Below are 114,571 nucleotides of genomic sequence, written 5' to 3' on the forward strand. Positions count from 1 at the left end.
GATCCTTCTTACCTCCGGCTCCACGTCGCTGCCCAAGGGCGTACCGACCACCAACCGGATGATGACCACCAACCAGGTGCAGATCGCGCAGGTGCTGCCGTTCCTTAAGGAATACCCGCCGGTACTGGTCGACTGGCTGCCGTGGAACCACGTTTTCGGCGGGTCGCACAACTTCAACATGATGCTGGCCAACGGCGGCACGCTCTACATCGACGACGGCAAGCCGACGCCGGCGCTGATCGGGCGCACGGTCGAGAACTACAAGCTCGCCCCTTCCACGATCAGCTTCAACGTACCGGTGGGCTTCGCCGGGCTCGTGAAGGCGATGCAGACGGACGAGGAGTTCAAGCAGAAGTATTTCGAAGACCTCGACATGATCTTCTACGCCGGCGCCTCGCTCCCGCAGGAGACCTGGAAGGGGATCGAGGACGCCGCCCACGAGGTGCTGGGCGAGCTGCCCCTCATGAACTCTTCCTGGGGCCTGACCGAAACCGCCCCGGCCGCGCTGCTGCAGTACGAGCCGACGGACCGCTCCGGCATCGTCGGCGTGCCGCTCCCCGGCGTCGAGGTGAAGCTCATCCCGGACGAGGACATGCGCTGCGAAGTCCGGGTGAAGGGCCCGTCGATCTTCGACGGCTACTTCGACAACACGGAAAAGACCGCCGAGGCGTTCGACGAGGAAGGCTTCTTCCTGACCGGCGACGCGATGAAGTTCGTGGACCCGGACAATTACGACAAGGGGCTGAAGTTCGACGGCCGCATTTCCGAGGATTTCAAGCTGCTCACCGGCACCTGGGTGCGCGCGGCGCAGCTGCGGCTCGACATGCTCGGCTGCATCGGTGCGCTGGCGCAAGACATCGTCGTTACCGGGGCCGACAAGAACGAGATCGGGATCATGATCTTCCCGAACGTCGCCGAGCTCGAGAAGGAAGGTTACTCGATGGACTCGGACGGCGGCGCGCTGATCAACGCGAGCCTGCAGTCGGACATCCGCCGCCGCCTGGCCACCCGCGCCGGAGAAGTGTCGGGGTCGTCCTCGCGCATCGGCCGGGCCATCGTGCTGGAAGAGCCGCCCAACATGGGCGAGGGCGAAATGACCGCCAAGGGCAACCTGAACTACCGCAAGGTGCTCGACCGCCGCAAAGCGCTGCTGGAGCGGCTCTACGACGACAACGATCCTGCGACCATCACCATCTGAGGACACGCGCATGAAGCCTTTCGCCGCCCCGATCGAGGACATCTTCTTCATCCTGAACCACGTGGTCGATGCAGGCCGCGTGGAGGATTACGACCCCGAGATGTCGCGCGAGATCGCCCAGCATTTCGCCTCGTTCGCCGAAGACGTCATCGCGCCGACGGACGAGATCGGGGACAGGGTGGGTGCGAAGCTCGTGGACGGCCGGGTGGTCCTGCCGCCCGAGTTCCACGACATGTTCGCGCAATACGTCGAGGGCGGCTGGCCCGGCCTCATGCTGCCCGAGGAGTTCGGCGGCATGGGCGTGGACGGCGTGACCGGCGGCGTGGTGCACGAGATCCTGATGGGCGCGAACCACGCTTTCCAGATGCTCGTCTCCCTGGCAGTGGGCCACAACCGGGTGTTCCAGCATTTCGGGACCGAAGAGCAGAAGGCGAAGTACCTGCCGCGGCTCGCCTCGGGCGACTACCTCGCCACGATGGCGCTGACCGAGCCGGGGGCGGGCTCCGACCTCGGCCGCATACGCACCCGCGCGGTGCAGGACGGCGACACCTGGCGGATCACCGGTGAGAAGATCTTCATTTCCGGCGGGGACCAGGACCTGTCGAAAGGCGTGCTTCACATGGTGCTCGCGCGTACCGGCGACATGGACAGCGGCGTGAAGGGCCTGTCGCTGTTCGCCTGCACCTCGGACCGTGACGACGGCAGCCGCAACGCGGTCAAGGTCACGCGGATCGAGGAGAAAATGGGACTGCATGCCCAGCCCACCTGCCAGCTCGCCTTCGACGGAGCCGAGGCGGAGCTGATCGGGACCGAAGGGCAGGGGCTGCGCGCCATGTTCGAGGTCATGAACCATGCCCGTGTCGACGTGGCGCTGCAGGGCGTCGCGCATTCCGCCCGCGCCTACGACATCGCGTCGAGCTATGCCGCCGAGCGCGTGCAGGGCAAGGGGCCCGACGGCCCCGTGACGATCGACCAGCACGGCGACGTGCGCCGGATGCTCGACGAGATCGACGCCATCGCGATGGGCGCGCGCGCCATGACGCATCTCGCGCTCGTCACGCTGGAAAGCGGCGACAACCCGTGGCTGCTCGAGCTGCTGACCCACGTCATCAAGTGGTATGCCTCGGAGCAGGGGCTGCGCGCGGCCGAAACCGGGATGCAGGTGTTGGGCGGCTATGGCTACCTTCAGGAATACAGGATCGAGCAGACCTACCGCGACCTGCGCATCGCCGCGATCTACGAAGGGGCCTCGGGCATCCATGCGATGGGTCTCGCCGGGCGGCTTCTGCGGCTCGAGAACGGGGCGGCGATGGACGCTTTCGTCGACTTCGTGAGCGGCATCGACGGCGGCCCGGCGCTCGAGACGGCGTTCAAGGCGTGGCAGGGCGCGCGTGCGCATCTGGAGACCGGGGTCGATCCCGGGCAGATCGCCACGCCGTTCATCCGCCTGACCTCCCGCGTGCTGGAGCAGGCGATGTGGGCGAAGATGGCGGCCAATGCCGACAACCACCCGGATCCCGCGCGCATCCGCCGCGTTGCCGCGCTCGTCGCGCGGCAGGCCGCCAGATGCGATGCCGACCTCGCCGAAATGACCGCCGCCTGAACCTGCGCGGCAGGCCGATGAAGGCCGCCCGGGCCGGGTTTCGATCCGGCCCGCGGGCCTTTGCGCCTGTGCGCAAGACCGCCTGCCAAGGCGCCGACGTCCACCTCTGCGCGCGTGTGCACTAAAATGCAAATACGCTTCCAGGCTGTTGCCATTGGTGCAGTATTGTGCACTATATAGCACATCGATTCACGCCAGCATGTTCGGGAGGACACATGTCAGCAGAAGACTTTTCCGTGCTCGTCGGATCCATCGCGGCCCGCCTCGAAGGCGTTCCGCTCGATGACAATATGGCCGAGTTCCTGAACCGCGAGTACCCGGCGGACGGCGCCGACTTCAAACGCCTGTCCGAGCTGTGCGCCGAAGGCGAACGCGAAGGCTGGCTGATGGAGCGCGAGGCCGGTGGCATCAAGTTCGGCCGCGCGATCAAGCCGGGCGGCCCGGCCGGCGGCTTCTCCGTCGACGTTGTGCGCATGAAGGACGTGAAGGGTCCGCATCACGTTCACACCAACGGCGAGATCGGGGCGGTCATGCCGCTGGAAGGACAGCCGAAGTTCGATGCGTTCGAACCGGGCTGGTACGTCTACCCGCCGGGGTCCGACCACCATCCGACGGTGACCGGCGGCGATGCCTACGTGCTCTACCTGCTGCCCGACGGCGCGATCGAATTCACAGGAAAATAACGAGGTCGGGCGCCGTGCGCCTGGTTGGGAGGACCAGATGACCAACGAAAACGCAGCCGTCTACTTCGTGGACCGGCACATCGAAGAGGGCCGTGGCGACAAGGTCGCGTTCCGCGAGGCCGACGGCGAGAAACGCACGCTGACCTATGGCGAACTGGCCGAGCACGCCGGGCGCTGGGCCGGTGCGCTGCACAAGCACGGTGTGCGCCGCGAGGAACGCGTCGCGATGATCGTGCGCGACCAGATCGAGTTCCCGGTGGTGTTCTGGGGCTCGCTCAAGGCGGGCGCCATCCCGGTTCCGCTCAACACCCTCCTGTCCGCCAGCGTCTACGAGGCGATCCTGAACGACAGCCGCGCCTCGATCCTCGTCGTGTCGAAAGAGCTCTGGGAGACGGTGAAGCCCGCCGTCGACGGCAACCGTTACCTTCGCACCGTCGTCGTGATCGGCGACTCGCCCGAGGGTACGGAAAGCTACACGGATTTCGTGAAGGATGCGCCGGTCGAGGAGACGTGCGACGCCTCCGGCGATGAATTGGCGTTCTGGCTCTATTCCTCCGGTTCGACCGGGACCCCCAAGGGCGTGCGCCATATCCATTCCTCGCTCAAGGCGACCGCCGACACGTTCGGCGCGCAGGTGCTGGGCATCCGCGAGGACGACACCGTGTTCTCCGTGGCGAAGCTCTTCTTCGCCTACGGGATGGGCAACGGTATGTCGTTCCCCCTGTCCGTGGGGGCCACGGCCGTGCTGCTTGGCGGCCGCCCGACCCCGGACGGCGTGTCCAGGATCCTTGCCGAAGAGCGGCCGACCATCTTCTGCTCGGTCCCCACTCTCTACGCCGCGATGGTCGCCGCGCAGGAAAAGGCGGGGACCGAACCCGATCACAACGTGCGCATCTGCACCTCCGCCGGTGAAGCGTTGCCGCGCGAGATCGGCGAGCGGTGGGAGCGGCTCTGGAAGGCCCAGATCATCGACGGTGTCGGCTCGACCGAAATGCTGCACATCTTCCTGTCCAACCGTCCGGGCGACATCGTCTACGGCACCTCGGGCAAGGCGGTGCCGGGCTACGAGGTGCGTCTCGTGGACGAGCATGACGAGGACGTGGGCGAGGGCGACGTGGGCGAGCTGCTCGTGCGCGGGCCGTCGAGCGCCGAGGGCTACTGGAACCGCCGCTACAAGTCGCAGGACACGTTCCAGGGGCACTGGACGCGCACCGGCGACAAGTACGAGCGCACCCCGGAAGGGCGCTACGTCTATTGCGGCCGCACCGACGACATGTTCAAGGTCTCGGGCATCTGGGTCAGCCCCTTCGAGGTCGAGCAGGCCCTGATCGACCACCCCGCCGTGCTCGAAGCCGCCGTGGTGGCGCGCGAGGACGAGAAGGACCTGACCAAGCCCGCCGCCTTCATCGTTCTGAAGGAGGGCGTGGACGCGCCGACGCCGGACGACATCAAGGAATTCGTCAAGGAAAAGATCGGCATGTGGAAATACCCGCGCTGGATCGACGTGGTCGACGAGCTGCCCAAGACAGCGACCGGCAAGATCCAACGCTTCAAGCTGAGGGACGCGCATTGATGCTGGACTGGACCGAACACGGGTTTCTCACCGCCGGTGGCAAGCAGCTCGAATACGCTTGCCACGGGCCGAAGCCGGGCGACAAGCCGGTGATCGTGATGCTGCACGAGGGGCTGGGATGCACGGCGCTGTGGCGTGACGTGCCGGCCAACGTGGCCAAGGCCACCGGCCACCCTGTCTTCGTCTTCTCGCGCGCGGGCTATGGGCAGTCGGATCTCGCCGACCTGCCGCGACCGCTCGACTACATGACGCGCGAGGCGGTGGACGTGCTGCCCGAGGTGCTCGACCAGATCGGGGCGGAGGGCTACGTGCTGCTCGGTCATTCCGACGGGGCGACCATCGCGGCGGAATACGCGGGCCGGGTGTCCGACGTGCGTATCCGGGGCCTGATCCTGATCGCGCCGCATTTCTTCACCGAACCTTCCGGGCTGGCCGAGATCGCCAAGGCGAAGGAAGCCTACGAAGAAGGCGGCCTGAAGGAGAAGATGGCGCGTTACCACAAGGACCCCGATAACACCTTCCGGGGCTGGAACGACAGCTGGCTCGCGCCGGGGTTCAAGGATTGGAACGTGGCCGAGGTCATCGACTACTGGCGCATTCCCTGCCTTGCGATCCAGGGGCGCGACGACCAGTACGGCACGCTCGCCCAGATCGACGAGATCGAGACGCGGACCTATTCGCCGGCCGACATCGCGATCATCGACGGGGCGAAACATGCCCCGCATCTCGAGAAGCCCGAGGAAACGCTCGCGGCGATCGTGGAGTTCTGCGCCCATCTGGACCAGATGGAGGCCGCCGAGCCCGAGGGGCTTTGAGCGCGCCGCCCCATGTCCCCGGGCGCAACGCCCGTCCGCCCGAAGGCTCGATCGCGCCCGGGCTCGAGGAAGGGCTCGCCCAGTACCGGGCGGGCTACTTCTGGGAAGCGCACGAGGCGTGGGAGCCGGTCTGGATGGCCGCGCCCCCCAATTCGCCGGAAAAGGCGCTGATGCAGGCGATCATACAGCTCGCCAACGGAAACCTGAAACTCGTCATGGACCAGAAGCGCGCCGCGTCGCGTATCGCGGCGCTGGCGCGCGACCACCTGGCGCGGGCCGGAACGGGCGACCTGGTGGATTGGGCGCGGGCGGAGCTGGAATCACTCGAAAACGCGGCGCAAGAAGGTGCACAATAGTGCAAACCGCGCTGCAATAAATCACAAGTCACTGATTTTAAACAAAAGAAAAACAAGCACTATAGTGCACCATAGTGTAGACTTGGTTTCGAACACGCACTATGTTGCTAAACACGCGAACAAGGAGACCCAGCCGTGAGCAAGGTGATCGACTTTCAAACCGACCCGTCCAAGTACCGCCACTGGAAAGTGGAATACGACGGGCCCGTGGCCACCGTCATCATGGACGTCGACGAAGACGCCGGCCTCTTCGACGGCTACAAGCTCAAGCTGAATTCCTACGACCTCGGCGTCGACATCGAACTGTCGGACGTCGTGCAGCGGATGCGCTTCGAGCACCCGGAGGTGAAGACCGTCGTGATGAAGTCGGGCAAGGACCTCGTGTTCTGCGCCGGCGCGAACATCCGCATGCTGGGCGGGGCCGCCCACAGCCACAAGGTCAACTTCTGCAAGTTCACCAACGAGACGCGCAACACCTTCGAAGCGGCCGAGCAGGACTCGGGCCAGAAATGGATCGCGGCCGTGAAGGGCGCCTGCGCGGGCGGCGGCTACGAACTGGCGCTGGCCTGCAACCACATCATGCTGACCGACGACTCGACCTCGTCCGTCGCGCTGCCGGAAGTGCCGCTCCTGGCCGTGCTGCCGGGCACCGGCGGGCTGACCCGCGTCACCGACAAGCGCAAGGTGCGCCGCGACCGGGCCGACATCTTCTGCTCGATCGAAGAGGGCATCAAGGGCAAGCGCGCCAAGGACTGGCGCCTGGTCGACGAGGTGATCCCGAACTCGAAGTTCGAAGAGACCGTCGCCGAGCGCGCCCGTGAATTCGCCGCCAACTCGACGAAGCCCGATGTCGAGAAGGGCATCGAGCTGACCCCGCTCAACCGCACCATCGACGACAAGGGCGTGCATTACGACCTCGTCGAAGTCGAGATCGACCGTGACGGCCGAAAGGCCACCATCACGCTGTCGGGTCCCGATGCTGACGCGCCGGGATCGATCGACGAGGTGGTCGCGCAGGGCGCCGAGGGTTACCTCCTCAAGCTCGCCCGCGAGCTGGACGACGCGATCATGCACCTGCGCCTCAACGAGATGGAGCTGGGCCTGTGGGTGTTCCGCACGCAGGGCGACCCGGAGCAGGTGAAGGCGCACGAGGACCTTCTGCTCGCCAACGAGGACAACTGGCTCGCCAACGAGATCCTGCAGTTCTGGAAGCGCGTGCTGAAGCGTGTCGACGTGACCTCGCGTTCGCTGACCGCGCTGGTCGAGCACGGTTCGTGCTACGCCGGCGTCCTGGCCGAGCTGCTCTTCGCCGTCGACCGGTCGTACATGATGGAAGACGAGTTCGAGGGCGACAACCGCCCGATCGCCACCATCACGCTGTCGGAATCGAACTTCGGCCGTTACCCGATGGGCAACGACCTGAGCCGCCTCGAGACCCGCTTCCTGGGCGAGCCCGAGAGCCTCGAGAAGGCCAAGGGCGCGATCGGCGAGGCACTGGAGGCCGAAGAGGCCGACGAGCTGGGCCTCGTGACCATGATCCTCGACGACATCGACTGGGACGACGAGATCCGCATCTTCATGGAAGAGCGCGCCTCGTTCAGCCCGGACGCGATGACGGGCATGGAAGCCAACCTCCGCTTCGCCGGCCCCGAAACGATGGAGACCCGGATCTTCGGCCGCCTGACGGCCTGGCAGAACTGGATCTTCAACCGCCCGAACGCGGTGGGCGAGAACGGCGCGCTGCAGCGCTACGGCACCGGCGTGCGCGGCGAATACAACATGGAACGCGTCTAACCGAACTAAGGGCGGGCTATCGTGCCCGCCCAAAACCCATAGGGAGAGACAAATGGTCGACCTTATCAATGTCAGCTACGACACCCAGATCCCGAACAACGTCGGGCTCTCGTCGGACCGCAAGGTTCTGAAAGCGCTGGAGAAATGGCACCCCGGCTACATCAACTGGTGGAATGATCTCATCCCCGAGAAGTTCCAGAAGTCGATGGTGTACCTGCGCACCGCCGTCTCCGTCGACCCGAAGGGCTGGGCCAAGTTCGACTACGTCAAGATGCCCGAGTACCGCTGGGGCGTCCTGCTTGCCCCGCAGGTCGAAGGCCGCACCATTCCCTGTGGCGAGCATTACGGCCAGGCCGCCTGGCAGGAAGTGCCGGGCGAGTACCGCAACATGCTCAAGCGCCTGATCGTCATCCAGGGCGACACCGAGCCGGGCTCGGTCGAGCAGCAGCGCTTCCTGGGCCTCACCGCCCCGTCGCTCTATGACATGCGCAACCTGTTCCAGGTGAACGTGGAAGAGGGCCGTCACCTCTGGGCGATGGTCTACCTGCTCCAGAAGTACTTCGGCCGCGACGGCCGCGAAGAGGCCAACGACCTGCTGGTCCGTTCCTCCGGTTCCGAAGAAGCCCCGCGCATGCTGGGCGCCTTCAACGAGGAAACGCCGGACTGGCTGTCGTTCTTCATGTTCACCTACTTCACCGACCGTGACGGCAAGATGCAGCTCGAGTCGCTGGCGCAGTCGGGCTTCGACCCGCTCAGCCGCACCTGCCGCTTCATGCTGACCGAGGAAGCCCACCACATGTTCGTGGGTGAGACCGGCGTGGGCCGCACGATCGAGAAGACCTGCCAGGTGATGCGCGAGAACGGCATCGAGGACCCCTACGACATCGACAAGATCCGTAGCCTGGGCGTCATCGACCTGCCGACCATCCAGAAGAAGCTCAACCTGCACTACACCCTGTCGCTCGACCTGTTCGGCCAGGAAGTGTCGACGAACGCAGCCAACGCGTTCAACGCGGGCATCAAGGGCCGCTTCCAGGAGCACCGGATCGACGACGACCACATGCTCAAGGACGCGACCTACACGGTGTGGGATTTCGAAGACGGCAAGGCCGTTCAGAAAGAGGTCCCGGCGCTGACGGCGATCAACATGCGTCTGCGCGACGACTACATCAAGGACGCCGCCGGTGGCGTCGGCCGCTGGAACAAGATCATCGAGAAAGCCGGTGTTCAGTTCGAGCTCAAGCTGCCGCACGAGAGCTTCAACCGGAAGATCGGCGTCTTCGCCGGCCACAACTTCGATCCGGACGGCAAGATCGTCTCGGGCGCCGAGTACGACGCCGGCATCCCGAACTGGCTGCCGACCCACGCCGACGGCGACTTCATCCAGTCGCTCATGGTGCCGGTCACCGAGCCGGGCAAGTTCGCAAGCTGGATCGCGCCGCCGAAAGTCGGTATCGACAACAAGCCGGGCGACTTCGAGTACGTGAAGCTGCACATGGCGTAAGCCAAGGGGCGGGGGCCTCGGTCCCCGCCACCAGACCCGAGGGAGGACCCCATGCAGATCGACCGCCAAACCGGCCACGCGCCGCGCAGCCAGGACCTGGCCCACAAGATGTCCGGACTGAAATCCGGTTGCGTCGGGTGCACCGATTGCAAGGGCCTCTGCCACGAACTGATCGAAGCGATGCTGGTCCCCGAACTTGTCCTGAAGGGCAAGTGACGCCACCCGGACCGGCGACGCGACCCCGGGCCATGTCCCGGCACTGCGGCCCGTTGCCGACATGCCAGCCAACCACGAAATCCCGCCCCGGGCGTGCCCCGGGGCCTCTTTTCAAACGGTAGCCAGATGAACAAGCCGCTCAAACAGCACCTGATCGATCCGGAAATCTGCATCCGCTGCTACACCTGCGAGATGACCTGCCCGATCGAGGCGATCACGCACAACGACGACAACGTCGTGGTGGATGCCGAGAAGTGCAACTTCTGCATGGACTGCATCCCGGTCTGCCCCACCGGCTCGATCGACGAGTGGCGCGTGGTCAACACGCCCTATTCGCTCGAAGAGCAGTTCGAGTGGACCGAGCTGCCCGAGCAGGAAGACATCGAACCGGCCGCCGAGGGCGACGGCGCGATGGAGGCGCTCGACGAAGCAATGGCCGCGCTCCTGGCCGAGGCCCACGCCGGCGCGGGCGGCAAGTCCGTGGCGCCCCAGTCGGCCTCGAAGGCGACCGTGAACCTCTACAACCTCGGCAAGCCGATCGAGGCGACGGTGCAGGGCAACTACCGCCTGACCGCCGAGGACAGCGACGCCGACGTGCGCCACATCATCCTGGACTTCGCCGGCCAGCCGATGCCGGTGCTCGAAGGCCAGTCGATCGGGATCATCCCGCCGGGCGAGGATGCCGAAGGCAAGCCGCACCTGCCGCGCCTCTACTCGGTCTCGAGCCCCCGCGACGGCGAGCGCCCCGGCTACAACAACCTGTCGCTCACCGTGAAGCGCGAGGAACACGGGGTCGCGTCGAACTACATCTGCGACCTGAAGAAGGGCGACAAGGTCCGCGTCACCGGTCCGTTCGGGTCCACCTTCCTGCTGCCCTCCGACCCGGACGCGGAGCTCCTGATGATCTGTACCGGCACGGGTTCGGCCCCGTTCCGCGGCTTCACCATGCGGCGCCAGCGCGAAATGCCTTCGGCGACGCAGAAGATGACGCTGGTCTTCGGCGCGCGCAAACCGGGCGAGCTGCCCTATTTCGGCCCGCTCAAGAAGGTGCCGGAGGACTTCCTGCGCAAGATCTTCGCCTTCTCCCGGCTCGAGGACGAGCCCAAGCACTACGTGCAGGACAAGCTGCGCGAAGAGAAAGAGGCCGTGGCCAAGCTCCTCAAGTCCGACAAGGCGTATTTCTACATTTGCGGCAAGAAGGAGATGGAGCACGGCGTCGAAGAGGCGCTGGCCGACATCGCCCGGGGCGAAGGGCTTGAGTGGAAACCGATCCGCGACCGCATGCGCGAAGAGGGCCGCTACCACGTCGAGACCTATTGATCACGCGGCCCGGGTCGCGGACAGATGACGCAAACAGGATCGGGGGCCGCGCGCCCCCGATTGCACGTGAGGCAGGGACAGTAATGAGCGAACCTTTCATCCACGAGATCAAAGTGACCTGGGGCGACTGCGACCCCGCGCAGATCGTCTACACCGGCAGAATCCCCAACTTCTGCCTCGACGCGATCAACGCCTTCGTCGACCACCACCTGGGCGGTGGCTGGTTCGTCCAGGAGATGGACAACGACATGGGCATGCCCTTCGTGTCGATGGCGCTGGATTTCCGCGCGCCCGTGACCCCGCGCCACCCGCTCCGCTGCGAAGTCGTGCCCACGCGGCTCGGCAACACCTCGATCACCTTCCGCGTGACCGGCCGGCAGGACGGCAAGCTCAACTTCGAGGGCACATTCACCGAGGTCTTCGTGCAGGCGTCCACCTTCACCAAGAACCCGCCGCCCGATCATGTGCGCGCGGTGTTGGAGCCGTTGGTGCGCGACTGAGGCAAATGTGCACTATATCCCGGAATCGGGCCGATTTCCTTTGATCCAACCCGGTATTCTGCCTAGGATTTATGCACTATTGAACATGAGGCGGCATGGCCGAGATCACCAACTTTCGCGGCGAGGCCCGCGCGCAGGCGGACAACGGGGACAACCCGGCCGATGACCTGATCGCGCGCGTGGGCGAACGGGTGCGCCGGGCGCGTGACCGCAAGGGCATCCCGCGCCGCGTGCTTTCCGAGAAGTCGGGCGTCTCGCCGCGCTACCTCGCCCAGCTTGAAGCGGGCGAGGGCAACATCTCGATCGGACTTCTGCAAAAGGTCGCCGCCGCGCTCGACCACAAGATCGAATGGCTGGTGGGCGAGGACGATCCCTGGACCTCGGACGCCCTGCGCGTGGCCGACCTCTACCGCACGGCCAATTCCGACGTGCAGGCCGCCGTGTTGCGCACGCTCAGCCCGGAACCGATGGCCGCCCGGCGCGCCCACCGCGTCTGCCTCGTGGGCCTGCGCGGGGCCGGCAAGTCCACGCTGGGGCGGCGTGCAGGCCGTGAACTCGGCATCCCCTTCGTCGAACTCAACCGCGAGATCGAGGAACAGGCTGGCATGCCCGTGGACGAGGTCATGGCGTTCTACGGGCAGGAGGGCTACCGGCGTCTTGAAGCCCAGGCCATGTCGCGGGTGATCGCCACCCACGACACGATGATCCTCGCCGTCGCCGGCGGCATCGTGGCCGAGCCCGAGACCTACAACCGGCTTCTGAGCAATTTCCACACGATCTGGGTCAAGGCGACCCCGGCCGAACACATGGCACGCGTGCGCGAGCAGGGCGACGAGCGCCCGATGGCGGGCAACCCCGAGGCGATGGAGCAGCTCAAGTCCATTCTCACCTCGCGCGAAGCGCTCTACGACCGCGCGCTGGCCCAGCTCGACACCTCAAGCAAGTCGGAGGACGAGAGCCTCGAGGAACTCGTCTCTTTGATCCGTGACCGGGGCTTCGTCTAGGGGCCGCGCGGCCCGTCGGCATCCCGAGCCGCCTCAGCCGATAAGGACGTTGAGGTGGCGCACGACGGAGCGGGCGAGCACGGCGGGCTCGTAGCCGCCCTCCAGCATGGACACGATCCGCCCCTCGCAATGGCGCGCGGCGATATCGGCGAGCTTCGCCGTGACCCACTCGTAATCGTCGTCGGTGAGCGCGAGGCTAGACATGTCGTCGGCCACGTGTGCGTCGAAGCCGGCCGAGATCATCAGGATCTGCGGATCGAACGCCTCCAGGTGGGGCAGCCAATGCGCCTCGACCCCTTCGCGGAACTCCGTCGACCCGGCGCCCGCGGGCAACGGCACGTCGACGAGGTTGGGGGTCTCTTTCTCGTGTCCCGTGAACGGATAGAAGGGGTGCTGGAAGGACGAACAGAACAGCACCCGCGTCTCGGCCTTGAAGATGTCCTCGGTCCCGTTGCCGTGGTGCACGTCGAAATCGACGATCGCCACGCGCTCCAGCCCGTGCGCCTCCATCGCGTGGGCGGCGGCGACGGCAATGTTGTTGAACAGGCAGAACCCCATCGCGGTGCCGTGCTCGGCATGGTGGCCCGGCGGGCGCACGGCGCAGAAGGCGGGGTTGGCTTCGCCCGAGAGAACCAGGTCGACCGCCAGGACGCCCGCACCCGCCGCGCGTTCGGCGGCGCGCAGCGTTCCGGGCGACATCACCGTGTCCCCGTCCACCTCGACCGATTTCATGCCATCCCCGGGGGCCAGCGCGTAGACGCGGTCGATGTAGTCGGGATCGTGCACCCGTTCGAGCTGCGCGCGCGCCACCCGGGGAGCATCGTAGTGGCGCAACACGTAGTCGAGCCCGGACGAGATCAGCTGGTTTGTGATCGCCTCGAGCCGGATCGGCTGGTCCGGGTGAAACGCCCCCGCGTCGTGGTCATGGCACTCGTGGTGCGAAATGAAAGCCAGCATGTCCCCTCCCGTCCAGCCTGCTCGGGTGTCACAAGACCCGTTCGACGATCACCAGCTCGGCATCGTCCGGGTCGATCCGGGTGGTGAACCCCAGTTCTTCCATCAGTTTCAGCATCGGTGCATTGTGCTTGAGCACGCTGCCTTCGATGGTCGATAGCCCGTGATCGCGGGCGGCCCGGAAAAGGCCCTTCATCAGCCGCGTGCCGATTCCCTGGTGCTGGACAGCGTCGCCCACAACCACCGCGAACTCGGCGCTGCGCCCGTCCGGGTTGATCACGTAGCGGGCCACGCCGCACTGCTTCTCGCGCCCGTCGATCTCGGCCATCGCGACCAGCGCCATCTCGCGGCGGTAATCGATCTGGGTGAATTGCACGAGCATCTCGGGCGACAGCTCGTTCAACACGCCCATGAAGCGGAACTTGCGCGCTTCCTCCGACAGGCTTTTCACGAATTCCTGTTCGCTCTCGGCATCCTCGGGCCGGATCGGCCGGATGACGAGCGGGGTGCCGTCGGCGAGCGTTTCCTGCCGGATCAGGTGGCGGGGGTAGGGCGCGATCGCCATGTGATCGTACTGCCCGTCGCGTGCAGGCGGCCGCGCGATCCGGATGCGTGCGTCCACCGCCAGCACCCCGTTGGCCCCCGCGATCAGCGGGTTGATGTCGAGCTCCACGATCTCCGGCAGCTCGCTGACCATCAGCGACACCCGGCGGAGCACGAAGATCACCATCTCGCGGTCGGCCGCCGGGTTGTCGCGGTAGGCGTCCAGAAGCCGGCTCACCCGCGTGCGGTTGATGAGCCGCTCGGCCAGCACCGCGTTCAATGGGGGCAGGGCGACCGCGCTGTCCTTGATCACCTCGACGGCGGTGCCGCCCGCGCCGAACAGGATGGTCGGGCCGAAGACGGGGTCGCGGCTGGCGCCCACCACCAGTTCGCGGGGGGAGTCGATGTCCGCCATCGCCTCGACCGTGATGCCGCGGATCGTCGCGTTGGGCCGTTCCCGGCGCACCCGGTCCGAGATGTCGCGGAACACGCGCTTGACCTCGGCCGCGTCGCCGATGCCCGTGCGCACCCCGCCCACGTCCGACTTGTGGGTGATGTCGGGCGACGAGATCTTCATCGCCACCGGGAACCCGACGGTGGAGGCGGCGACGACCGCCTCGGCCGCCGTCTTCGCTTCGACCGTGAGGTTAATCGGGATGCGGAACGCCTTCAGAAGCGCCTTGCTTTCGAGGTCCGAAAGCATGTCGCGATCCTCGGCCAGGGCCGCCTGGATGATCAGCCTCGCGCCTTCGAGGTCCGGCGCGGTCGAGGGCGACAGCGGGCCCAGCGTCTGGAGCGCCAGCTTGCGGTTGCGATGGTGCTCGGCAAGGTAGGAGAATGCCTCCACCGCCCGCTCGGGCGAGATGAAGTCGGCCACGCCGTTTTTCGACAGGACACGCCGCCCCTCGGCGACGCTCGCCTCGCCCATCCAGCAGGCCAGCACCGGCTTGCGCCGCCGCTTCGGCAGCGCATCCACCACCGCCTGCGCGGCGGCCGTGGCATCCGTCATCGCTTGCGGTGTGAGCATCACGAGCAGCCCGTCGGTATGGGGATCCTCGTAGACCGCCTTCACCGCCGCGCCGTATTCATGCGCGCCCGCGTCGCCCAGGATGTCGACCGGGTTCGCGTGGCTCCAGTATTGCGGGAGAAGCTTTTCCAGCGACGCCTTGGTCTTGGGGTCGAGTTCGGGCAGCTCGAGGTTCAGATCGGCCGCCCGGTCGGCCGCGAGCACGCCCGCGCCCCCGCCGTTGGTGATGATCGACAGCCGGTTGCCGGTGGCCTTCTTGGAGGACGACAGGATCTCGGCCGCCGCGAAGAGCTGGCCGAAGGTCATGGCACGCACCGCGCCCGCACGCTCCAGCACGGCGTCGAACACGGCGTCCGACCCGATGAGCGCGCCGGTGTGCGTATGCGCGGCGGCGGAAGAGGCGGTGTGGCGTCCGGACTTGAGCACGATCACCGGCTTCAGTCGCGCGGCGTATTTCAACGAAGAGATGAAGCTGGGTGCATGGCGCACGCCTTCCACGTAGAGGAGGATCGCATCGGTATGCGGGTCCGAGGCGAGGTATTGCAGCATGTCGCCGAAATCGATGTCGACCGAGTTGCCCAGCGACACGAGCGCCGAAAAGCCCAGGTGATGCGGCCCGGCCCAGTCCGAGATCGCCGAACACAACGCGCCCGACTGCGAAATCAGCGCGAGCCGGCCCTTGGGCGTGCCCGCGCGCAGGAAGGTCGCGTTCATCTTGTTCCACGGCCGCACGAGCCCCACGCAATTGGGCCCCATGAAGCGAACCCCGGCGCGCTTGGCCGCCGCGCGCAGCTCGGATTCGTGGTTCTCGCCCTTGTTGCCGCCCTCGCCGAAGCCTGCCGACAGGACGATGGCGTTCTTGATCCCCGCCTCGCCGCATTCGCGGATGATGCCGGGCACCGTGCGGGCGGGCGTGCAGATCACCGCGAGGTCGATGTCCTGGCCCACGTCGGTCACGCGCGCATAGCACCGGATGCCCCGAACCTTCTTGTGCTTCGGGTTGATCGGGTAAAGCGCGCCGTCGAACCCGTCGGTGACGAGGTTGGCGAACACCTGTGCCCCGACCGAGGTCGAGCTTTCGGAGGCGCCGAACACGGCGATCGACCGGGCGTCCATCATGCCCTTAAGGGGGCTGTCTTCCATCTTTGGCTCCTTGCGGCTCGCGGGCGGGCGCCGTCGTGGCGCAGGTCTTCGTCAGGGTCAGACCATGAGCACAAATCCTGTCGTTACCTTGACACGTATCAAACTGACGCTTGGGAAGTAAGTTTTTGGCACGGCTCGGCTTAACGTCGGCGGATCCCGTGCCTACAGTCGGACGCGGCAGGGAGGCTGGATGACACGCATTTGGGCACTGATCCTTTGGATATGGATGGCGGGGCTCGGCCCGGCGGCCGCCGATCCACAGGGCTTCGTGAAGGACTTGTCCGAGGACCTGGCGGCCGCCGCCGACGCGGGGCTCGAGGCCACGCGCGTGGTGTTGGCGCGCGATTTCGACATTGCCGCGATGGCTTTCGCCGCGCTGCCGGACGGCTACCGTGCGCAGGCCGGGCGCGACTATCTCGACGCCTACCGCACGGCCCTGGCGCGCACCTTCGTGACCCGGAGGCTGGAGTCCGGGACGGGCACGCTCACGGTGCTGGGCACCCGTCAGAGCGGCGACGTGATGCTGGTCGGGGCCGAGGTCGCCTCGGACGGCACGCGCCGGGTGGTGGAGTTCTACCTGCGCCCCGAGGGCAATGGCTACAAGGTGGTCAACGCCGCCGTCGAAGGCATCCTCGTGACCAGCGAACAACGACGCGAGTTCCGTCCGCACCTTCTGTCCGGGGAAATGCCGGAGCTTCTCGACTACCTCGACAAGGTCGGCTCCCGATGACGTTTGCGATCGAGGCGCGTGGACTGGTGAAGTCGTTTCCGGGGATGGAGCACCCGGCGCTCGACCACGTGTCCCTCTCCGTGCCCGAGGGCGGGATGCTCGCCATCACCGGACCATCGGGCTCCGGCAAGTCGACCGCGCTCTACGCGATGGCCGGTCTCATCGGGCTCGAGGCCGGGTCGGTGAGCGTGCAGGGCAAGACGCCGCGCGGCCGGGCCGACTGGGCGCGGCTCAGGGCCCGCAAGATCGGGCTGGTGTTCCAGGACGACTGGCTCCTGCCCACGCTGAGCGCGGTGCAGAACGTGGAAATGCCGATGATCGGGGTCGAACGCTCGGCGTCCGCGCGCATCGCGCGCGCGCAGGCGGCCCTGGCGGAGGTGGGACTTTCGGCGCATGCCGAGCGCAACCCGGCCGGTCTGTCGGGCGGTGAACGTCAGCGCGTCGCCATCGCCCGTGCGCTTGCCAACCGCCCCGCGATCCTGCTGGCCGACGAGCCGACCGGTGAGCTCGATACCGCCAATTCGACGCGGGTCGTGGAGCTTCTGAAGGGCCTCAACGCGGCCGGCACGACCGTCGTCATCGTCACGCATGACCCGGACGTGGCCGCCCAGTGCGGTCGGGAGGTCCATATCGTCGACGGCAAGCTGGAGGAGATGGCATGACCCTCTCCGGTCTCGCGCTGCGCAATCTCACCCACCGCCCGTGGCGCAGCGGGCTCACGCTCCTCGGCGTGGTGCTGGCTATCGCCTCCTACATCGCGCTCGTCGGCCTGGTGCGCGGGATCGAGGGCACGCTTCTGGAAAGCTTCTCGGCGCGCGGCACGGACGTGATCCTGACCGAGGCGGGGGCGGCGGACGTGTTGTCCTCGGTCATACCCGAAGAGCTTGCCGGGGACGTTCGGGAGGTGGACGGGATCGCGGCCGCCTCGCCGGAGCTGGGGCGCATGACCACCATCGGGGAGGCGACGACGAGCTTCGTCGTGGGCTGGGCCCCCGGCGCGTTCAGCTTCGAGGCGTTGCGGCTCGTGACGGGCCGGTTCCCCGAGGCCCGCGACCGGGCGGGCGATGTTGCAGGCGGCATCGCGCTGGGCGCGCGGCTTGCCGAGCGGCTGGAGCTTGGCGAAGGCGACCGGGTGGAACTCTTCGCCGCGCCCTTCGTGGTGACGGGCACCTACGACACCGACGCGCTCATGGGGCGAAACGGGGCCATCGGGCTCCTGTCGGACGTGCAGGCCCAGACCTACCGCGACGGGCAGGCGACGTCGGTCGTGGCCAAGCTCGAGGACGATCTCGACGAGCTGGAGCGCGACGCGGTGCTGGCCGAGCTGGAAGCCCGGTTCCCGGACCTGTCGGTCGATGCGACCGAGGAGATGGTGCAGGAATACGTGAACCTGCGCATCGCCAACATCCTCGCCTGGGTCGTGTCCACCGTCGCGGTGGTGTCGGCCGGGCTCGCGGTGCTCAACACCATGGCGATGGCGGTGAACGAACGGCGCGGCGAGATCGCGATCATGGGCGCGGTCGGCTGGCCGCGCGGGCGCGTCATCCGGGTGCTGATGCTCGAGGGCGCCTGGCTGACCATCGCGGGCTCCGCGCTGGGCGTCGCGACCGGCGTGGCGATCGCGTGGATCGTGGCCGGTTCGCCGGCGGTCGAGGGCTTCGTGGAACCGGTGATCGACGCAGGGCTGATCCTGCGCGCATTGGCTCTGGGGCTGGGGATCGGCCTTGTCGGCGCCTACGTGCCCGCCGCGCGGGCGGCCTCCGAAGATCCGGCGGCGATCCTGCGTGGCAAGTGATCGCTCAACGCCGCGCCCGCCCCGGCGTGCCGCGCTGGGTGACGCGGGCGTGGCCCGCCATCGGGTGGCCGGACAGGTCGCCTTCGAGCACGGTGACGCCATGCCAGACCGGCCAGGTGCCGGGCAGGGCGATTTCCTGGTCCGGTGTCTGCGTGGTGAGCCGGGCCGTGAGCTCGAGGTCCGGCACCGACAGCGTCCAACCCACGGGGTAGCGCCGCCCGGTGGCCGGGCTGGTCCAGCTCTCCGCCGCTTCGGCCCGAAAGCCTGACGGCAGGTCCACCGGCTCGCCCGCTTCGAACAAGACCGCCTGTCCCTCCGTCTCGCCCTCGGCACGGGTGAGAAGAAGGTGCCAGGTCGCCCCCAACGTCACCGCGAAGCGTTCGCCGCCGATGGGGCCGGGGGCCGCGTCGCGCCCGCCCCAGACCCGGTCGAACCACAGCTGACCGCCCACCGCGCGCCCGATCACCTTGCCCGCGAGCGTGAGCGCGGGCGCGGTCTGGGCGGTGCCGCCCTGCATCGTCGTGGAAAGCGCGCCCTCGGGCAGCGCGAGTTCCCCCTCGAGCGCACGTCCGGCGCCCATCGGGAGCGTGATGCGCATCGCGTGGCGTCCGTGGTCGTGAGCGAAGAGCACGCCCGCCCCGCTGACCGCGAAGGGGGCCGCGGCAAGGCGCACGCCGGTCTGGTCGATGGCCACCCCCTGCGCCCGGGCAGGCAGGCCGTCGACGTCGCGCGCGTGCCGCTTCAGCGCCATGCGCTTGAGGCCGGGGACCCAGCCGGGCAGCCGGGCGTCGATGTCCTCTTCCACGGCCTGCGCCTCGAGGCTGACGAGCCCGGGGGTGAAGAGCACTTGCCGGAAACGCTCGTCCGTCGTGGCCGAGAGCACGTCGGTGAGGATCATGGACCCGTCGACGCCCCGGCGCGTCAGCCGCACCAGGGCGGCCGCGACATGCAGGTCGCCCGAGGCGAGCGAGATCACCCCGTGCACGCCCCAGCCCTCGCGCACCGCGCCGGGCACGGGGCCCAGCTGCAAACGCGTGGTCTCGAGCGGTATCGCTTCAAGCTCCTGCCCATCCATGAGGGGATCATCCACCGGGCCCTGCACCCGCGCAAGTGGCTTCAGGCGAAACGCGCGGGATCGCAGGCGCGCGCCGTCGTCTCACCGACGTCCGCGACCCGGTCCAGAGCGCGTGCGGCCAGCAGCCGGCCCGCGGCGGGCGCGGTCTGGAAACCGTAGCCGCCCTGTCCGGCCATCCACAGGAAAGCAGGGTCGGTGGGGGCGGGGCCGATGACGAGGGCGCGGTCGGGTGAGAACGTGCGCAGGCCCGCCCAGTTGGCGAGCATCCGTGTCACCTCGCCGGTCACGTGCGCTTCGAAGGCGGCAAGCCCTTCGGCCAGCACCATGTCGTCGGCCCAGGCATCCATCGGGGGCTGCGGGTCCGCATCGGAAGGCGATACGATCAGCGCCCCGGCGTCGGGCTTGGAATACCACGTCTCCTGCGCGCCGATCACCATCGGCCAGCCGCTTGCGTCCGCGCCGCCGGGCACCTCGATCCGGGCCATCGAGCGTCGCAGAGGGGTGAAACCCAGGGGGGCGATACCGGCCATCTCGGCCACGCGGTCGGCCCAGGCGCCGGCGGCGTTCACGATCACCCGGGCGCGTTCGGTGCCCGCGGCGGTTTCGACGCGCCAGCCCTCGGCCTCGCGGAAGATGCCGGTGACCTCCGCACCGGTGTCGATCCGGCCGTTGGCGCGGACCTCCCGCGCATAGTGCTGGAGCAGCGCGTCGGTGTCTATGTCCCACGCCTCTTCGCGGTGGGCTGCGCAGGCAATGGCGTCTTCGTCGAGGATCGACATCCGCTCGACCGCCTGCGCCACCGGGATCGGGGTCAGGGACATGTCCGCGGCCATCTGCGACAACCGGGGTTCGTCGCCGGCCTGGCCCACGCCCATGATGCCGCGGGGGGAAGTGACGCCAAGGTCGTGCAGCGCCTCGGCCGAGGCGAGGCTGAGCGCCTTCACCGAGGGCGCACCGTAGGTGGGCACGAAGATCGCCGCCGAGCGCGACGAGGCGTGAAAACCCAGCGCGCTTTCGGCCTCGAGCACCACGACGGTGCCGTGACGGGCCAGGTGCGCGCCGGCCGTGAGCCCCGCGATGCCGCCCCCGATGACGAGAAAATCCTCCATGGGCCGACGCTCTCACGCGGTGGGGGAAAAGAAAAGGCCCCGCCGGAGCGGGGCCTTCGGGATCCGGTGCAAGGTGCCCCGGATCAGTTCGGGATCTCGCCCTCGATGCCTTCGACGTAGAACAGCATCTCGGCCAGGGTGGCGTCGTCGGCGACTTCACCCTCGGCCAACCACGGCGTGCCGTCCTGCTTGTTGAGCGGGCCGGTGAAGGGGTGGTACTCGCCCGAAGCGATGGACTCCTTGATGGCCAGTGCGTCGGCCTTCACGTCCTCCGGCACGGCGTCGGTGATCTCGCCGATCTCGACCATGCCGTCGCCGATGCCCTGCCAGACGCTCTGGCTTTCCCAGGTGCCGTCCATCACCGCCTTCACGCGGTCGATGTAGTAGGGCGCCCAGTTGTCGATGATCGACGAGACGCGCGGCTTGGGCGCGTATTCGGCCATGTCCGAGGCCTGGCCGAAGGTGTAGACGTTGCCGGCTTCCTGGGCCGCCGCCTGCGGCGCGGTGGAGTCGGTGTGCTGCAGGATCACGTCGGCGCCCTGTTCGATGAGCGCGGTGGCCGCGTCGGCTTCTTTCGCCGGGTCGAACCAGGTGTAGGCCCACACGATCTTGAACTCGACATCCGGGTTCACCTTCTTGGCGTGGATGTAGGCCGCGTTGATGCCGCGGATGACCTCGGGGATCGGGAACGACCCGATGTAGCCGATGATGTTCGACTCGGTCAGTTCACCGGCGATGGTGCCCTGCACCGCGCGGCCCTCGTAGAAGCGCGCCGAGTAGGTCGAGACGTTGTCGGCGGTCTTGTAGCCGGTGGCGTGCTCGAACTTCACGTCCGGGAACTTCTCGGCCACGGCGATGGTCGGGTCCATGTAGCCGAAGGAGGTGGTGAAGATGATGTCGGCACCCGACAGCGCCATCTGGGTGATCGCGCGTTCGGCGTCCGCGCCTTCAGGCACGCTTTCCTGGTACACGGTCTCGACCGCGTCGCCGAATTCCTCTTCCACCGCCTGGCGGGCCTGGTCGTGCTCGTAGGTCCAGCCGCCGTCGCCGACGGGGCCCACGTAGATGAAGCCGGCCTTGACCGGGTCGCCGCCGTGGCTTTCGGCATGGGCCGCCCCGGCCAGACCGACCGCCAGCGCGGCGCCGGTCATGAGTTTGGTGACAAGTTTCATGTCAGTCTCCCTTGTTGGTTTCCTTGGTTTCGTTCGGTTCGGGATCGCGCGGATCGAGCTTGGTTTCCGCCTCGAGCAGCGCGGTCGTCACGATGGCCGCCGGCACCGCGAAGATGCCGAGACCGATGAAGAGCATGAAGGTGGTCATCAGCCGCCCCCCGGAGGTGACCGGGTACATGTCGCCGTAGCCCACCGTGGTGAAGCTCACCACGGACCACCAGAGCGCGGCCGGGATCGAGGAGAAGACCTCGGGCTGGACCGGGTTCTCGAACACGTAGATCCCCACCGCCGAGACGTAGAGCAGCAGCGTCGAGATCACGCCCCAGACCACGAGCTCGGACTTCACGCGCAGGAAAGCACGCAGCAGCCGGTTGAGGGCGGGGGCGGTGTTGAAAAGCTTGATCAGACGCAGAAGCCGGATCAGCCGAAGCACCCGGATCGCCTGGAAGGCGGGGACGAACATCAGGACCGCGGGCAGCCAGGCCAGCAGGTCCACGATGCCCCAGAAGCTGAAGACGTAGGCCAGGCGCCGCTCGGCGGCGTAGAGGCGCAGGAAATACTCCGTCGCGAAGACCGCGACCACGACGATCTCGAAGCCCAGCAGCGCACGCTTCAGGGACGGGTCTAGCCCCGGCACCGTTTCCACCGCGATGGCAAGCGCGGACAGGATGACGAGCGCATCCATCGCCAGCGCCACGCTGCGGCCCAAACGCGGGTGCGTCCCGTCCAGGATGTCCAGAATCTCGGCGCGTGACACTCATCCCTCGACCAATACGGGTCTCACCCAACACGGGGTCCGCTTCGCCCCGGCGTCTCAATGCGAGGCATGGAAGACCCGGCTCAATGATCCGGGCGCCCCGTGATTGCCCCGGACCGAGATTATGACCAGTACGAGAATGGTCACAAGGTACGGGCTCATCGACAGGTATTCGACCGGGATGGTCGATCCGGCTGCCTGCAAATTGAGCTGTAGCACGTTGATCCCGCCGAACAAATAGGCGCCGAGCAGAATGCGCCACGGTCGCCAGGAGGCGAACACGACGATCGCCAGCGCGATCCAGCCCGCCCCGGCGGTCATGCCTTCGACCCATTGCGGAACGCGCACGAGGCTCACGTAGGCGCCGCCCAGCCCCGCCATCGCGCCGCCGAACGCGATGGCCATGAAGCGCACGCGCACGACCTTGTAGCCCAAGGCATGGGCGGCCGCGTGGTTTTCACCGACCGCGCGCAGGACCAGCCCGGCGCGGGTGTAGGTCAGGAGGTACCAGACCAGTGCCACCATCAGGAGCGACAGGTAGACCATCGGGTCGTGGCGAAAGAGGATCGGCCCCAGCACCGGGATGTCGGACAGGAGCGGGATGTCGAGCTTGGCGAAGCCCGGCGCCTTGATGCCTACGTAGGGTTTGCCGATCAGCGACGACAGTCCCAGCCCGAAGAGCGTGAGCCCGAGGCCGGTGGCCACCTGGTTGGACAGAAGCAGCTGTGTGATGATCGCGAAGACCATCGACAGGCCGGCGCCGGCCAGTGCCGCGACGACAAAGCCCAGCGACGACGAACCGGTGTTCACGCCGATGGCGAAGCCCACCACCGCGCCGGTGATCATCATCCCCTCGACGCCGAGGTTCAGCACGCCGGATTTCTCGACCACCATTTCGCCGAGCGCGGCGAGCAGAATCGGGGTCGAGGCGACCATGAGCGAGGCGATCAGCAGAATCGGGTTGATCGAATCCATCAGGCGGCTCCTGTCCAGAGGGGCGCGCTGGCGCGCGCGCAGGCCGAGCCGCGCCCGGGGGCGCGGCGGGCCGGGGGTTCCACCCCCGGACCCCCGGCGTATTTCGGGAAAGATGAAAGGGTCATTTGGCCACCTCCGGATTCCCGATGCGGATGCGGTAGTTCGCGAAGACGTCCATCGCGAGCAGGAAGAACAGGAGCATCCCCTGGAAGAGCTGGATCGCGGCTGCCGGCATGCCGAGCATGAGCTGGGCCAGTTCGCCGCCGATGTAGGTCAGCGCCATCAAGAGGCCCGCGAGCAGGATGCCCACCGGGTGCAGCCGTCCGAGGAAGGCCACGATGATCGCGGTGAAGCCGTAGCCGGTGTTGAAGTCGATGGTGATCTGGCCCGCCGGGCCCGTCACCTCGAAAAGCCCGGCGAGGCCCGCGAGCGCGCCCGCTGTGCCGAGGCAGAAGAGGATCAGCCGGGCGGGCGACACGCCCGCGAAACGTGCCGCGCGCGGGGCTTCGCCGGCGAGCCGGATCGAATACCCCATGCGGTGCCGGGTCATCAGCACGTACGTGAGGATCACGACGATGAAGGCCGCGACCACGCCCCAGTGCATGCCCGTGCCCGCGATCAGTTCCGGGTTCGAGGCAGCCGGGTAGTCGCGCGCGAGGTTGCGCGAGCCGGGAAACCCGCGCCCCTCGGGGTTGCGCAGGAGGCCGGAGGACACCGAGGCCAGGATGTTCTCGGCCACGTAGACCAGCATCAGCGAGACGAGGATCTCGTTGGTGCCGAAGCGGGTCTTAAGGATCGCCGGGATCATCGCCCAGGCCCAGCCGCCGAGCGCGCCGGAGACGACCATCAGCGGGAAGATGAGCGGGCTTTCGGAGGGGTAGAAGGCCAGGCCGACGCCCGCGCCCACCACCGCGCCCATGATGTACTGACCTTCCGCCCCGATGTTCCAGATCCCCGCCCGGAACCCGAGCGCGAGCCCGGTGGCGATCAGGATGAGCGGCCCGGCCTTCACCAGGAGCTGGGGCCGGGAATAGGGGCCGAACTGCGGGTCGAAGAGCGGATCCCAGAAGATCGTGCGGATCGCGACCAGCGGGTCGAAGCCCAGGAAGGCGAAGAGGATGCCGCCCGCGACCATCGTGGCGATCACCGCCATGAGCGGCGTCAGGCCGGAGAACAGCCGCGACGGGGCGGGGCGTTTTTCGAGGCGCACCAGGCTCATGCGTGGACCTCCTCGGGGTGCGCCACGTCCATGTCGTGCGCGCCGCCCATCATCAGGCCGATGGCCTCGATGGTGATGCCCTTGGCCGGGCGGGGCGGCGCGAGCCGGCCCTCGGTGAGCGCGGTGATACGGTCGGAGACCTCCATGAGTTCGTCGAGGTCCTGGGAGATGCAGACCACGCCCGCGCCGCTCGCCGACAGGTCGAGGATCGCCTGGCGGATCGCGGCGGCGGCGGAAGCGTCGACGCCCCAGGTCGGCTGGTTCACGACGAAGACGTCGGGGCGCTGGAGGATCTCGCGCCCGATCACGAATTTCTGCAGGTTGCCGCCCGAGAGGGCGCCCGCGGCGGTTTCGGTGCCCGGGGTGCGCACGTCGAAGGCCTCGATCACCCGGGCGGCGAAGCTGCGCGCCTTCTGCCAGGCCACGAAGCCGCTCGAGGTCAGCTTCTCGCGCACCTCGCCGGTGAGCAGCGCATTCTCGGTGAGGCTCATGCCCGGGGCCGCGGCATGGCCCAGCCGTTCCTCGGGGGCGGCCAGCAGTCCCGCCGCGCGGCGCGCGTTGGGCCCGAGGCGCCCGATGGGCTGGCCCTTGAGCGTGATGGTCCCCGGTGCCGTCGTGCGTTCGCCGGAGAGGGCGGCCAGCAATTCGTCCTGGCCGTTGCCCGCGACGCCCGCGATGCCCAGCACCTCGCCCGCGCGCAGCTCGAACGACACCTCGCGCAGGCGGGTGCCGAATTCGTTGGCCGGGGTGAGCGACAGGTCGGACACTTCGAGCAGCACTTCGCCCGGTTCCGAATAGTCGCGCGTCGGCGTGTGGAGCGTCTGGCCCACCATCATCTCGGCCAGCTCGCGCGCGGTCTTCTCACGCGGGTTGCATTCGGCCACGACCTTGCCGAGCCGGAGCACCGTGGCGTGGTCGCACAGCGCGCGGATCTCTTCGAGCTTGTGGGAGATGTAGAGGATCGCGGTGCCTTCCGCGGCCAGCGTGTTCAGCGTCTTGAACAGGATCTCGACCTCCTGCGGCGTGAGCACCGAGGTCGGCTCGTCCATGATGAGCAGCTTCGGGTTCTGGAGCAGGCAGCGGATGATCTCGACCCGCTGACGTTCGCCCGCCGAGAGGTCGCCCACCCGGCGCGACGGGTCGAGCGGCAGGCCGTAGGCCTCGGACACGTCGGTGATGCGCTGGGACAGCTCGCGCATCGGGGGCGGGTCGTCCATGCCGAGCGCGATGTTCTCGGCCACGTCGAGCGCGTCGAAAAGGCTGAAATGCTGGAACACCATCGCGACACCGGCGGCGCGCGCGGCGTGGGGATCGGCGGGTTCGTAGGGCGCGCCGTTCACGGTCATGCGCCCGGCGTCGGGCTTCACCAGCCCGTAGATCATCTTGACCAGCGTGGACTTGCCGGCGCCGTTTTCCCCCAGGAGCGCGTGGACCTGTCCCGGCTCGATGGAGAACGACACGTCGTCGTTCGCCACCACGCCCGGGTAGGCCTTGGTCAGCCCCTCAATCGCCAGATAGGCGTCGCTCATCCCTGTCCCCTTCATCCCCCGCAGCCGCGCTCTCCCCGGCGCGTGCCACGTCCCTAACGATATCCGCCGCGACGCCAAGGGCAATCGCGGCCGGGTGTTTGCCCAGGCCCTTGTCGCCGATCGGACACCTTATGCGGTCGATTTCGGCAGGCGCGTGGCCCATCTGCTGCAAGCGCTTGCGGAAGCGCGCCCACTTGGTGGCCGATCCGATCAGCCCGGCGGAGGAGAAGCCGCGGGCCAGGAGGCCGTCGCAGATCGCCTGGTCGAACGCGTGGCTGTAGGTCATCACGATGTGATGGGCGCCCGGCGGCGCAAGGCGCGTGGCCGCCGCGATGTCCGGGGCGGGCAGTGCGGTGACGCCGTCCGGGATCGTCTCGGGGAAGCGCTCGGGTCCGGTGTCGACCCACGTCAGCGCGAGACCGGGGAGCGGCAGGAGGCTCCCGACCAGCGCGCGGCCCACGTGGCCCGCGCCCCAGATCCAGACCGGGGCGGGGGGCGTGGTGATCGGCTCGACCAGCCAGCCGTCGACCAGGGCGGGCGCGGGCGCGGTGCCCTGCGCGCGGGCCCGGGCCTCGATCTTTTGCACCTTGAGCGATGGCGCGGCGTCCGCGACAGGACGGCAGAACACGGGATCCTCGGGCAGGGTCCCGGCCTCGAACCGTTCCCACAGGAGCCGCACGCGCCCCCCGCAGCACTGGCCCATGTCGGGGCCCAGGGCGATCGCGCGCGTGGCGCGGTCGCGACCGTCGGCGAGCATGGCGCGCGCGGTCGCCACCGCGTCGTATTCCAGCGTGCCCCCGCCGATGGTGCCGTCCTGGCCCTCGGCCCAGACCGTGACCGATGCGCCGACCTCGCGCGGGGCGGAGCCCGCCACCTCGGCGACGACGACCCGGATCACCGGGCCATGCGCCGCGACGAGCCCGGCCAGGTGGTCGCGCTCAAAGCTCACGTGCGCACCTTCTTGGCGGCCTTGTAGACCTGCTCGGGCGTCGCAGGCGCGTGGAGGTTCGGATAGGCCGTGCCGCAGGAGGCGACCGCGTCCGAGAGCGCCATCAGCGCCGAAATGCCCAGCATCAGGGGCGGCTCGCCCACCGCCTTGGAGCGGTAGATCGTCGGAACGTGGTTCTCGCCGTCCCAGAGCGCCACGTTGAACACGTCGGGACGGTCCGAACAGGCCGGGATCTTGTAGGTCGACGGCGCGTGGGTGCGCAGCACGCCGCGCTCGTCCCAGACCAGTTCCTCGGTCGTGAGCCAACCCGCGCCCTGCACGAAGCCGCCCTCGATCTGGCCGATGTCGACGGCCGGGTTCAGGGACTGGCCCACGTCGTGCAGGATGTCGACGCGCAGGATCCGGTTCTCGCCGGTGAGCGTGTCGATCACCACCTCGGTGATCGCCGCGCCGTGGGCGAAGTAGTAGAACGGGTGGCCGGTGCCCGTGGTGCGGTCCCAGGAGATGTCCGGGGTGGCGTAGAAGCCGGTGGCCGACAGGCTGATCCGGTTCTCGTGGGCCATGCGGGCGGCCTCGGCGAAGGTCATCTCGGTTTCGCCCGCGATCACTTTTCCATCCTCGAACCGCACCTTGGCCGGGGTCACGTCGGTTCTGGATGACAGGAATCGCGCAATGCGCCCCCGGATCTCGTCCACCGCCGCCTTCACCGCCATGCCGTTCAGGTCGGAGCCCGACGAGGCTGCCGTGGCCGAGGTGTTGGGCACCTTCGACGTATCGGTCGCGGTGATGCGCACCAGCGCCGGGTCGAGCCCGAAGCCGTTCGCGGCGACCTGCGCGACCTTCTGGAACAGGCCCTGTCCCATCTCGGTCCCGCCGTGGTTGATGTTGACCGAGCCGTCCGCGTAGACGTTCACCAGCGCGCCCGCCTGGTTCAGATGGGTCAGCGTGAAGCTGATGCCGAACTTGACCGGCGTCAGCGCGATCCCCTTCTTCACCGTCTCGTGGGCGTCGTTCCAGGCCTTCACCGCCTTGCGCCGCTCGGCGTAGTGCGCGCCGTCGGCCAGCGCTTTGACCAACTCGGGCAGGATGAAGCCCTTGACCGGCTGGCCGTAGGGCGTCTCCTGCGGGCGCGACTTGCGGTAGAAGTTGGCCTGTCGAAGCTCCAGTGGATCACGGCCCAGCTTGTGGGCCACGTGGTCGATCACGCGCTCGATGCCGACCATGCCCTGCGGCCCGCCGAAGCCGCGAAACGCGGTGGCGGAGCAGGTGTTGGTCTTCAGCCGGTGCGAGGTGATGCGCACGTTCGGGAGGAAGTATGCATTGTCGGCGTGGAGCATCGCCCGGTCGGCGACCGGCAGGCTCAGGTCCTGCGACCAGCCGCAGCGCACGTATTGGTCGAACTCCACCGCCACCAGCTTGCCCCGCGCGTCCACACCGGCCCGGTAGGCGATGCGGAAATCGTGGCGCTTGCCGGTGATGACCATGTCGTCGTCGCGGTCGTAGCGCATCTTGCAGGGCTTGCCCGTGAGATGCGCGCCCACGGCGCAGGCGATGGCCAGCGCGTTGCCCTGGCTTTCCTTGCCGCCGAACCCGCCGCCCATGCGCCGGGTCTCGACGCGTACGGCATGGAAGGGCACCGCCAGCGCTTCGGCCACCTTGTGCTGGATCTCGGTCGGGTGCTGCGTCGAGGTCTGCAGCACCATGTCGCCGTTCTCCTGCGGCAGGGCGAGGCTGATCTGCCCCTCGAGGTAGAAATGCTCCTGGCCGCCGATCTCGATCTTGCCCTCGACGATGTGCTCGGCCTTGGCCATCGCCGGCGCGATCTCGCCCCGCGACCAGGTGAGCGGCCCGCCCTCGAAGTAGGACCGCGCGGCGAGCGCGTCCTCGATCGACAGGATCGGTGTCTTCGCCTCGATCGTGATCTGCGCCTTCGCGGCCGCCGCGCGCGCGAGCCGGTGCGAGGTGGCGATCACCATGAAGATCGGCTGGCCGTGGTAATGTACCTCGCCGCGCGCCAGAAGCGGTTCGTCATGGGCGGCCGAGGATATGTCGTTCTCTCCCGGGAGGTCGACCGCGGTGACGACGCGCTCCACGCCCGGGGCCGCACGCACGGCGGAGAGGTCCATCGCGGTGATCACCCCGCGCGCCACGTCGCTCAGCCCGAAGCACAGGTGCAGGCAATCGGCGGGGACGGGGATGTCGTCGACGTAACGCGCCGCGCCGGTGACGTGCATCGGCGCGCTGTCGTGGGGAAGGGGCTTGCCCATGCTCATGGCGTCACCTCCCGCACGTCGACCGCTTCGCCCTGGTCCTCGCGCCAGGCCCGTTCGAGCATGTTTGCGGCCGCCTCCAGCCGGTAATTGGCCGAGGCGCGCATGTCGGACATCGGGCGGAAATCCTCGGCGAAGGACCACTTGGCGTTGCGGATCGTGGCCATCGTCCAGGGCTTGCCCAGGAGCGCGCGTTCGACGGCGTGGGCGCGCATCGGTGTGCCCGCCATGCCGCCGAAGGCGATCCGGGCCGAGCGCACGGTGCCGTCCTTCACGTGGATGTTGAAGGCGCCCAGCACGGCCGAGATGTCCTGGTCGAAGCGCTTGGACAGCTTGTAGACCTTGAGCCGGTCCTCGTCCTCGTCGCGCGGGATCACCACGGCCTCGACGAACTCACGTTCCTCGAGGTCCTGCTTGCCGTATTCGATGAAGAAATCCTCGAGCGGGATTTCCCGCATGTCGTCGCCAGAGCGAATCTGGAGCATCGCCCCCAGCGCGATCAGCGGCGGGGGCGTGTCGCCGATGGGCGAACCGTTGGCGATGTTGCCGCCCACCGTGGCCGCCGCGCGCACCTGTGCGGAGGCGAAACGGTCCAGCATGGCCGCGAAGGACGGGTAGCGCTTGGCGATGGCGAGGCGCAGCGCCTCGATACTCGCCGCCGCGCCGATGCGGATGAAATACGGGGCCACCTCGATCCGGCGCAGCTCCTCGATCTGGCTCACGAAGATCACGCGGCCCAGGTCGCGGTGGTCCTTGTTGACCCAGAGGCCCACGTCGGTCGCACCCGCCACCAGCGTCGCGCCGGGATGGGCGCGCAGGAGCTCGGCGAGCCCCGAAGCGGTGGTCGGCTGGTAGTCGTTCACGCTCGGTCCCATCGGCGGCCCGGGCGGCACGTCGCTCAGCCAGTCCGGCACCGGCTTGCGCGCGGCGTGGTCGGCGGCGCGCACGATCGGGGCGTAGCCCGTGCACCGGCACAGGTTGCCCGCGAGCTGGCGGTCATGGTCGGTTTCGCCGTTGATCTGGCCCGCCGCCATCGAGACGACGAATCCCGGCGTGCAGAAGCCGCACTGGCTGCCGTGGTGTTCCACCATCGCCTGCTGGACCGGGTGCATGTCCCCGTCCGGGCCCGAGAGCCCCTCGACCGTGGTCAGCGATTTGCCGTTGATCTGCGGCATGAACAGGATGCAGCCGTTCAGTGCCCTGGTCCCGGCGTTGTCGGTCACCATCACCGTGCAGGCGCCGCAGTCGCCTTCGTTGCAGCCCTCTTTCGTGCCTGTCAGCCCGCGCGTTTCGCGCAGCCAGTCGAGAACGGTCGTGGTGGGGTCCACGCCGCTCAGTTCGACGGTCTCTCCGTTCAGAAGAAACGCGATGTCCATCCGTGTCAGTCCCGCCGCTTTACCCTGACTTTGCCCCGCGTGGTCCTTCGATGCGGCGTAGAAGGACCGGGCTCCGGGCAGGAAAGCGCAGAAAATGAGCGCTGTCTACCCGCTGCGCCGGATGGAACGGCAGGTAAAGCGTTGAAAATGCCCCCGATCCGGGCGCGGACGGGGCTGCGTGCCTGTTATCAAAGCATATCTCGCGCCCGCCGCCTTGATCCGGCGCAAGGCGGGGCGGGCGGCGCGATGCTATCGCGCGGCGGACGTGCAAGGAGACTGACATGAAGATCGTGGCGCTGGCCTTTCTGGGCCTCGTGGTACTGGCACTCGCCGTGACGGGGGCGAAGGCGTGGCAGGTGGCGCGGGGAAACGCGCGGATCGAGGCGGGGCTGGCGGCGAGCGCGCCAACGCCGGTGCGCGACGACCTGCCGGACGCGGTGCGGACCTTCGCCGAGCGCGGCATGCTGGGCGCGGACCCCGGCGGCGTCGTCCATCTGAGCCAGGCGGCCGAGATGCAGCGCGATCCGAACGGGGACTGGATGGCGCTCACGGCGCGGCAGGTGATCGGGACGCGTGTCGCCGGCTTCGCCTGGACCGCCACGATGCGCGCGGGGCCCGTGCCCGTGGTGCGCGTGCTCGACAGCTACGCGGACGGGCGCGGCATCCTGGACGTGCGGCTTTTCGGTGCCTGGCGCCTCGATGCCTTCGAGGGGGACGAGGCGGCCGTGGCCGAAGCTGCACGCTACCTTGCGGAGCTGCCGTGGTCGCCCGATGCGATCCTGCTCAATCGCGCGCTGGTCTGGACGCCGGTCGAGGAGGGCGTCGAGGTGGCTCTGGAGACGCCCGGCGGAACGGCGCGCGTGACGCTCCATTTCGACGCGGCGAGCGACATCGTGCGCATGACGGCCGCGAACCGGCCGGCGGTGCAGCCGGACGGCACCATGCGCCCGATGACCTGGGAAGGCCGCTATTCGGAGTATCGCGAAATCGGCGGGCGGCGCATCCCGGTGGCGAGCGAGGTGGGCTACATCCACGACACCGGGTTCGCGCCCTATTTCCGGGGGCGGACGCTGGACTACAGCGTTTCGGCCAGTGCGCCCAACTGATCGATCGCGGTGCCCCAGCCGTCGAAGAACCCCATCTCTTCGTGCTGCTTGCGCGACGCGGGATCGGCATGCAGGGCCCGCGCGGTGAGCCGTGTGCCCGCCTCGGTCGGCTCGAGCATGTAGACCCCCGTCATGAAGCCCGAGCCCCTTGGGTGGAAGCCCGGGCCCATCGCGTCGCTGAAGGCGAGAACGCTTGCCTCATCGGCGATGAGCACGCAGCCCGGCCCCTCGTCCATCACTTCGCCGTCCGGCCCGTGCATCGGGGTGTGGAAGGCCCCGCCCGGCCGCGCCTCGATCACCGCGTTCTTCACCTGCCAGGGCTTCGGGCAGAACCATTGAGCAAGCAGCTCGGCCTCGGTCATGCAGCGCCAGACGGTTGCGGGGCGTGCCGCGATGGTGCGGGTGAATTCAAGGTCGGTGTCCGGTTCGAAGGCGAAGATATCCATCGGGAAATTCCTTTCGGCGGTGGTGGGAAATGGCGGGCTGTCAGGCATCGTCGGTGGAATCGGCCTCCAGCCGCACGGCGAGGTCTTCGAGCCGGTCGAGCCGCTCCTCCCAGGCCCGTTTCTGTCGCTCCAGCCAGGTCTCGGCAGGGGCGAAGGCGTCCGGTGTGAGGGCGACGATGCGCTGGCGGCCGACCTTGCGCGTGGTGACAAGGCCCGCGTCCTCCAGCCGGTCGATGTGTTTCATGAAGCTCGGAAGCGCCATGTCGTGCGGGGCGGCCAGTTCCTTGATCGGAGCCTCGCCCCGGGTCAGCCGCTCGACCACGCCCCGGCGGGTCGGGTCGGCCAGCGCCGCGAAGAGGGTATCCATTTGGTTAGCCATATAGCTTAGTATATCGCCAGCCTTGCGAAAGCAAGGAACGCCTTTCCATATGGCTAAGTTTCGGCGTGAAGACCCGAGGCCAACCGGTCGAGCGTCCCTACGCCTTCGTCCCAGGATGACAGCGCGCTGGGCTCGGCCCGCGCGCCCTGCATCAATGTGGCCTCCAGACGGGTGCCCGAGGCGATCTCGTGCAGGTCGAGCACGAGGGTGGCGGGGGTCGTCGCGTCCGCCGGCCGGTAGCCGGGTCCGAGCGCCGTGGTGACGGCGAACCGCTGCCCGGGCTTCGCCTCCAGCACGCAGGCCGACAGGGTCTCCAGCGTCGCCCCGGCGCGCGCCCGGGTCAGGTCGAACCGCCCGCCCGCCTGCGGCTCGACCGTCGCGCCGGCCAGGTCCTCGCCATACGGGCGCAGCCATTCGACGACCAGGCGGCCGTCGGTCAGCGCGCGGTAGAGCGCCCCCGGCGTGGACTTCAGATAACGGGTGGTTCGGACGTCTTCGACCGGTGCTGGAATCATGTCTGCCTCTCGTGTTTTGACCGAACCCTGCGCCGCGCACCCCGACCGGTCCATCACATTTGCCCGGCGCGCACGATCCCGGCTTGTGCCCGCCGAAGGGCACCTTAAGCTGGGCGCATGGCTGCCGATCCCCGATTCATTCACCTGCGCGTTCACACGGAATATTCGCTCCTCGAGGGCGCGGTTCCGGTCAAGAAACTCCCCGGCTTGTGCGAGTCGATGGGCATGCCTGCCGTGGCGGTCACCGACACGGACAACATGTTCTGTGCGCTCGAATTTTCCGTGACCGCCAGCGGCGCGGGCGTGCAGCCGATCATCGGCTGCCAGGTCACCGTGGCCTTCGACACGCCGGAGCCGGGCGTGCAGGCGAAACCCGGCGCGCCGGTGGTTCTCCTGGCCCAGAACGAGGGCGGCTACGAGAACCTGATGAAGCTCAACTCTTGCCTCTACCTCGACAAGCACGGGGCGCTACCCGAGGTGACGCTGGAAGAGCTCGAGCGTTATTCCGGCGGCCTCATCTGCCTCACCGGCGGGTCCGAGGGGCCGGTCGGCCAGTGGCTCCAACACGGCAACCGGGGCCGGGCGCAGGACTTGATGACCTGGTTCCACCGGGTCTTCGGCGACCGGCTCTACGTCGAGCTGCAACGCCACCCGGGGGAGGGCGGGGCGCTGCCCGAGGGCGAGGCCAAGACCGAGCGCGGCTTCGTCGAGATGGCCTATGCGATGGGTATCCCGCTCGTGGCCACGAACGATGTCTATTTCCCCAAGACCGAGCTCTACGAGGCGCATGACGCGCTGATCTGCATCGCCGAGGGCGCTTATGTCGACCAGCAGGAGCCGCGCCGCCACCTGACGCCGCAGCACTACTTCAAAAGCCCGCAGGAAATGGCGACGCTCTTCGCCGACCTGCCGGAGGCGCTGGAGAACACCGTCGAGATCGCGAAGCGCTGCGCCTTCATGGCGTATCGCCGCGACCCGATCCTGCCGCGTTTCGCCGACGACGAGGTCGAGGAACTGCGCCGGCAGGCGAAGGAAGGGCTCGAGGCGCGGCTCGCGGTCATCCCGCACGCGGCCCCGGTCGAGGACTACGAGGCGCGGCTGGAGTTCGAGCTCGGGATCATCGAGGGAATGGGGTTCCCGGGCTACTTCCTGATCGTTGCCGACTTCATCAAGTGGTCCAAGGACAACGGGATCCCCATCGGCCCGGGCCGGGGCTCCGGTGCAGGTTCGCTCGTGGCGTACGCGCTCACCATCACCGACCTCGATCCGCTTCGCTACAGCTTGCTGTTCGAACGCTTCCTGAACCCGGAACGCGTCTCGATGCCCGACTTCGACATCGACTTCTGCATGGACCGGCGGGAGGAAACGATCCGCTACGTTCAGGAGAAGTATGGCCGCGACAAGGTGGGCCAGATCATCACCTTCGGTGCGCTTTTGTCGAAAGCCGCCGTGCGCGACGTGGGGCGCGTGCTCCAGATGCCCTACGGGCAGGTGGACCGGCTGTCGAAACTGATCCCGGTCGAGGGCGTGAAACCCGTCTCGATCACCCAGGCGCTCAAGGACGAGCCGCGCCTGCGCGAAGAGGCGCGTGCGGAAGAGGTCGTCGACCGGCTTCTGCGCTACGCCGAGCAGGTGGAGGGGCTTCTGCGGAACGCCTCGACCCATGCCGCGGGCGTCGTGATCGGCGACCGGCCGCTGGACGCGCTGGTGCCGCTCTACCAGGACCCGCGCTCGGACATGCCCGCGACCCAGTTCAACATGAAATGGGTCGAGCAGGCGGGTCTGGTGAAGTTCGACTTCCTCGGCCTGAAGACGCTGACCGTGATCCAGAACGCGATCGACCTGATCCACGGGCAGGGACGCGACCTGCACACTGGTCCCGAGGGCGAAGCGCTCTACGAGCCACCCGAGGGCGGGGAGAACCAGATCAACCTCATCCCGCTGGATGATGAGAAGACCTACAAGCTCTACGCCAGCGCCAAGACCGTCGCCGTGTTCCAGGTGGAATCGACCGGCATGATGGACGCGCTCCGGCGCATGAAGCCCACCTGCATCGAGGACATCGTCGCGCTCGTGGCGCTCTACCGCCCGGGTCCGATGGAGAACATCCCGAAGTATTGCGAGGTCAAGAACGGACAGTCCGAACGCGACCGGCTGCACCCCTCGATCGACCACATCCTGGACGAGACGCAGGGCATCATCGTCTACCAGGAACAGGTGATGCAGATCGCACAGGAAATGGCCGGCTACACGTTGGGCGGCGCCGACCTTCTGCGCCGCGCGATGGGTAAAAAGATCAAGGAAGCGATGGACGCGGAGCGCCCGAAGTTCATCGAAGGTTCGAAAAAGAACGGTGTGGACGACGAGAAGGCGCTCGAGGTCTGGTACCTTCTGGAGAAGTTCGCCAACTACGGCTTCAACAAGTCGCACGCCGCCGCCTACGCGGTGGTGAGCTACCAGACCGCCTGGCTCAAGGCCAACCACCCGGTGGAGTTCATGGCTGGCGTCATGAACTGCGATATCCACCTGACCGACAAGCTCGGCGTCTATGCCGAGGAGGTGCGCCGGGGGCTGGGGATCGAGATCGTCGCGCCCTGCGTGAACAAGTCCGAGGCGATGTTCAGCGTCGACAAGGGCCGCGTCGTCTACGGGCTCGGTGCGCTCAAGAACGTGGGCGTCGAGGCGATGAAGCTGATCGTTGAAGCGCGTGACATCGACGGGGTGCAGAAGCCCTTCGTCAACCTGTACGACCTGGCGCGGCGCGTGGACCTCAAGCGCGTGGGCAAGCGGCCGATGGAGATGCTGGCGCGCGCCGGCGCCTTCGACGAGCTCGACCAGAACCGGCGCCGGGTCTTCGAAAGCCTCGACGTGCTGGTGAGCTACTCCGCCGCGATCCACGAACAGCGGGCGAGTGCGCAGGTGTCGCTTTTCGGCGAGGCGGGCGACGACCTGCCCGAGCCGCGCCTGTCGAACGCCCCGGACTGGCTGCCCAACGAACGGCTGGCCGAAGAGCACAAGGCGATCGGCTTCTACCTCTCGGGTCACCCGCTCGACGACTACATGCCGGCGCTCAAGCGCCAGAAGGTGATGACGCTCGAGGAGCTCACGAAAAAGGCCGAACGTGGCGCCTGTGTCGCGAAGCTCGCGGGCGCGGTGTCGGCCAAGCAGGAGCGCAAGTCGGCGCGCGGCAACCGCTTCGCCTTCGTCGGCATGTCGGACCCCACGGGGCTCTACGAGGTCACGGTGTTCTCCGACACGCTGGAGGCGTCGCGCGAATACCTCGAGGTCGGGCAGAACGTGGTCGTGACGGTCGAGGCGAACATGGAGAGCGAACAGTTGAAGCTGCTCGCCCGCGCCGTGGCGCCGGTCGATTCGATCGTGGCGGATGCGGGCGGCATGGCGCTCAAGGTCTATGTCGACAGCCCCGGCGTGGTGGCCACGGTGGCCGACCTGCTGCAATCGGCGCGCGAACAGGCCAAGGGCGCGCGGCCCGGGCCGGTGAGCTTCTGCCTCATGGACCCGGCACTCCCGGGCGAGGTCGAGATGGACCTGGGGGCCCAGTTCCCGATCAACCCGCAGATCAAGGGCGCGCTGAAGAGCCTGTCCGGCGTGGTCGACGTGGAAGAGGTCTGAGCGTCAGGCGGTGAAGGCCACCACGGCGAAGACCACGATCAGGATCGAGTTGACCGATGCGAAGCGGCCCAGCTGCGCCATCGTCCTCATCGGCGGCGGCGTGCCCGACCGGGCGGCGCGGATCGACAGCATCTGAAGCCGGATCGACACCAGCGTCAGGACCACGACGAAGGCGAGCTTGACCCAGAAGAAGGTCGGCATGGCCGCGAACCCGCCTGTCATGAGGACAAGCGCGATGCCCGTGATCCACAAAAGGGCGAGCGCCCCGGCCGACAGCCGGCCGATCAGCCCCGTAATGCCGCCCAGCACGGGCTTGGCGGCATCGGGCGCGGCCGCCATGCGCGCCCCGATGATCCCGTTGGCCGCCCCGCCGCCGATCCCCACGGCGAGCGAGAGGAAATGAATGATCTTGAGTGTCTCGAACATGGCTCCGTCCCCCGTCCCTTCGCGAAAAGGATAGCAGGGGGCGCGCCGATCACCAATGCGGCGGTTTCTGGTCGGCCAGCGGCACGGTCCCGCCCGCGTCGAGCTCCTGCTCGGCGGCACGCTCCATGAGAAGTTGCAGACGCCGCGTGACGGTGTCGAGCGTGCGGTCCTGTCGCGCGATGACCTCGGAGAGGTCGTCGACGGTGCGGCTGAGATACGCCACCTGTTCCTCGAGATCGGTGATGCGGTCGGTCATGTCCATCTCCCTTGTCTGGCGGTCGGTCGAGTGGGGCGCCACGGCGCGTCATAACCCCGTGCGACCGAGATAGCGCAGGTCGGCGCGATTGCAAGCGGTGCGCGCCTTGCCCCGTGGCCGGAACCGGGATATTCCCCGCCCGCGAGGCAAGGACGGACCCGGATCATGGCCAAAGTGAAGAAACAGCCCCGGCCCAAGGCGATCACGCCGAAGGGCTTTCGAGATTATTTCGGCGCGGACGTGGAAGAACGCCGCGCGATGCTCGACGCGATCGCGGGGGTCTATCATCGCTATGGCTTCGACGCGCTCGAATCCTCGGGTGTCGAAACGGTCGAGGCGCTGGGCAAGTTCCTGCCCGACGTCGACCGCCCGAACGACGGCGTCTTCGCCTGGCAGGACGAGGACGACACCTGGATGGCGCTGCGCTACGACCTGACCGCGCCGCTCGCCCGCGTCTATGCCCAGCACCGCAACGACCTCCCCACGCCCTATCGCCGCTACGCGATGGGCCCCGTCTGGCGGAACGAAAAGCCGGGGCCGGGGCGTTACCGCCAGTTCTACCAGTGCGACGCGGACACCGTCGGCACCGCCAGCATGGCAGCCGATGCCGAGATCTGCGCGATGCTGTCGGACGCGCTGGAAGAGGTCGGCATTCCGCGCGGCGACTACGTCGTCCGGATCAACAACCGCAAGGTGCTGAACGGGGTGCTCGAAATCATGGGCGTCGACGAGGGCGACACCCGCGACGCCATCCTGCGCACAATCGACAAGTTCGACAAGGTGGGTGAAGCGGGCGTGCGCGAGCTTTTGGGCAAAGGGCGGCTCGACGCGTCCGGAGCCTACATCGACGGTGTGGGGCTGACGGACGAACAGGCCGAGCCGGTGCTGCGCTTCCTCACCTCCAAGGGCGCCACGACGGAAGAGACGCTCGACAACCTGGCCGGCGCCGTGGGCGACAGCATCATCGGGCGCGAAGGCGTGGACGAGCTGCGCCAGATCGCCGACCTGCTGTCCTCCCAGGGCTACGGCCCCGATCGCATCGACATCGACCCCTCCGTCGTGCGCGGGCTGGGCTACTACACCGGCCCCGTCTTCGAGGCCGAGCTCACCTTCGAGATCCTCGACGAGAAGGGCCGCCCGCGCCAGTTCGGCAGCGTGGCAGGTGGCGGGCGCTACGACGACCTGGTCGCGCGCTTCACCGGCCAGCAGGTCCCCGCCGTGGGCGTCTCCATCGGCGTCGACCGCCTGCTCGCCGCGCTGCGCGAGAAGGGCCGGATGGGCGGGACCGCCCAAGGCCCCGTCGTCGTCACCGTCATGGACCGCGACCGTATGGCCGACTACCAGACGATGGTCGCGGAACTGCGCGCCGCCGGCATCCGGGCCGAGGTCTACCTGGGCAACCCCAAGAACTTCGGCAACCAGATGAAATACGCCGACAAGCGCCAATCCCCGGTCGCCGTCATCGAGGGCGGGGACGAGAAGGAACGTGGCGTGGTTCAGCTCAAGGACCTGATCCTCGGCGCCAAGATCGCCGAGAGCGCGACGTTGGAAGAGTGGAAGGAACGCCCTTCCCAGATCGAGGTTTCGCGCGCCGATCTCGTCTCCGAAGTTCGAAAAATGCTGGCCAGCCAGGATGACTGAGACCGCCGCCATCCGCGCCGAGGCGGCGCGCCTGCTCGCCCTCTTCGAGGGGCAGGGCGCGCAGGTCGCCGAGACCTCGGTCCTGCAGCCGGCCGAGACGCTGCTCGACCTTTACGGCGAGGACATCCGCGCGCGGGCCTACGTCACCACCGACCCGCACATGGGCGAGGCGATGCTGCGCCCGGACTTCACCGTGCCGGTGGTGCAGATGCACATGGCCGACGGCGCCGAGCCCGCCCGCTACACCTACGCGGGCGAGGTCTTCCGCAAGCAGGAGGACGACGCGCGCCGGGCGCCCGAGTACATGCAGGTGGGCTACGAGGTCTTCGACCGCAGCGACCCGGCGGCCTCGGACGCCGAGGTCTTCGCGGTCTTCTCCGACATCCTCGGGGGCGCGGGCCTGCGCGCGGCCACGGGGGACCTGGGCATCCTGCTGGCCGCGGTGCGCGGGCTCACCACCACCGAGCGGCGCAAGGCCGCGCTCCTGCGCCACCTGTGGCGCCCGCGCCGCTTCCGCGCGCTGCTCGACCGATTCTCGGGTCGCGCCCCGCAGCCCGAAGGGCGCGCGGCGCTCGCCACCGGCGACCCGCTGGCCGATCTCGACGCCCCGATCATCGGCCTGCGCGGCCGGGCCGAGATCGAGGAACGGATCGAAGCCCTGCGCGAGGACATGGCGGCGCCCCCGATCCCCGAACCCGAGGTCGCGCTCCTCAATGACCTCATGTCCCTGCGCGAAACCGTGAGCAACGTCTGCGAACACCTGCGCGACCTGGCCGTCGACCTGCCCGCCATCGGCGACGCGGTGGACCGGTTCTGCGCCCGCGCCTCGGCGCTCGCCGCCCACGGCGTGGACATCGACGCGCTCGACTTCGAGGGCTCCTTCGGACGCACGACGCTGGAATACTACGACGGCTTCGTCTTCGGCTTCTACGCGGCCGCCCGCCCGGACCTGCCGCCGGTCGCCACCGGCGGGCGCTACGACGCGCTCACCCGGGTGCTCGGGCGCGGCTCGGAAATCCCGGCGGTGGGCGGCGTGATCCGCCCCGAACTGCTGCTCGCGGCGGGAGGCAAAGCATGACCGTCAAACTCGGCGTGCCCTCCAAGGGCCGGCTCATGGAAAAGACCTTCGACTGGTTCGCCGACCGCGGCGTGACGCTGACGCGCACCGGGTCGGACCGGGAATACGCGGGCGCGGTGCACGGCATCGACGGGATCGAGCTCGTGCTGCTCTCGGCGGGCGAAATCCCCCGCGAACTGGCTGCCGGGCGCATCCACCTGGGCGTGACCGGCTCCGATCTGGTGCGCGAGAAGCTGGGGCTCTGGGAAGAGAAGGTGGGCGAGCTCACCCCGATGGGCTTCGGCCATGCCGACCTCGTGATCGCCGTCCCCAAGGCATGGGTCGACGTGACCACGCTGGACGACCTCGACGCGGTCGCGGCCGCCTTCCGCCGCCACCACGGCTTCCGCCTGCGCATCGCCACCAAGTACCACCGCCTGATCCGCGACTACCTGCGCGATCACGGGGTCGCCGACTACCAGCTCGTCGACAGCCAGGGCGCGACCGAGGGTACGGTGAAGAACGAAACCGCCGAGGCGATCGCGGACATCACCTCGACGGGCGAAACCCTGCGCGCCAACCACCTCAAGATCCTCTCGGGCGGCCCGGTCCACCGCAGTCAGGCCACGCTTTTCAAAAGCCGCAAGGCCGACTGGACGAAAGAGGACCGCTATACGCTGGCCGCCCTCAAGGACCGGCTCGGGATCGAGGACTGATCCCCTTCATCGTTCCCTAAATACTTCGGTGGGGGTGCGGGGGAGGCAGCGCCTCCCCCGCGTCGCGCCATCTCCTCACTGGCAGCGCACCGTCCGAGTCCCTATGTTTGCCGAAACGGACGAGGGAACGGGTTGGTTTTCAACGACATCGCAGACGGGATCGTTCGCCAGGTCGAGGCGGTCGGGAACAGCGTGAACGAGACGCTGTTCGAGCCGGTGATCCGGCTCGGCGTCACCGGGCTCAGCCGCTCGGGCAAGACCGTGTTCATCACCTCGCTGGTCGCGAACCTCATGAACCGGGACCGGATGCCGGGGTTCCTGCCGGCCGCCGAGGGCCGCATTCTGAGCGCGTTCCTGCAACCCCATCCCCACGCCCACGTGCCGCGCTTCGACTACGAATCGCACCTGTCGGCGATGACCGGGCCGGACCCGCACTGGCCGCAGTCGACCCGCGCGGTGAGCGAACTGCGGCTGTCGTTCCGGGTGAAGCCCGGCGGGCTCCTGTCCGGGATTCGCAGCCCGCGCACCGTGCATCTCGACATCGTGGACTATCCCGGCGAATGGCTTCTCGACCTCGCGCTTCTCGACCAGGACTTCGAAAGCTGGTCGGCCGACGCCATCGCGCGGGCCGAGCCGCGCGCGTTGGCCGCCCCCTTCCGCGCGGCGCTCGCGGAGACGGATCCGGCGGCCGATTATGACGAGCAGGCCGCGCAGGGGCTGTCGGCCGCCTTCACCACCTATCTCAAGGCCGCGCGCGAGGCGGGTTTTTCCGACTGCACGCCGGGCCGCTTCCTGCTGCCGGGCGAGATGGAGGGTTCGCCCGCGCTCACCTTCGCGCCGCTCCCCAGGCCGGATCGCGCGCGCCGTGGCTCGCTCCACCGCGAATTCGAGCGCCGCTACGAGGCCTACAAGTCCACCGTGGTGAAGCCGTTCTTCCGCGACCATTTTTCCCGCATCGACCGGCAGGTCGTGCTCGTCGACGTGCTGGGCGCGATCCATGCCGGCCCCGCCGCGCTCGAGGATCTGCGGCAGGCGATGGCCGAGATCCTGTCGGCCTTCCGCCCCGGCCGCAACGCGTTCCTGACCAGCCTGCTTCTGGGCCGGCGCGTCGAGAAGATCCTCTTCGCGGCCACCAAGGCGGACCATCTGCACCACCGCCAGCACCCGCAGCTCACCGCGATCATGGGCGCGCTCATGCGCGAGGCGCGCGATCGCGCCGATTTCGCGGGGGCCGAGACGGGGGCCATGTCCATCGCGGCGCTTCGGACCACGGTCGAGGAGACGCTCGAGCATGGCGGAGACACGCTCGACTGCGTGCGCGGGCGGCTGCTCGACACCGGCAAGCGCGCGGCCTTCTATCCCGGTGCGCTGCCCGAGGATCCCGCGCGGCTCCTCAAGCCCGCACGGGAAGGGGCCGACAGCTGGCTCGACGCCGATTACGGGATCATGCGCTTCGCCCCGGCCGAGATCACGCTCAAGCCCGGCGAGGGGCCGCCGCATATCCGGCTCGACCGGGCAGCGGAATTCCTGATCGGGGACAGGCTGTGACCGGCCTGCGCATCACGCCGGCGCGGCCTTGGGACACGCCTGCGCTCGCCCGAATCCTTTGGGATTTCGGGACCGAGGCCCCCTGGCTGCCCCGCACCCGCACCCGGCGCGACGAGATGCGCGCGCTGCGCCGGCTCGTCCGGCGGGGCCGGGTCCGGGTCGCCCGGCGCGGGCCGCGGGTGGTGGGTTTCATCGCGGTGGCCGACGGCGAGGTGCACGGGCTCTACCTTGAACCCGGTGTGCGCGGGCGCGGCGTCGGGCACTGCCTGATCGCGGATGCACAGGCGCGCGCCGACCGGCTGGGTCTCTGGGCGCATGCCGCCAACCACCGGGCGCGCCGGTTCTACGCCGCCAACGGTTTTCGCCCCACGGCGATCGGCGACGGCAACGACGAGCGGCTCACCGAACTGCGTTTCGAATGGGAGAGGGCGTGATGGCCAAGGGACCCGTGCTGATCGACCTCGAGGAACAGGCGCCGTCGAAAGAGACGCCTGCCACCGCCCCGCCGGTCGAAGAGCCCGATTCCGCGCTGCCCGAGCCGCGCGCGATGGAGATCGCCGCCCGGATCGCGGCGCGCAAGCCCTCGCGCCTGGCCCGCTGGTTCTGGGCGCTGTTGCTTTCGGTGATCGGTTTCGCGGCCTCCGTCGCGGCATGGGATTTCGTTACCGGGCTCCTGGAGCGCAACCCGGTGCTGGGCCTCACCGCGACCGTGCTGGTCGTGGCCTTCCTGTTCGTCTGCCTTGTCATCGGCCTGCGCGAACTCGCGGCCTTCGCGCGGCTGCGCCGGGTGGACGACATCCACACGGACGCCGAAGCCGCCATCGCCCATGCCGACCTCGCCGAGGCGCGCAAGGTGGTGGACAAGCTGCGCCGCCTTCTGCGCGGGCGCGACGAATTGCGTTGGGGGCTCGACCGGTTCGAGTCCCGCGAGGGCGAGGTGTTCGACGCCGACGGGCTCCTCCACCTCGCCGAGGCGGAACTCCTGGGACCGCTCGACGCCGCGGCCCGCCGGGAAATCGAGGTCGCCGCGCGGCAGGTGGCCACCGTGACCGCCATCGTGCCGCTGGCACTGGCCGACGTGGTGACGGCGCTTACCGCCAACATCCGCATGATCCGCCGGATCGCCGAGATATACGGCGGCCGGTCCGGCGCGCTGGGTGCCTGGCGGCTCACCCGCGCGGTGATGACGCATCTGGTCGCGACCGGCGCCGTCGCCGTGGGCGATGACCTGATTCACTCGGTCGCTGGCGGCACGGCGCTGTCGCGCATCTCGCGGCGCTTCGGCGAAGGCGTGGTGAACGGTGCGCTCACAGCCCGCGTCGGCGTGGCTGCGATGGAAGTGTGCCGGCCGCTTCCCTTCATGCGCGCGAAGAAGCCCGCCGTCACGCGGTTGGTGCAGCGCGCCCTGACCGGGCTTTTCGGGCAGAAAGGGTGAGGGCAGGGCGGTTGCCCTCGGCCGGGCGACCGGCTATCACCCCGCCCATGATGCATCGGGCGATCATCATTCGAATTACGGGCCCGGCTCTCTGATAAAGAGACGCCGGGACAAGGCGTATGGACCCCGCGCCGCCCTTATCCTACACACCACCCGACCGAATTCGAAGGACCTGAGGCCATGTGCGCCGATACGCCCGACTACAAAGATACTCTGAACCTCCCCGAAACCGATTTCCCGATGCGCGCGGGTCTGCCCAAGCGCGAGCCCGGCTGGCTCGAGCGTTGGGAAAGGATCGGGGTCTACGACCGCCTGCGCGAAAAAGAGGGGCGTCCGCCCTTCACGCTTCACGACGGCCCTCCCTACGCGAACGGCCACCTGCACATCGGCCACGCGCTGAACAAGATCCTCAAGGACATGATCGTGCGCAGCCAGCAGATGCTGGGCCACGACGCGCGCTACGTGCCGGGCTGGGATTGCCACGGTCTTCCGATCGAGTGGAAGATCGAGGAGCAGTACCGCAAGAAGGGCATGGACAAGGACAAGGTTCCGGTCATCGACTTCCGGCAGGAGTGCCGCAAATTCGCCGACGGCTGGATCGACATCCAGCGCGACGAGTTCAAGCGGCTGGGCGTGACCGGCAACTGGGCCGACCCCTACCTCACGATGGACTACCACGCCGAGGCGGTGATCGCGGAAGAGTTCATGAAGTTCCTCATGAACGGCACGCTCTACCAGGGCTCCAAGCCCGTCATGTGGTCGCCGATCGAGAAGACCGCGCTGGCCGAGGCCGAGGTCGAGTACCACGACAAGGAAAGCTTCACGATCTGGGTGAAATTCCCGGTGATCGATTTCAACGTGCCCGACGAAGACCGCATGTCCGAGGAAGAGACCCCGGAGATGCGCGAAGCCGTGGCACAGACCATCGCGGAGACGCGCGAGAAATTCCTGGGCGCCAACGTGGTGATCTGGACCACCACGCCCTGGACGATCCCCTCCAACAAGGCGGTCGTCTTCGGCGCGGACTACGACTACGGCCTCTACGAAGTCGTCGACACGCCCGAGGAATGCTGGGCCAGCAAGGGTGAGCGCTACATCCTTGCCGACAAGCTGGCCGCGCAGACCTTCGCCAAGGCACGGCTCGAGGAAGGGCAGTGGAAGCGCGTCTCCGACGTGACCGCGCACCAGCTGGCCGCGATGACGCTCGCCCACCCGCTGGCGGGTGCCGAGGGCTCGAAGGGCGAATGGGACGATCCGCGCGACTTCCGCGCCGCCGACTTCGTCACCGACGAGGAAGGCACCGGCTTCGTCCACTGTGCGCCTTCCCACGGGATGGAGGAATACGAACTCTACCGGGACCTCGGGATGCTCGACCAGGTCATCACCTACAACGTGATGGACGACGGCGGCTTCCGCGAGGATCTGCCGTTCTTCGGGGGCACCTACATCCTCAGCCGCAAGGGCGGCGAGGGGAACGCGAACAAGACGATCATCGACAAGCTCGTCGAGGTCGGCGGACTGCTGGCGCGCGGCAAGATCAAGCACAGCTACCCGCACAGCTGGCGCTCCAAGGCGCCGGTGATCTACCGCAACACCTCGCAGTGGTTCGCGGCCGTCGACCGCAAGCTCGACGACGGGATGGGCGAATACGGCGACACGATCCGCGAACGCGCGCTGACCTCGATCGACAAGCTGGTGAAATGGACGCCCCGGACCGGGCGCAACCGGCTTTATTCCATGATCGAGGCGCGGCCCGACTGGGTGCTGTCGCGCCAACGCGCCTGGGGCGTGCCGCTGACCTGCTTCACGAAGAAGGGTGCGCTGCCGACCGATCCGGACTTCCTGCTGCGCGACGACACGGTGAACGCGCGCGTGGTGGCGGCGTTCGAAGAACGCGGCGCGGATGTCTGGTACGAGGACGGCTTCAAAGCGCGCGTGCTCGACGGCATCGTGAACCCGGACGACTACGAGCAGGTCTTCGACGTGCTCGACGTGTGGTTCGACAGCGGGTCGACCCACGCCTTCGTGCTGCGCGACCGCCCGGACGGGACGAAGGACGGCATCGCCGACCTCTACCTCGAAGGCACCGACCAGCACCGCGGCTGGTTCCACTCGTCGCTTCTGCAGGCCTGCGGCACCAAGGGCCGCGCGCCCTACCGGGGCGTGCTGACACACGGCTTCACGCTCGACGAGAAGGGCATGAAGATGTCCAAGTCGCTGGGCAACACCATCGTGCCCGAGGAAGTCACCAAGCAATACGGCGCGGATATCCTGCGCCTCTGGGTGGCGCAGTCGGATTACACGAACGACCAGCGGATCGGGCCCGAGATCCTGAAGGGCACCGCCGACAGCTACCGCCGCCTGCGCAACACCATGCGCTTCCTGCTGGGCAACCTCGCCGGCTTCTCGGACGACGAGAAGGTCGATCCGGCCGACATGCCGGAGCTGGAGCGCTGGGTGCTGCACCGGGTGGCCGAGCTCGACGAGGTCGTGCGCCGGGGATTCGCCGAGTACGACTTCCAGGGCATGTTCCAGCAGGTCTTCAACTTCGCGACCGTGGAGCTGAGCTCGTTCTACTTCGATGTGCGCAAGGATGCGCTCTACTGCGATGCCACGGATTCGCTCGAACGCCGTGCGGCACGCACCGTGCTCGACATCCTGTTCCACCGGCTCGTCACCTGGCTGGCCCCGATCCTCGTCTTCACGATGGAAGAGGTCTGGCTGGAGCGGTTCCCGGGCGACGACAGCTCGGTCCACCTCGTCGATATCCCCGGCACGCCCGCGGCGTGGAAGGATGCTGGGCTGGCCGACAAGTGGGCCGGCATCCGCAAGGTGCGCCGCGTGGTGACCGCCGCGCTCGAGGTGCAGCGGCGCGAGAAGGTCATCGGCGCCTCTCTCGAGGCTGCGCCGGTGGTGCATGTCGAGGACGCCGACCTGGCTCACGCGCTGGGCACGGTCGATTTCGCCGATATCTGCATCACCTCGGACGTGTCGGTCACGACCGACCCGGCGCCGAACGAGGCCTACCGCCTGCCCGAGGTTTCGGGCGTCGCGGTGGTCTTCGAAACCGCCGACGGCGAGAAGTGCCAGCGCTGCTGGAAGATCCTGCCGGACGTGGGCACCCACAAGCACGAAGGCGTCTGCCACCGCTGCGACGCGGCGCTGGGGTGACCATCCGCGTCGAGAGCCCGGTTGGCCCGCTTTTTGTGAGCGAAGCCGACGGGGCGATCACGCGGGTCTCCTGGCAGGCCGGCAAGGTCGGGGAAGAGACCCCGCTTCTCGCCCGGGCGCGGGCGCAACTGGCCGAGTATTTCGACGGCAAGCGGCAGGCGTTCAACCTGCCGCTTCGCGTTTCTGGCTCAGCGTTCCAGCAAGAGGTCTGCGCCGCGATGTCCGCGATCCCCTTCGGCGAGACGCGCACCTATGGTGAGATCGCGCGCGGGCTGGGCGTTCCGGCCCAGGCGGTCGGACAGGCCTGCGGCGCGAACCCGGTGCCCGTGGTCATTCCCTGCCATCGCGTGCTGGGCGCCACGTCGCTGGGCGGCTACTCGGGCGAGGGCGGGGTGGAGACCAAGGTCTGGCTCCTTCGCCACGAAGGGGCGGGCGGCCTTCTGATCTGAGCCGCGGGCGTGGCGCGGCTTGACCGCCGCACGCCCCGGGGCTAGGGCGAGGCACAGCCAAGGAGACACCCATGCCCACCTGGACCGCCCTGACCACATTGAAAGGCAAGACCTCTGCCGAAGCGCTGGGCGAGGCGATGGAAAGCCTGACCCCGGAACCCACCGGCGTCGGGGTCTTCGAGCTCGAGGACGACAGCGGCCTTTGGGAGGTCGGCGGGTATTTCACCGAGGAACCCGACCGTGCCGGGCTCGCCCTCCTGTCGGCGATGTACGAGGCGCGCGAATTCGTGATCTCCGAGCTGCCCGAGATCGACTGGGTCGCGCACGTGAAGCGCGAACTGCAGCCGGTCGAGGCCGGGCGCTTCTTCGTCTACGGCAGCCACGATGCCGATCGCCTGCCCCCCGACCGGGTGGGGCTGAAGATCGAGGCGTCGATGGCCTTCGGCACCGGCCATCATGGCACCACATTGGGCTGCCTGAAGGCGCTGGATCGCTGCGCCACGGCGGGGATTGTGGCACGGAATGTGGCGGATATCGGCTGCGGCACCGCCGTGCTGGCGATGGCGGCTGCCAAGATCTGGCCCAATCCCGTCATCGCCTCGGACATCGATGCGGTGGCCGTGGACGTGGCCCGCGCCAACGTGCGCGCCAACGGTCTGGAGGACCGGGTCCACGTGGTCGAGGCCGCCGGTTTCGACCACCCCGACCTGGAGCAGGGGCAGCCCTTCGACCTGGTTTTCGCCAATATCCTCAAGGGGCCGCTGATCGGTCTCGCGCCCGACATGGGCCGCGTCACCGCCCCGGGCGGGCGGGCGATCCTGTCGGGCATCCTGAACCCCCAGGCGTCCGAGGTCATCGCGGCCTACGAGGCGGCCGGATTCCGGCTCGATGCGCGTGACGAAATTGGGGATTGGACGACGCTGGTCGTAGAAAAATTAGCCTAATTTCGAGCGGTTCAGGTCTCATTCAGGCCCGATTTTTCACTACTAATGTGAACAGATCAGTTCATAGAAGGCCAGACACCATGGCGGATATGAAGCAAGACGAGTTCTACCGCCGCCTTGAAGGCATCGAGCGCAAGCACAAGACCCTCTCCGGCGGCTACGTGCGCCTCGAAGAGCGCAACGGCATCCTGACGCCGGTGCAGAAGGTGCGCCCCAAGCGCGCCTTCCCGTGGCGCGGCCTGTTTCTCGTCGCGCTGGCCTTCATTCTGTTCAAGGCGACGCTGTTCGCCCACCTCGGTCCCATCGGCTACATCAGGAACCACGCGGAGCTCGAACAGGGCGGCGTGGTGGAGCGCATGGGCGCCTGGATCCTGCGCCCGGACCCGGTCACGATCTTCATTGCCGACAAGATCGACCCGGTGGTCAACGCCTTCAACTTCCTCGACCGGGACACGATCGTGGACCAGGAAACCTACCTCGACCGCTGAATTCAGGACAGGTCGATTTCCACCAGCCCCAGCTTGCGCGCGCTCTCGGTCGACAGGATCGCCGAGTTGAGCCCGTTGTCGATCTGGTAGCTCCGGATCGCGCGCCGGGTGGCGGCATCGAGCGTGCCGGAGGCCGGACCGTCGTAGAGCCCGCGCGCCGAAAGGGCGCGCTGGATCGAGGCGATGAACTCAGGGGTCCAGCGTGGCGGGCACGGGGTCTCGAAATAGATCGACTCACGCCCGTCGACGATGCGCGCCTCGGTGACGGTTTCGTACTTCGCCGGCGCGATGATGTTGCCCTCGGGGCCGATCTCGGCCTCCTTCACCAGCTTGTGCTCTGTGACCTGTTCCACGGTGGCCGGGGTCACGTCCTTGCCGTAGCAGGCGCCGGGCCGGGCGCCGGGAGGACCGAGGGTGAAGTCGGTGATGATCTCCTCGTCCCCGAAATCGGCGCGCGTCACCTCCTGCCCCGTGGGTGCGGGGGTGCAGGCCGACAGCGCGAGACACAGCAAGGCTGCACCCGGCGGGGCATGGAAGATGCGAAACATACTGCTCGTTGTCCTTCTGGCGGACGGTTTTGGCGCAGAATAGCGTGATTTGTGGAATCGCGCTAGCCCTGCCCATCGCCGCGCGCGGGCGGTTGCGCAAGGCTGTCGAGCATCCAGGAGATGTCCTCGACCCGGTCCGCGACCACGTGGGTCACGCCGCTCTGGCGCTGGAGGCGCCCGGTCACGCGCAGCGCCCGGCCGGCCACCACCGCGCGGCGGAAGCGTTCATAGACATTGCGCCAGACGACCACGTTGGCAATCCCCGTCTCGTCCTCGAGCGTGATGAAAACCACCCCCTTCGCGGTGCCCGGCCGCTGGCGTACCAGCACCAGCCCGGCCACCGTCACCCGCGCCCCTTCCGGCGGGCGGTCGAGGTCGCGGTGCAGGATCGCGGCGGGCGGGCGCGGCCAGGGCCGGGGGCCGGCGCGCAGGGAATCTGGCGCGGGATGAGTCATGAGAACAAAATAAGAACAAATGCGGTGCCGCGCAACGGGGTCAAAGCGGGCTGGACCCTGTCCGGCCCCCCAGTTAGAACATCGCCGACAGGAATCCGGAGACCCCGATGGCGAAGATCACCTATATCGAGCACAACGGCACCAAGCACGAAGTCGAGGTGGCCAACGGCCTGACCGTGATGGAAGGCGCGCGCGACAACGACATCCCCGGTATCGAGGCGGATTGCGGCGGCGCCTGCGCCTGTTCGACCTGCCACGTCTACGTGGCCCAGGAATGGGTCGACAAGCTGCCGCCGAAAGAGGCGATGGAAGAGGACATGCTCGACTTCGCCTACGAGCCGGATCCGGCGCGCTCGCGCCTGACCTGCCAGCTGCAGGTCTCCGACGCCCTCGACGGGCTCGTCGTGCAGATGCCGAAGATGCAGATCTGATGCGCGGGCTCGCCGCGGTTCTTCTCGCCCTCACCGCCCCCGTGGCGGTCGAGGCCAAGGAGATCGCGGCAGCCTCCTACGTCGAGCCGACCGACGCTTACGGCCACGGCGCGCTCGAAGACGGCGAATACGCCGGGCTGCGCATCGACTACGACGACGGCAGCCACAACGTCATCCGCTTCGACGGCGCCGTGTTCGAGGACACCGCACCGCGCCTGCACGATTTCGACGACGACGGCACGCCCGAGGTGGTCGCGGTCCTGTCGGGCTTCCGGGTCGGCGCGATGGTCCAGCTTTTCGACGTCGACGGCGAATGGGCCCGGCCCGTGGGCCAGACCCGGCCGATCGGCCAGCGCCACCGCTGGCTCGCCATCGCCGGGATCGCCGATTTCGACGGAGACGGGCGTGACGACGTGGCCTATGTCGACCGCCCCCACCTGGCGCGGACCCTGCGGCTGGTGACGGTGGAGCTGAGCGCCGACGGCGCGCGGCTCACCCCCTATGCCGCGCTCGGCGGGCTCTCCAATCACCAACTGGGCACCCCCGATATCGAGGGCGGGGTGCGCGACTGCGCCGGACGCCCGCCCGCCGTTCTGACTGCCAACGCCGACTGGACGCAGGTGATGGAGACGGTCTGGAGGGACGGCGCGCTGGTCGCCACGCCCGTTGCCCCCTTCCGCGGGCCGCAGAGCTTCGCCCCGCACCTGGCCTGCGACTGAACGGTCACGGCCGCGGGGGCGCTGCCCCCGCGCCCCCGAAGTATTTCCGGAACGATGAAGGTCAGGCGGCGGGCGCGTTCCTGGCCAGCATCCCGTCGAGCGTGTTGGCCAGCGCGCCGGGCGCGACGCGGGGTCGGGCGCGCCAGGGCCAGTTGCCGTAGGTGATGAGCGCGCCCAGCAGCAGGAGGAACAGGGTGGGGATCGCGGCGCCCACCAGCCGCTCGGCCGAGAGGTCGGCGGCGAGAGCCGCGACGGCGAGCACGAGCCCTGCGACAAGCGCGCCCAGGCCCACGAGGAACATCCCCCAGCGCCCGCCGCGCACCACGCCGAGCGCCACCTTGTGGTCGGGCCGGGCGGTCGCGAGCGCTCGCAGGATCGCCGCGCAGGCGGCGAGGTGGGTCCGGGCGTCGGGATCGTTGGCATAGCCGCGCCGTGCGCCGTCGTAGCCGATCGAGTGCCGCGCTTCGCCGGAATGCAGCTCGAGCCGGACCACCCGGTTGCCCCTGCTCACCCGGTTCACGAAGGCCGCGTCGCTGATTTCGGCGAGGTCGAGGGTCCAGTCGGTGCCCGACAGCCGGGTGCCATCGAGCGTAAGGGTTTCGGCCCCGGCATGCGCGCCCGGTGTCCAGGAAAACCGGCGCGGCGCCATCAGAGCGCGCGCCAGCCGATGTCGCTTCGGTTGAAACCCTCGGGCCAGTCGATCCGCTCGATCATCGCGTAGGCGCGGTCGCGCGCCTCGCGCAGGCTGTCGCCCCGGGCGGTGACGTTGAGCACCCGACCACCGGCGGCGGTGATCCTGCCCTCGCGTTCGCGGGTGCCGGCGTGGAACACCATCTGCCTGGAGGTTTCCTCGATGTCGTCGAGCCCGGAGATGACCGAGCCCTTCTCGTAGGCGCCCGGATACCCTTTCGCCGCCATCACCACGGTCATCGCGTGGTCGTCGGCCCAGTTCACCCGCCGGCCTTCGAGGCGCCGCTCGGCGCAGGCCAGCATCAGGTCGAGCGCCTGCGCGCCCAGCCGCATCATCAGCACCTGGCATTCCGGGTCGCCGAAGCGGACATTGTACTCCACGAGCCGGGGCTGGCCGTCCTTGATCATGAGGCCCGCGTAGAGCACGCCGCGGTAGGGCGTGCCGCGTTCGGCCATGACGCGCATGGTGGGCGCGATGATCTCGTCCATCGCCTTCTGCACGACCGCGTCGGTCAGGACGGGGGCGGGGGAGTAGGCGCCCATGCCGCCCGTGTTGGGCCCGGTGTCGCCGTCGCCCACGCGTTTGTGGTCCTGCGCGGTGCCGATGGGAAGCAGCGTCTCGCCGTCCGAGAGGACGAAGAGCGAGCCTTCTTCGCCCTCCATGAACTCCTCGATCACCACCTCGGCCCCGGCCGCGCCGAATTCGCCGCCGAACATGTCGTCGATGGCGGCGAGCGCCTCGGCCTCGTCCATCGCGACGATCACGCCCTTGCCGGCGGCCAGCCCGTCGGCCTTGACCACGATGGGGGCGCCCTGTTCGCGGATGTAGTCCCTTGCAGGCCCGGCTTCGGTGAAGCGGGCGTAGGCGGCGGTGGGCGCCTCGGCCGCGTCGCAGATCTCCTTGGTGAAACTCTTGGAGGCTTCGAGCTCGGCGGCGGCCTTCGAGGGGCCGAAGACCAGGATGTTCGCGGCCTCCAGCGCGTCGGTGACGCCGGCGGCCAACGGGGCCTCGGGCCCGATGATCACGAAGGTGATCGCGTTGACGTTGCAGAAGTCGACGACCCGTTCGCCATCCTCGATGTCCAAGGTCGCACATTCCGCGATCTGGGCGATCCCGGCATTGCCCGGCGCAACGATCAGCTTGTCGCATTTCGGGTTCTGCATGACGGCCCAGGCCAGCGCATGTTCGCGGCCACCACCGCCGAGGATGAGGATGTTCACGGCGTTCGTCCTTTCGCTGTTCACGCGGTCAAATAGCGGCGTGCTGCCCAAGGGGCAAGCCGCGCACGGCGGCGTGTTGCCGGCGTGTGCGCCGGGGCGGAACTCAAGGGCGCCACGGCCCGTTGGTCGCCCGACAAGCAAAAGGAGCACAGCATGTCCAATCTCGACGGAAAGAAGATCGCCATTCTCGCCACCCACGGGTTCGAGCAATCCGAGCTGGAAGTGCCGCTCGAGAAGCTCAAGGCCGCGGGGGCCGAGGTCCACGTCATAGCGCCGGAGGCCGGCGAGATCACCGGCTGGGACCAGAAGGACTGGGGCCGCGGCGTGAACGTCGACCTGGCGCTCGACGAGGCGAAAGCGGCCGATTACGACGCGCTGGTGCTTCCGGGCGGGCAGATCAACCCGGATCTCCTGCGGCTCAACACCGAGGCGCTGGCCTTCATCCGCGCCTGTTTCGCGGGCGGCAAGACCATCGCCGCCGTCTGCCACGCGCCGTGGCTTCTGATCGAGGCGGGGATCGCCAAGGGGCGTCACATGACCTCTTTCAAGTCGATCCGCACCGACGTCACGAACGCGGGCGGTCACTGGGAAGACAGCCCCGTGGTGGCCGACAACGGGATCGTGACCTCGCGCAACCCCGGCGACCTCGACGCGTTCTGCGACAAGATCGTGGAAGAGGTGAACGAAGGGACGCATCACCGGCAGGCCGCCTGATCTTTCCTTCGGTTTGCGGATCGGGCATGGTCCGGCCATGTCCGACCTGATCGAAGACCCGACCCCCGGCAGCAACGCGCCGGAATTCACCGTCTCGGAAATCTCCGGGGCGGTGAAACGCATGATCGAGGGCGAGTTCGGCCACGTCCGCGTGCGCGCCGAGATCGGGCGCGTGTCGCGGCCGCGCTCGGGCCATGTCTACCTCGACCTCAAGGACGACCGCGCTGTCCTCTCCGGTGTCATCTGGAAGGGGGTGGCGAGCCGGCTGGCCACCCAGCCCGAGGAAGGGCTCGAAGTGGTGGCGACGGGGCGGCTCACGACATTCCCCGGGCAATCGAAATACCAGATCGTGATCGAGGACATCGCGCCCGCCGGCATGGGCGCGCTGATGGCGATGCTCGAGAAACGCAAGGCTGCGCTGGCGGCCGAGGGGCTTTTCGCCGCCGAACGCAAGCGGCCGCTGCCGTTCCTGCCCGAGATCATCGGGGTCGTCACCTCGCCCTCCGGGGCGGTGATCCGCGATATCCTGCACCGCCTGCGCGACCGGTTTCCGCGCAAGGTGCTGATCTGGCCGGTGGCCGTGCAGGGCGAGCGCTGTGCGCCCGAGGTCACCCGCGCGATCGAGGGGTTCAACGCGCTCAGCCCCGGCGGGGCATTGCCGCGCCCGGACCTGATCATCGTCGCGCGCGGTGGCGGGTCGGTCGAGGACCTGTGGGGCTTCAACGAGGAAAGCGTCGTGCGCGCTGCCGCGGCCTCGGACATCCCGCTGATTTCCGCCGTGGGGCACGAGACGGACACCACGCTGATCGACCACGCCGCCGACCGGCGCGCGCCCACACCGTCGGCCGCCGCGGAAATGGCGGTGCCGGTGCGCCGCGACCTGTTGGCCTGGGCGGCCGAGCAGGAGGCGCGGCTGACCGGCGCCCTGAACCAGGGGCTGACCTGGCGGGGGCAGCGCCTGACCGACATGTCGCGTGCGCTGCCGCGGCCCGAGGCGCTGATCGAGGGCCCGCGCCAGAAGCTTGACTGGGCCGACCAGCGCCTGCCCGCCGCGCTCATCGCGAACGTGCGCCGCGAAGAGGTGCGGCTGAACCGCGCCTCCGGCGGGCTGCGCCCGGGGCTTCTGAGCAATCGCGTGGCGGTGCTGCGCGACCGGGTGGCCGAACGCGGCGACCGGCTGGGCCGCGCGCTGGAACGCCCCACCGAGGCGGGCAAGCGCGACCTTGGGCGCATCGTCCTCAGGCTCGACCCCGGCCGGATCGAGGAGGCGCGCCGGCGCGGGCAGCGCGAGCTCGAGGCGCTGTCCGCCCGGTTGTCGCGGGCCGGACAGGGACAGATCGAGGGATGGCGCGACCGGCTGTCCGCCCTCGACCGGATGCGCCAGACGCTGGGCTACACCGAGACATTGAAGCGCGGCTACGCGGTGGTGCGCGGCGATGGCGAGGTGGTGACCTCGAAGGCCGCCGCCGCGAAGGCCGCTGCCCTCGAGATCGAATTCGCGGACGGCCGGATCGGGGTCGGCGCGGGCGCGGGCAAACCGGCATCGACATCGAAGAAGTCCAAGGACGAGCCGCCGGAACAGGGCTCGCTCTTCTGAAAATGTCGGAAAAATGTGCGCGCCCGCGGCGCGCGCAGGTCTTGCGTGGCCCCTGCGGGCCACGCGGTGATGAGGGGACCAGTCCCCTCAAACTCCCCTGAGGTACTTGGAAAACGAAGAAGGGGTCAGACCCCGACTTCGGGCCCGAGGCACTGGAGCGGCCCCTCGGCTTCGCCGGTCTCGTAGAGCTCTTCGTACTCCGGGTTGTTCTCGAACTGGGCCACGAGCGTGGAGCCGCGCAGGTAGAAGGACCAGCATTGTGGTTCCGGGTTGTCCTCGTAGACGAAGCAGATGTTGCCGTCCGACGGGTACCAGTGGCCCGACTTGCAGCGCCCGTCGAGGAAGGACCAGCGCACGCGGCGGTTCTCGAGGTAATCCTCGCCGCCGTAGCTCTGCCCCTCGAAGCCGTAGATCAGCGTCTTGCCGGTCACGTAGGCCTCGAATTCCTCGGCGGTCAGCCGATCCTGCGCCTGTGCGGCGACGGGCAGGACCAGGGCGAGGGCCAGGGCGCGGATCATGGGGTGCGGCCTTTCCAGTTGGCGAGCGCCGGTTTCATCACCCGGCGCCAGTGTTTGGGAAAGAGCGCCAGCGCGGCCATCGCCGGGAGCGACGAGGGCAGGGTCGGCGCGCCTTCGTGGTGCGCGAGCGCCGGATAGCGGCGGCCCGGGTGGGCGTGGTGGTCGGAATGGCGCGGCGCGTTCAGCATCAGGTGACGCGAGAACCAGTGGCCCGCGTTCCAGCTGTGCTGCGGTCCCACCGGCTCCAGCCGGCCGTCCGGGCGCGTGGCGCGGGTCAGGCCGTAGTGCTGGACGTAATCCGACAGAAGAAGCTGGAGCGTGGCGTAACCTGCGAGCGCCAGGTGCACGGCAAGCCCCGCCCGGCCGAAGGCGAGCGTCGACGCGGCGAGGCAGGCCGCGCCCCCCGCGCAATAGGTCAGATAGGGTGTCGGTCCCCGCCGGCCCGCGCGGGCGAGGTCGGCGCGCTCGGCCCTGTATCCTTTCACGAAACTGCCCCACCAGGCGCGGCGCGCGAAGCGGTAGAAGCTTTCGTTCTCGCGCGCCGAATTGGGATCCTCGCGCGAGGCGGCCCAGCGGTGGTGCACCTTGGTGTGCGCCGAAGCATGGTGGCCGAAGAGAAGCGAGATGTAGACCCATCTGCCCAGCTCGAAGAGCGGGCGGCGGGTGCGGTGGATGAGTTCGTGCGCGTTGGCGTTCGAGACCTGGCCGAAGAAGAGCCCGGCGGCGACGAAGAGCCCCAGCGTGGGGGCGGGAGCGAGCCCGCCGGTCGCAAGCGCCCGGATGACGAGACCCAGAAGCGCGAAGTGGGCAATCGCGAGCAGGGCCGAAAGCCCGTCGGCGGCCGGCAGTTCGCGCGTCGGGTCCGCGGGCGGGTCGAGCGCGCGGACGAGCTGGTCCATCGCGAAGGTGAAAAGCGTCATGTAGAGGAGTGCGGCCCAGATCCATGCGCCGCCCAGGAGCGCCCCCGCCGCGATCAGGACGACCGGGGTCAGGGTGGCTGTCGCATAGGCACGCACGGGGTGGGTCATTCTTCCACATTAGGACGCACGGGGCCGCGCGGGAAGGGGCGGGACACCGCGCGCCCTCGCGAAGGCTTGACCCAGCCGGTGACCCGGTCATGCTCACCGGGGTCGAGGAGGAGACATGATCGCACCCGTGCTGGCCTGGGCCGGAATCCTGGCCGCCCTGATCTATCTGCCGATGTCCGAGGACGCGCCCAACGGGCCGCGCTCGGTGGTGAAGATGCTGCCGCTCCTGTTCTTCGCCTATGCCGCCTACCACGCGGGCGGGGGTGCCTTCCTGATCGCCGGGCTGCTTCTGTCCGCGCTGGGCGATTTCGCCCTGTCGCGCAGCGGGCAGGCCGCGTTCCTGTCGGGCCTCGGTGCCTTCGCGCTCGCGCATCTGGCGTATGTCGTGCATTTCCTGGCGCTGTCGGGCGTGCCGCTCTTAGCCGCCTTCACGCTCAACGCGCCGCTCGCCGTGTTCCTTGTCGCCTTCGCCGGGTTGGCCGAGCTCTGGCTCGTGCCCTACACGGCCGGGCTGAAATGGCCCGTGCGCGTCTATATCGTGCTGATCACGCTCATGGGGCTGGCCGCGCTCACCCTGCCGGTGGGCACGGCCGTCCTGGGGGCCGCGTTCTTCATCGCCTCCGACACGCTTTTGGCCTACCAGCTTTTCCGGATGGACCCCGACAATCCGCTCCTGGGGCGGGTCGGGTGGTCGGTCTGGATCTTCTACATCGCCGGGCAGGCGATGATCCTGTCGGCCTGAGGCTTCCATATCGCGCCAAAGGCGATTAGGTGGAAACGAAGACCGGAGGCGCCATGTCGTTTTTCAGAAAACTCAAGGATCGGCTGACGAAATCCTCCTCGAAGCTCGAAGAGGGGCTCGAGGCGATCGTCGACGAGGGCGGAGAGGCCGAGGAGGTCACCGCAGCGGAGCCGGAACCTCGGCCCGAGCCGGAACCGGAGCGTCCGCAGACGCCGGGCCCGGATGCCGAGCCGGACCCCGACCCCGCGCCCGAGCCCGAGAACGTGCCGCAGCCCGATCCCGTGACACCGGGCGAGGAGCCGACGCCCGACACCCCGCCCACCGAGGTGCCCACGCCGGAGAGCGAGCCGGTCCCGGATGCACCGCAGGTGCCCGAACCGGGGCCGGAGGAAGTGCCGCAGGCGCCGGACGAGATCCCGGGCGGCGCACCGTCCGAGGCGCCCCAGCCGAATGATCCGACGCCCGACCCGGTCCCGATGGAGATCGACCTGCCGGACCCCGATGACGGCGGCGGCGAGACCAGCGAGCGGCCCGGGTTCATCGGCCGGCTCCTGGGCCGGGGCGGTGCGAAGACCACGGTGACGCGCCGGGTGCTCGACGACGACATGCTGGAAAGCCTCGAGGAGCTTATGATCGCCTCGGACATGGGGGTGGATACCGCGCTGCGCGTGTCGGCCAACATCGCCGAGGGACGGCTCGGGCGGAAGGTGTCGGTGGCGGAGATCAAGGAGATCCTCGCCACGGAAATCGCCCGGGTGATGGAACCCGTGGCCAAGCCGCTCCCGATCTATCCCAAGCGCCCGCAGGTGGTGCTGGTGGTCGGCGTGAACGGCGCCGGCAAGACCACGACGATCGGCAAGCTCGCTTCGCAGTTCCGCGCGGCCGGCAAGTCGGTGGTGATTGCCGCGGGCGATACGTTCCGCGCCGCGGCCGTCGAGCAGCTCCAGGTCTGGGGCGATCGCGCCGGGGTGCCGGTGCTGACCGCGCCCGAGGGGTCGGACCCGGCGAGCCTGGCCTACGACGCGCTGAAGAAGGCGCAGGACGAGGGCGCGGACCTGCTGATGATCGACACCGCCGGGCGGCTTCAGAACCGGCAGGACCTCATGGCCGAGCTCGCCAAGATCGTGCGGGTTCTGAAAAAGCTCGACGAGAGCGCGCCGCACAACACCGTGCTCGTCCTGGACGCGACCACCGGGCAGAACGCACTGAGCCAGGTCGAGACGTTCCAGAAGCTCGCCGACGTGTCCGGGCTGGTGATGACCAAGCTCGACGGCACCGCCAAGGGCGGCGTGCTGGTGGCGCTGGCCGACAAGTTCGGCCTGCCGATCCACGCCATCGGCGTGGGCGAGCAGATCGAGGACCTCGCGCCCTTCGATCCCGAGGATTTCGCCAAGGCCCTGACCGGCCTTTGAGGCGGGTTTTCGCGCCCTGCCGGCGCCGGGGCGACCTGTTGCGGGGCCTGCCCTGCGAACCTGTCTCATGTGCGATGGAGGGGGCTGTCTGCCCCCTCCAAACCTCCCCCGAAGGTATTTTCGAAACGAAGAAGGGGGTAGGGTTGCCACCAGGGGTCAAAAAATTACCGTATTCACCCGTTAGATGAGAGACGGGTCCCGGGCAGGGCCCTTTGGTTGACGCAAGGGGACTTCTCAACCGCATGCATCGACGCAAGACCACAGACCCCGTGCTCCTTCTCAAGGGCACGCGGACCGCGATGTCCTTCGTGGCGGAATCGCGCCGGCTCGCCATCTCGGATCCCTATCCGGAGGATGGCCAGCCGGGGTATTCGGTCATGGCGGACGTGCTGGCGCGGGCGGTGCTCTTCGCCAACTGGGAGGTTGTCGGGGCCGCGGCGCTGATTCAGGCCGGGGACACGGTGCGTGTCGCGGAGGCGGGACTTCTCGGCCCGTTTCGCACGGACGAGTTCATGCGTCGCCTGACCTGGCGGATGCTGGCGGACGCGGCGCACGACCTGATCGGGGTGGATGCCATCGAGGACGCCTGGCGCGAGCCGCTGGAGATCACCGCCTTCATCGAGCGGCGTCGGGTGAACCGGGCCGAGGACCGGGCGGCCGCGCCAACGCCGATCGGGACGCTGGACATTCCCGTCGACCCGGCGGTGGCCGCGCGTATCGGCGAACGCGAAGGCGGGCCGCGCCGGGTGGGAATACCGCGTGCACCCCGCCGGGTCTCGCTGTAACCAGCCGGAATGAGCGAATGGATTCGCGGCCTCGAGGGGACCGAGGCCGGGCATAGCGCCGCGCTGGCGCTCGCGGTGCTGGCCGCCTTCCTGCACGCCCTTTTCGGCGCCTTGCAGAAGGGACGGCATGACCCGTGGCTGTCGCGCGGCGCGATCGACGCGACCTATGGCCTGCTTGCCGCGCCCTTCGCGCTGTTCGTCGTGCCCTGGCCGGACCCGTCGCTGATCCCGCTTTTCGCGCTGATCATTGTCATCCACATCCTCTACAAGGTGGCCCAGGGCGTGACCTACACGCTGGGGAGTTACACGGTCGTCTACCCGGTGGTGCGCGGGACCGGTCCGCTCTTCACGGTGATCGGGGCCGGGATCCTCTTCGGCGAGCATTTCACGGCCCTGCAATGGGTGGGGGTGGGCCTTCTGGTGGCGGCGATCTATGGCCTCGCGCTCTACAACCTCAAGCATTGGCAGGTGGACCGCCACAACCTCAAGCCCGCGCTGGCGATGGCGGTGGTGACCGGGCTTTTCGTCGCGCTCTACACCACGATCGACGCCTACGGCATCCGCGCGACGCCGAATCCCTTCACCTTCCTCGCCTGGTTCTTCATGCTCGACGGCATCGCCTTCGCGCTCTACGGGGCCTGGCGCTACGCGCACATGGCCGAGCCGCCCGCGCCCGGCCCGCTGGCCCTGCGCGGGCTGACCGGCGGGCTCGTCGCCTATTTCTCGTTCGGGTCGATCATGCTGGCCACGCGGCTCGATGACGTGGGCGAAGCGGCGGTGCTGCGCGAAACCTCGACCGTTTTCGCCGCCCTCATCGGCTGGCTCGTGCTCAAGGAAAGCACGGGGCCCCGCCGGGTCACGCTCATGGCATTGATTGCCGCAGGGGCTGTAATCGTCGAGATGGGAGGTTAAATAGGGCGTGATCAGGAAACCATGTCAGGACGTAGGCGACCCATGAGCGAAGTGACGGACACCAAGGCGGCCGGGACCGACGGCAAGAAGGTCAATCCCTGGCTGCGTGCGGCGCTGGAATACGGACCGATCATCGCGTTCTTCGTCGGCTACATGATCGTGCGCGACATGAGCTTCACCGTGAGCGGCCGCGAATACGACGGGTTCCTCGCCGTCACGGCGGGCTTCATCCCGCTCCAGGCGATCTGCACCTTCATTCTTTGGCGCGTCACCGGCACGATCTCGGCGATCCAGATCGCGACCGTGGTGCTGGTCGCCGTGATGGGCGGGATCTCGATCTGGCTGAACGACGAGCGCTTCATCAAGATGAAGCCGACCATCCTCTACGTCTTCTTCTTCGCGGTGCTGGCCTTCGGGCTCTTGCGCGGCCAGAGCTACATCAAGGTGGTGATGGACCATTCCGTGCCGATGGAGCACGAAGGCTGGATGATCGTCACCCGGCGCCTGGCCCTGTTCTTCGCCGGTCTGGCGCTCGCGAACGAGGCGGTCTGGCGCACGATGTCCACCGACGTCTGGGTCAACTTCAAGACCTTCGGTCTGCCGCTGGCGATCTTCGGGTTCTTCATGGCCCAGTCGCGGGTGTTCCAGAAATACGGGATCGGTGACGACGAGGCGGAATGATCCGCGCTAGCGGTCGTTCAGCCCTTTTCCGGCAAGGATCCTGTCCGCGTGCCGGTCGATCCGCGCGATGCGCGTGGCCGATTGCTTTGCTCCCGAGACATGCAGGTTGTAGGCGCGCTGGCGCCCCGGCGTGAGCGCGAAGAAGGCGGCCTCGAACGCCGGGTCATCGCGGAACCGGTCGCGCAGTTCGGGCGCCCAGTCCGGCGTATCGGGCGCAGGGACGCCGAGCCCGGCCTTGTCCACGGCGATGGCCTGGGCGACGAGCGCCTGGACCTGGGCCTCGCGCGCCTGCACCTGGGCGACGCTGGTGAAGCACAGGCGCTTGGCCGCGCGGCTGTTGGGCCCCTGCGCTTCGAGCAGACCGTCGGGGTCGTCGAGCAACGTCCCCTTGAAGAACATCAGCGCCAGGAAATCGTTCATCCGCTGCAGGATCGCGATGTTGTGGCCCGCGTGGGTGTAGCAGGGCTTGCCCCATTTCCGGGTCTCCACGAGCGGCGTGCGCCCGAGCACCGCGCGCAGGGCGAGCCCGGTCTCGCGCCACGATTCGGCCGTGTCGAACTGTCGGTCGAGCGCCTGGGTCATCGGTCGGTCCTCCTCTGCTTCGAAAGATAGCTCCACGGGCGCGCCCGGTCCATTGCGCCCGCGCCACAGCGCCGACGGGAATGTCCGCGCGACGCGAAAGTGATGGGCCGAGGCTTGGCGCACGGCCCGCGAGCCGTAAAATGATTCTTGTTGGGCCGATTCACGGGGGGCCGTGGATCGCGGGGGAGTCGGAGCTTGGGATGGCCGTTTCGATCAGCAATGCGACGCCGGGTGCCCGTGTGGGGCCGCCTTTTTTGACGAAATGCATTTCAGAAGTGACGCGCGATTGGAGTTGAAGATGACGCAGAAGGTGTCCCGTTGGGTGAGGGGCGTGGCGATCAGCGCGATCGCCGGGGGGCTGGCCCCCGTGGCGATGGCCCAGGTCGAACCGGAGGCGAGCGCCGAGACGCTGGCCGCGCAATGGGAAACCTACAACCAGTATGCCGTCTCATCGGTGATGGAGCTGGCCCCGATGCGCGCCGCGGCCGAAGTGGCCACGCCCGAGGGCGGCACGATCCGCCTGACGTCGCTCCACCCCGAGGTGAACCGCTGGTACCTGCTCGAGGTGACGCGCCCGGGGCAGGGCACGCAGCGTTTTCACCTGGAGAACGCGGACGCGGACACCTGGTCGCTCGCGCTCGAGGGGGGTGAGACGCCCGGGCTCGTGATCGCGGGCAACGGCGGGCAGGAGGTCTGCCAACCCTGGGACGGGGCGCCGTCGGAACTGGGCGCGGCGGCGCAGAGCGGTCTGCCCTATGCGCCGGTCTGCGGTCAGAAGATCTACCTTCGCAACCGCGTCGCCGGCAGCCGCACCAACCGCGAGGCGGTGTCGGACTTCCTGCGCCAGAACGTCGTGTTTGGCGACAAGCTGGTGAACCTGATCAAGGGAACCTTCTTCGAGGATGCCTTTCTCGAAGACGCCGCTACCGTGGAGCAGGGCGACGCGGGCGATGCGGTTGCCGCGCTGGGCGTGGCCAGGCTCGACCGCCGGCCGATCATGCGGCCCAACATGTCGATCGAGGTCATCGGGGCCGAGGGCGGCATGGAGGCGGGCGCTTGGTATGCCGTGGACGGGGCCGAAGGCGTCTTCGCCAGCGCGCTCAAGCCCGCCTATATCGCCAACGAGATCCTGAGCGAACGCAACGGGGCCAACTGGCTGGACGGGGTCGAGCAGAACGCGGACGTCTACCTCGTGGCCTTCGACCTGGGCCAGTTCGAGCTGGGCTACGAGCTGGGCACCGATCACCCCGGGCTGGGCTGGTCGTCGCGCCCGCAGCGCTCCGGGCAGGACTGGAACCTCGCGGGCCCCGACGGGATCAGCCGGGCCGATCCGCTGGTGCGCAACGGAATGCTGTCCCCGTCGCTGACGAGCCGCGCGGTCGCGGCCTTCGCGGGCGGCTTCAAGCGCGATCACGGGGCCTACCGGTTCTCGGATTACGCGACGTTCAACAAGGGGCACCACTACGGCTTCATCTCGAACGGCGTGACCTTTTCCAGCCTGATCGAGAACCTCGCCACGCTCTATGTCACGGTCGACGGCGAGATCGGGATGAAGACCTGGACCGAGGCCGACAACGCGATGGTGCCCGACCTGCGCTATGCCCGACAGAACGGCGTGGCCGTGGTGCGGCGCGATCCCGAGACCGGGCAGAGCGTGCCGGGGAACCGGGTCAATTCCTGGGGTGGCGGCAACTGGTCGGGTTCGGCGGATGCCCAGTTGCGGACCCTGCGGTCCGGCGCCTGCCTGCGCGAGATCGATGGGCGGCAGTTCCTGATGTACGCCTATTTCTCGTCCGTCACGCCCTCGGCGATGGCGCGGGTCTTCCAGGCCTATGATTGCGACTACGCCATGCTGCTCGACATGAACTCGCCCGAGCTCACCTACATGGCCGTCTACCGCCAGAACCAGGACGGCGACGGGCTCGAGCCGATGCACCTGTCGAGCTACATGGCGGAAAGCGATCCGTGGAGCGATGACGGGCGCATCCCCCGGTTCGTCGGATTTTCGGACAACAGGGACTTTTTCTACCTTCTCAGAAAGGAATAGCGACATGCGGAAGGCGATTGCGGCTTTGGGGGTTTGCTTGGCATTGGTGTCGGGAGGGCCCGGGGCCGCCGCCACGCTGGCCGAGAACAACGAGGCGATGTTCCGGCTGATGCAGGAAAAGCGCGGGGTGACGGCCTCGCAGATCGCCCGCATCCGCGAGATCTTCAACGCTTCCGGCATGGCCGGGCAGGGCAACCCGGCGGTGACGCGCCACCCGATGACGCCCCAGCAGGCCGCCGCGAAAGTGCCCGGCGATCCCTACCAGTACTACCGCAACGCCCGCTTCGAACGCATCTGCGGGCGCAAGTACATGGCCCCGCTCTACGACCCGGCGACCGAACGGCCGGAGGACGCCGAGGTCTGCGTCGACATGTTCGAATATCCCAACGTCCCGATGGCCTACCCGGTGACCTGGATCTCGGCGCGCGAGGCGGCGCTGGTCTGCGCGGCCGAGGGCAAGCGGATGGGCGATGCCCATGAATGGGAGGGGGCGGCGGCCGGCGCGCTGCTCGAGCCCGACTACCGCTTCGACCTGGGGTCTCACGGCGCGATGCGCGCGGCCCACAATGCCAAGTGGGGACAGCAGAAGACCTGGACCTATGGCCCGCAATGGCGCCGGGGCATCTGTGCGCAGAACTCGTCCAAGTCGCCCGGCTGCAACGGCGGAAGCTGGAGCGGCTGCGGGTCCAACACCTACCCGGTCGGCGCTTTCCCCAACTGTCGGTCCGGGCTTGGCGTCTATGACCTTGAAGGCAACGCGGCCGAGCACATGAACCTGCCGATGGCGCCGAGCCAGATGGCGAGCCGCGGCTCGACCACCCTGGGTGTGACCGAGATGAAGGGCAGCTGGTTCATCTGGGACAAGATCCGCGCGCACGAGGAATGGGCGCGTTGGCGCGCGCCCTACTGGCACGGCTCGCGGGTCATGTCGACGGCGAGCCACCGCAACTATCACCTCGGCTTCCGCTGCTTCCGCGACGTGCGCTGACGCGGGAGGACCGGTGAACGGAAAAGGCCGCGCCCGATGGCGCGGCCTTTGTCGTTCGCGGGCGTGAGCGGGCTCAGCGCGAGGCGATGCGGATCACCTGGCCCGGCAGCGGCCCGTCGCTGTTGAGCAGGTAGGCGTAGCGGCGCGACGACAGCAGTTCGTCCAGCGACACCGCCCGACCGTTGAGGTAGGCGGTCTTGCTCACCAGCCGGATGCCGTGGCTGTAGTCGGCATAGCTCGCCCCGTGCACGGTCGAGACCGGCTGGATCGGGTTCCCGCGCGACCGGTGCCAGCCGTAGATCGCCACCCGGCCGGGGTTCGAGGCCATGCGGCTCGCGATGACCACGTCCTTCTTGTGGCCCGAGATCAGGCCCCGACGTCCCTGCCGCTGCCCCTCGATCGTGGCGTTGTGGCGCAGGAAGTAGTTGGTCGAGGACATCTGCGGCCCGGCCTGCATCGGCTTGGGGCTCAGCTTCACGTTCGCCTGGGCATAGATCGCGTCGACCATGCGCGAGGTGGGCAGCGTCATGCCGAAGCGCTTGGCGATGGACGCGGCGGCGGGCAGGCCCAGAGGCACGCGCACGAAGTCGCTGTCGGAGCCGAGCGCGAGGTAGTCGGGCGTCACGCAGATGACGATTTCCGTGTCGGCCCCGCGTGCGTCCTGGCCACGGATGACCACCGGCTGAAGGTCCTTGAGGAAACCGGGCATGTTGCCACGCGCCAGCTCGTTGATGATCGCGTTGTCGCGCGACCCGCCGCTGCCGTTGCCCAGCGACGAGATGAACGTGGTGCCCCCCGGCGCGCTGGCGGGCCGGTTGGGCATGTCGCGCGCGTGGTTGCGGCCACAGCCGCGGCCCGCGATCATCGGCGTCGATTGCGCCTGCGGGGCAGGCTCGGCGTTCTGTTGCGGCGCGGGGGCAGCGTTGCGGCGCGGCGTGAAGGCCGCGCGCAGCGCACGGGGCAGCCCGCGCGGACGGGGCGAGGTTTCGACGGCCAGCGTCGAGGCCACGGGCGTGTCGGTGTCGACCGCTTCGGCCACGGCGAGCTCGATCGTTTTCGGCGCCGGCATCGGCTCCACATCCTCCGGGCGCGGCCGGGGACGCAGCGATTGTGCGGCGGCCAGCGTGGTGGGCGAGACGAGCTCGGCCTCGGGAGCTTCCGCCACCTCTTCCGGTGCGCCGAAGAACAGCGCCGCGGCGGCGCGGGTGGCAAGATCCTCTTCGCTCAGCCGGGCGAGGGCCTGCGGCGTCGGGGCCTCCGCCGTCTCTTCGACCGGGGCTTCGGCGACGTTCTGGACCTCGGGGCGTTCCGGCTCGGCCGGGGCGGTCTCCTCCGTGGGCAGCGGTGCAGGCTCCGGCGCGGGCAGCGCGGCGAGTTCGGGCCCAACGGGTTCGGGGGCCGCGGGCGCGGCGCCTTCGTCGAGCTTGAGACCGCTCAGCACCAACTCCGTGCGCGCGGCCAGGTCCATGTCGGCCTCGGCCGGGGCCGCTGCGGTTTCTTCGACCTTCGGGGTGGTGAAGGCGGAGACATAGGACGGGTACAGCGCGTGGACGGCAAACAGGCTGCCCCAGGCGGCGACGACGAGGCCGGCAAGCACGCCAACGGCGGCGAGAGCATAAGCCGGTCTCAGACGCAGACTTTCGTGCGCGATCATAAATTCTTCCCGTGACTGTCGGATCATTCAGCCGCGCTCGTACTGTCCCATCGTTAAGAAGACAATAAAGGCACATTCGTCCTTGTGGGAGGATTCTGGCCGATGGGCGGGAATCTGCCGCAGATTTCGCGGGATTCGGCAATCCTCCACCAGAATCGGCCTTCGAGCCCGGGTTTGGGGCGGTCCGACGCGCCTTTTCGGGCTCAGGCGAGCGCCGCGACGGCGAAGAGCACGGCGCAGGCCACCAGCCCGATTCGGCTCGCCCGGTCGGTGAGGGCGAAGACCACCGGGTCCTCGTTGACCAGCCCGCGGTGGGCCAGGAGCACGATCCGGGTGATCCACAGAAGCAGGACGAGCCCCACCCCCCAGAGCGCCGCCGGTTCGTCGTAGAGCGCGCGCACCTCCGGCGTGTCGAGGTAGAGCGCCAGCACCAATACCGCGATGTAGCCGGCCGCGGTGGCGAGCATCGCGATGATCGGCCGATCCTCGACCGTGTAGGCGCGCCCGGCGGCCGCCTTCGCCCCGCCGCGGCTGTCGAGCTCGACGAGCTCCGCCAAGCGCTTCACCGCGGCGAGCGACAGGAAGAGGAAGATCGAGAAGGACAGGAGCCAGACCGAGGGCACGATCCCCGTCGCCGCCGCCCCGGCCACGATCCGCATCGTGTAGAGCATCGCGAGCACGATGATGTCGACCGCGAGCATCCCCTTGAGGGCCATCGAGTAGGCGGTGGTCAGGATGAAGTAGAGCGCGAGCACGGCGACCAGCGCCGGGGTGGCGAGCGCGCCCACGGCGAAACCCGCGATGAGCAGCGTGGCCATCATGGGGCCGCCGTAGCGTACCGGCAGGCGGCCCGACGCGAAGGGGCGATTGCGCTTGGTGCGGTGGCGCCGGTCCGCGTCGAGGTCCGACAGGTCGTTCAGCGTGTAGACCGACGAGGCGACGAGCCCGAAAGCGAGAAACGCGAGCAGCGCCTGGAGGATCGTCAGGGGCGTGAAGGCGTGGGCGGCGAAGACCGGCAGGAACACCAGCACGTTCTTCACCCATTGATGTGGGCGCATCTGGCGCAGGATCTCGCGCGGGCCACCTTGGGACCGTGTGGCCGGGAGGTCGGCGGGGCGCGCAGTGCCCGCTTCGGTCGCGTCGAAACAGCCCAGGTGCCGTATGACGGCCGCGCCGAGCTCGGGGTGGTCGCCGTATGTGAGCACGGTGCGCTTGCCCGCCGCCCGGGCCGCCTTGCAGGCCGCCACCACCTCGGGGTCGAATGGAAACCGGGCCGGGTTCGGCACCCGGCGGCGGCGCGGGTCGCGCAGGCTGCGCAGGTCGCGCGACAGGTTCCACCAGAAAAGCTCGGCCGCAAGGTTGCCGTGGAGCAGGTCCCGGTCGAGGTCGACGGTCAGGGTGTCGGCGTTTGCGGGACGTGTCTGGTTCACGGGAATCCGGCGGTCTTGCGGTTATCGGGGCCACACTGCCCCGCCCGGGCCTGTTGACACAACTGCACAAAAGTGGGGCGCTGCGCGAAGCCCGGCGCTGTAGACTCGCGGTCACGGTCACGCTAGCAATTTCCTGAATTGGTTAAAAAGGAAGTATGCCGTGAAAGGGATTGGCCTCGTCGCTGCATTGATGTTTCCCGTCGCCGCTTTCGGCCAGGACGCGGGGGGCGGGGCCGATCCGATGACCGACACGGCACAGGCGCCCGCCGAGGCGCGGAGTCCGCTTGGCACGGTTGCTCGCAAGCCCGACGGCCATGCCGAGGGTGAGGATCCGCTGGGTGTCGCGCGGGCGATCAAGCCGCTTCAGGCCAAGGGCGACGTGTTCGAACGCCAGGACGTGGTCACGGCGCAGGCGGAGGTCGAGGCGCCCGAAGAGACCGCCGCAGGCGGCGAGGTCATTTCATCGGGCGGCGGGGAAGACATGGCCGCCGAAACGGGGGCCGATGCGGCGGAGGCCGGGACGGACCAGCCCGTTGTCGTGGCACAGGCCGAGGACCCGGCCCCGGAGGTCGGGCAAGAGGAACCCTCGCCGGACGTGGAAGCGGCCGAGGAGACCGCCGCTGCCGAACCGGCACCCGACCCGCTCGAGCTTGCCGCCGAAGAATGCCTCGACATTGCCGGACCCGCGAACGCCGGTGTGCCCGCCGCCGCGGTCGATGCGGACACGCAGCGGCGTACGCTCACGCGCGCGGCCGAGGCCTGCACCGAGGCGGCGACGGCCGAGAAAGCCGACCCGGAAGTGCTTTTCCATGCCGCCACCATCGCGCGCGCACGCGGCGATGCGCAGGCGACCTTCGACCTGCTCACCCGCGCGGCCGAGGCCGGGCTCGGTGCCGCCGAGACGCGGCTGGGCGACTACTTCCTCTTCGGCGTCGGCCCCGAGGGTCAGGACATCGCCCGCGCCGTCGACCACTACCGCGCGGCGGTCGAGCTCGAAGACGCGGCCGGGATGACCACGCTCGCGCTTCTCTACCAGGTGGCGCGCGGCGTGCCCCGCGATCCGGAGCGGATGGTGGAGCTCATGACCCGGGCGGCCGAGCAAGGCTATCACTTCGCGCAGTATCGCCTCGCGCAGACCTACCTGAACGGGGACGGAATCCCCGGCCGGGCGAGCGAGGACCTGGGCATCCCCGATGCGGCCAAGGCGGTGACCTACTACACCCGCGCGGCCGACAACGGGAACCTGTCGGCGGCGCTGGAGCTGTCGAACCTCTACGCCGACCCGTCGTCGGGCCTGCCCGACAACCCCGAGGAACAGGTGCGGCTCACGCGCATGGTGTCGCGCACCGGCCATGCCCCGGCGATCGCGCGCATGGGCGTGTTCTACGAGACCGGGCGCGGCGTGGACTACGATCCGGCCGTCGCGGCAGGGCTCTACGTGCGTGCGCTGGAAACCGGTGAGCTGAGCTTCGCCGACCTGCGGCGCGGCGCGGCGGGGGAATGGGACCGTGACACGGCGCTCGAGTTCCAGAAGATCCTGCAGGAGCGGGGCCTCTACCGCGGCGCGCTCGACGCCATCGTGGGGCCGGGAACCGCCGCGGCGGCGCGTGGCCTGGCCGACGGCTGACGGGTACCGGCCGGGCATGAAAAAGGGGGCCGCGCGGCCCCCTTTCGTTTTGCCAGCTCCGATTGCCGATCAGACGATGGTCGCCTCGGTCTTCTCGCGGATCTCATCCTCGGTCACGCCGGGTGCGGTCTCGACGATCTTGAGACCGCCCTCAACCACGTCGAGCACGCCCAGATCGGTGATGATCCGGTCGACGACGCCGGTGCCGGTGAGCGGCAGGGTGCATTCCTTGAGCAGCTTGGGCTCACCCGCCTTGTTGGTGTGGTCCATCACGACCACGACCTTCTCGACGCCGGCCACGAGGTCCATCGCGCCGCCCATGCCCTTCACGAGCTTGCCGGGGATCATCCAGTTCGCGAGGTCGCCGTTCTCGGCCACTTCCATCGCGCCCAGGATCGCTGCGGCGATCTTGCCGCCCCGGATCATCGCGAAGCTCATGGCGCTGTCGAAATAGGACGTGCGGTTGAGTTCCGTGATCGTCTGCTTGCCGGCGTTGATGAGGTCCGGATCCTCCTCGCCCTCGAAGGGGAAGGGGCCCATGCCCAGCATGCCGTTCTCCGACTGAAGCGTGATGTCCTTGTCGCCCACGTAGTTGGCGACCAGCGTCGGGATGCCGATCCCGAGGTTCACGTACATGCCGTCTTCGAGTTCCTGTGCGGCCCGTTCGGCCATCTGGTTACGATCCCAAGGCATCAGGCTTCCTCCCGCTTGCGCGTCGTGACTTTTTCGATCCGCTTCTCGTGCTCGCCCTGGATGATGCGGTGCACGTAGATGCCGGGCAGATGGATGTGATCGGGGTCGAGCGAGCCGCGCGGGACGATCTCTTCCACCTCGACGACGCAGACCTTGCCGCACATCGCCGCCGGCGGGTTGAAGTTGCGGGCGGTCTTGCGGAACACGAGATTGCCGGTGTCGTCGGCCTTCCACGCCTTCACGATGGACAGGTCGGCGAAGATGCCTTCCTCGAGGATGTAGTGCTCTTCCTGGCCATCGGGGCCCGTCGGGAAGGTCTTGACCTCCTTGCCCTCGCCGATCTGCGTGCCGTAGCCGGTCTTCGTATAGAAGCCCGCGATCCCGGCGCCGCCCGCGCGCATGCGCTCGGCCAGCGTGCCCTGCGGGTTGAATTCGAGCTCAAGCTCGCCCGAGAGGTACTGGCGCATGAATTCCGCGTTCTCGCCCACGTAGGACGACATCATCTTCTTGATCTGGCGGGTGTCGAGCAGCTTGCCGAGCCCGAACCCGTCGACGCCCGCGTTGTTCGAGGCCACGGTCAGGTTCTTCACGCCGCTGTCGACCACGGCGTCGATCAAGAGCTCCGGGATGCCGCACAGGCCGAAGCCCCCCGCGGCGATGAGCATGTCGTCGCGCAACAGGCCATCCAAAGCGGCCGTGGCGGACTCGTAGACTTTTTGCATCTGTCCTACTTTCCCTTGGTGACTGGGTGGCACGCCGCGCGTCGGCGCGCCAACATTCCTCCCCGCCGATCACGCGGGATGCGGCGTGACCTTAGCCCCCGCCGGATGGCCGTTCAAGCGACGGCCCCTAGGTAAGATTACGCATGGAGCGGCGCACGGCACGCGCCGCGGCGTGTGGTCCACAGGCGCGAAAAACTCGTAGAGTTCACAGGAATGCGATTGGTTTCCGGCGCTGAAACCATTAATCAGGCCGCCAAGCAAGAAAACGGACAGCCGACGTGGGGACGATCGATGGGTGACGGGAGCAACCTGCTGGTTATCATTGCGCTTTTGCCCTTCGTGGGCGCGCTGGTGCCGGGGTGGATGATCCGCGCGGGACGCAATGCCTGTGCCACGTTCACCGCCGTTCCCACGATCCTCGCGCTCGTCATGCTCGGCATCCTCGCGCCCCGCGTGATGGGGGGCGAGGTGATCCAGGCGCAGTTCGAGTGGCTGCCGCAACTGGGGCTGTCGGCCTCCTTCTTCCTCGACGGGCTGGGCCTGCTGTTCGCGGGCATGATCCTGGGCGTCGGCCTTCTGATCATCCTCTATGCCCGCTTCTACCTCTCGGGCGACGACCCGATGGGGCAGTTCTACACCTATCTGCTGCTGTTCCAGGGCGCGATGCTGGGCATCGTGCTGTCCGACAACATCCTGCTTTTGCTGGTGTTCTGGGAGCTCACGTCGCTCTCGTCCTTCCTGCTCATCGGCTACTGGAAGCACCTGCCGGAAGGACGGCAGGGCGCGCGCATGGCGTTGGCGGTCACCGGGTCCGGCGGGCTCGCCATGATCGGGGGCATGCTGATCCTGGGCAACATCGTGGGCAGCTACGAGCTCACCGACATCCTGTCCTCGGGCGAGATGATCAAGGAGTCGGAGTGGTACCTGCCGGCGCTGATCCTGATCCTGCTGGGCGCCTTCACCAAGTCGGCGCAGTTCCCGTTCCACTTCTGGCTTCCCCACGCGATGGCCGCGCCGACGCCGGTGTCGGCCTACCTGCACTCGGCCACGATGGTGAAGGCGGGCGTCTTCCTGATGGCCCGCATGTGGCCCGCCCTCGCGGGCACGCCCGAGTGGTTCTACATCGTCGCGACGGTGGGGCTGATCACGATGGTGCTGGGCGCGCTGATCGCGCTCTTCAAGGACGACCTGAAGGCGCTTCTCGCCTTCTCGACGGTGTCGCACCTCGGCCTTCTGACCATGCTTCTGGGCTTTGGGACCACCGCCGCCGCGGTGGCCGCCGTGTTCCACATCATCAACCACCTGACCTTCAAGGCGGCGCTCTTCATGACCGCCGGGATCGTGGACCACGAGGCGCATACCCGCGACATCAAGAAGCTGGGCGGGCTTGCCCGGCTGATGCCGATCACCGCGACCATCGGGACGGTCGCGGCGCTGTCGATGGCCGGTATCCCGCTCTTCAACGGGTTCCTGTCGAAGGAGATGATGCTCGAGGAGGCCTCGCACACCTACTGGTTCGAGAACCCGTGGATCGTCCCGGCGCTCGCCACCATCGGCGCGCTCTTCTCGGTCGCCTACAGCCTGCGTTTCATCTTCCACACGTTCGGCGGCCCGGTGCGCGACGATTACCCGCACAAGCCGCACGACCCGCCCTTCGGCATGTACGTGGCCCCCGCGCTGCTCGCCATCCTGGTCATTCTGATCGGTGTGATGCCTTTCCTCGCCGAGCCGCTGGTCGAGGTCGCCGCGTCGGCCGTGACGGGCGAGGCGCTGCATCCGCACCTGAAGATCTGGCACGGCGTCACGCCCGCGCTCTTCATGTCGATCGCCGCGATCGTCGGGGGGATCGTGCTTCTCCTGCTCCACCGCCCGCTGGACCGCGCCTGGATCGCCGCGCCCCGGCCCGAGGCCAAGGTCATCTTCGACTGGCTCATCGAGCGCCTCGCCACGGCCGCGCGCTGGTTCAGCGACCTGACGCACAACGGGTCGATCAGCCGCTACCTGGCCATCTTCACCGCGACGGCCGTCGTGCTGGGCTACGTCGCCTATACCGGCGGAGGCCTGGCCGCACCGAGCCGCGAGATCCTGCCGGTGCCGCCGATCGCCGCGGTGGGCTTCGTCCTCCTGGTGGTGGCCACGGCCTCGGTCGTCGGTATGCACCGGAACCGCTTCCGCGCGCTGGTGCTGATCGGGATCATCGGGCTGATGGTGTCGGCGGGCTTCGTCTATCTCTCGGCGCCCGACCTCGCGCTCACGCAGATCTCGGTCGAGACGGTGACGATCATGCTCCTGCTGCTCGCGCTGCACTTCATCCCGAAGACGACGCCGAAGGATTCGTCGATGCTCATCAAGGCCCGCGACGCGGTGATCGCGCTGGGCGCGGGCGGCGGCGTGGCGGCGTTGACATATGCCTTCCTGATCCGCGACATCGACACGATCTCGGGCTTCCATCTCGACAATTCCTATGCCGGGGGCGGCGGCAACAACGTGGTCAACGTGATCCTCGTGGACTTCCGGGGCTACGATACCTACGGCGAGATCATCGTGCTGGGGATCGCGGGCCTGATCATCTATGCGTTGATGACGGCGCTTCTGAACGGGCCGGCCAGCCGCAAACTGCGCAATACCGACTTCGCGCGCGACCTGTCGCGCGACCGTCACCCGCTGATGATGGTCGTCGCGACCCGGGTGATGATGCCCATCGCGGTGATGGTCGGCGTCTACATCTTCCTGCGCGGCCACAACTACCCGGGCGGCGGCTTCGTCGCGGGGCTGGTGATCGCGATCGCGCTTCTCATGCAGTACATGGCCTCCGGCTTTGCCTGGACGCAATCGCGCCAGCGCATCCAGTACCATGCCATGATCGGATGGGGCGTGGTGATCGCCGGGCTGACCGGGGCAGGGGCCTGGCTGGCCGGCAAGCCGTTCCTGACATCGGCCTTCGGCTACGTGCACCTGCCCCCGATCGAGGAGTTCGAGCTGGCCACCGCCGCGCTCTTCGACCTCGGGGTCTTCCTGACCGTGCTCGGCGCGGTGATGCTGATGCTCTACAGTCTCAGCCGGATCGCGCGCTATGCCGGCCAGTCGGTGAACCTCGAACCCATGGATTACGACCCCGCTGACCGGGTCAAGCAGCGGGAAGGGAGCGAATAACGTGGAACTGATCGTCGCCAGCGCCGTGGGCGTGCTGACCGCGGGGGGCATCTATCTCATGCTCCGGCTGAGGGCCTTTCCGGTGATCCTCGGGCTCGCGCTGCTGTCCTATGCCGTGAACATCTTCATCTTCGCCTCCGGCCGGCTCGCCGTGAACATGGCGCCCGTCCTGAAGTACGGGGAGGCGAGCTATACCGATCCGCTGCCGCAGGCGCTGGTCCTGACGGCGATCGTGATCTCCTTCGGCATGACCGCCGTGCTGGTCATGATCGCCATCGGCGCGTTCCTCGACAGCGGGACCGACAAGGTGAACATCGCCGACAGCGACGCGGATGTGGAGGACCCGGTGAAATGAACCACTGGATCATCGCCCCTGTCATCCTGCCCGCCCTGATCGCGCCCATCGTGGGCTACGTGATGCGCCACGACATCTCGCTGGCGCGGATCGGGTCGACCATCGGCACGGTCCTTCTCGTGGCGATCGCCGCGGGGCTGTTCTGGACCGCCTCGGACGGGCAGATCCACGTCTACCGCCTGGGCGACTGGCCCGCGCCCTTCGGGATCGTGCTGGTGCTCGACCAGCTGTCGGCGCTGATGGTGCTGCTCACCTCGGTCCTCGCGCTGCTCGTGCTGATCCACGCCATATCGACCAACTGGGACCAGAGAGGCGTGCATTTCCATGCGCTCTTCCAGTTCCAGCTCATGGGGATCTGCGGGGCCTTCCTCACCGGCGACGTCTTCAACCTGTTCGTCTTCTTCGAGGTGCTGCTGATCGCCTCCTACGGCCTGATGATCCATTCGGGCGGCAAGATGCGGATGCGCGCGGGCCTGCAATACGTGATCATGAACCTTGCGGGCTCGACCCTGTTCCTGTTCGCGCTGGGCACGCTCTATGCTTCCGCCGGCACACTCAACATCGCCGACCTCGCGGTGCGCCTGGCCGAGATCCCGGAGAGCGAGGCGGGGATCGTGCGCGTCGCCGCGATGCTCCTGATGATCGTCTTCGCGGTGAAGGCCGCGCTCTTCCCGGTGCAGTTCTGGCTGCCGGGCGCCTATTCCAACGCGCCCGCTCCGGTTGCCGCGCTCTTCGCCATCATGACCAAGGTGGGCGCCTACGCGATCCTGCGGGTCCACACCATCGTCTTCGGGCCCGAGATCGCGGCGACCGAGCACATGGCGGGCCTGTGGCTTTTCCCGGCCGCGATCGTGACCATTGCGGTGGGCGCGATCGGCGTGCTGGGCGCGCGGCGGCTTCTGCCCCTGATCGCCTTCTCGGTGCTGGGGTCGATGGGCACGCTGATGATCGCGATCTCGGACTTCTCGCCGGGGGCCACCACGGCGGCGCTCTATTACCTCGTGCATTCGACCTTCGCGGCCGCGGCCCTGTTCCTGGTGGCCGACCTCGTGGTCACGCGCCGCCCCGGCGACACGCTGGGCACCCTGCCGGCCACGGTGCAGAACGGCCTCTTCGCGGCGCTCTTCTTCGCGGCGGCCATCGGCATGGCCGGGATGCCGCCCCTGTCGGGCTTCCTGGGCAAGCTCTTCGTTCTCGACAACCTGCGGGTGCCCGAGGAAATGCCCTGGGCCTGGAGCGCGGTGCTGGTCGGGTCGCTCGTGACCATCGTCGGCTTCGCGCGCGCGGGCAGTGCGCTGTTCTGGAAATCCACCTCCTTCGTCCTGCCCGAGAACGTCGTCTCCGAGGACGAGGAAGAGGAAGAGACGCATATCACGCACGAACCGGCCCGCGCCTGGGAAGTCGCCCCGACGATGATGGCGATCGGCGCGCTGGCCGCGCTGTCGATCTTCGCCGGCCCCGCCGCGCGGTACTTCGAGGCGACCTCGGCCCAGCTCTTCGAGCGGTCGCTCTACGTCGGCGCGGTGCTGGAGAACCCCGAAGGGCTGAAACCCTATCCCGACGCCCACGGCGAAGATGACGGCGAGGCGGAGAGCCACGGGACGGAAGAAGCCGAAAGTCACGGCACGGCCGCCGCCGACGGTGAAAAGGAGGCGCACTGAGCCATGCTGTTACGACGTCTCGTTCCCCACCCGCTGCTGTCGCTTCTGCTGCTGGTCGTCTGGATCCTGCTGGTGAACAAGATCACCGTGGGCAACCTGCTCCTGGGCGGGGTGCTGGGGCTGCTGGTGCCGATCTTCACCGCGCCTTACTGGCCGGACCGCCCGGTGGTGCATCGGCCGCTCAAGGTCGCCGAATACATCCTCGTGGTCCTGTGGGACATTCTCGTGGCCAACGTGCAGGTCGCGTTCATCGTGCTGTTCAAGCCGAACGCGAAGATCGAAAGCCACTGGATCAACGTGCCGCTCGAGCTCACCTCGGCCGAGGCGATCACGGTCCTCGCAGGGACGATCACCATGACGCCGGGCACGGTGTCCGCCGTGCTGTCGGCGGACGCGGGCAACATCCTGGTCCACTGCCTTCACACGGACGACCCGGACGCGGTCCGCGACGACATTAAGTCGCGCTATGAACGTCGATTGAAGGAGATCTTCCAATGATCGAATACGCCCTTCTCTTCGCAATGGGCTGCTTCGGGCTGGGGCTGCTGTTCAACCTGTGGCGCATCGCCGTGGGGCCGGACGCGGCCGACCGGATCCTGGCGCTCGACACGATGGTGATCAATGTCATCGCGCTGCTGATCCTCTACGGGATCCAAGCCAGGACCGCGACCTACTACGAGGCGTCGATGCTGGTGGCGATGGTCGGCTTCGTCTCCACCGTCGCCTATTGCCGCTACATCCTGCGCGGCGACATCATCGAGTGAGGGGCTGATGGAACAGATCGTCGAATACATCATCGCCGCCTTCCTGGTGCTCGCCGGGATCTTCGGGCTGACCGGCTCCTTCGGGCTCGTGAAGCTGCGCGACACGATGCAGCGCCTCCACGCGCCGACCAAGGCGACCACACTCGGCGTCGGCGGGGTCCTGATCGCCTCGATGCTCTATTACGGCCTGATCGAAGACACGCTGTCGTTCCACGAACTCCTCATCACGGTGTTCCTGTTCCTCACCGCGCCGATCACCGCGAATTTCATCGCCAAGACCTACATGGCGCAGAACATGAAGGCCGAGGACGTGCCGGATACCGGGCGCGAGCACGGCTGGTCCGTCTACGACGATCCGCCGAACCCGCCGGTGATCTCGGACACCGCCGAGGAATAACGCCCCGTTGCGCGTTCGCGGTTTCTGCGGGGACCGAAAGTTTCCTGTCCGAAACAAATGTATACGCGCATTGGCGCCCACGCCCGGATTTGCCTGAAATCCGGGTCAAAATTGCTTGACTTGCAGCACCCGGGCAGGTCTTTTCGCCGCGATGTATACAAATGAAAGGGTGACACCATGAACACCTACGTGTTGACCGTCCGCTGCGCATCGCGCCGGGGCCTGGTTGCGGCGATTTCCGGCTACTTGGCCGAAAAGGGCTGCAACATCATCGATTCCGCCCAGTTCGACGACCAGGAAACCGGCCGCTTCTTTGCGCGCATCTCCTGCCAGCCGGAAACCGGCATCTCGCTCGAGGATCTGCGCGAGGGCTTCCAGCCGGTGGCCGAGGAATTCGACATGGACTGGGGCCTGCACGACAGCTCGGAGCGGATGAAGGTCCTGATCATGGTGTCCAACTTCGGTCACTGCCTGAACGACCTGCTCTATCGCTGGCGCATCGGCGCGTTGCCGATCGACATCGTGGGCGTGGTGTCGAACCACCTGACCTACCAGAAGCTGGTGGTGAACCACGACATCCCGTTCCACCACATCAAGGTGACGAAGGAAAACAAGCCCGAAGCCGAGGCGAAGCTCATGGACGTGGTGCGCGATTCCGGGGCCGAGCTGGTGGTGCTGGCGCGCTACATGCAGATCCTGTCGGACACGCTGTGCAAGGAAATGTCGGGCCGGATCATCAACATCCACCACTCGTTCCTGCCGTCCTTCAAGGGGGCGAACCCCTACAAGCAGGCCTATGAGCGCGGCGTGAAACTGATCGGGGCCACGGCGCACTACGTGACCGCCGACCTCGACGAGGGCCCGATCATCGAGCAGGACATCGTGCGCGTGACGCACGCGCAGTCGCCGGCGGACTACGTCACGCTGGGCCGAGACGTGGAGAGCCAGGTGCTGGCCCGCGCCGTGCACGCCCACATCCACCGCCGCGCGTTCCTCAACGACGACAAGACGGTGGTCTTCCCGGCAAGTCCCGACAGCTACCGTTCGGAGCGCATGGGCTGAGCCCGGTCGAACCCGAAAGAACGAAGGCCCGGTCGATGCGACCGGGCCTTTTCATGTCTGGCGATATCTGCTGGCGTCAGGTGGCGTGTTCGCGGACCACGTAGAAGACCATCAGCACGATCCCCCAGAGCATCGTCGCGAAGGCGATGAACACCAGGATGTTGCGCACCGGCTTGGGGTAAGTGGGGTCCTGGGGCAGGGTGGGACGCACGAAGGAAGCGATGTAGCGCTGCTGGCGATCGGCCTCGAGCCGGGCGGCTTCGCGAGACGCCAGCGCCGAGACATAGGCCTGCTGAAGGAATTCCAGGTCGACGGCCAGCCCTTCGTACACGCCGAGCCGTTCGGACATCGTGAGGTTCTCTTCGCCGCTGCCATCTTCGGACACCACGCGCCCGCCGTTGTCGCCCGTGCCCAGCCGTTCGCGCTGGTCGGAAAGCTGACGCTCCAGCGACTGGATCTCGTTCTTCAGGACGCGGACCGTGGGAGCGTCCTCGCTCAGGTAGTTCAGAAGCGAATTGAGCCGCGTGCGCGCGGTGGCCAGCTGGGTTTCGAGCTGGCCCAGAAGCTGCACCTGTGCGCCCGCCGAGGCTTCGGGGTTGATGTCCTGGCGCTCGTCGCGGAAGGACACCATCGCGCGCCGGTGCTCTTCGAGCTGCTGCTCGACGCGCGCGACCTCGCGTTCCGCGCTCTCCATGCTGTCGAAGCGGGCCTGCTCCGAGACCTCGTTCACCAGGTCGCTGGAGATTTCGAGGATCGCGGCCGACAGCGCCCGCGCGTTCTCCGGCGAAAACGCCTGCACTTCGAGCGTGAGGATCTGGGACGACGTGTCGAAGTAGATCGACACCCAGCGGTCGAGGTAGCTGCGCAGCTCCTCGGGGCTCGCGTCGTCCTTGAGGCGGGTGAGGAAGTCGGCCTGTTCGGTGTTGTAGATCTCGCGCAGGTCGACCTTGTCCTGCAAACGCTCGATCAGGTCGCGGCTCTCCACGAATTCCACCAGCATGTAGCTGTCCGACATGGTCGAACCGGCCGACGACATTGTGGTCATCATGCTCAGCAGATCGCCCGAGGGGACCGAGTTGGTGGGTGAGCGGACCGCGAACTTGGTCTCGACCGCGTACCGGTCCGCGGCGAAGGCGAACCAGTAGACGGACGCGAGGATCGCGGGGATCACGACGAGCATCACGAAGCTGGCGATCGTGATGATGCGCCGGCGCCGCTGCGCCTTGTAGGTCCGCTTCGCCGCCTCGTTCGCGTTCACCACATGCAGCTGCTGCGGCTTCTTCGCGGCGGGTTTCGCGTCCCCCTCCGGCTGTTCGGCCTTCTTTTCCGGTGTTTGCCCGTCAGGCGCCATTGCCATGGTCCTTGTTCGAAATCGCCGTCAGTCCGGCGCTATCATGAAGCCCATCAATATTTCGTCTATGCGGTGGACGTCATTCGTTGAGCTTGTTGTACCTGTCGATGGCTTCTTCCAAGTCCTCGTAATACGTCATTATTCCATTGTGAACAACAAGACCGGTTTGGCAGTACTCACGCAGGTTGCTCATCGAGTGGGATACCATGACCAGCCGGGAATGCGGCAAGCGGTCGTGAAACGCCTGCTTGGACTTGGCGCGAAACCGCGCATCCCCAACCGCCATGATTTCGTCGATCAGGTAGACTTCGAAATCCACCGCCATCGACACGCCGAAGGCCAGCCGGGCGCCCATGCCCGATGAATAGGTGCGGAAGGGTTCGTAGAAGAACTTCCCCAACTCCGCGAAATCCTGCACTTTTTGGACCATTTCCTCGGTGTTCTGGCCGTAGATGCGCGCCACGAAACGCACGTTTTCCATGCCCGACAATTCGCGGTGGAAACTGCCGCGAAAGCCCAGCGGCCAGGACAGGGTCTTGTGACGCCGGATGATGCCGCCATCGGGCTCCTCGATGCCCGCGAGCAGGCGCAGGATGGTGGATTTGCCCGCGCCATTGCGCCCCAGCACGCCCACGTTCTGCCACGGAAGCTTGATCGTGGCGCCGTTGAGGATCTGCTGCCGACCGCCTCGAAGCGTGTAGGACTTCGAGACGTTCAGCATCTCGATCATATCGCTTTGAACCTGGTCAGCCATTCACCCACGAACCCGAAGCAATTGAGCACGACCACCCATGTGAAAAGGTAGAAAAGGCTCACGTCCGGCGCTGCATACTCCGCAAAATACCCGATGCGAAACCCCTCGACCCCGTGCACCAGCGGATTCCACCACAGGATGTCACGATATTGTGTGGGGATCGACGAGAGCGAGAAGAACACGCAGGAGACGAAAAAGGCCGGTCCCATGATGATGTGATAGAGGTTCTGGACCGAGGGCAGGAACCGCTTGATCACCGCGAGCGACAGGCCCGCGCCGTTTGCCATGAGGAACATCAAAAGGATCGGGAGGGCCGCCAACGGCAGGTTCTTGGGCGGCTCGGCGTCCATCACGATGACCTGGAAGGACAGGACCAGGAGCATCACCACGAGGTTCGTCATGGTGTCCAGAACCAACCGTCCCAGAACCGCGTCGAGTGGCTTGACCATCGGGTAGTTGAACAGGGGCCTGTTCGCCTCGAACGAGTGCATGATGTAGGCGGCCGAGTTGCGAAACGCGTTGAAGGACAACACGCCGGTGGCGAAGAACAGGGCGAAGTCGGTCGTCCCGTCTCCGGCCCTGAATTCCCGAAACAGCATCGTGAGGATCGTGACCTGGAGCACGGGCTCCACGATCGCCCAGGTGTAGCCCGCCTTGGACCGTCCGTGGCGCACGCGCGCCTCGCGCAGCACGAGTGCAAGGATCACGCGGATATGTGTGCGCAGAGCCTTCATTCCATCCTCGTCGAAGGGGCGGGATTACCGCCGAGTCACGCTTCGTTAACCATAGTCGTGTTGACTCGTATGGGTGAAACACGGTCAGTTTGATAGACAGATCGGCAGATTTCGTCAAAACCAGATGGTCTTGGCTTCGTTGCTGGAAGTTGTCCGAAAGGCGAGGTAGGACGGACAAGTCTGAACGGAGAAGACGAATCCGGACGCGTCAGAACGTGCAATAAAGGCCTGGGAACCCGCCAGATGGATGCCATTTACGTAATCGGACAGGCCTGCAGATTACCGGGGGCGCCCGACGTCGCCGGATTCCGCAGCCTTTTGCAGGACGGCCGGTGCGCCGTGAGCGAAATTCCGCAGGATCGCTGGTCGCACAGCCTCTACCTGAACCCCAAGCAGGGTGTGCCGGGCAAATCCTACACCTTCCGTGCGGGCGTTCTGGACGACATCTGGGGCTTCGATCTCTCCGTCTTCAAGTTCTCGCCGCGCGAAGCGATCCAGATGGATCCGCAGCAGCGGCTTCTCCTTCAGGTGGTGTGGGAAGCGCTGGAAGATGCGCGCCTCGACGCCACCAAGCTCGCGGGCAAGCGGGTGGGCGTCTACGTGGGCGCCTCCAGCATGGACCACGGCACGATCCTCGGGCGCGACGCCTCGCTCGTGGACAGTTACCTGATGACCGGCAACACCCTGTCGCTGGTCGCCAACCGCATCTCGCACGGCTTCGACCTGCGCGGCCCGTCCTTCGTGGTCGACACCGCCTGTTCGTCGTCCCTCGTCGCGCTCGACCAGGCGCGCCAGGCGCTGGCGAGCGGTGACATCGACACCGCCGTCGTGGCCGGGGTGAGCCTTCTCATGACGCCGCAGAGCTTCGCGGGCTTCTCCGCCGCGCGGATGCTGTCGCCCACGGGGCTGTGCCAGTCCTTCTCGGACAAGGCCGACGGCTACGTCCGGGCCGAGGGCTGCGTCGCTCTGGTGCTGCACAGTTCCTCAGACGTGCCCGCGACCGCGACGGCGCGGCTTGTGGATTCCGAGACGAACGCCGACGGCTATACCATGAACGTGGCGCTGCCCGCTGAAGAGGGGCAGTACGAGCTTCTGTCGCGCCTCTACGACCGGCAATCGCTGTCGCCCGACGACCTGTCCTTCGTCGAGGCGCACGGGACCGGCACCCTCGTCGGCGACCCGATCGAGGCGCATGCGCTGGGGCGGGCCGTGTCGAAACACCGCAAATCGGCGTTGCCCATCGGGTCGGCCAAGTCGAACGTGGGCCACCTGGAACCCGCATCGGGCCTGGTCGGCACGCTCAAGGCGCTGATCGCGATGCAGGACCGGCGCCTGCCGCCGTCGCTGCACGCCGAGAACCTGAACCCGCATATCGACTTCGACGAGCAGAAGTTGGTGCTGGCGCGCGAGCCGGTGGACCTGGGCGACGGGCCGCTGATGGCCGGCGTCAGCTCTTTCGGCTTCGGCGGCGTCAATGCGCACGCGATCCTCGAGGGCGTGAACGCCCCGGCGCAAGAGGCGCCGGCGACGGCGACCAGCCCGGACCGGGTCTTCGTGACCTCCGCCTTCAGCGACGGTGCGCTCAAGGACCTCGCCACGGCCTACGCCGACCGGCTGGAGGCCCCCGCCGCGCTGACGCCCGGCGGGCTCGTCGATCAGGCCTGGCACAGCCGTGGGCTGCACCACAAGCGCCTGGGCGTGTTGGCCCGTGATGGCGCCGACGCGGCCGAAGCGCTGCGTGCCTTCGCTCACGGGCAGAAGGACCCGCGCGTCGTGTCCGTCGAGGGGCGCCAGCGCGAGGAGGCGCCGGTCTTCGTCTATTCCGGGAACGGCTCGCAATATCTCGGCATGGGCCGGCTGCCCTACCGCAAGGACGAGGCATACCGCGCGGCCTACGATGAATTCGATGCCATCTTCACCGAGATGATGGGATGGTCGGTCATCGACAAGATGAATTCCGAGACGCTGTCGCAGGAATGGGGCGATTGCCGCGTCATCCAGGCGCTCGTCATTGCCGACCAGATCGCCCAGACGGCCGCGCTCGCGAAGCGGGGGATCGTCCCGGCGGCGACCATCGGCCATTCCGGTGGCGAGGTCGCGGCGGCCTGGGCCGCGGGCGCCCTGACACTCGAACAGGCGACCCATCTGGCCGTCAGCCGCAGCCGCACGCAGCTCCAGTTCGCAGGCACCGGCACGATGGCCGCGCTCCAGACGAGCGCCGAGCAGACGCGTGCCCTGCTGGACGAGTTCGGCGATCCGCAGATCGAGCTCGCCGCGATCAACTCGCCGCGCAGCGTCACGCTGGCCGGCCCCACGGACCCGCTCAAGGCATTCGCGAAATGGGCCAAGCGCACTCACCGGCAGGCCTGCGTGATGCTCGATGTCAATTACCCGTTCCACAGCGCGATCCTGCAAAGCTCGGAGGACGAGCTGAAAGAAGGGCTGTCGGACATCGTGCCGTCGGAGGCGCGGGTTCCGATGTTCTCGACCACCACCGGCACGCTGGTGGCGGGCACCGACCTCGACAGTGAATACTGGTGGGCGAACGTGCGCCAGCCGGTGCAGTTCAAGTCCGCGGTCGAGGCGGCCCGCGAGGCGGGCTTCTCGGCCTTCCTCGAAGTGGGCGCCCAGCCGGTCCTCCCGAACTACGTCACGGACTCGCTCGGCGATGATGCGCGCCACTGCGCGGTCGTCTCGACGCTCGCCAAGAACGACCCGGAGGGTGAGAACCCCATCGCGCGCGGGGCGCTGCGCGCCGTGCTCGCCGGGATCCGGACGGAGGCGAACAGCGTCTTCACCGCCACCACCGGTGCGCCGGTCGACCTGCCGACCTATCCGTTCCAGAACGAGGAACTGCGCGCGACCAACAGCCCGGAGCTTCAGAAGATCCTGGGCACCGATGACGAGCATCACCCGCTCCTCGGTGCGCCGCTGGCCGGTGAATCCGGCGTGTGGCGCCGCGACCTGGACGACGCGCTCTTCCCCGCACTGGCCGATCACAAGGTGGGCGACAGCGTTCTGTTGCCCGCGACCGCCTTCGCGGAAATGGCCTATGCCGCCGCGACGATCGAAGCGGGGGGGCAATCGGTCGAGATCTACGACCTCGATCTCTTCGCCCCCATCGTGCTGTCGTCCTCCGCCGGCGTCGAAATCCAGATCGAGGCGGACGTGGCCTCCGGCACGGTGCGTATCCTGTCGCGCGCACGCTTGTCGCATGACGACTTCCGCGAGAACATGCGCGCGCGCTTCGCGGTGCATTCCAAATCGCCGGTGGCCCCGGCCGACACGGCGCCGGGCGACATCGCCAGTGACGAGGACGTGGCGCGCTGGGTCTACGATGACGCCGACCGGATCGGTCTGCGCTATGGTCCCGCTTTCCGTGGCCTGAAGGCCGCGCGCCGGTCCGGCGACGACATCGACGTGATCCTCGAAGAGGGTCTGACCATCGGGTCGCATCCCGCAACGCACGGCTTCGATCCGGTGCAGGCGGATTGCCTGCTCCACGGGCTCATCGCGATCTCGACGGACACGACGGCCGCCGACATGCGCCAGGCCCTTCTTCCGATCCGGATCGGGCGGATGCAGGTCTATGCCCCGGGGACCGAGCTCGTGTCGGGTCGTCTTCACCTGCGCCGCTGGGGCGACCAGTCCGCCCATGCCGACCTGACCGCATTCGGCCCGTCGGGCGAAGTCGTGATGGTGATCGAGGGGCTGCGCCTGCGTGCCACGCAGGTCATCCCGCAGATCGAGTTCGACCGCCATGCCTTCCACGTCGAAGCGCACCCGGTGCTGGGCGCACCCGGTGCCGTCGCGGCCGAGGCGATTGCCGCCGCGCTCGACGCCGCGCTGCCCGCCGACGAGGCCGAGGATGACGCGCTTCTCCTGCTCGACGCCGCCGCGCAACAGGCGGTCTGGCAGGCGCTGCGCAAGGTTTGCGACAAGGATGGCGTCTACCGCATGCACCGCCCGGAAGACGGGCTGGAGGCGACCCTGATCGACATGCTGGCCCGGCTGGAGCTCGCCCAAGAGGGCGCGACGCTGGGCGAATGGCGCATCGCGGAAAGCTGCGACCTGCCGGATGCCGACGTGATCGGCCAGGCGCTGTTCGACGAGCGGCCCGACCTGATCGGACTGATCGCGCTGGTCCTCAGGCTCCCCGGCGCGCTGGACGAGGTGCTCGCGCGCGTGACCGACGACGAGGCCGCGCCGGAGCCCGCCGCGCTCTTCGGCCGCGAAGCCGTGCAGGCGATCGACACCGGGCCGCATGCGAAAGCCCGCAAGCGCCTGGTGGCCGCCGCGCTCGACACGATGATCGCGGCCGTGCCGAGGCATGCCGCCGCGCGGGTCGGCGCGCTCTCCGGTTTCGATATCGCCGACGGCGCGCTCGACACGTCGCACCCCGGCCTCGAGATCGCGCAGGTCATGTCGGCGGACGGCGAAGAGGGTCCGGTGTCCTCGCGTATCCGCACGATCAAGTGGGGGGAGGCCGACCGGCTCGACCTCGCGCTCGTCACCGACACGCTGCAATTGTTCGAAGACGGCATGGATGAACGCTTCGCCGGCATCCTCGACCCCGACGGGCGCCTCGTGGTGGTCGTCCCGGCGATGTCCGCGTTCAAGCGCGCGGTGCTCATGTCGACCTCGAACCTGTCGCGCAGCGCCGACCTCGACCGCGTGCTCAAACGAATGGACGAACTGGGCTTCGCCATCGACCTGCAACACGACCTGCCGGACGGGGCGGGCGGGGGCACGCTCCTCGTCGCGTCGCTCAAGGATGCGGGCGACGCGGACACGCCGACGGTCGGCCCCGACGAGGCCGGGCTTGCCGGCCGCGACCTCTGGGCCAAGGCGCTGACCCAGCTGCACGGCACGCTGTCGCTGCGCGAAGGCGCGCTCGACGTTCTGGTGCCGGAAACGACCGCCGCGCCGATCATCGCCTATGGCAACGCCGGGGCGGACGAAGCGGAGCTTTCCGCGCGCGTGCTCGCGATCCGTGACCTCGTGGCCGAAGCGGCCGAGACCGGGCGCGGGCTGCTGGCGATCCTGCCGCAGGGCGCGCAATACGCGGGCGGTCCCGCCGCCGACCCGGTGCAGCACGCGATCTGGTCCGTGCTGCGCACCGCCGCCAACGAAAACCCCGGCCTGGCCATCAACGCGATCGACCCTGCGGGCGCCGACGTCACCGGCCCGGCCGGTCTGGCCGCGCTCCTCACCCGGATCGAGGCCGAGCTGCCGCGCGAAAGCGAACTGGTCCTGTCGGGCCGCGCCGTGCTGGGCCTTCGGGTCGAGACCGGCCTGCCGCTCCGGCCGACCGAGGACGATGGCGCGCTAACCGGCTCGCGGCTGAAGAAATCCGTGACCGGCCGCCTCGACGCCCTGCGCTGGGAAGCCGTGGAACGCGGACCGCTCGCCGATGGCGAGGTCGAGGTCGAGATCGCCGCGACCGGGCTCAACTACCGCGACGTGATGTGGTCCATGGGACTTCTGCCCGAGGAAGCGCTCGAGACCGGTTTCGCGGGTCCGACCCTGGGGCTGGAATGCGCCGGCCGCGTGTCGCGCGTCGGCGACGGCGTGACCGAGTTCAAGGTGGGCGATCCGGTCGTCGCCTTCGGCCCGTCCTGCTTCTCCTCGCATCTCGTCAGCCACGAGAAGTGGCTCGCCCGGCTGCCCGACGGCGTGTCGCTGTCGCAGGCCGCGACCCTGCCGGTGGCCTATTTCACCGCCTACTTCTCGCTCGTCACGCTGGGCAACCTCCAGCCGGGCGAACGGGTTCTGATCCACGGCGGTGCCGGGGGCGTGGGCCTTGCGGCCATCCAGATCGCCCGCGATATCGGGGCCGAGATCATCGCGACCGCCGGCAGCCCGGTGAAGCAGCAGCTCCTGCGGTCCATGGGTGTGGAGCACATCGTCTCTTCCCGCGACTCGGGTTTCGCCCACGCGGTGCGCGAGATCACCGGGGGCGAGGGTGTGGACGTGGTCCTCAACTCTCTCGCCGGTCAGGCGATGGAGCAGTCGCTTTCACTTCTGAAACCTTATGGCCGGTTCCTGGAGCTCGGGAAGCAGGATTACTATGCAAATACCGGCATTGGCCTGCGTCCGCTGAAGAACAACATCGCCTACCACGGGATCGACGTGGACAGCCTGCTGGCCGACCGGCCGGACATCGCCAGCCGCGATTTCCGCCGCGTGATGGAGGGGATCGGCGAAGGCCGGTACGCCCCGCTTCCCTACACCGAGTTCGCCGGCGAAGACGTGGTCGAAGCGTTCCGCTTCATGCAGCGCTCCGGCCATATCGGCAAGATCGTCGTGCGGCCCAAGGCGCAGGCGGCGGCGATGCAGACCTTCTACAAGCCCCACACCGGCAAGTGGTGCGTGCTGGCCGGTGGCCTGGGTGGCATGGGGATGGAGACTGCCAAGTGGCTCGCCTCCGGCAAGGCGACCCACATCGCGCTCCTTGGCCGTCGCACGTCGGTCGATGACGAGACACGGGCGGTGCTCGACAAGATCGAGGCCTCGGTCGACGAGCTTCGCGTCGTGTCCTGCGACATCACCGACCGTGCCGCGCTCGACGCGGTGCTCGACGATCTGCGCGCCACGGCACCGATCGGCAACGTCTTCCACACCGCCATGGTGCTCGAGGACCGGGCGATGCCGGAGATCGACCAGGACCAGCTCGACAAGGTGCTGCCGGTGAAGACCCGGGGGCTCGCCAACCTCGATGCCGCGACGCGCGACGACAACCTGCAGGCTTTCGTGGCCTATACCTCGGTCGCCAATCTCATCGGCAACCACGGGCAGGCCGCCTACGTCGCCGCGAACGCCTTCCAGGAAGCCGTCATCGCGGCACGCGCGGCCACCGGGCGGCGCGCCCAGGCGCTGGGTTGGGGTGCGATCACGGACGTGGGCTACCTGCGGCGCGACACCCAGAAGCTGAACATGCTGCTCCAGATGTCGGGCAACGTGGCCTTCACCGCCGACCAGGCGCTGCGCTCGTCCGAGCTGGTGCTCGAGATGCCCGTGGAGACGCCCGCGCTGACCGTGACCCCGATGGGCTGGGGCCCGTCGATCGGCACGCTGGGCAACCTGCGGCGCCCGACCTTCGGGCTTCTGCGCCGGATGGGCGAGGCGGGGGGCACGTCCCAGAGCCTGGGGACCCTGCGCGCCGACCTGGAATCGCTGCCCTTCGACAAGGCCGTGAAACGCGCCACCGCCTATCTCAAGACCGAGATCGCGGCGATCCTGCGGGTGCCGGAGAACACGCTGTCGCCGACCCGGCCGCTGGCCGAGTACGGCATGGACAGCCTGATGGGGGTCGAACTGACCCTCGCCGCGCAGAAGGTGCTGGGCGACGACCTGCCGGTCCCGGCACTGGGCGACGACCTGTCGATCACCAAGATCGCCGGGATCTTCGTGACGCATATCCAGTCCGGCGCGGCGGCCGACGACGGGGGCGCGACCCCGCAGGCACAGGCAACGGCACGAAGCGAGGCTGCTGAATGAGTAACGGATCCCGCGGATTGTCGGGAGACGCACGCGCCCGCGCGTTGAACGCGGCGCGCGCGGCGCAGAAGAAATCCAACCGCTCCGGCGGGCCGATCGTGGACCACAAGCCCAACCCGCGGTTCGACGAACTGCCGGGCTACAAGGAACGCGCCCAGATGCGGCAGGTGTCCAAGCTGCACGACCTGGGCGACCCGACCTTCCGCCAGCACGAGGCGCATCCGCGCGCGATGTCGCGCATCGATGGGCGCGACGTGATCAACTTTGGCTCCTACGACTACATCGGGCTCAACGCCGACCCGCGCCCCGGTGAAGCGGCCAAGGCCGCGATCGACACCTATGGCGTGTCGGCCTCGGCCAGCCGCCTGACGGCCGGGGAGCGCCCGATCCACCGCGAGCTCGAGGAACGGCTGGCTGCGCATTACCAAGTCGAGGATGCGCTGACCTTCGTCTCGGGCCACGCCACCAACGTCTCGGCCGTGGCGACGCTGGTCGGCAAGGACGACATCGTCATCTACGACAGCTACATCCACAATTCCGCCTCGGTGGGCGCGACCCTGTCCGGCGCCACCCGCCGGTCGTTCCCGCACAACGACATCGACGCGCTCGAAACCATTCTCGCCGAGGGGGCGGGGCGCTACCGCTACACGCTGGTGATCGTCGAGGGCCATTACTCGATGGACGGCGACATCCCGGACCTGCCGCGCATCCTCGAGCTGAAGCAGCGTTACGGTTTCTGGCTCATGGTGGACGAGGCGCACGGGCTGGGCTGCATCGGCAAGACCGGCTGCGGGATGCGCGAGTACTACGACTTCCCCGGTTCCGAGGTCGACATCTGGATGGGCACGCTGTCGAAGACGCTGGGCTCCACCGGCGGCTATCTCGCGGGTTCCGCCGCGATGATCGACGCGATGAAATACGAGGCGCCCGGATCGGTCTATTCCGTGGCGCTCGCCCCGGCGCTGGCGGCGGCAGCGAACGAGTCGCTTCAGATCATGCATGCCGAGCCCGAGCGCGTCACGCGCCTCCATGAACGCGGCGCCTTCTTCCTCGACGTCGCGCGGTCGCTGGGGCTGGACACCGGCGCCTCGGTCGGCTCGTCGATCACGCCGATCATGGTCGGCGCCTCCCCCATCGCCGCGGCGGCGTCGAAGGAACTGCTGGAGGAGGGCGTCAACGCGCTGCCCATCGTGTTCCCGGGCGTGCCCATGAACCAGGCGCGGCTGCGGTTCTTCGTCACCTCGGAGCATACCGAGGACCAGATCCGTCACGCGCTCACCACCACCGCGGACATCCTGGCCAGGCTGCGCGAGGGCCCGTTGCAGGATCTCGCCAAGGCGTTGTCGAACACGGTTTGAGACGGGCCACCGGACACGAACCGGCGATCGAGGGGCAGGCATGACGGTGCACAGGATACAGGACGTGATCGGGCCCGACTTCGGCCGGCCCGCGCGCCTCTACGTCGCCCGCGGCCGGGCCGCGCAGGGTCCGCTGCCCTGGTCGCTCGCCCCGGGCGACGCGGTCGATCTCAATACCTACTTCAACGCCTTCTTCCCGGATGCCTGGGCGCGGCACACCGCGATCGGGCAGGTGGGCGTGCAGGTCGAGACCGAGGGCGCGGTCCGGGTCGAGATCGGCACCATCGACAACGCGGGCGACTGGCACACCCGGCTCGCCCGCGAGGTCGACGGGTCCGAGACGCTCTGGGTCGACACCCCCGGGATCGGACGCCTGGCAATGCGCCTGAGCGCATCCGAGGCGGCGACCGTGCGCGACCTGGCCTGGGTGACCGAGGCCGCGCCGGTCCAGGCCCCCACGCTCACCATCGGGCTGTGCACCTTCAACCGCGAGGATCAGCTGGCGATGACGCTGGACGCGCTTGCACGATTGCAGGATCGGCTGCCCGCAATCGCCCATATCTACGTGGTGAACCAGGGCGCGACTTTCACGAATCCCGCAATCCGCGACATCGCGGAACGTGACGGTGTGAGCGTGATCGAGCAGACCAACCTGGGTGGCTGCGGCGGCTTCACCCGCACGATGATCGAGGCGACGGAGCGCACCGTTCCGGCGACCTATCACCTGTTGATGGACGACGATATCATCCTCGATCCGCGGGTCGTGGACCGCGCGCTCAGGTTCCTGGCCTACGCCACCGACGAGATCGCGCTGGGCGGTCAGATGATCGACCTCGACGCGCCCACCCGGCTGCGGGAATTCGGCGCGAAGCTGAACCCCACGCGCTACGTGGAACCGATCGGCGAGAACCTCGACCTCACCGACGATGTCCAACTGTCGCTGTTCCACGCCATGCCGCGCATCGACTACAACGCGTGGTGGTTCTGCGTCATCCCGACGACGACGATCCGGCGCATCGGCCCGCCGGTCCCGATCTTCATCCGCGGCGACGACATCGAGTACGGCTGCCGCATGGCGCGCGCAGGGGTCGAGACGATATCGCTGCCCGGCGTGGCGGTCTGGCACGAGAGCTTCCAGCACAAGACGAGCGACTGGCTGGAATACTACAACATGCGCAACCGGCTGTTCGTGGCGACGCTCTACCCGGAACTGGTGTGGCGGCCGGCGGCCTATTACCTCTTCGGTTACATCCTCGTCTTCCTGTTCCAGCACCGCTTCCGCACCGCCGAGATGGTGATCCTGGCGATGCAGGACGTGCTCTCTGGCGTCGACACGGCGCTGGGCGAGGACGCGGAGGCGCGGCACGTGGCGCTGATGGCGCGCCAGAAGGACTACCCGGATTACATCGAGCTCGCGCCCGGGGACCTTCCGGAGACGATCCCGGGCGACCCCGAACCGCTCGATACCTCGGTCCCCGCGATGGTGGTGCTTTCGGTCTGGTCGGTGATCGGGGTGCACTGGAACGCGATCGCGCGGCTGTGGCGCAAGCCGTTGCAGTTTCCCTACGTGCCGATGCCCAACAACATCGGGGCGCGTGATTACGTGGCGCCGAAGACGCCGGAGGCAGACCGCTACGTGTACTATCGCACGCGGATCTGGCCGGTCTGGTCGATCATGGCGCGGGGGCTGTGGGTGTCGCTGCGCTACGGGCTGACCCCGAAGGCGCGGTTCCGCAAGACCGCCGAAACGCTGGAGGCGCGGCGCGACCCGGCGCTCTGGCGTCGCATGTTCGCCCTGCCGCGCGGGCGGTTCTGAGCCACGGCGTCACCGTCTCCTCGGGCTGCGCAGTACATGCAGCCCCGCCGAAACCTGGCCACCCGCGAAAACCACTTTTCCGGAAAACCGGTTTTCCGGTGGCCGCAACCACCTGGTTCATTGGGGTTTCCCGGCCGAAAACGTGAACGCGGCGTTCACCCGGGTCAGGAAGGTTTGCGCAGCACGGCCGCGAAATCGGCGCGCAGCCCGTGCTCGTATTCCTCGTATTCCGGGCTGCCCGGCATGTCCGCCCAGCGATAGGCATAGAGGCTGAAGGGCCATGGCACGCGCTTCAACGCGGCCTCGCGGCGCGGGATGTCCGCCTTGAGCGAGGCGAAGGTATGCGGAGTGATGTCGCGGTAGGCGAGCACCTCGAGCCCCTCGCGCGCGGCGGCCTCGCGGATTTCGGCCTCGACCTTGGCGTGGTCGCCCTGCCGGTACCCGCCGGAGAAGCTGATCAGCCCGCCCGGCGTCACCACCCGGCCGGCCTCCTCGATGAAGAGCGTCAGGCCGAAATAGGTCGGCGCCCCCACGCTCACCACCATGTCGAAGCTTTCGTCGCCGAAGGCCAGCCCGCCGGAGTGTCCGCGGGTGATCGTCGCCTCGATCAGCCCCTTCGTGCGTCGCTTGGCAAGCCGGACGGCGGCGGCCGAGCGTTCGGTCCCGGTCATGTCCGCCTCCGGGTAGAGCCGCGACAGGTAGACCATCCCGCCGCCTTGGCCGCAGCCCACGTCGAGGATGTGCCGAGGCGCCGGCGCCTGGTCCTTGACCATCGTGTGCCCGGCCTGGTGGTACATCATGGCCGAGTGATCCTCGCCCGCGAACTCCGGGTGCGACACGAAATCCGGATCGACCGGCAGGTATCCGCCGTTGAAGAACCACATCCGGCGTGCCGGCGAGAGCCGGTAGAGCACGTCATAGGCCACCAGGTCGAACAGGTGGAAGGCGAAGCCGAACACCCGCTTGCCCAGCGTGTCCTGTGCGCGAAGTAGGTCTGGCATCCTGCCTCCGGATCGTGATTAAACAGCCGCAGCCTTAATGCGATACGACAGCCGAAAATGGAACAGCCGATGAGCGGGGCGCCGAACGGGGCGGAAATGCGCAGTTTCCTGTTTCTGCAGGGCCCGACCTCGCGGGCATTCCGCGACCTTGGCCAGGCGCTGGCGGCGCGCGGCCACAAGGTGCTGAAGGTGAATTTCTGCCCGGGCGACTGGCTGTTCTGGCATGGTCGCGACACGACGATGTATCTCGGCGCGCGCGACCGCTGGCCCGACCGCCTGCGCGCGCTCATCCGCGAGCGCGGCGTGACGGACATCATCTATTTCGCCGACCGCTTTCCCTACCACAAGGCCGCCCAGAGCGTCGCGCAGGAAGAGGGCGTGCGTTGCGTGTCGATGGAATACGGCTACCTGCGCCCCGACTGGCTGATCCTCGAAGAAGGGGGGCAGTCGACCTATTCCCACGTTCCGGCCGACCCCGCGGCGTTCCGAAAGGCCGCCGCCGCGCTCGACCCGGTGGACGAACACGTCCTCTATTCCGGCACGCGCTTCGAGGAGGAATTCTCCGAGGCGAGCTTTCACCTGTCCAACGGCTTTCTCGGCTGGCTCACCCCGCGCTACCGGCCGAACCGCTACTACCCGGTTCTGATCGAGTTCCCGGCCTACATCCCGCGCTTCATCCGCCGCGCGCGCAACGAGAAAGAGGCCGAGGCACGGGTCCGCGCCTTCCAGGCCGAGCCGAAGACCCGTTTCCTCGTGCCGATGCAGATGCAGAGCGACTACCAGCTGCGCGACAACGCCCCGGCAGGGTTCCAGGAGGGGTTCATCCGGCAGGTCATGACCTCGTTCCGCGATCATGCACCGGCGGATGCCGAGTTGATCTTCAAGCTCCACCCGATGGATCAGGGGCTGGAGCGGTGGGAGCGGCGGGTGCCGCGCATGGCGCGCGAAATCGGGATCGCGGACCGGTGCCACTTTCTCGACGGGGGCGACCTGGGTGCGCTTTTCGGGCTGGCGGCGGGCTGCGTCGTGATCAACTCGACAATGGGGCTCATCTCGCTGCGCCGGGGCGTGCCGACCAAGGCGATGGGCATCGCGATCTACGACATCGAGGGGATGACGCATGGCGGCCCGCTCGACAGTTTCTGGACCGCGCCGCAGGCCCCGGACAGGTCGCTCGTGCGCGCCTTCGTGCGCGCGATCGCCCACGGCATCCACGTGCGCGGCACCATCTACGGCGACGAGGGACGGGCGGCCTTCGTGCAGAACGCGATCGAGCGGCTGGAGAGCGACCGGCTGAACCGTCACGGCCTTTACGACCCGCGCCCCCCGCGGCTCGACAAGGCCGAGGCGATCGGGGTGCGCGTCGATTGGCCCATGCGCCGGAAGAAAGCGTCGTGAGCGGCCCGCGCCGCATCCTGATTACCGGCGCCGGTTCCGGGCTGGGTCTTGAATTGGCCCGGCAACTGGCCACCCCCGGCGTGACCTTCATCATCTGCGGGCGGCGCCTCTCCGCGCTCGACGCTGCCGCCGCAGAGCTCCGGGCGCTCGGCGCCGAGGTTGAGACCAGCGCGGTGGACCTGACCGACCCGGCGGCGCGCGATGCCTGGGTCGCCACGGCGAGCGCCGGGACCATCGACCTCGCGATCCTGAACGCGGCGCAGTTCGGTGGACGCGGGCGCGACGGGATGCTCGAGCGTCCCGACGTGGCCGCGCGGATGATCGACACGAACCTGGCCGCGCCGGTGGCGCTGGCGCTGCGCCTGTCCGACCAGATGCGCGCGGCGGGGCAGGGGACGCTGCTTTTCATCTCGTCGCTCGGGGCTTTCGCCGTGCAGGCGGACGCGCCGACCTATTCGGCCACCAAGGCCGGGCTCACCGCCTTCGCGCGCTCCCTGCGCGAGGACCTGGGACCGGACGGCGTGCGCGTCGTGATCGCGCACCCGGGCCACATGGAGACCGCGCAGACCGAGGTACATCGCGGCCCGTTGCCGGGCCTGATGCCGGTGAAGGACGCCGCGCGGGTGATCCTGGCAGGGCTCGAGGCCGGGCGCAGCGAGATCGATTTCCCCCGTCACCTGCGCCTGGGGCTGCGACTCCAGGCGCTCCTGCCGTGGAAGGTGCAGGCGCGGATCAATCGCGGTCTGCGCTTCTGGGTCGATGACGGGGAGGATGACCGAACGTAAGCTTTCGCACCCGTCGGACAAGGCCCTGCCTCATCCGGAGGCAGGACGCATCGAAAGCGCCAGAAAACACGCGGATTTTTTTTGAACGTCGGGTCAAATCCTGCGAAAAAGCCAAAAACTATCAACCACCTTGAAAAAACACGTGCTAGGCTTTCGCATGGCTTCAGGGGGAATCGCTGCCGTCCGGTTCGCGTTGCCTGCCAACAAATAATATGCAACCTGCCGCGCCATCACGTCTGGGCGCGGTGCGACATGGAGGTTTCAATGACGTTTCTCAGCAAGATTTCGACACGGACCGGGCTTGCCGCCGCGCTGCTCGCCGGGTCGGTGATGTCGGCTTCGGCCTTCACCGCCTGCCAGGTGACCGACACCGGCGGCATCGACGACGCGGGCTTCAACCAGACCGCGTGGAAGGGCGTCCAGGACGCCATGGAGATGGACAGCGAAATCGAGGGCCGTTTCCTCGAGAGCCAGGCCGAAAGCGACTACGAGGCGAACCTCAACTCGCTGATCGAAGGCGGCTGCGACATCATCATCACCGTGGGCTTCCTCATGGGTGACGCGACCGCGTCGGCGGCCGAGGCCAACCCCGATCAGCATTTCTCGATCGTGGACTTCGCCTACGACCCGACCATCCCGAACGTGCTGGGCCAGGTCTACGCGACCGAGCAGGGCGCGTTCCTTGCCGGCTACCTCGCCGCGGGCATGACCGAGACGGGCGTCGTCGGCACCTTCGGCGGCATCAACATTCCGCCGGTCACCGCGTTCATGGACGGGTTCTACTACGGCGTGAACTACTACAACGAACAGAAAGACGCCGACGTGTCGGTCCTGGGCTGGAACCCCGAGACCGAGGAAGGTCTCTTCACGGGCAACTTCGAGAGCCTCGATGACGGCCGCGCCTTCGCCGAGAACCTCTACCAGGAAGGTGCCGACATCGTGATGCCGGTCGCCGGTCCCGTGGGCCTGGGCTCCGCGCAGCTCGCTGACGAGCTGGGCACGGATCAGCTGAAGATCATCGGCGTCGACGCCGACCAGACGCAGACCGACCCGGAGAAGGCCGACGTCTACCTCACCTCGGTTCTCAAGCGCATGGATTCCACCGTGACGCAGGTGATCCAGATGGAGAAGGCTGGTGAATTCGAAGGCGGCCTGATCGTGGGTACGCTCGAGAACGAAGGCGTGAGCCTCGCCCCCTACCACTCGTTCGACGACGCCGTGCCGGAAGAGCTGAAGGCCGAGATCGAAGCCGTGAAGGCGGGCATCATCGACGGGTCCATCGAAGTCGGCATGTAAGCCGAACCATTGCCGCCGCCGGTGACCCCCGGCGGCGGTTTTCCATCTGAAATTCCTGTCCGTCGGGAGGGGCAGCCCATGGATGTCGAACTGCGCGGCCTGACCAAGCGCTTCGGGTCTGTCGTCGCAAACGATCACGTGGACCTGCAGATCCGCGCCGGAGAGGTGCTTGGTCTGCTGGGTGAAAACGGCGCCGGCAAATCCACCATGATGAACATGCTCTCGGGGCTCTATTCGCCCGACGAGGGCGAGATCCTGATCGACGGCAAGCCGGTGAAATTCGAAGGCCCCGGCGACGGGATCGAAGCCGGGATCGGCATGGTGCACCAGCACTTCATGCTCGTGCCGGTGATGACCGTGGCCGAGAACGTCGTGCTGGGGGTCGAACCCACCGGCCGCTTCGGCCATCTCGACATCAAGAAGGCCCGCGCCCAGGTCGAGGAAATCAACCAGAAGTACCGGCTCCACGTGCCGCCGGACGAACTGATCGAGGAACTCCCCGTCGGCATCCAGCAGCGGGTCGAGATCCTCAAGGTGCTGTTCCGCTCGGCCGACGTGCTGATCCTGGACGAACCCACCGCCGTGCTTACGCCCCAGGAGGTGCACGAGTTCTTCGGGATCGTGGACACGCTCAAGAAGGCGGGGAAGGCCATCGTCTTCATCACCCACAAGCTGCACGAAGTGCTCGAGATCTCTGACCGGATCAGCGTGCTGCGCCAGGGCCGGATCACCGGCGAAGGCGACCCCAAGACGCTGACCGAGGCGGACCTGGCCGAGATGATGGTGGGCCGCCCGGTGAGCTTCACCACCGCGAAGGAGCCCGCCAAGCCCGGGCGCACCATGCTCGAGATGTCCGACGTGACGATGCTCGACGAAGCCGACGAGATGTTGCTCGACCACGTGTCGCTCACCGTCCGCTCGGGCGAGGTCGTGGGCGTCGCGGGCGTGCAGGGCAACGGCCAGACCGAGCTGGTCGAGGCGATCACGGGGCTGGAACGCGTGGCCTCGGGCAAGATCGTCTTCGACGGCGACGACATCACCACGGCTTCCGTGCGTGAGCGCCACAAGATGGGCATGGCCCACATCCCCGAGGACCGGCACAAGTCCGGGATGGTGGACAGCTTCACCGTGGCCGAGAACATGGTGCTCAACAGCTATTACTCGCCCTACTATTCCAAGGGCTGGGCGATCGACTGGCAGAAGGTCAACGAGACCGCCGCGCGCTACTGCGTCGAATTCGACGTGCGGACGCCCAGCGTCTTCCTGCCGGGCGGCGCGCTGTCCGGCGGCAACCAGCAGAAGATGGTCGTCGCGCGCGAGCTTGAGCGCGAAACCAAGCTCGTGGTCGCTTCGCAGCCCACGCGCGGGGTCGACGTCGGCTCGATCGAATATATCCACGAACGGCTGATCGCGAGCCGGGACGAGGGCGATGGCGTGCTGATCGTGTCCTCGGAACTCGACGAGATCATGGGCCTCTCGGACCGCATCTACGTGATGTACGACGGCAAGATCGTCGCCGAATTCGACAATACGGGCGGCAAGGCCGACCGCAACGCCGTGGGTCTGGCGATGGCCGGCGCCCATGAAGGAGAGGCCGCATGACGGACAAGCGACCCGATCTGAAGGACGTGAACGAACGGATGCGCGGGCTCCTGGCCCGCACCACGCATGGCCGCGACGATTTCGAAGACCTGGTGATCGTGCCCGTCTTCGCCGTCATCGTGGCGCTGATCTTCGGCGCGCTGATCATGCTGGCCACCGCCGTCGACCTGCCCACCATCGGGCGCAGCTTCGTTGCGCTCGCCGTGGGCTCGGTCGGTTCGCTTTCGGCCTGGTCCGAAACGCTCACCGCTTCGATTCCGCTGGTGCTGGCGGGGCTGGGCCTCGGGCTCGGGTTCCGGGCCGGCCTGTTCAACATCGGCGCCGAGGGGCAGCTCCTCATGGGCGGGCTCGCCGCCGTCGTGGCGGGCTTCTCGCTCGATTTCCTGCCGATGGTGCTGCACCTGCCGCTGACGCTCCTGGTCGGCGCGCTGGTGGGTGCGCTCTACGCGGCCATCGCGGGGTTCCTGAAGGCCACGACCGGCGCGCACGAGGTCATCTCGACCATCATGCTCAACCTGATCTCGTTCCGGCTGCTCGACTGGTTCCTGCGCCAACCCTTCATCCAGCGCGAGGGGCGCTCGGACCCGATCTCCAAGGACGTGCCGCCAAGCGCGGAACTGCCGCGCATCCTCGATTTCATCGACGTTAACCTGCGTCTCCACGCGGGCATCTTCGTGATGCTGGCCGCGGTCGCGCTGGTCTACTGGATGCTGTTTCGCTCCAAGATCGGCTTCGCCTTCCGCGCCTCCGGCGAGAACCCGGACGCGGCGAACTACGCCGGCATGAAAGCCGCCTTCATCATCGTGCTCGCGATGGGCACCGCGGGTGCGCTCGCCGGTCTTGCCGGTGCGACGCAGGTGCAGGGCGTCCTCGGCCGCGCCTCGCCGGGCTTCTCCGCCGGGATCGGCTTCGACGCCATCGCGGTCGCGCTCCTCGGGCGTTCGCATCCCGTGGGCATCCTGTTCGCCGGTATCCTCTTCGGCGCGCTCGAAGCGGGCGGCCGCCAGATGCAGGTGGACGCCGGCGTGTCGATCGACCTGATCGGCATCATCCAGGCATTGATCATCATCTTCATCGCCGCGCCGCTCCTGGTGCGGTCGATCTTCCCGTGGGGCTTTCGCAAGCGGCGCAAAGGGGGCGAGGCATGACTGACGCGACGACGACCGGGGCCACCGCCCGCGAAGAGAAACTCGCAAGCGCCAATTCCCGCCGCGCGCGCATCATGGGCGGGGTGCTGATCGCGCTGGCGCTGCTGGTGCTGTTCACGCTCGACGTGGCGCCCGGTGAAAGCGCCACCTTCCGCCTGACGACGCCGCGCGACGCGGTGCAGATCGGGGACCTCGTGGTGCCGGGCGGGCCGTTCAACATGATCGCCGCCGCGCTGCTCGCCTTCCTCGGCGTGCGCCAGTTCCTGCGGGGTGGCGCGCGCTGGACCAACATCTCGCTCGGCATCGGGCTCGCCATCCTCGTCATGGCCTTCCTCGTCTGGGCGACCGCGGGCAAGTCCTTCTCTCTCACCGGCATGCTGCAGGCCACGATGGTGCGCGCCGTGCCCATCGCGCTGGGCGGTCTCGCGGGTGTGCTGTCCGAGCGCGTCGCGGTCGTGAACATCGCGATCGAGGGGATGCTGCTCGCCGGCGCCTTCACCGGCGCGCTGGTCGGCTCACTGCTCGGCGGCTGGGTCGGCATGTTCGCTGCCATCGCCGTGGGCGGCTGCTTCGGCCTGCTCCTGGCCGCGCTCGTCGTGACCTACCGCATGGACCAGATCATCGCGGGGGTGGTGATCAACCTATTCGTGCTGGGCGTGACATCCTATGTCTCGTCGCAGGTGTTCGCCGAGTACCGCCACCTCAACAACGCGCCCACCTTCCGGTCGTTCAAGATCCCGATCCTGGGCGACATCCCGGTGATCGGCCCGATGCTGTTCAATCAGAACCTGTTCGTCTACGGGGCGCTGATCCTGGTGGCGGTCTCGACCTACTACCTGTTCCACACCAAGAACGGGCTGCGCGCCCGCGCCGTGGGCGAACACCCGCGCGCGGCCGACACGCTGGGCATCGACGTCTACAAGACGCGCTACTTCCACGTGACGCTGGCGGGCATGGTCGCGGGCTTCGGCGGCGCCTGGTTCACGCTGGGTTCGGTCGGCCGCTTCGACGAGAACATGACCAACGGGCGCGGCTACATCGGCCTCGCGGCGATGATCTTCGGCCGCTGGCACCCGGTGGGCGCGCTCTCGGCCGCGCTGGTGTTTGGCTTCGCGGATTCGATCCAGCAGAAGCTCGCGCTGCTCAACACGCCGATCCCGTCGGAGTTCCTGTCGATGGCCCCCTACATTGCCACGATCATCGTCGTGGCCGGCCTGATCGGGCGCTCCAAGCCGCCGGCGGCCAACGGCACGCCCTACACGAAGGAATGAGGGGCCGGGACGCGCGGGAAAGCGTCCCGGCGCTGACAGTGACAACTGAAGTAAGGTGTTGCGTGACCGTGGATCAGAAGACTCGTGAGCCGGCACCGGGACGTCCCCGCGTCGCGATCGCACGGGTGAACCACTCGATGCCGCGCGACACGCGATACCCTGCTATCATAGGTTGTGGCGAAACGGGAGTGAAATGGTGGAAAACCACCATGCTTCCGGTTTTATTATTATATTTCAGATACATATTTAATGTGCGCCCGGGAGAGCCCGCATGACCACGGACGACCGCGCACTCCTCGCCGACCTGTTCGATGCCGCCATCCGGGCTGCCGATCCGGCCCGCGCGCTGGCCCCGCACTTGCCGTCCGTGCCCCACGGGCGGACGGTGGTGATCGGGGCCGGGAAGGGCGCCGCGCAGCTTGCGCGCGCCTTCGAGGACGCCTGGCCCGCGCCCTGCGAGGGCGTCGTGGTCACCCGCTACGGCTACGGCGCGCGGACGCGCCAGATCCGCGTTCTCGAGGCCGCCCACCCGGTTCCCGATGCGGCCGGGGCGGAAGGTTGCCGCGCCCTGTTCGACGCGGTCGCGGACCTGACGGAGGACGATCTCGTCGTGGCGCTGATCACCGGCGGCGGCTCCGCCCTGCTGCCCGCCCCGCCCGAGGGTTTCACGCTCGAGGACGAACAGGCGCTGAACGCCGCGCTCCTGTCCTCCGGTGCACCGATCTCGGCGATGAACGCGATCCGCAAGCACTTCTCCGGCTCCAAGGGCGGGCGCCTGGCGGCCGCGGCCCATCCCGCGCGCGTCGTGTCGCTCATCGTCTCCGACGTGCCCGGCGACGACCCGGCGCAGGTCGCCTCGGGCCCGACGGTGCCCGACCGCACCAACGCGGAGGCCGCACGCGCGGCCATCCGCACCTACGGGATCGAACTCCCCGAACGGCTCACCGACCATATCGCCACCTGCCGCGCCCCCGATCCGGACGACCCGGTGTTCGCACGCAACGAGGTCCGCGTGATCGCCTCCGCGGCCAAGTCGTTGGAAGCCGCCGCCCGGCTCGCTGCGCAACGGGGCCTCAAGGCGCATATCCTGTCCGACGCGATCGAGGGCGAGGCGCGCGAGGTCGCCCGGGTCCACGCCGCCATTGCCCGCGAATGCGCCGCCCGCGGCCGCCCCTTCGCTCCGCCCGCGCTGATCCTGTCGGGGGGCGAGACCACGGTCACGCTGAAAGGGCAGGGGCGCGGCGGGCGCAACACCGAGTTCCTGCTCGCGCTCGCCCAGGATATCGACGGGACCCGGGGGATCACCGCGCTCGCCGCCGACACCGACGGGATCGACGGGAGCGAAGACAACGCGGGCGCCTTCGCCGACGGCACGACCGTCGGCCGCCTGCGCGCGGCGGGCCACGATCCCGCGGCGCTGCTCCAGAACAACGACGCCTACACGGCCTTCGAAGCGACGGGTGATCTTTTCAGCCCGGGACCCACGGGCACGAACGTGAACGACTTCCGCGCCATCCTCGTGCGTCCCGCGTCCTGACTTTCATCTTTCCATAAATACGCAAGCCGCGACCGCGCCACGCGCGCGGACCGCCCGTCCGTGGGCCCCGGCACCGCCAAGGCCGGCCAACCGCCGCGAGGCACCCCGAAAGAAAAAAGGGGCCGCGCGTCAGCGCGGCCCCCGGTCGTCCCGCGAAGCGGGGCGAAACCTCAGTCGAAGCTCTTCTCGATCGCGTCGAGCGTCTCCATCGCCGGCAGGACCTGGCCCACGGCGCCGTTGGGCTCGCGGCCTTCCTGGATCGCCGAGACGAACTCGCGGTCGATGAGCTCGATGCCGTTGTTCGACACGGCCACGCCCGACAGGTCGACCGGGTTCTCGTTCCCGTCGAACAGGTCGTCGTAGCGGGCGATGTAGGTGCCGTTGTCGCAGATGTAGCGGAAGAACGTCCCGAACGGCCCGTCGTTGTTGAACGACAGCGACAGGGTGCAGATCGCGCCCGAGGGCGTTTTCATGCCGATTGCCATGTCCATCGCGATGTCGAGATCCGGGTGCTTCGGACCCTGGAGACCGAAGCTCTTCGAGACGCTCTCACCGGTCTGGTACTGGAACAGGTCGACCGTGTGGCAGGCGTGGTGCCACAGCAGGTGATCGGTCCAGCTCCGGGGCTCGCCCTTGGCGTTGGTGTTGGTGCGGCGGAAGAAGTAGGTCTGAACGTCCATCTGCTGGACCTTCAGTTCGCCCGCATCGATCTTGTTCTTGATCCACTGGTGCGAGGGGTTGAAGCGGCGCACCTGGCCGGCCATCGCGACCAGCCCGGTTTCCTTCTGCTTCTCCACCACCGCGATCGAATCCTCGAGGCTGTCTGCCATCGGGATTTCGACCAGCACGTGCTTGCCCGCGTCCATGCAGGCGATCGCCTGCTCGGCGTGCATCTGGGTCGGCGTGGACAGGATGACCGCGTCCACGTCGTCGCGCGCCAGGCATTCGTCGAGCGAGGTGGCGTAGTGCCCCACGCCCCGCTCTTCGGCGAAGGCCTTGATCTTCTCTTCCGTCGGCCCCATCACCGAGGTCACTTCGACCTCGGGAATGTTGGCCAGCGCGTCCATATGCTTGATCCCGAAGGCGCCATAGGCGCCGGCGACACAAATGCGCATGATGTCCCCCTTAGGCGTGGTTTTCCAGAATGAGGTGGCCCACGGCGGTGTTCGACGCAGGCACGTGGTAATGCCGGTGCACTTCGGTCACCTTCTCGTCCAGCGCGCCGCGCATGACGAGCCACATGACCATCTCGATGCCTTCCGACCCGGTCTCGCGCAGGAATTCCACGTGGGAAATCTTGCGGGCCTTCTCCGGCTCGTTCACGAGGATGTCCATGAACTGCTGGTCCCAGGTCGCGTTGATCAGCCCGGCGCGTTCGGCCTGGAGCTGGTGCGACATGCCGCCGGTGCCGTAGATGTGGACGTTGATGTCCTCGTCCCAGCTGTCGACCGCGCGGCGGATCGCCTGACCCAGCGCGTAGCAGCGATTGGCGGTCGGGGCCGGGTACTGCACCACGTTCACGGCCAGCGGGATCACCAGCGTGCCCCAGTCGTCCTCGGGCGTCTTGTCGCCGAACATCACCGACAGCGGCACGGTCAGGCCGTGGTCCACGTCCATCTCGTTCATGATGGTGATGTCGAACTCGTCGAGCACGAGGCTCTGCGCGATGTGGCTCGCGAATTCCTGGTGGTTCTTGACGACCGGCACTGGGCGCGGACCCCAGCCTTCATCGGCCGGCGTGAACTCGGCCGCGCAGCCCAGGGCGAAGGTCGGGATGACGCTCGCGTCGAAGGCGGTGCAGTGGTCGTTGTAGACGAGGAAGACCACGTCCGGCTTGTTCTTCTTGTTCCACTCGCGCGAGTATTCGAAGCCTTCGAAGACCGGCTGCCAATACGGCTGGTCGGTGATGTGCTGGTCCATGGCCACGCCGATGGCGGGCACGTGGCTGCACGCGATGCCTGCTGTGATCTTGGCCATTACTTCTTCTCCCATTCGGATTTGTATCGGTTGCCTTCGGGCGAACGGCCGCCATCGACCATCATCTTGCGATAGTCTTCACGGCTCATGCCCGACATCATGGCGGCAAGGTCCTGGAAGACGATGCCGTCGAAAGCGCCGAGTTTGGATGTGTAGTAGATGTTGCCGCCCAGCTCGAGCAGACGGTTCCAGTCACGATCGCGGATCGCCTGTTTCTGCTCTTCCGTCATCTTGTACTTGGCCATGTGCGCTTCCGGGTCGTCCCGGAACGCCTGACGGCCTTCTTCCTTGCTGAGCGAGATACAGAACTGGTTGAGCCAGTAACCCTGGCGCGACCGGTCCGCATCGAAGACGAAGGTGCCCGGAATATCGTCGTATTCCTTTTCCTTCCTGGTCATGTGCTTTCCTCCAGTTTCGCGTTGCGCAGGGCTGCGATGATCGCGTCCGCCCTGTCATGATAAGTCTCCGGTCCCGGGGGAAGCCCCAGGGATCCCAACTCGTGTTGCCACTCCGTGGTCGCCGCCGCCATGCGCGCGGGCACTCCAAGGTCGGACACCGTGCGGGCCACTTCGCGCATCTCGGCGGCGCGCCGGAGCCCGTGGGTGGTCGTGCGTTCCATATTATAGGCCGCCTTCGCGCCCCAGTCCCAGCCCGGCATCGAGGCGTCGAGCGAGGCGATGACCTCGTCGTCGACACCGGCCTGCCGTGCGGCGAGCAGACATTCCAGCGTCAGCGCCTCGATCCCCTTGATCATCACGCTGCGCAGCATCTTGATCGACGAGGCGCGGCCGACCTCTCCCGCGACAACGCGCGCGTCCATCCCGAGAGTTCCCATAAGCTCGGCGGCCGCGGCCGCGTGCGGGCCGGAGAGAAGCATCGGCGCGCGGTGCAGCTTGGGGCGGATCGGCGACATGATCGCCGTGTCGACGTAGCGCAGGCCCGCCGCCTCGATCACCTGGGCCGAGGCGCGCTTGGTCTCCGGCGCGCAGGAATTGGCGTCGAGGTAGAGCGTGCCCGGCGCCATGACGGTCGCGGCCGCGCGGGCCGCGTCGTGGGCGCGGTCGGCGGTGACGACCGAGAAGACCGCGCGCGCCTCCGCGAGCGCAGCGCCGATCGTTTCGGCCCCGCGCACGTCGGCCGCGTCGTAGCGGTCCCACATCGCCGCGGCATCGGACGTGTCCGGGTTCGCGGTCTTGATGTCGTAGGCGGTGAGGATCAGCGTCGGATCGACGCTGCGCCAGCCCTCGGCCAGCGCATAGCCAGCCTCGCCGAAACCCAGAAGGGCCACGGCCGAGAGCGCCTCGGGGCGCGCGGAGGGGTTTTGATCCGTTCGCATGTATACATGCATCTAGGAATGACGTGGCGCGAAGGGAAATTCATTGCCCAGAAATGTTATTCAATTTGGGCATAGGGCTGTGTCGCGTCGCCGGTCGCGGCCTGCTCCAGCAACGTGATGAACCGCTCCTGTGTCGGGGTCGGAACCCAGCCCGCGCGCGTGGTCAGGCCGATCACCCGCGTGCTGTCGGGCAAGTCCACGTCGAGCAGGACCATGTCGCCGTGATGGATTTCGACGGCTGCCTGGTGGGGTGACAGGATCGTCAGGTAATCGCCACGCGCCAGCAGGCCGCGCACCAGCACCATCGACGAGGACACGATGCGCACCGGCGTCTGGTCGAGATCGCCGATGCCCAGCGCCCGGAACAGGTACGAGCCGCCCGGCGTCTCTTTCGGCGGCGCGATCCACGGGTAGTCCAGCGTGTCGGCCACGCTGAGCCCGCGCCGCCCCGCAAGCGGATGGTTGGGCCCGGCCACCACCGCGAGCCGGTCCTCGAAGAGCGGTGCCTGTTCCACGTCGTCCACGGGCAGCGGGTCGCGCAGCGCGCCGATCAGCACGTCGATCTCGCCGTAGCGCAGGCCGCGCAGAAGCTCGGCATAGGGCGCGTCGATGGTGCGGATCTGCACGCCCGAGGAGCCCGCCAGCAGCGCGTCGATCGCCTGCGGCAGGATGCGGGTGCGCGACAGCGGCATGGTGCCCACGGTGATGCGCGTGCTGTCGCGGCCGGCAAGGCGGGTGAGATCGTCGAGCCCCTGTTTGAGCTCTGCCTCGGCGAGCTTCACGGCGCGCGCGAAGGCTTCGGCCTGCGGCGTGAGCTCGATCCCGCGCCGGCCGGCCGAAAAGAGCGTCATGCCCGCCAGCCGCTCGAGGTCACGCGCGGCGCGGTGGATGGATGGCTGCGAAATGCCCAGCGTGCGCGCGGCGAGCGAGAAGTTCCCGGCCTCGCGGATCGCGATCAGCGCGCGCAGCTGGGCCGCCGTCACGCGCAGGTGGAAATCCGCGACCGGCTTGCCTTCGCGCCGGGCGATGCGCACCGCGATGGCCGCGCCGTGGGCGAGGTGGTCGAACATCCGGCGCACGCGGGTCAGGAGCGCGGCGCCTTCCTCGGTCGCGAACATGCCCTCGGGCCGGCGGTCGAGCAGCTTCACCCCGAGGCGCTTCTCGAGGCCGGAGATCGCCTGCGTCACGGCCGGCTGGCTCAGGTGAACCTTGTGCGCCGCGGCGGATATGCCGTGGGCATCGGCAACTTCCATGAAGGCACGCAGATGCCGAAGATTCGGGAATTCAACCGTCATTCCAGTGGTTTGCCCCTTTCTTCGAGCCGATGTCGTATATACGACTATAGCAAATATTTATGAAGTGAACGCGGGATTCAAATGGCGCTGGCCCCGGGCTTTGCACTACTCCGTGCGCGATGGCCCCCGGCATGCCGGGGCATGACACGCGACAGGATCCCTGGGAGAGAGCACGACATGACCGACAAGAAAACCGCCCTCGTCATTTCCGCCCACAGCGCGGACTTCGTCTGGCGCGCCGGCGGCGCGATCGCGAAACATGCCAAGCTGGGCTACGACGTCACCGTCGTCTGCCTGTCCTTCGGCGAGCGCGGCGAGTCCGCGAAGCTGTGGAAGCAGGACGGCATGACGATGGAGAAGGTCAAGACCGAGCGCCGCAAGGAGGCCGAGAACGCCGCCAGCGCGCTGGGCGTCTACGACATTCAATTCTTCGATATGGGCGACTATCCCCTCGAGTTCACCCGCGAGTACAAGGACCAGATGGTCGACGTGATCCGCAAGGTGCAGCCGAAGTTCATGTTCTCGCACTCCAAGTGGGACCCCTACAACACCGACCACATGAACACGACGCAGTTCGCGCTCGAGACGCGCATGATGGCGCAGGCCTGGGGTCACAACCCGGGCGAGAAGGTGCTGGGCGCGCCTCAGCTCTACCTCTTCGAGCCGCACCAGACCGAGCAGATGAACTGGAAGCCGAACATCTTCCTCGACATCTCGGACGTGTGGGACAAGAAATGGGCCGCGATCCAGTGCATGCAGGGCCAGGAGCACCTGTGGCACTTCTACGAGAACGTGGCCGAGAACCGCGGCAACCACTTCCGCCGCAACTCCGGCGGGCAGGCCGGCGGCAAGGCCGCGACCCACGCGGAAGGCTTCGAGGCCATCTTCCCGCGCACCGTCGACGAGCTGGACTGAGGGGAGGACGCATGACCTATCAACCCGGAACCACCGGCGTCGTCGTCCAGAACATCGAGCGCGCCGACCAGGCCGTGATCGACGGGCTCGCCGAATGCGGCGTGGCCACGGTGCACGAGGCGCAGGGCCGCAAGGGGCTCCTGAACAGCTACATGCGCCCGATCTATCCCGGCGCGCGTATCGCAGGCTCGGCGACCACGATCCTCGCGCCCCCGATGGACAACTGGATGATCCACGTGGCGATCGAGCAGCTGCAGCCCGGCGACGTGCTGCTCCTGGGCACGATCAGCCCGTCGGACGCGGGCTACTTCGGCGACCTCCTGGCGACGTCGGCGCAGGCGCGCGGTTGCCGGGGGCTGATCATCGACGCCGGCGTGCGCGACGTGAAGGACCTGACCGAGATGAACTTCCCGGTCTGGTCCAAGGCCATCGGCGCCCAGGGCACGATCAAGGAGACGCTGGGATCGGTGAACGTGCCGGTCGTCTGCGCCGACGAGCTGGTCAATCCCGGCGACGTGATCGTGGCCGACGACGACGGCGTGGTCTGCGTGCGGCGCGAGGAGGCCGCGGAGGTGCTCAGGAAGGCGCAGGACCGCGAGGCGAACGAGGCCGCCAAGCGCGCGAAGTTCGAGGCGGGCGAGCTGGGGCTCGACATCTACGGGATGCGGCCGCGGCTCGAGGAAAAGGGCCTGAAATACGTCTGAGGAATGTCGCCCCGGCTGCGCCGGGGCGACCCGCTGGAGGGGCGCTGCCCCTCCAGACCTCCCCGAAGTATTTCCGGAACGATGAAGGAGGATCGCCGTGAGTGACGGTGTACGCTGCATGTGGATGCGGGGCGGGACCTCGAAGGGCGGGTTTTTCCTGGCCGAGGATCTGCCCGATGACGAGGCGGCGCGGGATGCGTTTCTCCTGCGCGTGATGGGCAGCCCGGATGTCCGCCAGATCGACGGTATGGGCGGGACCGATCCGCTGACCTCGAAGGTGGCGGTCGTGAGGAAATCCGAGCGCGAGGGCGTGGACGTGGATTACCTCTTCTTGCAGGTCTTCGTCGATCAGCCCATCGTCACGGACAAGCAGAACTGCGGCAACATGCTGGCCGGTGTCGGCCCCTTCGCGATCGAGCGCGGGCTGATCCCCGCCACCGGCGACGAGACCAAGGTGTCGATCTACATGGAGAACACCGGGCAGGTGGCCGTGGCGGACGTGAAGACGCCGGGCGGTGTGGTGAGCTACGCCGGTGCGGCGGCCATCGACGGGGTGCCGGGGACGGCCGCGCCGATCCCGCTCGAGTTCAAGGACACCGCCGGGTCCTCCTGCGGCGCGCTGCTGCCCACCGGGAACGTGGTCGACACGGTCGAGGGCGTCGAGGTCACGATGATCGACAACGGGATGCCCGTGGTCGTGATGCGGGGCGCCGATCTTGGCATCACCGGGGACGAGACGCCGGAAGCGCTCGAAGCCGACGAGACGCTGCGCGCCAAGCTGGAGGCGATCCGGCTGGCCTGCGGGCCGATGATGAACCTGGGCGACGTGACCGAGAAATCGGTGCCCAAGATGACGATGGTCACGGCGCCCAAGGCGGGCGGTGCGGTGAACACGCGCACCTTCATCCCGCATCGCTGCCACAAGACGATCGGCGTGCTGGGCGCGGTGAGCGTGGCGACGGCCTGCCTGCTCGAAGGAAGCCCCGCGAACGCGCTGGCCGAGACCGGGGAGGGCGCCGAGAGGAGCCTTTCCATCGAACATCCCACGGGCGAGATGACCGTGATCGCGAAACTGGACGAGGCGGGGACCCCCGTTTCGGCCGCCATCCTGCGCACCGCGCGCAAGCTGATGGACGGCGAAGTGTTTGGAGATTGAGATGACCGACGACGTGCAAGTGAAAGACCCCGACTGGCTGGATTTCCACCCGAACCCGAAGAAGCCGGACTTCACGCTTCCCGAGGGCGCGGTGGACGCGCATTGCCACGTGTTCGGGCCGAGCCCCGAGTTTCCCTTCGCGCCCGAGCGCAAGTACACGCCCTGCAACGCGGGCAAGGACAAGCTGTTCGAGCTGCGCGATTACCTGGGCTTCACGCGCAACGTGATCGTGCAGGCGACCTGCCACGGCAAGGACAACCGGGCGATGGCCGATGCCTGCCGGGCGGCCGGGGACCTGGCGCGGGGCGTGGCGAGCGTGCGCCACGACATCACGCGCGAGGAGCTTGCCGAACTCGACGCGGCCGGGGTGCGCGGGGTGCGTTTCAACTTCGTCAAACGCCTGGTCGACGCGACGCCGCGCGAGCATTTCATGGAAGTGGCCGAGCGCATCCAGGAATTCGGCTGGTCGATCGTGGTCTATTTCGAGGCGGCCGACCTGGAAGAGCTGGAGCCCTTCCTCGAAAGCCTGCCGGGGATCATCGTGGTCGACCACATGGGGCGCCCCGACGTGGAGAAGGGCGTGGATCACCCCGACTTCCAGCGTTTCCTCGACCTGATGGCGCGCAACGACAACATCTGGTCGAAAGTGACCTGCCCCGAACGGCTGTCCGTGCAGGGGCCGCCGGTTTACGACGACGTGGTGCCCTTCGCGCGCGCCGTCGTGGAGCGGTTCCCCGACCGGGTGCTCTGGGGCACGGACTGGCCGCACCCGAACATGAAAAGCCACATGCCCGACGACGGCAACCTGGTGGATTTCATTCCCCGGATCGCGCCGACCGAGGAGGCGCAGCGCAAGCTCCTTGTCGACAACCCGATGCGGCTCTACTGGGCGCGCTGAGCGGGGGCGCGCGCGCGGCCAAGTCGCCGCCATGTATGCATTTAGCGGTAGGATGTTGGCCGGGCACCGGAAGCGGTGACCCGGCCAAATCTTGTCTCGCGGGGTCGCGGCGCCCGTTTGGGTCAGGCCATGAAGGCTATGGCCCATAAGATTTTCGTTTTTTCCATTCAATGACCGTCTTTGGCGCCGTGACTTGATTCAGGTCAAATGTATGCATCCGGCGACGTGGCACACAGGCTCAGATCATACGAAGGAGGAACGGCCATGCATGATATGCCGGGCTACGACTATCACATCGACATTCCGGGCACGACGATCTTCGACGGCAAGATGGCCATGAAGGGCTATGCGCTGAACAAGATGTGCTACGGCTTCAACAAGGCCGAGAACCGCGAAGCCTTCAAGGCGGACGAGGAAGGCTGGATGGAGAAATACGGTCTGACCGAGGCGCAGAAGGAAGCGATCCGCAAGCGCGACGTGCTGGGCCTGATCGCAGAAGGCGGCAACATCTATTACCTCGCGAAGTTCGCCGGGATCTTCGGGCTTTCGGTGCAGGACGTGGGCGGCCTGCAGACCGGCAAGACCACCGAGGAATTCAAGGCATACCTGGCGAGCCAGGCGTAAGGGAGGACATCCACATGGCAACAATTCTTGGCGGGATCACCACGTCCCACATTCCGGCGGTCGGCAACGCGATCCAGAAGGAACTCTACGACGATCCCTACTGGAAGCCCTTCTTCGACGGCTATCCGAAGGTTCACGAGTGGATCCGGGAGCACAAGCCGGACTACTGCATCAACATCTACAACGACCACGGGCTCGGTTTCTTCCTCGACCGGATGCCGACCTTCGCGATCGGTTGCGCGAACGAGTATCGCAACGAGGACGAGGGCTGGGGCCTGCCCGCGCTCGATCCGTTCCCCGGCGCGCCGGAGCTGAGCTGGCACATCGCCGAGTCGATGGTCGCGGATCATTTCGACCTGACAACCTGCCAGGAGCTGGCGGTGGATCACGGCTTCGTCGTGCCCATGCAGCTCTTCTGGCCCGGTGCGCCGCACCACCCGGACATGCCGAAGACGGTTCCGATTTCGGCCAACACCGTGCAGCACCCGATCCCGACGCTGGCGCGGGCGCTGGACTTCGGCAAGGCGTTGGGCCGCGCGCTGCGCTCCTTCCCGGAAGATGCGAAGATCGTGATCCTGGGGACCGGCGGGCTAAGCCACCAGCTCGACGGGGAGCGCGCGGGCTTCATCAACAAGGAGTTCGACCAGTACTGCCTCGAGAACATCGTCTCCAATCCGGAAGAGCTGACCAAGATCTCCCGGATGGAGCTGGTCGAGAAGGCGGGCGCGCAGGGCACCGAGTTCCTGATGTGGATGATGATGCGCGGTGCGCTGGGCGACGACGTGACCGAGATCACGCGCAACTACCATATCCCGATCTCGAACACGGCCGCGGGCACGCTGCTGCTGGAATGCGCGGCGTGACGAGAAGGGGGAAGGCGGCTGCGCCGCCTCCGGAGGGCCGGCCCTCCGGACCTCCCGAGGTATTTACGAAACAGAGAAGGGGACGCGGGGAAAACTCGCGTCCCTTCTTTCATGCCGCGGCGTGGGGGCGCAGCCGGCGCAGGTCGTCGATGAAGCGGGCCTCTTCCTCGGCTTTGCGGACCGGGTCGGGCAGGCGCAGGATGAAGCTCGGGTGGATCGTGACGAAGAGCGGTGCGCCGTCGCAGGTTTCCTCGAACCGGCCGCGGCGACCGAGAAGGTTGCGGCGGTCGCCCGTGAGGCTTTCGAGCGCGGTGGCGCCAAGGGCCACCACGACGTCCGGGCGCACCCGTTCGCGTTCGAGGTCGAGCCACCAGCGACAATGGGCGATCTCCCCGGCGTTCGGCGCCTGGCGAAGCCGGCGCTTGCCGCGCGGGGTGAATTTGAAATGTTTCACAGCATTGGTGACATAGGCCGTGTCGCGCGCGATCCCCGCGGTGGCGAGCGCGCGGTCGAAAAGTTGGCCTGCCGGTCCCACGAAGGGGCGGCCTTCGAGGTCTTCGCGGTCGCCCGGCTGTCCGCCCACGAACATGAGGGGCGCGCCCACCGGCCCCTCGCCGGGGACGGCCTGGGTGGCGTTGGCGTGGAGCGGGCAGTGGGTGCAGGCGTCGAGGGCGGCATGGATGCGATCCTGCGAGGCGGTGAGCGCCTCCTGCGCCCGGGCCACGCGGGCGGCCACCTTGCCGGCGCGGGGCGGGGCGAGGGTTGGCGCGGCCTCCGCCATCTCGCGGGCGCGGGACTGGGCGGTGGCGATGAGGTCGGGGATCAGCGCCGCCTCCGGCATGTTGTGCCAGTATTTGCGGGGCATTTCCGCCTGCATGGCCTTGGGCTTCAGTCGCGCCGGGTTGAAGATCGAGCGGAAATAGGTGCGCCAGAGGTCTTCGGCGGCGTCCTCGGGCAGATCGGGGCGCGGGGCCGGGTCGGTGTAGGTGAGGTCTCCGTCCTCGAAATGCGCCGTCATGTCGGGCGTGAAGATCGACCAGTCCATGTCGCCGAAACGCTTGGCGAAAAAGGGGGCGGCCAGTTCCAGGATCGGGTGCGAGGGTTCGAACCAGGCGGCGAAACGGCAGCGCGGCCCTTCGGCGCCCAGGTCGCGGAAGCGCACGAAGGCATGCATCTTGTGGCGGTCGCGCCCGACCTCTTTCGCGAGCCGGTTCAGCTGCGCCACGCGCGTGTCGCCCCGGTCGTCCAGCAGGCGGCGGTCGGTGTCCACCGCACAGAGAAGCGCGTAGAGCCGGGTGAAGCGTTCCGGGTCGCCATGATGGATGGCAAGGCGCGCGAGGGCGACGAAATCCTTCGGGACCGTGATGCGCGGGACGGTGCGCGGGGGCGGGGCGGCCTGGGCGAAAAGGTCATCTTCGGACCCGCCGCGATGCCACAGGATGTTCTCCGGCCGCATGCCCTCGGCCAGGAAGGCGCGGGCATGGTCGCGCCAGGCTTCGTACGTGCCGATCCGGGGGAGCGTCACACGCAGCATCAGAAGAGCGACAGCTGCTCTGGCTGCGGCGCGAAGCGGGCCTCGAGGTCGGCCGCGTCGAGGTTCCGGGGCCGCCAGTCCAGCGCGGTGAGGAAGGGGCGCGCGTTCTTCAGGTTCGCGCCCATGCGCACGAGATCCTCGTAGCGCAGCGTGCGATGGCGGCGCGCCTTCAGGATGCGTCCCACCGTCCGGGTCCCGATGCCGGGCACACGCAGCAGCGTTTCGCGGTCGGCCCGGTTGATATCGACCGGAAAGAGGTGGCGGTTGGCGAGCGCCCAGGCGAGCTTCGGGTCCTTGCCCAGATCGAGGTTGCCGTCCGGGCGGTTCGCGGTGATCTCGCCCACGTCGAAGCCGTAGAAACGCATCAGCCAGTCGGCCTGGTAGAGCCGGTGTTCGCGCAGGAGCGGCGGCTGCACCAGCGGCAGGGCGGCCGAGCTGTCGGGGATCGGCGAGAAGGCGGAGTAGTAGACGCGCTTGAGCTTGTAGCTGGAATAGAGCCGGGTGGAGCTTTTCAGGATCGTGGCGTCGTTGGCCCCGTCCGCGCCCACGATCATCTGCGTCGACTGCCCGGCTGGGGCGAAGCGCGGCGCGCGGCGGCCGGTGTGTGTCTTGTCGCCTGCCGCCTCCTTGCGCAGGCGCACGTCGGCCATCGCCTTGCGGATGCGGGCGGGGGATTTCTCGGGCGCGTAGGACCTGACCGCGGCGTCGGTGGGCAGTTCCACGTTGATCGA

The 114,571-nt window shown here is 67.9% G+C and carries 101 protein-coding genes (2 of these 101 only partly in view); 62 read left to right on the forward strand and 39 right to left on the reverse strand.

The window, feature by feature from the left end; all coding sequences use genetic code 11:
• The 12 genes from GQE99_RS05705 to GQE99_RS05755 form a co-directional block, all read left to right on the forward strand.
• On the forward strand, positions 1–1,198 hold the 3' portion of the coding sequence (locus GQE99_RS05705) for a feruloyl-CoA synthase (protein WP_235917118.1). 611 nt of this gene lie to the left of the window's left edge; 1,198 of the gene's 1,809 nt are visible here — the last part of the coding sequence; the start codon falls outside the window, past its left edge; the stop codon is at positions 1,196–1,198.
• A 10-nt stretch (positions 1,199–1,208) separates the two neighbouring features.
• The gene (locus GQE99_RS05710; RefSeq protein ID WP_161350626.1) at positions 1,209–2,801 is read left to right on the forward strand and encodes an acyl-CoA dehydrogenase family protein; all 1,593 of its coding nucleotides are present in this window, start codon (positions 1,209–1,211) and stop codon (positions 2,799–2,801) included.
• 215 nt (positions 2,802–3,016) lie between these two features.
• Positions 3,017–3,484 carry a 4-hydroxylaminobenzoate lyase gene (locus GQE99_RS05715; protein WP_161350627.1) on the forward strand — a complete coding sequence of 156 codons (468 nt, stop codon included), beginning with the start codon at positions 3,017–3,019 and terminating at the stop codon, positions 3,482–3,484.
• Between the two features lie 37 nt (positions 3,485–3,521).
• Positions 3,522–5,057, forward strand: a complete 1,536-nt coding sequence (locus GQE99_RS05720; RefSeq protein WP_161350628.1) for a benzoate-CoA ligase family protein — start codon at positions 3,522–3,524, stop codon at positions 5,055–5,057.
• Positions 5,057–5,872, forward strand: a complete 816-nt coding sequence (locus GQE99_RS05725) for an alpha/beta fold hydrolase (protein ID WP_161350629.1) — start codon at positions 5,057–5,059, stop codon at positions 5,870–5,872. Before GQE99_RS05720 ends, GQE99_RS05725 begins: the two co-directional genes overlap by 1 nt.
• The gene (locus tag GQE99_RS05730) at positions 5,869–6,228 is read left to right on the forward strand and encodes a DUF309 domain-containing protein (protein ID WP_161350630.1); all 360 of its coding nucleotides are present in this window, start codon (positions 5,869–5,871) and stop codon (positions 6,226–6,228) included. Before GQE99_RS05725 ends, GQE99_RS05730 begins: the two co-directional genes overlap by 4 nt.
• A 135-nt stretch (positions 6,229–6,363) precedes the next feature.
• Positions 6,364–8,022, forward strand: coding sequence for a 2,3-epoxybenzoyl-CoA dihydrolase (gene boxC, locus GQE99_RS05735; protein ID WP_161350631.1), 1,659 nt, complete (start codon positions 6,364–6,366; stop codon positions 8,020–8,022).
• A 52-nt stretch (positions 8,023–8,074) separates the two neighbouring features.
• Positions 8,075–9,526 carry a benzoyl-CoA 2,3-epoxidase subunit BoxB gene (gene boxB / locus GQE99_RS05740; RefSeq protein ID WP_161350632.1) on the forward strand — a complete coding sequence of 484 codons (1,452 nt, stop codon included), beginning with the start codon at positions 8,075–8,077 and terminating at the stop codon, positions 9,524–9,526.
• Positions 9,527–9,577: 51 nt separating this feature from the next.
• A complete protein-coding gene (locus GQE99_RS21255) occupies positions 9,578–9,742 on the forward strand; it encodes a hypothetical protein (protein ID WP_202530589.1) in 165 nt (54 codons plus the stop codon).
• 126 nt (positions 9,743–9,868) lie between these two features.
• Positions 9,869–11,062 carry a benzoyl-CoA 2,3-epoxidase subunit BoxA gene (gene boxA, locus GQE99_RS05745; RefSeq protein ID WP_161350633.1) on the forward strand — a complete coding sequence of 398 codons (1,194 nt, stop codon included), beginning with the start codon at positions 9,869–9,871 and terminating at the stop codon, positions 11,060–11,062.
• 83 nt (positions 11,063–11,145) lie between these two features.
• Complete coding sequence (locus GQE99_RS05750) at positions 11,146–11,562, forward strand: acyl-CoA thioesterase (RefSeq protein WP_161350634.1); 417 nt, start codon at positions 11,146–11,148, stop codon at positions 11,560–11,562.
• A 95-nt stretch (positions 11,563–11,657) separates the two neighbouring features.
• Positions 11,658–12,566 (forward strand): helix-turn-helix transcriptional regulator, encoded by a 909-nt coding sequence (locus tag GQE99_RS05755; RefSeq protein WP_161350635.1) that lies wholly within the window; start codon positions 11,658–11,660, stop codon positions 12,564–12,566.
• A gap of 33 nt (positions 12,567–12,599) precedes the next feature.
• Here GQE99_RS05755 and GQE99_RS05760 read toward each other — a convergent pair whose 3' ends face one another.
• Together GQE99_RS05760 and GQE99_RS05765 are read right to left on the reverse strand one after the other, a co-directional pair.
• On the reverse strand, positions 12,600–13,523 hold the full coding sequence (locus GQE99_RS05760; RefSeq protein ID WP_161350636.1) for a histone deacetylase family protein: 924 nt from the start codon (positions 13,521–13,523) through the stop codon (positions 12,600–12,602).
• Between the two features lie 28 nt (positions 13,524–13,551).
• Positions 13,552–16,233, reverse strand: a complete 2,682-nt coding sequence (locus GQE99_RS05765; RefSeq protein ID WP_161350637.1) for a bifunctional acetate--CoA ligase family protein/GNAT family N-acetyltransferase — start codon at positions 16,231–16,233, stop codon at positions 13,552–13,554.
• 190 nt (positions 16,234–16,423) lie between these two features.
• Here GQE99_RS05765 and GQE99_RS05770 point away from each other — a divergent pair, with 190 nt between their 5' ends.
• Genes GQE99_RS05770 through GQE99_RS05780 form a run of 3 tightly spaced genes read left to right on the forward strand, consistent with a single transcriptional unit; the run spans position 16,424 to position 18,758 of the window.
• Positions 16,424–16,963 carry an ABC transporter substrate-binding protein gene (locus tag GQE99_RS05770; protein WP_161350638.1) on the forward strand — a complete coding sequence of 180 codons (540 nt, stop codon included), beginning with the start codon at positions 16,424–16,426 and terminating at the stop codon, positions 16,961–16,963.
• Complete coding sequence (locus tag GQE99_RS05775; protein ID WP_161350639.1) at positions 16,960–17,625, forward strand: ABC transporter ATP-binding protein; 666 nt, start codon at positions 16,960–16,962, stop codon at positions 17,623–17,625. The genes GQE99_RS05770 and GQE99_RS05775 overlap by 4 nt, the downstream gene beginning before the upstream one ends.
• A complete protein-coding gene (locus tag GQE99_RS05780; protein WP_161350640.1) occupies positions 17,622–18,758 on the forward strand; it encodes an ABC transporter permease in 1,137 nt (378 codons plus the stop codon). Before GQE99_RS05775 ends, GQE99_RS05780 begins: the two co-directional genes overlap by 4 nt.
• A gap of 4 nt (positions 18,759–18,762) precedes the next feature.
• Here the strand turns inward: GQE99_RS05780 and GQE99_RS21840 are convergent, their stop codons facing one another.
• From GQE99_RS21840 to GQE99_RS05830, 10 genes are all read right to left on the reverse strand, one after another.
• Positions 18,763–19,848, reverse strand: a complete 1,086-nt coding sequence (locus GQE99_RS21840) for a lipocalin family protein (RefSeq protein ID WP_161350641.1) — start codon at positions 19,846–19,848, stop codon at positions 18,763–18,765.
• Between the two features lie 26 nt (positions 19,849–19,874).
• The gene (locus tag GQE99_RS05790) at positions 19,875–20,942 is read right to left on the reverse strand and encodes an NAD(P)/FAD-dependent oxidoreductase (RefSeq protein ID WP_161350642.1); all 1,068 of its coding nucleotides are present in this window, start codon (positions 20,940–20,942) and stop codon (positions 19,875–19,877) included.
• 83 nt (positions 20,943–21,025) lie between these two features.
• Positions 21,026–22,114 (reverse strand): BMP family ABC transporter substrate-binding protein, encoded by a 1,089-nt coding sequence (locus GQE99_RS05795; protein WP_161350643.1) that lies wholly within the window; start codon positions 22,112–22,114, stop codon positions 21,026–21,028.
• A gap of 1 nt (position 22,115) precedes the next feature.
• The gene (locus tag GQE99_RS05800) at positions 22,116–22,871 is read right to left on the reverse strand and encodes an ion transporter (RefSeq protein WP_161350644.1); all 756 of its coding nucleotides are present in this window, start codon (positions 22,869–22,871) and stop codon (positions 22,116–22,118) included.
• A gap of 57 nt (positions 22,872–22,928) precedes the next feature.
• A complete protein-coding gene (locus GQE99_RS05805) occupies positions 22,929–23,846 on the reverse strand; it encodes an ABC transporter permease (protein ID WP_202530590.1) in 918 nt (305 codons plus the stop codon).
• A 121-nt stretch (positions 23,847–23,967) separates the two neighbouring features.
• Positions 23,968–25,059 carry an ABC transporter permease gene (locus tag GQE99_RS05810; protein WP_161350816.1) on the reverse strand — a complete coding sequence of 364 codons (1,092 nt, stop codon included), beginning with the start codon at positions 25,057–25,059 and terminating at the stop codon, positions 23,968–23,970.
• A gap of 2 nt (positions 25,060–25,061) precedes the next feature.
• Positions 25,062–26,594 (reverse strand): ABC transporter ATP-binding protein, encoded by a 1,533-nt coding sequence (locus tag GQE99_RS05815; protein ID WP_161350645.1) that lies wholly within the window; start codon positions 26,592–26,594, stop codon positions 25,062–25,064.
• A complete protein-coding gene (gene xdhC / locus GQE99_RS05820; RefSeq protein WP_161350646.1) occupies positions 26,569–27,543 on the reverse strand; it encodes a xanthine dehydrogenase accessory protein XdhC in 975 nt (324 codons plus the stop codon). Before xdhC ends, GQE99_RS05815 begins: the two co-directional genes overlap by 26 nt.
• Positions 27,540–29,816: a xanthine dehydrogenase molybdopterin binding subunit gene (gene xdhB, locus GQE99_RS05825; RefSeq protein WP_161350647.1), complete on the reverse strand. Its 2,277-nt coding sequence runs from the start codon at positions 29,814–29,816 to the stop codon at positions 27,540–27,542. The genes xdhC and xdhB overlap by 4 nt, the downstream gene beginning before the upstream one ends.
• Positions 29,813–31,189 (reverse strand): xanthine dehydrogenase small subunit, encoded by a 1,377-nt coding sequence (locus GQE99_RS05830; RefSeq protein ID WP_161350648.1) that lies wholly within the window; start codon positions 31,187–31,189, stop codon positions 29,813–29,815. Before GQE99_RS05830 ends, xdhB begins: the two co-directional genes overlap by 4 nt.
• Before the next feature lie 281 nt (positions 31,190–31,470).
• Between GQE99_RS05830 and GQE99_RS05835 the strand changes: the two genes are divergently transcribed.
• Entirely contained in the window at positions 31,471–32,295 is an 825-nt protein-coding gene (locus GQE99_RS05835; protein WP_161350649.1) for a DUF6544 family protein, read from the forward strand.
• Here GQE99_RS05835 and GQE99_RS05840 read toward each other — a convergent pair.
• The 3 genes from GQE99_RS05840 to GQE99_RS05850 are packed head-to-tail and all read right to left on the reverse strand — an operon-like array spanning position 32,265 to position 33,635.
• Positions 32,265–32,741: an SRPBCC family protein gene (locus tag GQE99_RS05840; protein WP_161350650.1), complete on the reverse strand. Its 477-nt coding sequence runs from the start codon at positions 32,739–32,741 to the stop codon at positions 32,265–32,267. The genes GQE99_RS05835 and GQE99_RS05840 overlap by 31 nt on opposite strands.
• A 40-nt stretch (positions 32,742–32,781) precedes the next feature.
• A complete protein-coding gene (locus GQE99_RS05845) occupies positions 32,782–33,120 on the reverse strand; it encodes an ArsR/SmtB family transcription factor (RefSeq protein ID WP_235917119.1) in 339 nt (112 codons plus the stop codon).
• A gap of 53 nt (positions 33,121–33,173) precedes the next feature.
• Complete coding sequence (locus tag GQE99_RS05850; RefSeq protein ID WP_161350651.1) at positions 33,174–33,635, reverse strand: SRPBCC domain-containing protein; 462 nt, start codon at positions 33,633–33,635, stop codon at positions 33,174–33,176.
• Positions 33,636–33,752: 117 nt separating this feature from the next.
• Here GQE99_RS05850 and dnaE point away from each other — a divergent pair, with 117 nt between their 5' ends.
• Positions 33,753–37,268 (forward strand): DNA polymerase III subunit alpha, encoded by a 3,516-nt coding sequence (gene dnaE, locus GQE99_RS05855; protein WP_161350652.1) that lies wholly within the window; start codon positions 33,753–33,755, stop codon positions 37,266–37,268.
• Between the two features lie 3 nt (positions 37,269–37,271).
• Here the strand turns inward: dnaE and GQE99_RS05860 are convergent, their stop codons facing one another.
• Positions 37,272–37,694: a hypothetical protein gene (locus GQE99_RS05860; protein WP_161350653.1), complete on the reverse strand. Its 423-nt coding sequence runs from the start codon at positions 37,692–37,694 to the stop codon at positions 37,272–37,274.
• Positions 37,695–37,743: 49 nt separating this feature from the next.
• On the reverse strand, positions 37,744–37,950 hold the full coding sequence (locus GQE99_RS05865; protein WP_161350654.1) for a SlyX family protein: 207 nt from the start codon (positions 37,948–37,950) through the stop codon (positions 37,744–37,746).
• A 165-nt stretch (positions 37,951–38,115) separates the two neighbouring features.
• On the opposite strand from GQE99_RS05865, the gene hisS reads away from it, so the two are divergent.
• From hisS to GQE99_RS05915, 10 genes are all read left to right on the forward strand, one after another.
• On the forward strand, positions 38,116–39,591 hold the full coding sequence (hisS, locus tag GQE99_RS05870) for a histidine--tRNA ligase (protein WP_161350655.1): 1,476 nt from the start codon (positions 38,116–38,118) through the stop codon (positions 39,589–39,591).
• On the forward strand, positions 39,584–40,669 hold the full coding sequence (locus tag GQE99_RS05875) for an ATP phosphoribosyltransferase regulatory subunit (protein ID WP_161350656.1): 1,086 nt from the start codon (positions 39,584–39,586) through the stop codon (positions 40,667–40,669). The genes hisS and GQE99_RS05875 overlap by 8 nt, the downstream gene beginning before the upstream one ends.
• Positions 40,666–41,364 carry an ATP phosphoribosyltransferase gene (hisG, locus tag GQE99_RS05880; RefSeq protein WP_161350657.1) on the forward strand — a complete coding sequence of 233 codons (699 nt, stop codon included), beginning with the start codon at positions 40,666–40,668 and terminating at the stop codon, positions 41,362–41,364. The genes GQE99_RS05875 and hisG overlap by 4 nt, the downstream gene beginning before the upstream one ends.
• A gap of 132 nt (positions 41,365–41,496) precedes the next feature.
• Positions 41,497–42,912 (forward strand): YcjX family GTP-binding protein, encoded by a 1,416-nt coding sequence (locus tag GQE99_RS05885; protein WP_161350658.1) that lies wholly within the window; start codon positions 41,497–41,499, stop codon positions 42,910–42,912.
• Positions 42,909–43,346, forward strand: a complete 438-nt coding sequence (locus GQE99_RS05890) for a GNAT family N-acetyltransferase (RefSeq protein ID WP_328794057.1) — start codon at positions 42,909–42,911, stop codon at positions 43,344–43,346. The genes GQE99_RS05885 and GQE99_RS05890 overlap by 4 nt, the downstream gene beginning before the upstream one ends.
• Positions 43,346–44,347 (forward strand): YcjF family protein, encoded by a 1,002-nt coding sequence (locus tag GQE99_RS05895; RefSeq protein ID WP_161350659.1) that lies wholly within the window; start codon positions 43,346–43,348, stop codon positions 44,345–44,347. The genes GQE99_RS05890 and GQE99_RS05895 overlap by 1 nt, the downstream gene beginning before the upstream one ends.
• Before the next feature lie 180 nt (positions 44,348–44,527).
• Complete coding sequence (gene ileS / locus GQE99_RS05900) at positions 44,528–47,518, forward strand: isoleucine--tRNA ligase (RefSeq protein ID WP_161350660.1); 2,991 nt, start codon at positions 44,528–44,530, stop codon at positions 47,516–47,518.
• Positions 47,515–47,967, forward strand: coding sequence for a methylated-DNA--[protein]-cysteine S-methyltransferase (locus tag GQE99_RS05905; protein ID WP_161350661.1), 453 nt, complete (start codon positions 47,515–47,517; stop codon positions 47,965–47,967). The genes ileS and GQE99_RS05905 overlap by 4 nt, the downstream gene beginning before the upstream one ends.
• Positions 47,968–48,038: 71 nt before the next feature.
• Positions 48,039–48,911 (forward strand): 50S ribosomal protein L11 methyltransferase, encoded by an 873-nt coding sequence (locus GQE99_RS05910; protein ID WP_161350662.1) that lies wholly within the window; start codon positions 48,039–48,041, stop codon positions 48,909–48,911.
• 80 nt (positions 48,912–48,991) lie between these two features.
• Positions 48,992–49,399 (forward strand): hypothetical protein, encoded by a 408-nt coding sequence (locus tag GQE99_RS05915; RefSeq protein WP_161350663.1) that lies wholly within the window; start codon positions 48,992–48,994, stop codon positions 49,397–49,399.
• Between the two features lie 2 nt (positions 49,400–49,401).
• Here GQE99_RS05915 and GQE99_RS05920 read toward each other — a convergent pair whose 3' ends face one another.
• On the reverse strand, positions 49,402–49,947 hold the full coding sequence (locus GQE99_RS05920) for a peptidoglycan-binding domain-containing protein (RefSeq protein WP_161350664.1): 546 nt from the start codon (positions 49,945–49,947) through the stop codon (positions 49,402–49,404).
• Positions 49,948–50,009: 62 nt separating this feature from the next.
• Entirely contained in the window at positions 50,010–50,402 is a 393-nt protein-coding gene (locus GQE99_RS05925) for an OB-fold nucleic acid binding domain-containing protein (protein ID WP_161350665.1), read from the reverse strand.
• Between the two features lie 107 nt (positions 50,403–50,509).
• On the opposite strand from GQE99_RS05925, the gene GQE99_RS05930 reads away from it, so the two are divergent.
• Both GQE99_RS05930 and GQE99_RS05935 read left to right on the forward strand, forming a co-directional pair.
• Entirely contained in the window at positions 50,510–50,833 is a 324-nt protein-coding gene (locus GQE99_RS05930; protein ID WP_161350666.1) for a 2Fe-2S iron-sulfur cluster-binding protein, read from the forward strand.
• A complete protein-coding gene (locus tag GQE99_RS05935; RefSeq protein WP_161350667.1) occupies positions 50,833–51,552 on the forward strand; it encodes an FG-GAP repeat domain-containing protein in 720 nt (239 codons plus the stop codon). Before GQE99_RS05930 ends, GQE99_RS05935 begins: the two co-directional genes overlap by 1 nt.
• Positions 51,553–51,613: 61 nt before the next feature.
• Here GQE99_RS05935 and GQE99_RS05940 read toward each other — a convergent pair whose 3' ends face one another.
• Complete coding sequence (locus tag GQE99_RS05940; protein WP_161350668.1) at positions 51,614–52,201, reverse strand: hypothetical protein; 588 nt, start codon at positions 52,199–52,201, stop codon at positions 51,614–51,616.
• Positions 52,201–53,463, reverse strand: a complete 1,263-nt coding sequence (gene purD, locus GQE99_RS05945) for a phosphoribosylamine--glycine ligase (RefSeq protein WP_161350819.1) — start codon at positions 53,461–53,463, stop codon at positions 52,201–52,203. The genes GQE99_RS05940 and purD overlap by 1 nt, the downstream gene beginning before the upstream one ends.
• A 153-nt stretch (positions 53,464–53,616) precedes the next feature.
• On the opposite strand from purD, the gene GQE99_RS05950 reads away from it, so the two are divergent.
• A complete protein-coding gene (locus GQE99_RS05950) occupies positions 53,617–54,177 on the forward strand; it encodes a type 1 glutamine amidotransferase domain-containing protein (protein WP_161350669.1) in 561 nt (186 codons plus the stop codon).
• Between the two features lie 37 nt (positions 54,178–54,214).
• On the forward strand, positions 54,215–55,774 hold the full coding sequence (gene xseA, locus GQE99_RS05955) for an exodeoxyribonuclease VII large subunit (RefSeq protein ID WP_161350670.1): 1,560 nt from the start codon (positions 54,215–54,217) through the stop codon (positions 55,772–55,774).
• A gap of 125 nt (positions 55,775–55,899) precedes the next feature.
• On the opposite strand, the gene GQE99_RS05960 is transcribed toward xseA, so the two are convergent.
• Together GQE99_RS05960 and GQE99_RS05965 are read right to left on the reverse strand one after the other, a co-directional pair.
• A complete protein-coding gene (locus tag GQE99_RS05960; protein WP_161350671.1) occupies positions 55,900–56,292 on the reverse strand; it encodes a hypothetical protein in 393 nt (130 codons plus the stop codon).
• The gene (locus GQE99_RS05965) at positions 56,289–57,320 is read right to left on the reverse strand and encodes an alkane 1-monooxygenase (protein ID WP_161350672.1); all 1,032 of its coding nucleotides are present in this window, start codon (positions 57,318–57,320) and stop codon (positions 56,289–56,291) included. The genes GQE99_RS05960 and GQE99_RS05965 overlap by 4 nt, the downstream gene beginning before the upstream one ends.
• A gap of 115 nt (positions 57,321–57,435) precedes the next feature.
• Here GQE99_RS05965 and GQE99_RS05970 point away from each other — a divergent pair, with 115 nt between their 5' ends.
• From GQE99_RS05970 to GQE99_RS05990, 5 genes are all read left to right on the forward strand, one after another.
• Positions 57,436–58,062: a lysoplasmalogenase gene (locus GQE99_RS05970; protein WP_161350673.1), complete on the forward strand. Its 627-nt coding sequence runs from the start codon at positions 57,436–57,438 to the stop codon at positions 58,060–58,062.
• 53 nt (positions 58,063–58,115) lie between these two features.
• Positions 58,116–59,474, forward strand: coding sequence for a signal recognition particle-docking protein FtsY (gene ftsY / locus GQE99_RS05975; RefSeq protein WP_161350674.1), 1,359 nt, complete (start codon positions 58,116–58,118; stop codon positions 59,472–59,474).
• Between the two features lie 242 nt (positions 59,475–59,716).
• Complete coding sequence (locus GQE99_RS05980; protein WP_161350675.1) at positions 59,717–60,259, forward strand: hypothetical protein; 543 nt, start codon at positions 59,717–59,719, stop codon at positions 60,257–60,259.
• A 9-nt stretch (positions 60,260–60,268) separates the two neighbouring features.
• Positions 60,269–61,171 carry a DMT family transporter gene (locus GQE99_RS05985; protein ID WP_161350676.1) on the forward strand — a complete coding sequence of 301 codons (903 nt, stop codon included), beginning with the start codon at positions 60,269–60,271 and terminating at the stop codon, positions 61,169–61,171.
• Positions 61,172–61,213: 42 nt separating this feature from the next.
• Complete coding sequence (locus GQE99_RS05990) at positions 61,214–61,852, forward strand: inner membrane-spanning protein YciB (RefSeq protein WP_161350677.1); 639 nt, start codon at positions 61,214–61,216, stop codon at positions 61,850–61,852.
• A 6-nt stretch (positions 61,853–61,858) separates the two neighbouring features.
• On the opposite strand, the gene GQE99_RS05995 is transcribed toward GQE99_RS05990, so the two are convergent.
• A complete protein-coding gene (locus GQE99_RS05995; protein ID WP_161350678.1) occupies positions 61,859–62,434 on the reverse strand; it encodes a YdeI/OmpD-associated family protein in 576 nt (191 codons plus the stop codon).
• A gap of 298 nt (positions 62,435–62,732) precedes the next feature.
• On the opposite strand from GQE99_RS05995, the gene GQE99_RS06000 reads away from it, so the two are divergent.
• Both GQE99_RS06000 and GQE99_RS06005 read left to right on the forward strand, forming a co-directional pair.
• Positions 62,733–64,481, forward strand: coding sequence for a hypothetical protein (locus GQE99_RS06000; protein ID WP_161350679.1), 1,749 nt, complete (start codon positions 62,733–62,735; stop codon positions 64,479–64,481).
• Between the two features lie 46 nt (positions 64,482–64,527).
• On the forward strand, positions 64,528–65,469 hold the full coding sequence (locus GQE99_RS06005; protein ID WP_328794063.1) for an SUMF1/EgtB/PvdO family nonheme iron enzyme: 942 nt from the start codon (positions 64,528–64,530) through the stop codon (positions 65,467–65,469).
• 73 nt (positions 65,470–65,542) lie between these two features.
• Here the strand turns inward: GQE99_RS06005 and GQE99_RS06010 are convergent, their stop codons facing one another.
• Together GQE99_RS06010 and GQE99_RS06015 are read right to left on the reverse strand one after the other, a co-directional pair.
• A complete protein-coding gene (locus GQE99_RS06010) occupies positions 65,543–67,123 on the reverse strand; it encodes a hypothetical protein (RefSeq protein WP_161350681.1) in 1,581 nt (526 codons plus the stop codon).
• Positions 67,124–67,326: 203 nt separating this feature from the next.
• Positions 67,327–68,553, reverse strand: a complete 1,227-nt coding sequence (locus GQE99_RS06015) for a UbiA family prenyltransferase (protein ID WP_161350682.1) — start codon at positions 68,551–68,553, stop codon at positions 67,327–67,329.
• Between the two features lie 160 nt (positions 68,554–68,713).
• Between GQE99_RS06015 and GQE99_RS21845 the strand changes: the two genes are divergently transcribed.
• Positions 68,714–70,180 (forward strand): tetratricopeptide repeat protein, encoded by a 1,467-nt coding sequence (locus tag GQE99_RS21845; RefSeq protein ID WP_161350683.1) that lies wholly within the window; start codon positions 68,714–68,716, stop codon positions 70,178–70,180.
• Between the two features lie 69 nt (positions 70,181–70,249).
• Here GQE99_RS21845 and GQE99_RS06025 read toward each other — a convergent pair whose 3' ends face one another.
• Both GQE99_RS06025 and GQE99_RS06030 read right to left on the reverse strand, forming a co-directional pair.
• Positions 70,250–70,873: a 3-oxoacid CoA-transferase subunit B gene (locus tag GQE99_RS06025; protein WP_161350684.1), complete on the reverse strand. Its 624-nt coding sequence runs from the start codon at positions 70,871–70,873 to the stop codon at positions 70,250–70,252.
• Positions 70,873–71,595, reverse strand: a complete 723-nt coding sequence (locus tag GQE99_RS06030; RefSeq protein WP_161350685.1) for a CoA transferase subunit A — start codon at positions 71,593–71,595, stop codon at positions 70,873–70,875. The genes GQE99_RS06025 and GQE99_RS06030 overlap by 1 nt, the downstream gene beginning before the upstream one ends.
• Positions 71,596–71,886: 291 nt before the next feature.
• Here GQE99_RS06030 and GQE99_RS06035 point away from each other — a divergent pair, with 291 nt between their 5' ends.
• The 7 genes from GQE99_RS06035 to purU all read left to right on the forward strand — a co-directional run bounded on the left by GQE99_RS06035 (position 71,887) and on the right by purU (position 78,987).
• Positions 71,887–74,748 (forward strand): monovalent cation/H+ antiporter subunit A, encoded by a 2,862-nt coding sequence (locus GQE99_RS06035; RefSeq protein ID WP_161350686.1) that lies wholly within the window; start codon positions 71,887–71,889, stop codon positions 74,746–74,748.
• A gap of 1 nt (position 74,749) precedes the next feature.
• Positions 74,750–75,103 carry a Na+/H+ antiporter subunit C gene (locus tag GQE99_RS06040; protein WP_161350687.1) on the forward strand — a complete coding sequence of 118 codons (354 nt, stop codon included), beginning with the start codon at positions 74,750–74,752 and terminating at the stop codon, positions 75,101–75,103.
• Positions 75,100–76,764 (forward strand): monovalent cation/H+ antiporter subunit D, encoded by a 1,665-nt coding sequence (locus GQE99_RS06045; RefSeq protein WP_161350688.1) that lies wholly within the window; start codon positions 75,100–75,102, stop codon positions 76,762–76,764. Before GQE99_RS06040 ends, GQE99_RS06045 begins: the two co-directional genes overlap by 4 nt.
• 6 nt (positions 76,765–76,770) lie before the next feature.
• Entirely contained in the window at positions 76,771–77,262 is a 492-nt protein-coding gene (locus GQE99_RS06050) for a Na+/H+ antiporter subunit E (protein ID WP_161350820.1), read from the forward strand.
• Complete coding sequence (locus GQE99_RS06055) at positions 77,259–77,528, forward strand: K+/H+ antiporter subunit F (RefSeq protein WP_161350689.1); 270 nt, start codon at positions 77,259–77,261, stop codon at positions 77,526–77,528. Before GQE99_RS06050 ends, GQE99_RS06055 begins: the two co-directional genes overlap by 4 nt.
• A gap of 7 nt (positions 77,529–77,535) precedes the next feature.
• On the forward strand, positions 77,536–77,925 hold the full coding sequence (locus tag GQE99_RS06060; protein WP_161350690.1) for a Na+/H+ antiporter subunit G: 390 nt from the start codon (positions 77,536–77,538) through the stop codon (positions 77,923–77,925).
• 177 nt (positions 77,926–78,102) lie between these two features.
• Positions 78,103–78,987 (forward strand): formyltetrahydrofolate deformylase, encoded by an 885-nt coding sequence (gene purU, locus GQE99_RS06065; RefSeq protein WP_161350691.1) that lies wholly within the window; start codon positions 78,103–78,105, stop codon positions 78,985–78,987.
• A 76-nt stretch (positions 78,988–79,063) separates the two neighbouring features.
• Here the strand turns inward: purU and GQE99_RS06070 are convergent, their stop codons facing one another.
• The 3 genes from GQE99_RS06070 to GQE99_RS06080 all read right to left on the reverse strand — a co-directional run bounded on the left by GQE99_RS06070 (position 79,064) and on the right by GQE99_RS06080 (position 81,826).
• Positions 79,064–80,344, reverse strand: coding sequence for a hypothetical protein (locus tag GQE99_RS06070; RefSeq protein ID WP_161350692.1), 1,281 nt, complete (start codon positions 80,342–80,344; stop codon positions 79,064–79,066).
• 73 nt (positions 80,345–80,417) lie between these two features.
• Positions 80,418–81,092, reverse strand: coding sequence for an ABC transporter ATP-binding protein (locus GQE99_RS06075; RefSeq protein ID WP_235917121.1), 675 nt, complete (start codon positions 81,090–81,092; stop codon positions 80,418–80,420).
• Positions 81,065–81,826: an ABC transporter permease gene (locus GQE99_RS06080; protein WP_161350693.1), complete on the reverse strand. Its 762-nt coding sequence runs from the start codon at positions 81,824–81,826 to the stop codon at positions 81,065–81,067. The genes GQE99_RS06075 and GQE99_RS06080 overlap by 28 nt, the downstream gene beginning before the upstream one ends.
• Before the next feature lie 243 nt (positions 81,827–82,069).
• Here GQE99_RS06080 and GQE99_RS06085 point away from each other — a divergent pair, with 243 nt between their 5' ends.
• From GQE99_RS06085 to GQE99_RS06095, 3 genes are read left to right on the forward strand one after another with little or no spacing between them, the layout of a single operon-like run.
• Positions 82,070–89,326, forward strand: coding sequence for a type I polyketide synthase (locus tag GQE99_RS06085; protein WP_161350694.1), 7,257 nt, complete (start codon positions 82,070–82,072; stop codon positions 89,324–89,326).
• The gene (locus tag GQE99_RS06090; RefSeq protein WP_161350695.1) at positions 89,323–90,684 is read left to right on the forward strand and encodes an aminotransferase class I/II-fold pyridoxal phosphate-dependent enzyme; all 1,362 of its coding nucleotides are present in this window, start codon (positions 89,323–89,325) and stop codon (positions 90,682–90,684) included. Before GQE99_RS06085 ends, GQE99_RS06090 begins: the two co-directional genes overlap by 4 nt.
• Before the next feature lie 40 nt (positions 90,685–90,724).
• A complete protein-coding gene (locus GQE99_RS06095) occupies positions 90,725–92,500 on the forward strand; it encodes a glycosyltransferase (RefSeq protein ID WP_161350696.1) in 1,776 nt (591 codons plus the stop codon).
• Between the two features lie 164 nt (positions 92,501–92,664).
• Here the strand turns inward: GQE99_RS06095 and GQE99_RS06100 are convergent, their stop codons facing one another.
• A complete protein-coding gene (locus GQE99_RS06100; protein ID WP_161350697.1) occupies positions 92,665–93,501 on the reverse strand; it encodes a class I SAM-dependent methyltransferase in 837 nt (278 codons plus the stop codon).
• Positions 93,502–93,570: 69 nt separating this feature from the next.
• Here GQE99_RS06100 and GQE99_RS06105 point away from each other — a divergent pair, with 69 nt between their 5' ends.
• The 7 genes from GQE99_RS06105 (at position 93,571) to GQE99_RS06135 (ending at position 102,538) form a co-directional block, all read left to right on the forward strand.
• The gene (locus GQE99_RS06105) at positions 93,571–94,899 is read left to right on the forward strand and encodes a capsule biosynthesis protein (protein ID WP_161350698.1); all 1,329 of its coding nucleotides are present in this window, start codon (positions 93,571–93,573) and stop codon (positions 94,897–94,899) included.
• Positions 94,896–95,684 (forward strand): SDR family NAD(P)-dependent oxidoreductase, encoded by a 789-nt coding sequence (locus tag GQE99_RS06110; RefSeq protein WP_161350699.1) that lies wholly within the window; start codon positions 94,896–94,898, stop codon positions 95,682–95,684. The genes GQE99_RS06105 and GQE99_RS06110 overlap by 4 nt, the downstream gene beginning before the upstream one ends.
• 264 nt (positions 95,685–95,948) lie before the next feature.
• Complete coding sequence (locus GQE99_RS06115) at positions 95,949–96,980, forward strand: BMP family lipoprotein (RefSeq protein WP_161350700.1); 1,032 nt, start codon at positions 95,949–95,951, stop codon at positions 96,978–96,980.
• Positions 96,981–97,058: 78 nt separating this feature from the next.
• Complete coding sequence (locus GQE99_RS06120) at positions 97,059–98,582, forward strand: ABC transporter ATP-binding protein (RefSeq protein ID WP_161350701.1); 1,524 nt, start codon at positions 97,059–97,061, stop codon at positions 98,580–98,582.
• Entirely contained in the window at positions 98,579–99,730 is a 1,152-nt protein-coding gene (locus tag GQE99_RS06125; protein WP_161350702.1) for an ABC transporter permease, read from the forward strand. The genes GQE99_RS06120 and GQE99_RS06125 overlap by 4 nt, the downstream gene beginning before the upstream one ends.
• Positions 99,727–101,001 carry an ABC transporter permease gene (locus GQE99_RS06130; protein WP_161350703.1) on the forward strand — a complete coding sequence of 425 codons (1,275 nt, stop codon included), beginning with the start codon at positions 99,727–99,729 and terminating at the stop codon, positions 100,999–101,001. Before GQE99_RS06125 ends, GQE99_RS06130 begins: the two co-directional genes overlap by 4 nt.
• A 271-nt stretch (positions 101,002–101,272) precedes the next feature.
• Entirely contained in the window at positions 101,273–102,538 is a 1,266-nt protein-coding gene (locus tag GQE99_RS06135; RefSeq protein ID WP_161350704.1) for a glycerate kinase type-2 family protein, read from the forward strand.
• A gap of 170 nt (positions 102,539–102,708) precedes the next feature.
• Here the strand turns inward: GQE99_RS06135 and GQE99_RS06140 are convergent, their stop codons facing one another.
• Genes GQE99_RS06140 through GQE99_RS06160 form a run of 5 tightly spaced genes read right to left on the reverse strand, consistent with a single transcriptional unit; the run spans position 102,709 to position 107,146 of the window.
• Positions 102,709–103,653, reverse strand: coding sequence for a Gfo/Idh/MocA family oxidoreductase (locus GQE99_RS06140; protein ID WP_161350705.1), 945 nt, complete (start codon positions 103,651–103,653; stop codon positions 102,709–102,711).
• Positions 103,654–103,663: 10 nt separating this feature from the next.
• Complete coding sequence (locus tag GQE99_RS06145) at positions 103,664–104,515, reverse strand: class III extradiol dioxygenase subunit beta (protein WP_161350706.1); 852 nt, start codon at positions 104,513–104,515, stop codon at positions 103,664–103,666.
• Positions 104,515–104,913, reverse strand: coding sequence for a protocatechuate 4,5-dioxygenase subunit alpha (gene ligA / locus GQE99_RS06150; RefSeq protein ID WP_161350707.1), 399 nt, complete (start codon positions 104,911–104,913; stop codon positions 104,515–104,517). Before ligA ends, GQE99_RS06145 begins: the two co-directional genes overlap by 1 nt.
• Positions 104,910–105,851, reverse strand: coding sequence for an NAD(P)-dependent oxidoreductase (locus tag GQE99_RS06155; RefSeq protein WP_161350708.1), 942 nt, complete (start codon positions 105,849–105,851; stop codon positions 104,910–104,912). The genes ligA and GQE99_RS06155 overlap by 4 nt, the downstream gene beginning before the upstream one ends.
• 56 nt (positions 105,852–105,907) lie before the next feature.
• On the reverse strand, positions 105,908–107,146 hold the full coding sequence (locus tag GQE99_RS06160) for a LysR family transcriptional regulator (protein ID WP_161350709.1): 1,239 nt from the start codon (positions 107,144–107,146) through the stop codon (positions 105,908–105,910).
• A 177-nt stretch (positions 107,147–107,323) separates the two neighbouring features.
• On the opposite strand from GQE99_RS06160, the gene GQE99_RS06165 reads away from it, so the two are divergent.
• The 6 genes from GQE99_RS06165 to GQE99_RS06190 all read left to right on the forward strand — a co-directional run bounded on the left by GQE99_RS06165 (position 107,324) and on the right by GQE99_RS06190 (position 112,306).
• Positions 107,324–108,061: a PIG-L deacetylase family protein gene (locus tag GQE99_RS06165; RefSeq protein WP_161350710.1), complete on the forward strand. Its 738-nt coding sequence runs from the start codon at positions 107,324–107,326 to the stop codon at positions 108,059–108,061.
• Positions 108,062–108,072: 11 nt separating this feature from the next.
• Positions 108,073–108,765: a 4-carboxy-4-hydroxy-2-oxoadipate aldolase/oxaloacetate decarboxylase gene (gene ligK / locus GQE99_RS06170; protein ID WP_161350711.1), complete on the forward strand. Its 693-nt coding sequence runs from the start codon at positions 108,073–108,075 to the stop codon at positions 108,763–108,765.
• A gap of 97 nt (positions 108,766–108,862) precedes the next feature.
• Positions 108,863–109,921, forward strand: coding sequence for a 4-oxalomesaconate tautomerase (locus GQE99_RS06175; RefSeq protein ID WP_328794058.1), 1,059 nt, complete (start codon positions 108,863–108,865; stop codon positions 109,919–109,921).
• Position 109,922: 1 nt separating this feature from the next.
• Positions 109,923–110,819 (forward strand): amidohydrolase family protein, encoded by an 897-nt coding sequence (locus tag GQE99_RS06180; protein ID WP_161350712.1) that lies wholly within the window; start codon positions 109,923–109,925, stop codon positions 110,817–110,819.
• A 264-nt stretch (positions 110,820–111,083) separates the two neighbouring features.
• Positions 111,084–111,443 carry a protocatechuate 4,5-dioxygenase subunit alpha gene (locus GQE99_RS06185; RefSeq protein WP_161350713.1) on the forward strand — a complete coding sequence of 120 codons (360 nt, stop codon included), beginning with the start codon at positions 111,084–111,086 and terminating at the stop codon, positions 111,441–111,443.
• Between the two features lie 14 nt (positions 111,444–111,457).
• Entirely contained in the window at positions 111,458–112,306 is an 849-nt protein-coding gene (locus GQE99_RS06190; RefSeq protein ID WP_161350714.1) for a class III extradiol dioxygenase family protein, read from the forward strand.
• Positions 112,307–112,415: 109 nt separating this feature from the next.
• On the opposite strand, the gene GQE99_RS06195 is transcribed toward GQE99_RS06190, so the two are convergent.
• Together GQE99_RS06195 and GQE99_RS06200 are read right to left on the reverse strand one after the other, a co-directional pair.
• Complete coding sequence (locus GQE99_RS06195) at positions 112,416–113,840, reverse strand: UdgX family uracil-DNA binding protein (protein ID WP_161350715.1); 1,425 nt, start codon at positions 113,838–113,840, stop codon at positions 112,416–112,418.
• On the reverse strand, positions 113,840–114,571 hold the 3' portion of the coding sequence (locus GQE99_RS06200) for a putative DNA modification/repair radical SAM protein (RefSeq protein WP_161350716.1). 501 nt of this gene lie beyond the right edge of the window; only the last 732 of its 1,233 coding nucleotides appear in the window; its start codon lies beyond the right edge, outside the window; it ends in the stop codon at positions 113,840–113,842. The genes GQE99_RS06195 and GQE99_RS06200 overlap by 1 nt, the downstream gene beginning before the upstream one ends.

The organism is Maritimibacter harenae (assembly GCF_009882975.1).
GTDB classification, from domain to species: domain Bacteria; phylum Pseudomonadota; class Alphaproteobacteria; order Rhodobacterales; family Rhodobacteraceae; genus Maritimibacter; species Maritimibacter harenae.

Bases quoted from the DNA above. Each gene is read 5' to 3' on its own strand.
- GQE99_RS05710 (WP_161350626.1), top strand. From the start codon at position 1,209: ATGAAGCCTTTCGCCGCCCCGATCGAGGACATCTTCTTCATCCTGAAC.
- GQE99_RS05715 (WP_161350627.1), top strand. From the start codon at position 3,017: ATGTCAGCAGAAGACTTTTCCGTGCTCGTCGGATCCATCGCGGCCCGC.
- GQE99_RS05720 (WP_161350628.1), top strand. From the start codon at position 3,522: ATGACCAACGAAAACGCAGCCGTCTACTTCGTGGACCGGCACATCGAA.
- GQE99_RS05725 (WP_161350629.1), top strand. From the start codon at position 5,057: ATGCTGGACTGGACCGAACACGGGTTTCTCACCGCCGGTGGCAAGCAG.
- boxB (WP_161350632.1), top strand. From the start codon at position 8,075: ATGGTCGACCTTATCAATGTCAGCTACGACACCCAGATCCCGAACAAC.
- GQE99_RS21255 (WP_202530589.1), top strand. From the start codon at position 9,578: ATGCAGATCGACCGCCAAACCGGCCACGCGCCGCGCAGCCAGGACCTG.
- boxA (WP_161350633.1), top strand. From the start codon at position 9,869: ATGAACAAGCCGCTCAAACAGCACCTGATCGATCCGGAAATCTGCATC.
- GQE99_RS05750 (WP_161350634.1), top strand. From the start codon at position 11,146: ATGAGCGAACCTTTCATCCACGAGATCAAAGTGACCTGGGGCGACTGC.
- GQE99_RS05755 (WP_161350635.1), top strand. From the start codon at position 11,658: ATGGCCGAGATCACCAACTTTCGCGGCGAGGCCCGCGCGCAGGCGGAC.
- GQE99_RS05760 (WP_161350636.1), bottom strand. From the start codon at position 13,523: ATGCTGGCTTTCATTTCGCACCACGAGTGCCATGACCACGACGCGGGG.
- GQE99_RS05765 (WP_161350637.1), bottom strand. From the start codon at position 16,233: ATGGAAGACAGCCCCCTTAAGGGCATGATGGACGCCCGGTCGATCGCC.
- GQE99_RS05770 (WP_161350638.1), top strand. From the start codon at position 16,424: ATGACACGCATTTGGGCACTGATCCTTTGGATATGGATGGCGGGGCTC.
- GQE99_RS05775 (WP_161350639.1), top strand. From the start codon at position 16,960: ATGACGTTTGCGATCGAGGCGCGTGGACTGGTGAAGTCGTTTCCGGGG.
- GQE99_RS05780 (WP_161350640.1), top strand. From the start codon at position 17,622: ATGACCCTCTCCGGTCTCGCGCTGCGCAATCTCACCCACCGCCCGTGG.
- GQE99_RS05790 (WP_161350642.1), bottom strand. From the start codon at position 20,942: ATGGAGGATTTTCTCGTCATCGGGGGCGGCATCGCGGGGCTCACGGCC.
- GQE99_RS05795 (WP_161350643.1), bottom strand. From the start codon at position 22,114: ATGAAACTTGTCACCAAACTCATGACCGGCGCCGCGCTGGCGGTCGGT.
- GQE99_RS05805 (WP_202530590.1), bottom strand. From the start codon at position 23,846: ATGGATTCGATCAACCCGATTCTGCTGATCGCCTCGCTCATGGTCGCC.
- GQE99_RS05815 (WP_161350645.1), bottom strand. From the start codon at position 26,594: ATGAGCGACGCCTATCTGGCGATTGAGGGGCTGACCAAGGCCTACCCG.
- xdhB (WP_161350647.1), bottom strand. From the start codon at position 29,816: ATGAGCATGGGCAAGCCCCTTCCCCACGACAGCGCGCCGATGCACGTC.
- GQE99_RS05830 (WP_161350648.1), bottom strand. From the start codon at position 31,189: ATGGACATCGCGTTTCTTCTGAACGGAGAGACCGTCGAACTGAGCGGC.
- GQE99_RS05835 (WP_161350649.1), top strand. From the start codon at position 31,471: ATGAAGATCGTGGCGCTGGCCTTTCTGGGCCTCGTGGTACTGGCACTC.
- GQE99_RS05840 (WP_161350650.1), bottom strand. From the start codon at position 32,741: ATGGATATCTTCGCCTTCGAACCGGACACCGACCTTGAATTCACCCGC.
- GQE99_RS05845 (WP_235917119.1), bottom strand. From the start codon at position 33,120: ATGGCTAACCAAATGGATACCCTCTTCGCGGCGCTGGCCGACCCGACC.
- GQE99_RS05850 (WP_161350651.1), bottom strand. From the start codon at position 33,635: ATGATTCCAGCACCGGTCGAAGACGTCCGAACCACCCGTTATCTGAAG.
- dnaE (WP_161350652.1), top strand. From the start codon at position 33,753: ATGGCTGCCGATCCCCGATTCATTCACCTGCGCGTTCACACGGAATAT.
- GQE99_RS05860 (WP_161350653.1), bottom strand. From the start codon at position 37,694: ATGTTCGAGACACTCAAGATCATTCATTTCCTCTCGCTCGCCGTGGGG.
- GQE99_RS05865 (WP_161350654.1), bottom strand. From the start codon at position 37,950: ATGACCGACCGCATCACCGATCTCGAGGAACAGGTGGCGTATCTCAGC.
- hisS (WP_161350655.1), top strand. From the start codon at position 38,116: ATGGCCAAAGTGAAGAAACAGCCCCGGCCCAAGGCGATCACGCCGAAG.
- GQE99_RS05875 (WP_161350656.1), top strand. From the start codon at position 39,584: ATGACTGAGACCGCCGCCATCCGCGCCGAGGCGGCGCGCCTGCTCGCC.
- hisG (WP_161350657.1), top strand. From the start codon at position 40,666: ATGACCGTCAAACTCGGCGTGCCCTCCAAGGGCCGGCTCATGGAAAAG.
- GQE99_RS05895 (WP_161350659.1), top strand. From the start codon at position 43,346: ATGGCCAAGGGACCCGTGCTGATCGACCTCGAGGAACAGGCGCCGTCG.
- ileS (WP_161350660.1), top strand. From the start codon at position 44,528: ATGTGCGCCGATACGCCCGACTACAAAGATACTCTGAACCTCCCCGAA.
- GQE99_RS05910 (WP_161350662.1), top strand. From the start codon at position 48,039: ATGCCCACCTGGACCGCCCTGACCACATTGAAAGGCAAGACCTCTGCC.
- GQE99_RS05915 (WP_161350663.1), top strand. From the start codon at position 48,992: ATGGCGGATATGAAGCAAGACGAGTTCTACCGCCGCCTTGAAGGCATC.
- GQE99_RS05920 (WP_161350664.1), bottom strand. From the start codon at position 49,947: ATGTTTCGCATCTTCCATGCCCCGCCGGGTGCAGCCTTGCTGTGTCTC.
- GQE99_RS05925 (WP_161350665.1), bottom strand. From the start codon at position 50,402: ATGACTCATCCCGCGCCAGATTCCCTGCGCGCCGGCCCCCGGCCCTGG.
- GQE99_RS05930 (WP_161350666.1), top strand. From the start codon at position 50,510: ATGGCGAAGATCACCTATATCGAGCACAACGGCACCAAGCACGAAGTC.
- GQE99_RS05935 (WP_161350667.1), top strand. From the start codon at position 50,833: ATGCGCGGGCTCGCCGCGGTTCTTCTCGCCCTCACCGCCCCCGTGGCG.
- GQE99_RS05940 (WP_161350668.1), bottom strand. From the start codon at position 52,201: ATGGCGCCGCGCCGGTTTTCCTGGACACCGGGCGCGCATGCCGGGGCC.
- GQE99_RS05950 (WP_161350669.1), top strand. From the start codon at position 53,617: ATGTCCAATCTCGACGGAAAGAAGATCGCCATTCTCGCCACCCACGGG.
- xseA (WP_161350670.1), top strand. From the start codon at position 54,215: ATGTCCGACCTGATCGAAGACCCGACCCCCGGCAGCAACGCGCCGGAA.
- GQE99_RS05960 (WP_161350671.1), bottom strand. From the start codon at position 56,292: ATGATCCGCGCCCTGGCCCTCGCCCTGGTCCTGCCCGTCGCCGCACAG.
- GQE99_RS05965 (WP_161350672.1), bottom strand. From the start codon at position 57,320: ATGACCCACCCCGTGCGTGCCTATGCGACAGCCACCCTGACCCCGGTC.
- GQE99_RS05970 (WP_161350673.1), top strand. From the start codon at position 57,436: ATGATCGCACCCGTGCTGGCCTGGGCCGGAATCCTGGCCGCCCTGATC.
- ftsY (WP_161350674.1), top strand. From the start codon at position 58,116: ATGTCGTTTTTCAGAAAACTCAAGGATCGGCTGACGAAATCCTCCTCG.
- GQE99_RS05980 (WP_161350675.1), top strand. From the start codon at position 59,717: ATGCATCGACGCAAGACCACAGACCCCGTGCTCCTTCTCAAGGGCACG.
- GQE99_RS05985 (WP_161350676.1), top strand. From the start codon at position 60,269: ATGAGCGAATGGATTCGCGGCCTCGAGGGGACCGAGGCCGGGCATAGC.
- GQE99_RS05990 (WP_161350677.1), top strand. From the start codon at position 61,214: ATGAGCGAAGTGACGGACACCAAGGCGGCCGGGACCGACGGCAAGAAG.
- GQE99_RS05995 (WP_161350678.1), bottom strand. From the start codon at position 62,434: ATGACCCAGGCGCTCGACCGACAGTTCGACACGGCCGAATCGTGGCGC.
- GQE99_RS06000 (WP_161350679.1), top strand. From the start codon at position 62,733: ATGACGCAGAAGGTGTCCCGTTGGGTGAGGGGCGTGGCGATCAGCGCG.
- GQE99_RS06010 (WP_161350681.1), bottom strand. From the start codon at position 67,123: ATGATCGCGCACGAAAGTCTGCGTCTGAGACCGGCTTATGCTCTCGCC.
- GQE99_RS06025 (WP_161350684.1), bottom strand. From the start codon at position 70,873: ATGCCTTGGGATCGTAACCAGATGGCCGAACGGGCCGCACAGGAACTC.
- GQE99_RS06030 (WP_161350685.1), bottom strand. From the start codon at position 71,595: ATGCAAAAAGTCTACGAGTCCGCCACGGCCGCTTTGGATGGCCTGTTG.
- GQE99_RS06035 (WP_161350686.1), top strand. From the start codon at position 71,887: ATGGGTGACGGGAGCAACCTGCTGGTTATCATTGCGCTTTTGCCCTTC.
- GQE99_RS06045 (WP_161350688.1), top strand. From the start codon at position 75,100: ATGAACCACTGGATCATCGCCCCTGTCATCCTGCCCGCCCTGATCGCG.
- GQE99_RS06055 (WP_161350689.1), top strand. From the start codon at position 77,259: ATGATCGAATACGCCCTTCTCTTCGCAATGGGCTGCTTCGGGCTGGGG.
- GQE99_RS06060 (WP_161350690.1), top strand. From the start codon at position 77,536: ATGGAACAGATCGTCGAATACATCATCGCCGCCTTCCTGGTGCTCGCC.
- purU (WP_161350691.1), top strand. From the start codon at position 78,103: ATGAACACCTACGTGTTGACCGTCCGCTGCGCATCGCGCCGGGGCCTG.
- GQE99_RS06070 (WP_161350692.1), bottom strand. From the start codon at position 80,344: ATGGCAATGGCGCCTGACGGGCAAACACCGGAAAAGAAGGCCGAACAG.
- GQE99_RS06075 (WP_235917121.1), bottom strand. From the start codon at position 81,092: ATGGCTGACCAGGTTCAAAGCGATATGATCGAGATGCTGAACGTCTCG.
- GQE99_RS06080 (WP_161350693.1), bottom strand. From the start codon at position 81,826: ATGAAGGCTCTGCGCACACATATCCGCGTGATCCTTGCACTCGTGCTG.
- GQE99_RS06085 (WP_161350694.1), top strand. From the start codon at position 82,070: ATGGATGCCATTTACGTAATCGGACAGGCCTGCAGATTACCGGGGGCG.
- GQE99_RS06090 (WP_161350695.1), top strand. From the start codon at position 89,323: ATGAGTAACGGATCCCGCGGATTGTCGGGAGACGCACGCGCCCGCGCG.
- GQE99_RS06095 (WP_161350696.1), top strand. From the start codon at position 90,725: ATGACGGTGCACAGGATACAGGACGTGATCGGGCCCGACTTCGGCCGG.
- GQE99_RS06100 (WP_161350697.1), bottom strand. From the start codon at position 93,501: ATGCCAGACCTACTTCGCGCACAGGACACGCTGGGCAAGCGGGTGTTC.
- GQE99_RS06105 (WP_161350698.1), top strand. From the start codon at position 93,571: ATGAGCGGGGCGCCGAACGGGGCGGAAATGCGCAGTTTCCTGTTTCTG.
- GQE99_RS06115 (WP_161350700.1), top strand. From the start codon at position 95,949: ATGACGTTTCTCAGCAAGATTTCGACACGGACCGGGCTTGCCGCCGCG.
- GQE99_RS06120 (WP_161350701.1), top strand. From the start codon at position 97,059: ATGGATGTCGAACTGCGCGGCCTGACCAAGCGCTTCGGGTCTGTCGTC.
- GQE99_RS06125 (WP_161350702.1), top strand. From the start codon at position 98,579: ATGACGGACAAGCGACCCGATCTGAAGGACGTGAACGAACGGATGCGC.
- GQE99_RS06130 (WP_161350703.1), top strand. From the start codon at position 99,727: ATGACTGACGCGACGACGACCGGGGCCACCGCCCGCGAAGAGAAACTC.
- GQE99_RS06135 (WP_161350704.1), top strand. From the start codon at position 101,273: ATGACCACGGACGACCGCGCACTCCTCGCCGACCTGTTCGATGCCGCC.
- GQE99_RS06140 (WP_161350705.1), bottom strand. From the start codon at position 103,653: ATGCGCATTTGTGTCGCCGGCGCCTATGGCGCCTTCGGGATCAAGCAT.
- GQE99_RS06145 (WP_161350706.1), bottom strand. From the start codon at position 104,515: ATGGCCAAGATCACAGCAGGCATCGCGTGCAGCCACGTGCCCGCCATC.
- ligA (WP_161350707.1), bottom strand. From the start codon at position 104,913: ATGACCAGGAAGGAAAAGGAATACGACGATATTCCGGGCACCTTCGTC.
- GQE99_RS06155 (WP_161350708.1), bottom strand. From the start codon at position 105,851: ATGCGAACGGATCAAAACCCCTCCGCGCGCCCCGAGGCGCTCTCGGCC.
- GQE99_RS06160 (WP_161350709.1), bottom strand. From the start codon at position 107,146: ATGACGGTTGAATTCCCGAATCTTCGGCATCTGCGTGCCTTCATGGAA.
- GQE99_RS06165 (WP_161350710.1), top strand. From the start codon at position 107,324: ATGACCGACAAGAAAACCGCCCTCGTCATTTCCGCCCACAGCGCGGAC.
- ligK (WP_161350711.1), top strand. From the start codon at position 108,073: ATGACCTATCAACCCGGAACCACCGGCGTCGTCGTCCAGAACATCGAG.
- GQE99_RS06180 (WP_161350712.1), top strand. From the start codon at position 109,923: ATGACCGACGACGTGCAAGTGAAAGACCCCGACTGGCTGGATTTCCAC.
- GQE99_RS06185 (WP_161350713.1), top strand. From the start codon at position 111,084: ATGCATGATATGCCGGGCTACGACTATCACATCGACATTCCGGGCACG.
- GQE99_RS06190 (WP_161350714.1), top strand. From the start codon at position 111,458: ATGGCAACAATTCTTGGCGGGATCACCACGTCCCACATTCCGGCGGTC.
- GQE99_RS06195 (WP_161350715.1), bottom strand. From the start codon at position 113,840: ATGCTGCGTGTGACGCTCCCCCGGATCGGCACGTACGAAGCCTGGCGC.